Annotated in this window: 89 protein-coding genes, 2 pseudogenes and 1 riboswitch (1 of these 92 cut by a window edge); of the genes and pseudogenes, 39 read left to right on the top strand and 52 right to left on the bottom strand. The window is 67.3% G+C overall.

Annotated features, from left to right (window positions below; genetic code table 11):
• From glyA to DIE12_RS21285, 3 genes and pseudogenes are all read right to left on the bottom strand, one after another.
• Positions 1–518 (bottom strand): annotated as a pseudogene (gene glyA, locus DIE12_RS21295) (serine hydroxymethyltransferase); the annotation flags it as partial.
• 321 nt (positions 519–839) lie between these two features.
• The gene (locus DIE12_RS21290; RefSeq protein WP_124520784.1) at positions 840–1,619 is read right to left on the bottom strand and encodes an SDR family NAD(P)-dependent oxidoreductase; all 780 of its coding nucleotides are present in this window, start codon (positions 1,617–1,619) and stop codon (positions 840–842) included.
• A 33-nt stretch (positions 1,620–1,652) separates the two neighbouring features.
• Positions 1,653–2,900 (bottom strand): D-arabinono-1,4-lactone oxidase, encoded by a 1,248-nt coding sequence (locus DIE12_RS21285; protein ID WP_124520786.1) that lies wholly within the window; start codon positions 2,898–2,900, stop codon positions 1,653–1,655.
• A gap of 256 nt (positions 2,901–3,156) precedes the next feature.
• On the opposite strand from DIE12_RS21285, the gene DIE12_RS21280 reads away from it, so the two are divergent.
• Positions 3,157–4,161 (top strand): helix-turn-helix domain-containing protein, encoded by a 1,005-nt coding sequence (locus DIE12_RS21280; RefSeq protein WP_124520788.1) that lies wholly within the window; start codon positions 3,157–3,159, stop codon positions 4,159–4,161.
• 178 nt (positions 4,162–4,339) lie between these two features.
• Here DIE12_RS21280 and DIE12_RS21275 read toward each other — a convergent pair whose 3' ends face one another.
• The 10 genes from DIE12_RS21275 to DIE12_RS21230 form a co-directional block, all read right to left on the bottom strand.
• Positions 4,340–4,768 carry a 2-oxoglutarate dehydrogenase gene (locus DIE12_RS21275; RefSeq protein WP_124520999.1) on the bottom strand — a complete coding sequence of 143 codons (429 nt, stop codon included), beginning with the start codon at positions 4,766–4,768 and terminating at the stop codon, positions 4,340–4,342.
• 44 nt (positions 4,769–4,812) lie between these two features.
• Positions 4,813–6,663: a S10 family serine carboxypeptidase-like protein gene (locus DIE12_RS21270; protein WP_124520790.1), complete on the bottom strand. Its 1,851-nt coding sequence runs from the start codon at positions 6,661–6,663 to the stop codon at positions 4,813–4,815.
• Positions 6,664–7,500: 837 nt separating this feature from the next.
• Positions 7,501–9,312, bottom strand: coding sequence for an ExeM/NucH family extracellular endonuclease (locus tag DIE12_RS21265; RefSeq protein WP_124523399.1), 1,812 nt, complete (start codon positions 9,310–9,312; stop codon positions 7,501–7,503).
• A gap of 213 nt (positions 9,313–9,525) precedes the next feature.
• Positions 9,526–10,467, bottom strand: a complete 942-nt coding sequence (locus DIE12_RS21260; RefSeq protein ID WP_124523401.1) for a copper resistance D family protein — start codon at positions 10,465–10,467, stop codon at positions 9,526–9,528.
• Positions 10,464–10,844, bottom strand: coding sequence for a copper homeostasis periplasmic binding protein CopC (copC, locus tag DIE12_RS21255; protein ID WP_124487011.1), 381 nt, complete (start codon positions 10,842–10,844; stop codon positions 10,464–10,466). Before copC ends, DIE12_RS21260 begins: the two co-directional genes overlap by 4 nt.
• Positions 10,845–10,858: 14 nt before the next feature.
• Positions 10,859–11,206, bottom strand: coding sequence for a copper-binding protein (locus DIE12_RS21250; RefSeq protein ID WP_124523403.1), 348 nt, complete (start codon positions 11,204–11,206; stop codon positions 10,859–10,861).
• A 73-nt stretch (positions 11,207–11,279) separates the two neighbouring features.
• Complete coding sequence (locus DIE12_RS21245) at positions 11,280–12,575, bottom strand: multicopper oxidase family protein (protein ID WP_124487013.1); 1,296 nt, start codon at positions 12,573–12,575, stop codon at positions 11,280–11,282.
• Between the two features lies 1 nt (position 12,576).
• A complete protein-coding gene (locus DIE12_RS21240) occupies positions 12,577–14,358 on the bottom strand; it encodes a TolC family protein (RefSeq protein WP_124523405.1) in 1,782 nt (593 codons plus the stop codon).
• Complete coding sequence (locus tag DIE12_RS21235) at positions 14,355–14,660, bottom strand: hypothetical protein (RefSeq protein ID WP_124523407.1); 306 nt, start codon at positions 14,658–14,660, stop codon at positions 14,355–14,357. Before DIE12_RS21235 ends, DIE12_RS21240 begins: the two co-directional genes overlap by 4 nt.
• 87 nt (positions 14,661–14,747) lie before the next feature.
• On the bottom strand, positions 14,748–15,134 hold the full coding sequence (locus DIE12_RS21230; RefSeq protein WP_124551326.1) for a hypothetical protein: 387 nt from the start codon (positions 15,132–15,134) through the stop codon (positions 14,748–14,750).
• 266 nt (positions 15,135–15,400) lie between these two features.
• Between DIE12_RS21230 and DIE12_RS21225 the strand changes: the two genes are divergently transcribed.
• From DIE12_RS21225 to DIE12_RS21215, 3 genes are all read left to right on the top strand, one after another.
• Positions 15,401–16,072 carry a heavy metal response regulator transcription factor gene (locus tag DIE12_RS21225; RefSeq protein ID WP_044848315.1) on the top strand — a complete coding sequence of 224 codons (672 nt, stop codon included), beginning with the start codon at positions 15,401–15,403 and terminating at the stop codon, positions 16,070–16,072.
• A complete protein-coding gene (locus DIE12_RS21220) occupies positions 16,069–17,484 on the top strand; it encodes a heavy metal sensor histidine kinase (protein ID WP_124523410.1) in 1,416 nt (471 codons plus the stop codon). The genes DIE12_RS21225 and DIE12_RS21220 overlap by 4 nt, the downstream gene beginning before the upstream one ends.
• Before the next feature lie 139 nt (positions 17,485–17,623).
• Positions 17,624–17,799: riboswitch (yybP-ykoY riboswitch) on the top strand.
• Between the two features lie 73 nt (positions 17,800–17,872).
• The gene (locus DIE12_RS21215) at positions 17,873–18,883 is read left to right on the top strand and encodes a sodium:calcium antiporter (protein ID WP_044848313.1); all 1,011 of its coding nucleotides are present in this window, start codon (positions 17,873–17,875) and stop codon (positions 18,881–18,883) included.
• Positions 18,884–19,027: 144 nt separating this feature from the next.
• Here DIE12_RS21215 and DIE12_RS21210 read toward each other — a convergent pair whose 3' ends face one another.
• The 6 genes from DIE12_RS21210 to gstA form a co-directional block, all read right to left on the bottom strand.
• On the bottom strand, positions 19,028–19,396 hold the full coding sequence (locus DIE12_RS21210) for a copper-binding protein (RefSeq protein WP_124487019.1): 369 nt from the start codon (positions 19,394–19,396) through the stop codon (positions 19,028–19,030).
• Positions 19,393–22,599 (bottom strand): efflux RND transporter permease subunit, encoded by a 3,207-nt coding sequence (locus DIE12_RS21205; RefSeq protein WP_124523412.1) that lies wholly within the window; start codon positions 22,597–22,599, stop codon positions 19,393–19,395. The genes DIE12_RS21210 and DIE12_RS21205 overlap by 4 nt, the downstream gene beginning before the upstream one ends.
• Positions 22,596–24,110, bottom strand: coding sequence for an efflux RND transporter periplasmic adaptor subunit (locus tag DIE12_RS21200; protein ID WP_124523414.1), 1,515 nt, complete (start codon positions 24,108–24,110; stop codon positions 22,596–22,598). The genes DIE12_RS21205 and DIE12_RS21200 overlap by 4 nt, the downstream gene beginning before the upstream one ends.
• An 11-nt stretch (positions 24,111–24,121) precedes the next feature.
• The gene (locus DIE12_RS21195) at positions 24,122–25,411 is read right to left on the bottom strand and encodes a TolC family protein (protein WP_124487022.1); all 1,290 of its coding nucleotides are present in this window, start codon (positions 25,409–25,411) and stop codon (positions 24,122–24,124) included.
• Positions 25,412–25,502: 91 nt separating this feature from the next.
• Positions 25,503–25,883, bottom strand: coding sequence for a hypothetical protein (locus DIE12_RS21190; protein WP_124523416.1), 381 nt, complete (start codon positions 25,881–25,883; stop codon positions 25,503–25,505).
• Between the two features lie 86 nt (positions 25,884–25,969).
• Positions 25,970–26,602: a glutathione transferase GstA gene (gene gstA / locus DIE12_RS21185; protein WP_124487023.1), complete on the bottom strand. Its 633-nt coding sequence runs from the start codon at positions 26,600–26,602 to the stop codon at positions 25,970–25,972.
• Positions 26,603–26,737: 135 nt separating this feature from the next.
• Here gstA and DIE12_RS21180 point away from each other — a divergent pair, with 135 nt between their 5' ends.
• Both DIE12_RS21180 and DIE12_RS21175 read left to right on the top strand, forming a co-directional pair.
• Positions 26,738–27,094, top strand: a complete 357-nt coding sequence (locus tag DIE12_RS21180; RefSeq protein ID WP_124523417.1) for a helix-turn-helix domain-containing protein — start codon at positions 26,738–26,740, stop codon at positions 27,092–27,094.
• 21 nt (positions 27,095–27,115) lie between these two features.
• Positions 27,116–27,484, top strand: coding sequence for a hypothetical protein (locus tag DIE12_RS21175; protein ID WP_124523419.1), 369 nt, complete (start codon positions 27,116–27,118; stop codon positions 27,482–27,484).
• 124 nt (positions 27,485–27,608) lie between these two features.
• Here the strand turns inward: DIE12_RS21175 and DIE12_RS21170 are convergent, their stop codons facing one another.
• The 3 genes from DIE12_RS21170 to DIE12_RS21160 all read right to left on the bottom strand — a co-directional run bounded on the left by DIE12_RS21170 (position 27,609) and on the right by DIE12_RS21160 (position 30,733).
• Positions 27,609–28,529 (bottom strand): LysR family transcriptional regulator, encoded by a 921-nt coding sequence (locus DIE12_RS21170; protein ID WP_044848305.1) that lies wholly within the window; start codon positions 28,527–28,529, stop codon positions 27,609–27,611.
• Positions 28,530–28,664: 135 nt separating this feature from the next.
• Positions 28,665–30,125 (bottom strand): FAD-binding oxidoreductase, encoded by a 1,461-nt coding sequence (locus tag DIE12_RS21165; RefSeq protein WP_124523421.1) that lies wholly within the window; start codon positions 30,123–30,125, stop codon positions 28,665–28,667.
• 263 nt (positions 30,126–30,388) lie between these two features.
• Positions 30,389–30,733: a cupin domain-containing protein gene (locus tag DIE12_RS21160; RefSeq protein ID WP_124487026.1), complete on the bottom strand. Its 345-nt coding sequence runs from the start codon at positions 30,731–30,733 to the stop codon at positions 30,389–30,391.
• Between the two features lie 198 nt (positions 30,734–30,931).
• Between DIE12_RS21160 and DIE12_RS21155 the strand changes: the two genes are divergently transcribed.
• The 3 genes from DIE12_RS21155 (at position 30,932) to DIE12_RS21145 (ending at position 34,442) form a co-directional block, all read left to right on the top strand.
• Complete coding sequence (locus DIE12_RS21155; protein ID WP_124523423.1) at positions 30,932–31,819, top strand: helix-turn-helix transcriptional regulator; 888 nt, start codon at positions 30,932–30,934, stop codon at positions 31,817–31,819.
• A gap of 168 nt (positions 31,820–31,987) precedes the next feature.
• Positions 31,988–32,938: an agmatinase gene (gene speB / locus DIE12_RS21150; RefSeq protein ID WP_044848300.1), complete on the top strand. Its 951-nt coding sequence runs from the start codon at positions 31,988–31,990 to the stop codon at positions 32,936–32,938.
• A gap of 22 nt (positions 32,939–32,960) precedes the next feature.
• Positions 32,961–34,442, top strand: coding sequence for an aldehyde dehydrogenase family protein (locus tag DIE12_RS21145; protein WP_124523425.1), 1,482 nt, complete (start codon positions 32,961–32,963; stop codon positions 34,440–34,442).
• A gap of 126 nt (positions 34,443–34,568) precedes the next feature.
• Here DIE12_RS21145 and DIE12_RS21140 read toward each other — a convergent pair whose 3' ends face one another.
• Positions 34,569–34,973, bottom strand: a complete 405-nt coding sequence (locus DIE12_RS21140; protein ID WP_044848063.1) for a nuclear transport factor 2 family protein — start codon at positions 34,971–34,973, stop codon at positions 34,569–34,571.
• A 409-nt stretch (positions 34,974–35,382) separates the two neighbouring features.
• Between DIE12_RS21140 and DIE12_RS21135 the strand changes: the two genes are divergently transcribed.
• Complete coding sequence (locus DIE12_RS21135; RefSeq protein ID WP_044848062.1) at positions 35,383–35,973, top strand: GNAT family N-acetyltransferase; 591 nt, start codon at positions 35,383–35,385, stop codon at positions 35,971–35,973.
• 52 nt (positions 35,974–36,025) lie between these two features.
• Here the strand turns inward: DIE12_RS21135 and tam are convergent, their stop codons facing one another.
• From tam to DIE12_RS21115, 4 genes are all read right to left on the bottom strand, one after another.
• Complete coding sequence (tam, locus tag DIE12_RS21130; RefSeq protein ID WP_124487029.1) at positions 36,026–36,811, bottom strand: trans-aconitate 2-methyltransferase; 786 nt, start codon at positions 36,809–36,811, stop codon at positions 36,026–36,028.
• A 120-nt stretch (positions 36,812–36,931) separates the two neighbouring features.
• Positions 36,932–37,366: a GNAT family N-acetyltransferase gene (locus DIE12_RS21125; RefSeq protein ID WP_044848060.1), complete on the bottom strand. Its 435-nt coding sequence runs from the start codon at positions 37,364–37,366 to the stop codon at positions 36,932–36,934.
• Positions 37,367–37,453: 87 nt separating this feature from the next.
• Positions 37,454–37,654 (bottom strand): hypothetical protein, encoded by a 201-nt coding sequence (locus DIE12_RS21120; protein WP_124487030.1) that lies wholly within the window; start codon positions 37,652–37,654, stop codon positions 37,454–37,456.
• Between the two features lie 35 nt (positions 37,655–37,689).
• Positions 37,690–39,009: a DUF3422 family protein gene (locus tag DIE12_RS21115; protein ID WP_124523427.1), complete on the bottom strand. Its 1,320-nt coding sequence runs from the start codon at positions 39,007–39,009 to the stop codon at positions 37,690–37,692.
• A gap of 161 nt (positions 39,010–39,170) precedes the next feature.
• Here DIE12_RS21115 and DIE12_RS21110 point away from each other — a divergent pair, with 161 nt between their 5' ends.
• Positions 39,171–40,046: a LysR family transcriptional regulator gene (locus tag DIE12_RS21110; RefSeq protein ID WP_044848057.1), complete on the top strand. Its 876-nt coding sequence runs from the start codon at positions 39,171–39,173 to the stop codon at positions 40,044–40,046.
• Here the strand turns inward: DIE12_RS21110 and DIE12_RS21105 are convergent, their stop codons facing one another.
• From DIE12_RS21105 to DIE12_RS21095, 3 genes are all read right to left on the bottom strand, one after another.
• Positions 40,047–40,607 (bottom strand): hypothetical protein, encoded by a 561-nt coding sequence (locus DIE12_RS21105; RefSeq protein ID WP_124487032.1) that lies wholly within the window; start codon positions 40,605–40,607, stop codon positions 40,047–40,049.
• Between the two features lie 155 nt (positions 40,608–40,762).
• On the bottom strand, positions 40,763–41,113 hold the full coding sequence (locus DIE12_RS21100) for a hypothetical protein (protein ID WP_124487143.1): 351 nt from the start codon (positions 41,111–41,113) through the stop codon (positions 40,763–40,765).
• Between the two features lie 212 nt (positions 41,114–41,325).
• A complete protein-coding gene (locus DIE12_RS21095) occupies positions 41,326–42,243 on the bottom strand; it encodes a LysR family transcriptional regulator (protein WP_044848054.1) in 918 nt (305 codons plus the stop codon).
• A 326-nt stretch (positions 42,244–42,569) separates the two neighbouring features.
• Between DIE12_RS21095 and fae the strand changes: the two genes are divergently transcribed.
• From fae to DIE12_RS21075, 4 genes are all read left to right on the top strand, one after another.
• Entirely contained in the window at positions 42,570–43,094 is a 525-nt protein-coding gene (fae, locus tag DIE12_RS21090) for a formaldehyde-activating enzyme (protein WP_124520836.1), read from the top strand.
• Between the two features lie 41 nt (positions 43,095–43,135).
• Positions 43,136–44,158: an aldo/keto reductase gene (locus DIE12_RS21085; RefSeq protein WP_124523429.1), complete on the top strand. Its 1,023-nt coding sequence runs from the start codon at positions 43,136–43,138 to the stop codon at positions 44,156–44,158.
• Between the two features lie 38 nt (positions 44,159–44,196).
• Complete coding sequence (locus tag DIE12_RS21080) at positions 44,197–45,648, top strand: NAD-dependent succinate-semialdehyde dehydrogenase (protein WP_124523431.1); 1,452 nt, start codon at positions 44,197–44,199, stop codon at positions 45,646–45,648.
• A 159-nt stretch (positions 45,649–45,807) separates the two neighbouring features.
• Positions 45,808–47,142, top strand: coding sequence for an MFS transporter (locus DIE12_RS21075; RefSeq protein WP_260427293.1), 1,335 nt, complete (start codon positions 45,808–45,810; stop codon positions 47,140–47,142).
• 157 nt (positions 47,143–47,299) lie between these two features.
• Here the strand turns inward: DIE12_RS21075 and DIE12_RS21070 are convergent, their stop codons facing one another.
• Both DIE12_RS21070 and DIE12_RS21065 read right to left on the bottom strand, forming a co-directional pair.
• Positions 47,300–47,599 (bottom strand): type II toxin-antitoxin system RelE/ParE family toxin, encoded by a 300-nt coding sequence (locus DIE12_RS21070; protein WP_185641022.1) that lies wholly within the window; start codon positions 47,597–47,599, stop codon positions 47,300–47,302.
• Positions 47,596–47,853: a type II toxin-antitoxin system ParD family antitoxin gene (locus DIE12_RS21065; protein ID WP_124521000.1), complete on the bottom strand. Its 258-nt coding sequence runs from the start codon at positions 47,851–47,853 to the stop codon at positions 47,596–47,598. The genes DIE12_RS21070 and DIE12_RS21065 overlap by 4 nt, the downstream gene beginning before the upstream one ends.
• A 221-nt stretch (positions 47,854–48,074) precedes the next feature.
• Here DIE12_RS21065 and DIE12_RS38155 point away from each other — a divergent pair, with 221 nt between their 5' ends.
• The 3 genes from DIE12_RS38155 to DIE12_RS21055 all read left to right on the top strand — a co-directional run bounded on the left by DIE12_RS38155 (position 48,075) and on the right by DIE12_RS21055 (position 49,698).
• Positions 48,075–48,227: a hypothetical protein gene (locus DIE12_RS38155; protein ID WP_185500415.1), complete on the top strand. Its 153-nt coding sequence runs from the start codon at positions 48,075–48,077 to the stop codon at positions 48,225–48,227.
• Positions 48,228–48,353: 126 nt separating this feature from the next.
• The gene (locus DIE12_RS21060; RefSeq protein WP_260427292.1) at positions 48,354–49,346 is read left to right on the top strand and encodes a hypothetical protein; all 993 of its coding nucleotides are present in this window, start codon (positions 48,354–48,356) and stop codon (positions 49,344–49,346) included.
• An 85-nt stretch (positions 49,347–49,431) separates the two neighbouring features.
• Positions 49,432–49,698 carry a hypothetical protein gene (locus DIE12_RS21055; protein ID WP_124487036.1) on the top strand — a complete coding sequence of 89 codons (267 nt, stop codon included), beginning with the start codon at positions 49,432–49,434 and terminating at the stop codon, positions 49,696–49,698.
• A gap of 85 nt (positions 49,699–49,783) precedes the next feature.
• Here DIE12_RS21055 and DIE12_RS21050 read toward each other — a convergent pair whose 3' ends face one another.
• The gene (locus DIE12_RS21050; protein ID WP_124487037.1) at positions 49,784–50,659 is read right to left on the bottom strand and encodes a LysR family transcriptional regulator; all 876 of its coding nucleotides are present in this window, start codon (positions 50,657–50,659) and stop codon (positions 49,784–49,786) included.
• 221 nt (positions 50,660–50,880) lie between these two features.
• Here DIE12_RS21050 and DIE12_RS21045 point away from each other — a divergent pair, with 221 nt between their 5' ends.
• From DIE12_RS21045 to DIE12_RS21025, 5 genes are all read left to right on the top strand, one after another.
• Complete coding sequence (locus DIE12_RS21045; RefSeq protein ID WP_011356424.1) at positions 50,881–51,819, top strand: LysR substrate-binding domain-containing protein; 939 nt, start codon at positions 50,881–50,883, stop codon at positions 51,817–51,819.
• Positions 51,820–52,155: 336 nt separating this feature from the next.
• Positions 52,156–53,580, top strand: coding sequence for an aldehyde dehydrogenase (gene aldA / locus DIE12_RS21040; RefSeq protein ID WP_124487038.1), 1,425 nt, complete (start codon positions 52,156–52,158; stop codon positions 53,578–53,580).
• 128 nt (positions 53,581–53,708) lie between these two features.
• The gene (locus tag DIE12_RS21035) at positions 53,709–55,040 is read left to right on the top strand and encodes a nitrate/nitrite transporter (protein ID WP_185641021.1); all 1,332 of its coding nucleotides are present in this window, start codon (positions 53,709–53,711) and stop codon (positions 55,038–55,040) included.
• Positions 55,037–56,254, top strand: a complete 1,218-nt coding sequence (locus DIE12_RS21030; protein WP_124487040.1) for a mandelate racemase/muconate lactonizing enzyme family protein — start codon at positions 55,037–55,039, stop codon at positions 56,252–56,254. Before DIE12_RS21035 ends, DIE12_RS21030 begins: the two co-directional genes overlap by 4 nt.
• A 15-nt stretch (positions 56,255–56,269) precedes the next feature.
• Positions 56,270–57,937 (top strand): GMC family oxidoreductase, encoded by a 1,668-nt coding sequence (locus DIE12_RS21025; RefSeq protein ID WP_124487041.1) that lies wholly within the window; start codon positions 56,270–56,272, stop codon positions 57,935–57,937.
• Between the two features lie 109 nt (positions 57,938–58,046).
• On the opposite strand, the gene DIE12_RS21020 is transcribed toward DIE12_RS21025, so the two are convergent.
• Positions 58,047–58,346, bottom strand: coding sequence for a barstar family protein (locus DIE12_RS21020; RefSeq protein WP_124487042.1), 300 nt, complete (start codon positions 58,344–58,346; stop codon positions 58,047–58,049).
• A gap of 149 nt (positions 58,347–58,495) precedes the next feature.
• Entirely contained in the window at positions 58,496–59,395 is a 900-nt protein-coding gene (locus tag DIE12_RS21015) for a LysR family transcriptional regulator (RefSeq protein ID WP_124487043.1), read from the bottom strand.
• A 120-nt stretch (positions 59,396–59,515) separates the two neighbouring features.
• Here DIE12_RS21015 and DIE12_RS21010 point away from each other — a divergent pair, with 120 nt between their 5' ends.
• A complete protein-coding gene (locus DIE12_RS21010) occupies positions 59,516–60,547 on the top strand; it encodes an NAD(P)H-quinone oxidoreductase (protein WP_124487044.1) in 1,032 nt (343 codons plus the stop codon).
• A 14-nt stretch (positions 60,548–60,561) separates the two neighbouring features.
• Here DIE12_RS21010 and DIE12_RS21005 read toward each other — a convergent pair whose 3' ends face one another.
• The 3 genes from DIE12_RS21005 to DIE12_RS20995 all read right to left on the bottom strand — a co-directional run bounded on the left by DIE12_RS21005 (position 60,562) and on the right by DIE12_RS20995 (position 63,471).
• Complete coding sequence (locus DIE12_RS21005; RefSeq protein ID WP_124487045.1) at positions 60,562–61,383, bottom strand: glycine betaine/L-proline ABC transporter ATP-binding protein; 822 nt, start codon at positions 61,381–61,383, stop codon at positions 60,562–60,564.
• A gap of 14 nt (positions 61,384–61,397) precedes the next feature.
• Complete coding sequence (locus DIE12_RS21000; RefSeq protein WP_044848041.1) at positions 61,398–62,363, bottom strand: proline/glycine betaine ABC transporter permease; 966 nt, start codon at positions 62,361–62,363, stop codon at positions 61,398–61,400.
• Between the two features lie 70 nt (positions 62,364–62,433).
• Entirely contained in the window at positions 62,434–63,471 is a 1,038-nt protein-coding gene (locus DIE12_RS20995; RefSeq protein WP_124487046.1) for an ABC transporter substrate-binding protein, read from the bottom strand.
• Between the two features lie 573 nt (positions 63,472–64,044).
• Here DIE12_RS20995 and DIE12_RS20990 point away from each other — a divergent pair.
• A complete protein-coding gene (locus DIE12_RS20990) occupies positions 64,045–65,196 on the top strand; it encodes a porin (RefSeq protein WP_124487047.1) in 1,152 nt (383 codons plus the stop codon).
• Between the two features lie 885 nt (positions 65,197–66,081).
• Positions 66,082–67,458: an acetate kinase gene (locus DIE12_RS20985; RefSeq protein ID WP_124487048.1), complete on the top strand. Its 1,377-nt coding sequence runs from the start codon at positions 66,082–66,084 to the stop codon at positions 67,456–67,458.
• A gap of 96 nt (positions 67,459–67,554) precedes the next feature.
• Here the strand turns inward: DIE12_RS20985 and DIE12_RS20980 are convergent, their stop codons facing one another.
• The 8 genes and pseudogenes from DIE12_RS20980 to DIE12_RS20945 all read right to left on the bottom strand — a co-directional run bounded on the left by DIE12_RS20980 (position 67,555) and on the right by DIE12_RS20945 (position 75,348).
• Complete coding sequence (locus DIE12_RS20980; RefSeq protein WP_124487049.1) at positions 67,555–68,265, bottom strand: hypothetical protein; 711 nt, start codon at positions 68,263–68,265, stop codon at positions 67,555–67,557.
• An 8-nt stretch (positions 68,266–68,273) separates the two neighbouring features.
• Positions 68,274–68,966 carry a C39 family peptidase gene (locus DIE12_RS20975; protein ID WP_124487050.1) on the bottom strand — a complete coding sequence of 231 codons (693 nt, stop codon included), beginning with the start codon at positions 68,964–68,966 and terminating at the stop codon, positions 68,274–68,276.
• A 3-nt stretch (positions 68,967–68,969) separates the two neighbouring features.
• Positions 68,970–69,458, bottom strand: a complete 489-nt coding sequence (locus tag DIE12_RS38695; protein WP_124487051.1) for a hypothetical protein — start codon at positions 69,456–69,458, stop codon at positions 68,970–68,972.
• Between the two features lie 230 nt (positions 69,459–69,688).
• Positions 69,689–70,933, bottom strand: coding sequence for a hypothetical protein (locus DIE12_RS20965; RefSeq protein ID WP_124487052.1), 1,245 nt, complete (start codon positions 70,931–70,933; stop codon positions 69,689–69,691).
• Between the two features lie 713 nt (positions 70,934–71,646).
• Positions 71,647–71,766: pseudogene (locus DIE12_RS38690) on the bottom strand (glycine betaine/L-proline ABC transporter ATP-binding protein); the annotation flags it as partial.
• A gap of 140 nt (positions 71,767–71,906) precedes the next feature.
• On the bottom strand, positions 71,907–72,497 hold the full coding sequence (locus tag DIE12_RS20955; protein ID WP_044845405.1) for a class I SAM-dependent methyltransferase: 591 nt from the start codon (positions 72,495–72,497) through the stop codon (positions 71,907–71,909).
• A 344-nt stretch (positions 72,498–72,841) separates the two neighbouring features.
• Positions 72,842–74,563 (bottom strand): ubiquinone-dependent pyruvate dehydrogenase, encoded by a 1,722-nt coding sequence (gene poxB / locus DIE12_RS20950; RefSeq protein ID WP_124487146.1) that lies wholly within the window; start codon positions 74,561–74,563, stop codon positions 72,842–72,844.
• Positions 74,564–74,820: 257 nt separating this feature from the next.
• Positions 74,821–75,348, bottom strand: coding sequence for an Lrp/AsnC family transcriptional regulator (locus DIE12_RS20945; protein WP_124487053.1), 528 nt, complete (start codon positions 75,346–75,348; stop codon positions 74,821–74,823).
• A gap of 165 nt (positions 75,349–75,513) precedes the next feature.
• Here DIE12_RS20945 and mdeB point away from each other — a divergent pair, with 165 nt between their 5' ends.
• The 3 genes from mdeB (at position 75,514) to DIE12_RS20930 (ending at position 78,998) form a co-directional block, all read left to right on the top strand.
• A complete protein-coding gene (gene mdeB, locus DIE12_RS20940; RefSeq protein ID WP_124487054.1) occupies positions 75,514–78,246 on the top strand; it encodes an alpha-ketoglutarate dehydrogenase in 2,733 nt (910 codons plus the stop codon).
• Positions 78,247–78,375: 129 nt separating this feature from the next.
• Positions 78,376–78,798: a hypothetical protein gene (locus DIE12_RS20935; RefSeq protein WP_124487055.1), complete on the top strand. Its 423-nt coding sequence runs from the start codon at positions 78,376–78,378 to the stop codon at positions 78,796–78,798.
• Positions 78,795–78,998, top strand: a complete 204-nt coding sequence (locus DIE12_RS20930) for a hypothetical protein (protein ID WP_124487056.1) — start codon at positions 78,795–78,797, stop codon at positions 78,996–78,998. The genes DIE12_RS20935 and DIE12_RS20930 overlap by 4 nt, the downstream gene beginning before the upstream one ends.
• A gap of 174 nt (positions 78,999–79,172) precedes the next feature.
• On the opposite strand, the gene DIE12_RS20925 is transcribed toward DIE12_RS20930, so the two are convergent.
• Positions 79,173–79,673, bottom strand: coding sequence for an Lrp/AsnC family transcriptional regulator (locus DIE12_RS20925; protein ID WP_124487057.1), 501 nt, complete (start codon positions 79,671–79,673; stop codon positions 79,173–79,175).
• Between the two features lie 191 nt (positions 79,674–79,864).
• Here DIE12_RS20925 and DIE12_RS20920 point away from each other — a divergent pair, with 191 nt between their 5' ends.
• The 4 genes from DIE12_RS20920 (at position 79,865) to atsR (ending at position 84,747) form a co-directional block, all read left to right on the top strand.
• Positions 79,865–80,881 (top strand): 1-aminocyclopropane-1-carboxylate deaminase, encoded by a 1,017-nt coding sequence (locus tag DIE12_RS20920; protein ID WP_124487058.1) that lies wholly within the window; start codon positions 79,865–79,867, stop codon positions 80,879–80,881.
• Positions 80,882–81,494: 613 nt separating this feature from the next.
• Positions 81,495–82,376, top strand: a complete 882-nt coding sequence (locus DIE12_RS20915; RefSeq protein WP_124487059.1) for a helix-turn-helix domain-containing protein — start codon at positions 81,495–81,497, stop codon at positions 82,374–82,376.
• Positions 82,377–82,425: 49 nt separating this feature from the next.
• Complete coding sequence (locus DIE12_RS20910; RefSeq protein ID WP_124487060.1) at positions 82,426–82,926, top strand: molybdopterin-dependent oxidoreductase; 501 nt, start codon at positions 82,426–82,428, stop codon at positions 82,924–82,926.
• Between the two features lie 9 nt (positions 82,927–82,935).
• Entirely contained in the window at positions 82,936–84,747 is a 1,812-nt protein-coding gene (atsR, locus tag DIE12_RS20905) for a hybrid sensor histidine kinase/response regulator AtsR (RefSeq protein ID WP_124487061.1), read from the top strand.
• 58 nt (positions 84,748–84,805) lie between these two features.
• Here the strand turns inward: atsR and DIE12_RS20900 are convergent, their stop codons facing one another.
• Together DIE12_RS20900 and DIE12_RS20895 are read right to left on the bottom strand one after the other, a co-directional pair.
• Entirely contained in the window at positions 84,806–85,225 is a 420-nt protein-coding gene (locus tag DIE12_RS20900; RefSeq protein WP_124487062.1) for a secondary thiamine-phosphate synthase enzyme YjbQ, read from the bottom strand.
• A 10-nt stretch (positions 85,226–85,235) separates the two neighbouring features.
• The gene (locus DIE12_RS20895) at positions 85,236–85,562 is read right to left on the bottom strand and encodes a thioredoxin family protein (RefSeq protein ID WP_124487063.1); all 327 of its coding nucleotides are present in this window, start codon (positions 85,560–85,562) and stop codon (positions 85,236–85,238) included.
• 283 nt (positions 85,563–85,845) lie between these two features.
• Here DIE12_RS20895 and DIE12_RS20890 point away from each other — a divergent pair, with 283 nt between their 5' ends.
• From DIE12_RS20890 to DIE12_RS20880, 3 genes are all read left to right on the top strand, one after another.
• Complete coding sequence (locus tag DIE12_RS20890) at positions 85,846–86,556, top strand: flavin reductase family protein (RefSeq protein WP_124487064.1); 711 nt, start codon at positions 85,846–85,848, stop codon at positions 86,554–86,556.
• Between the two features lie 53 nt (positions 86,557–86,609).
• Entirely contained in the window at positions 86,610–86,942 is a 333-nt protein-coding gene (locus tag DIE12_RS20885) for a DUF2322 family protein (RefSeq protein WP_124487065.1), read from the top strand.
• A 744-nt stretch (positions 86,943–87,686) separates the two neighbouring features.
• A complete protein-coding gene (locus tag DIE12_RS20880; protein ID WP_260427291.1) occupies positions 87,687–89,072 on the top strand; it encodes an exopolysaccharide biosynthesis polyprenyl glycosylphosphotransferase in 1,386 nt (461 codons plus the stop codon).
• A gap of 101 nt (positions 89,073–89,173) precedes the next feature.
• Here DIE12_RS20880 and DIE12_RS20875 read toward each other — a convergent pair whose 3' ends face one another.
• Positions 89,174–89,632 (bottom strand): Lrp/AsnC family transcriptional regulator, encoded by a 459-nt coding sequence (locus DIE12_RS20875; protein ID WP_006486309.1) that lies wholly within the window; start codon positions 89,630–89,632, stop codon positions 89,174–89,176.
• A 126-nt stretch (positions 89,633–89,758) separates the two neighbouring features.
• Between DIE12_RS20875 and DIE12_RS20870 the strand changes: the two genes are divergently transcribed.
• From DIE12_RS20870 to surE, 3 genes are all read left to right on the top strand, one after another.
• Positions 89,759–90,496, top strand: a complete 738-nt coding sequence (locus tag DIE12_RS20870) for an AzlC family ABC transporter permease (protein ID WP_124487066.1) — start codon at positions 89,759–89,761, stop codon at positions 90,494–90,496.
• Positions 90,486–90,788 (top strand): AzlD family protein, encoded by a 303-nt coding sequence (locus DIE12_RS20865; protein WP_162999222.1) that lies wholly within the window; start codon positions 90,486–90,488, stop codon positions 90,786–90,788. The genes DIE12_RS20870 and DIE12_RS20865 overlap by 11 nt, the downstream gene beginning before the upstream one ends.
• A 193-nt stretch (positions 90,789–90,981) precedes the next feature.
• Positions 90,982–91,761, top strand: coding sequence for a 5'/3'-nucleotidase SurE (gene surE / locus DIE12_RS20860; RefSeq protein WP_124487067.1), 780 nt, complete (start codon positions 90,982–90,984; stop codon positions 91,759–91,761).
• Between the two features lie 19 nt (positions 91,762–91,780).
• Here the strand turns inward: surE and DIE12_RS20855 are convergent, their stop codons facing one another.
• Complete coding sequence (locus DIE12_RS20855) at positions 91,781–92,602, bottom strand: SDR family NAD(P)-dependent oxidoreductase (RefSeq protein WP_124487068.1); 822 nt, start codon at positions 92,600–92,602, stop codon at positions 91,781–91,783.
• Positions 92,603–92,671: 69 nt separating this feature from the next.
• Positions 92,672–93,072: the 3' portion of a cupin domain-containing protein gene (locus DIE12_RS20850; RefSeq protein WP_044845430.1), read on the bottom strand. Its footprint extends 67 nt past the window's final position; only the last 401 of its 468 coding nucleotides appear in the window; the start codon falls outside the window, past its right edge; it ends in the stop codon at positions 92,672–92,674.

The raw sequence follows: 93,072 nt of genomic DNA, 5'->3' as shown, positions 1-93,072 counted from the left end.
GCGACGATCAGCTTCGGCTTGTGCTCGTTTGCCAGCTTCTCGGCCGCGTCGTAGTCGATGTCTTCCTGTTCGTTCAGGCCGTAGCTGACGACGTTGAACCACTTGCCCGACATGTTCACCGGCGAGCCGTGCGTCAGGTGGCCGCCGTGCGCGAGGCTCAGCCCCATGATCGTGTCGCGCGGCTTGAGCATCGCGAAGAACACGCCCTGGTTCGCCTGCGAACCCGAGTTCGGCTGCACGTTCGCGGCCTCCGCGCCGAACAGCTGCTTCACGCGGTCGATCGCCAGCTGCTCGACCACGTCGACGTACTCACAGCCGCCGTAGTAGCGCTTGCCCGGATAACCTTCCGCGTACTTGTTCGTGAGCTGCGAACCCTGTGCGGCCATCACGGCCGGGCTCGTGTAGTTTTCCGACGCGATCAGCTCGATGTGGTCTTCCTGGCGGCGGTTCTCGTCCTGAATGGCAGTCCAGAGTTCCGGATCGACGTTGGCGACGGTGCTGGTAGTGCGATTGAACATGATGATTGATCAAAAGAGAGTGATGGATTGACCCTGGTAGGCCGGACTTGCCCGGACCCGCGAAGTCGAGCGCCGGACCGGCGCTCGATGACGTCGACAACCATGCCGCCCCGCGACGCCGGCTGAACGGTGATTCGGCATTGCCATTCCAGCAGACGCAAATTCGTTCAGATAGAAGGATTACGACAATCCGCTAGGACACATCGCGCGGCGAACCGGCAAAAAAAATCGAAGGTCCGCATCGCTGCGGAACCTTCGACAGAACCTGCCGTTCCTGGGGGAGCTCGCGCCTTCCCTTCGGCTTCCCGCGAATATCGGGGCCTAAACGGCGGAGAAACAGTTGTCGACGAACAGATGGGTGCCGTTGACGAAGCTCGATTCGTCCGACGCCAGGAACAGTGCGGCCGCGGCCACTTCCGACGGCTCGCACAGCCGGCCTTGCTGCACTGCGATAGCCGCTTCGGTCGCGTCCACGCCCATCGCCTGCAGATCCCTCAGTTCGCGCATCCCGTGCGGCGTGCGGATGAACCCGGGCGCGAGCGCATTGCAGCGGATGCCGCGATCGCGGTATTCGACGGCGATCGCGCGCGCGAACATGTGGCATGCCCCCTTGGTCGCGTCATACAGCACTTCGCCGGGCGTCGCGCAAACGGCCGAGATCGACGACGTGCAGACGATGCTGCCGCGCCCTTTTTCCAGCATCTGCGGCAGCACCGCCTGCGTCATCAGGAACATGCTCTTCACGTTCACGCCCATCAGCCAGTCCCATTCCGACTCCTCGATGTCGAGGAACGGTTTGACGATCAGCGTGCCCGCGTGATTGAACAGGATGTCCGCGTTGCCGAACTGCTTGCAGGCCGCATCGACTGCGTTCCGCACGTCCGACTGCTTCGACACGTCGGCGCCGAGGCCGATCGCCTGCAAGCCGGCATCGCGCAGCCGCGACGCGAGCGTGTCGGCCGCGTCGCCGTCGCGGTCGATGATCGCCACCTTCGCCCCCTGCGCGGCGAACAGTTCCGACGCGGCGGCGCCGCACCCGCCCGCGCCGCCGCTCACGATCGCGACCTTGCCCGCCAGGCGCCCGTCGATCTTGACATTCATGAGTCGTTCTCCAGTCTGGTTCGTTCGGACCGCTCAGCTGAACAGCGTCCGAAGATGATCGTTGAGGAAATAGCCTTCAGGGTCCACGCTGCGGCGCAGTTCGCGGAACGCCTCGGCCTTCGGGAACCAGCGGTCCACGTCGTCGCGGTTCGTGAAGTGCAGCTTGCCCCAGTGCGGACGCGAGCCGTAGTCGCGCAGGATGTCGTCGACGTCCTTCAGGAACGGCCAGTAGTCGACGCCGTTCGGACCGCCCGAGCACGAAATCGTCACGCTGTCCTGATGATTGAACGGGCTGATCCATGCCGGATCGCCCTTCGTGAAGCGGTACTCGACCGGGAAGATGCAGTCGCGATGCTTCGTGAGGATCAGCTCGCGCACGCGGCGCAGCGCCTCCTTGCCGTGTTCGGCGGGCACCGCGTATTCGAGCTCGTGGAAGTTCGCGACGTAATGAATCGCGTAGACCTCGGAGCTGTACGCGATCTTCTCGTGCTCGCCTTCGTAGAACGTGCGCTCGTCGGTGATGTCCATCACCTTGATCTCGCACACGTCGTAGTCCTTCTTCGAATTCGACACCTTCGTGGTATCGGGCAGGCAGTACAGGTGACGGCTTTCGGACGTCGGGCACCAGAAGAACCCGAAATGGCGATGCTTCGCCGCGAGGTCGTCGTACTGTTCCATCAGCGCCTCGAAGTCCTCGCGCCACACGCGGTCGTGCAGCCAGAACGCGTCGGTCACCTGCAGCGTCAGCTCCGACACCACGCCGAACAGGCCGAGGTTCACCTGGGTCGCGTGCAGCAGATCGAGGTCCTGCCGGTCGCTCACTTCCATGATCGAGCCGTCGGGGCGAACGATCCGCATCCCGACCACCTGCGACGACAGGTTGCCCAGCGTCGTCCCCGTGCCGTGCGTGCCGGTTGCGAGCGCACCGGCAATCGCCTGGGAATCGATGTCGCCCTGGTTGACGAGCGAGAAGCCGATGTCCTTCAGATGACGCGTCACCGCATTGATCCGCGTGCCGGCCTTCACCGTGACGCGCTTGCGTCGCTCGTCGACCGCGACGATGCCCTGGTAGTCCTTCAGCGACAGCAGCAGGCCGCTCGTCGCGACGATCGGCGTGAACGAATGTCCCGATCCCGAGCATCGGACGTTCTTGCCCTGGCGCGTCGCGGCCTGCACCAGTTCGGCGATTTCCGCCTCGCTGGTCGGCGACGCCATGTGCGCGGCGACGCAAGACTGATTGCCGACCCAGTTCCGCCAGAACCCGCCACGTGGAAGCTCCATCGACGTCTCTCCAGAAAAGTGCCGCCGGACCCGCGCCGGCAGCCGTGTTCGGTTCGTCCGGCAACGAAGCGGGATGCTTCCGGCGCCGGCGCGATGCGTTGTGTTCCGTTCATGCCAAAGGTATTGCGCCGGCCGGCTTTTCACTATCGGATTTCGGCAAGCGAGGGTTTTCTCCGGGAATCGGGCCGCCGGGGTTTTTGACCGGCGCGCGCAGCGGCTACAATGCGTCGATCCGGCCCGCCCCTTCCCGACTCCGATGACGCCGTCCGCCGATCCGAGCGATTTTTCCGGCGCCCCGCCGTTCGCACGCGCGGTGGCGTTCTGCGCGTTCACCGACGTGGAGGAACAGGCGCGGATCTTCGACGGCTGGCATCTCAACTACACGCAGATCTCGGGCGGCCGGTTTCATGGTTCGTCCTCCATCGTGTCGCTCGGCGGCATCCGGCTCCTGGTCGAAGACCTCGACAAGGTGATCCTGCAGCAGGGCGCGGTGCCGTCGGACCGCATCGCGGTGGCCGTGCCGCTGGAACTCGAAGGCCATGCGCGCATGTGCGGCGAGAAGAGCGGGCGCGACAGCCTCCATGTGTTCTCCAGCCAGCCGGTGTTCGAGTTCTATTCGCCCGACCGGCACGTGCTCGTGAACGTCGAGATCGAGCCCGACAAGCTGTCGACGGAGGCGATGCGCACGCTCGCCGCGTCGCTGCGCGCGCGCACCTTCGCGCCGCTGATCCCGATGACGCCCCAGGTCGCGGACCGCCTGCGCGACCTGCTGCGCCACACGATGGCCGCGGCCGCGAAGAGCACGCCGATCGAGGACGTGACGACGCAGGCGCGGATCGAATTGCTCGAACGGACCGTGCTGTATGCGATTTCAGAGGCGATGACGATGCCCGCGCCGGATGCGAACGCCCTCGCGACGCGGCCGACGAAGTACTGGTCGCTCGTCAACGCGGTGCAGGCGCGGCTGCAGGATGCGTCCACGTGCCCGCTGTCGATCGCCGAACTGTGCGTGCAGCTCGGCATCAGCCGGCGTACCGCGCAGTACGCGTTCAACGACACGCTCAACCTGAATCCGATCGCGTACCTGCGCGCGGTCCGGCTGAATCACGTTCGCCGCGAGCTGCGGCTCGGCGGGTCCGTGACGTCGGCCGCGACGAAGTGGGGCTTCTGGCACCTGAGCAGTTTTGCGCAGGACTACCGCGCGATGTTCGGCGAGTTGCCGTCGGCGACGGCGAGGCGCTACGCGCACCGGGAAGGCTGAGCGTCGATCGCGTGAAGCATGACGCGGCTTCGCGTTGCCCGCGCGTGAACCGAACTTCGATGAAGAAAGCCGCGGCCGAACGTGCGCCGCGGCAGGTTGAAAGCAGGCCGCCGCCGCAGTCGAGCGGCCGGCCCCCATCGGCACCGGCTGCCCTCCCGCGCGCGACCTCTCTACACCGTCACTCCTGCTGTTCCTGCTGCGCCTGCACCTGTCGCTGCTGGATGAACTGCCGCACGTCGCTCATCGTCACGCGACCGGTGTGTTTCGCATCGATCTCGTCGAAGTGCTTCGCGACGAACCCGAGCCCGCCGCTCTGCGCCTGCGCTTTCGTCACCGCCGCGCCGTTGCTCAGCACCGTGTTGCCGCCGAGCCGGGCATCGACGCGCTTCTGCGCCTGCTGCTGCAGCGTCGCGCCGGTCGACGGCAATACCGGTGCCACGCGGGTCGAAGGAAAGAACGGGCCGTCGACGCCGTGCCCGCCGCGCGGCAGCTTCACCGGCGCCACCGCCTGCGGCGGCAATGCGTGGGCGCTGCTCATCAAGGCACCGAGGACGACCAACGGGGACATGCGTCGCATCAAGTTGATTAGGGACATGATCACTCGCATTCGATGGATGAATAGAGGGTTCCTTTTCGCAAGGAGTCCGTTGTTTACGGTGCCGCTGCCAGCGTCGTCGCGGTGGTCGCGCCCGGCGAGGCGCCGGTCGGCGTGCCGGCCGGGTTCTCGTCCGGCCACGGCGGCGGCAGCGTGTGCAGCGTCAGCGCGGTCGGAATCCGCCGGCCCTGATAGAAGAGCTTCAGGTCGCGCTTCATCTGCGGACGGGCCACGTCATCCAGATACGTCATGTGCCCGCCCTGGAAGAAGTTCACCTGCAGCTTCGGGTTCAGCCCCTTCACCGTCTGCAGCCGCGCGAGTTGCTTCTCGGTGTTGAAGAACGGCGTCGCCAGGTCGTGGAGGCCGTTCTCCGCGAGCACCCGGAGCTTCGGATTGAGCTGCAGCGCGCCGAGCAGATCGGGGATCGTGTCGGGCATCGGCTGGCCGTCATGCGAGAAGTCCCACACCTGGATGATGTTGTCGTTCAGCGGCAGGTAGGTCGCGTTCGGCGCGGTGTAGCCGAGGTAGTCGGGCATCTGCGTCGCGAGCGCGTTGGTGAACGGCTGCGAGATCAGGATGTCCGACGGATCGCCGTCCGTTTGCAGCCGCGGGTCGGCGTTCGGCAACGACACGCGTCCGTCGTAGCGGCCGATCGTCGTGCGGGGCACCAGGTTCGTGCCGAACGGATTCGCGTTGAAGTAGTCGCGCAGCGCGTGCTGCGTGAGGCTCGACGGCAACGACCACAGCGTCAGCGTCGCATCGCTCGGGAACACCGGCGTGCCGAGCGCGTCCGGAATGCCGAGCTGGCTCAGCACCCACGACTGCGAGTACTGCTGCAGCTGGTTGTAGATCAGCGTCGTGAACAACTCGGTCTGCAGCGCATACAGATAGGGATTTACCGGCGCCGGCGATACCTGGTTGAAGTACGCCGCGACCGCCGCATAGCCGGGCAGGTAGCCGGCCACGGTATCGGTCTCGAGCAGCAGCCCTTCGGTCGACTGCGTGATCGCGACCGCTTCCACCGCATCGGCGAAGTAGTTCAGGATTGCAGACTGCAGCACGATCCCCGTCAGGTGCACGCCGGCCGATTCGAGCGCCAGCGCGAGCATGTCGGTACGCGGCGTGCCGTACGATTCGCCGTACAGGTAGATCGGCGACGTGCCGCGGTTGTTGACGTTCAGGTAGCGCTGGATGAAGTCGCGCATGATGTTGACGTCCGCATCCGAACCCCAGTACTTCTGGTTGGTGTTCGGCAGCACGGCTTCCGACAGCCCGGTGCCCGGCGGGTCGATGAACACGAGGTCGGTCGTGTCGATCAGGCTTTCCGCGTTGTCGACGAGCGGATAGTTCGGCCAGTTGCTGCCGAACAGCGGATCGGGCGTGGCGACGCGCGTCGGCGCGAACGAGCCGAGCCGCAGCCAGATCGACGACGAGCCCGGGCCGCCGTTGTAGACGAACGTGACGGGGCGCGGCTTGCCGTTCGTGCTCGGCACCGTGTACGCGACGTACGACATCGACGCTTCCGCGTTGCCGTTCGCGTCCTGCGCGGTCAGGTGGCCGGTGGTCGTCGTGTAGCTGACCGTCGTGCCGCCGGATTGCCACTGGTAATGCATCACCGCCGCCTTCTCCGAGACCTGCGCGGCCGCGAGGCCGTCGGTCGCGTTCATCGAATAGGCGACGGGGTCGACGTAAGGCTGGTTCGCCGCCGGCGTCTGGCTGCCGGCCGCCTGTTGCGCGCCGGCCGGCTGGCTGGCGGTGGCCTGCGCGAGGCTCGATGCGCCGACCGACGACGAATCGTCGCCGCCGCAGCCCGCGAGCACCATGGTCACGACGGTCAATGCGCCTAGCCCGGCCAGCCGGCCGCGACGTGCGCGGCGGCTGCCGGTAATGCTCCTGTCTGGTTTCATGCCTCGATCCTTGTGTTGGGTCGGATACCGCTTCACACAGGCCGCCATCGCCGGCGAAAAACGCGCAGGCATACCCGCCACTCGCGTTGCACGGTCGGCAGACGGCGGTTGGGGAATGGACTTCTTCGAGAGACTGAACTTGATACAGACACAGCAAACTGCTGGCGGAGAATGATGCAGGAACGCCGCCCCCTGGCAGTTTCGACGACTTATCGTATTACCAATATTTACGACATGACAAAAATAGGCGGTGCTGCGCCGTGTTGTCAAAGATCATTCCGATATTAAAAAATCTCTTATGATGCGAACGGCGGTCAGTGTCTGGTATTTGAAAGAAAAACGATTGTTCTAACTGGACACGTTGCGTGAATCATTTTTCCTGAAATGCCGTTCGTTTTTCGCAGATCTCGTAGCACTTGGCGAGTATTGGAATCGCGCGCAAAAGCCCTTCAAATCGACAGGACTTTTCTTTCATTTTAATTATTCGAATCCGATTAGAGCGAATCGTTGAATAAAGCCCGATATCATCCACAAAATACCGATTCCGACTGTTTGCACGACGCACTGAGGAATTATTTACCCGATATCGGAATCAAACCATCGGATGCACTGAACGGCATTGATGCGTAATACGCGGGTATTCGCAACGATGAAGCGATCATTCGCGCCACGCGTTCCGGATCGGATTGCGGCGATCGCGAATCGGGCACGTGATGCGTGGAGGAGAGAGAGGCCGGTGAGCGAGCGACAGCGCGTGGTTTGCGCGCCGCCGCCGACTCACGCGACGACGTGCGGCAGCGCCGCACGCCGTACTTCAGAGGTTCGACGTGGAGGAGATCAGCGCCCGCCGCCCGGCAGCGCGATATCGATCAGCACCGGATCGTGGTCCGACGAACGATACGCATCCGGCGCGTAGAAGGTCTTCTGCTGCTCGGCCGACTTGTACGCGAGCGTGTACTGCAGCGCGAGCGGCTCGTCCGCGTTGATGTGCCATTCGTGCACGGCCTTCACGTGCGATGCGAGCGGCAGCGACGCGAGCGCGTGATCGAGGTAGCCGGCTTCGCCGTTGTACACGTAGCTGTACGCATTGGCGCCGATCCAGCGCGACACGAGGTTGCGGTAGCCGCGCGATTCGAGCAGGCGGATCGGGTCTTCGTACGTGTAGCTGTTGAAGTCGCCGATCAGCAGCGTGCCCTGCCCCGCGACGCCCGTCGGCGTGCCGGCGAGCCAGTCGGCCAGCTTCGCGGCCGCGCGCGTGCGCGTCGGGTTCCAGCAGCCCTGGCCGTCGCCCTGGTCGAGATCGTCGTTCGCCGCGTCCGGGCAGTTCTTCGACTTCAGATGGTTGACCGCGATCGTCAGCGCCTGCTTGCCGCCGATCCGGCGGAACGACTGCGCGAGCGGCTGGCGGTTCTTGTCGTCGATCGCGAGCGTCGACGCGCGGCCGACGGGTTCGACCGTGCGGCTGTCGTAGATCATCGCGACCGCGATGGCGTCGCCGCCGAGGCGCGACGTGCCCGGGTCGACCACGCGCCAGTGGCTGCCGAGCTTCGCCGCGAGCTGGCGCACCGCGCTCAGTTCGCCGTAACCGTTGTTCTGGATTTCCATCAGGCCGATCACGTCGGCGTCGAGCGCCTTCAGCGCGCTGACGATCTTCGCTTCCTGGCGCTGGAATTCCGGGTAGCTCTTCGCGCCGCGGTTGTTCGGATCGTCGAAGCCGCCGCCGAGACCGTTGCCGTTGAAGTAGTTGAGGACGTTGAACGACGCGACGCGCAGGTTCGATTTCGGATCGCGCGCCGGGGCGTTGGCGCGCGGGTTCGAACGCGTGTCGAACGCCGGCGCGGCCGCGCCGGGCAGCGGCTGCACGCGCCATGCGCCATAACGCACCTCGAGCACGCCTTCGACGTCGCGCACGGTGTAGCCCGAGCGCAGCGTGTTGGCGGCCGACAGTTCGGGCGCCGGGTAAGGCACGGTCGCCGGGTTCTGCTTGTTCGAGCCGTCGTCGAGGATCAGCCGGTTGCGTGCGTTCGCATCGATCTGCGTCTGCGCCTGCGACGGCGGCACCACGCTCGTCGGCGTGTGCAGGCGGCCGTTGCTCAGCATCACGCTGCCGTAGCGGCCGAGCTCGTAGTTGTCGGTGACGGTGAGCGTCTGCGGCAGGCGCACGCGCATCCCTTCGTACGCGGCGAACGCGTTCGGGTTGTCGACCGGCAGCGTGAGCGTCGCGGGCGTGACCGTCTGGCCGTTCGCGCACACCGCGATCGCGCCCGACAGCGTCAGCTGCGTCTGCCCGTATTTTTCCTCGACCTTGCCGCTCACGTGCACGAGATCGCCGGCCTTCGCGCGCGCTTTCGGCGCATAGACGAACAGCCCTTCGGACACGCCCGGCTGGTTGCGGCGCTGCGCGTCGGCCTGCTGGACGAAGAAGCCGCCGAAGCCGTCCGTGCCGCCGAAATCGGCGGTGACGACCGCTTCGATCGACACGTTCTGCCCGGCGAGCGGCGACGGCGCGCCCGGCCCCTGGATGTCGGCGATCGGCGTCGTGCTGCCGCCGCAGTTCGGGCTGACGGGGGCGGCAGTGGCGGCGAAGACCGGTGCGGCAAGCGTGGGAAGCAGCAATAGCGGGGCAAACAGGCGGATTGTCGAGCGCATGACGGGGAATCCCGGTTGTGAGGATAGCGAAAGCTTAGCGGCGCTCGATGACAGTTGTTAGTAACCGGAAGACAGATGAACGTAATATTCGACACCGCTGCGCGATGGCGATCGACCGCGCGCCCGCGGTCGAAAAGCGGGAAATCGCCTGACGAATCCCGTCCCCTGTTGCGACGATTTCCCGATGCCGGCTTCGCCCCGCCAACCGTGGAGCTAAACCGTCCCCGGCAACGCGCTCGACACGAGCACGGCAGCCACCATCAGCACGCCGGCCAGCACGACCGCCTCGATCCGCAGCACCGCGCCGAACCGGCGCAACAGGCCGGCCGGCGTCGCAGCGTCCGGGTCCTTCAGCGCCGCCAGCAGCTTCGGCATCTCGAAGAACCGGTTGTGCCCGCCGAGCGCCGCCGCGATCAGCACGAGCGCGAGCTTGAACAGCAGGATCTGTCCGTATGTCGACGCAAGCAGGTTCGCTGGCGTATCGACACCGCGCCAGCCGTTGTACGCGCCGGTCGCGAACAGCACGATCAACGCATACGTCGACGCATCGGACAGCGACTGCACGAACGAAGCGCCGGTCGCGCGTTCGCTCGCGGGCATGCCGGCAAGACGCGGCATCACGCCGAACGCAGTCACGAACACGAGCCCGACCCACGCGCTGATCGCCAGCAGATGCAGCCAGTCGACCCACACCGGCACGCTGAACAGCCCCGCGTCGACCGGATGCCCGCCGTTGCTGCGCGAGAGTGCGATGCCCGCGAGCGCGGCCCACATCGCGAACGGAAAGCGCGTGTCGTTCGCATCCCGAAGCAATGACAGAAGCACGACGACCGCCGTGAACACCGCACCGGCCAGCCACGCGTGGCCGAAGCCGGTGCCGGCGAGCATCGAGCGGACAGCCGGCCCGGCGTCCGGCATCGACACGTCGCTCATCAGCGCGCAGTGCGCCCAGAATGCGGTGATGCTCGCGAGCAGCGACACGGCGGACGCGATGCGCAGCGTCGCGACGAGACGCCGCGCGATGCCGTGCTGCCACGCCGACTCGCCGCGCGCGAGCCAGTGGCTGCCGAGCAGCGCGCCGACGACGACGGCGAATCCGGTGTTCTGGATCGCCACCGACAGGAGCCTCAGGAGGCCGACGAAGCCCTCGTTCACCCCTTCACCCTGAACGTATAGGTACCCTTGGTGCGATGCGCGTCGGCGGTCATCGCCACCCACTGCACCGTGTACGCGCCGGGCGCGAGCTTCGGGATCGCGACGGTCATCACGCGCGGGTTCGACGCATCGACTTTCGCCTTTTCGTGCGCGACGGCGTTGCCGCTCGCGTCCGACACCTTCACCGAGCTGAACGCCTGTTCGAGATCTTCGTTGAACGCCAGCCGCAACGTGTCGGGCGCGGTATCGACCGTGCTGCCCGTCGCCGGCGCGGCGCTTTCCAGCTTGCCGTGCGCGAATGCCGCGGCCGGCACGGCGGCGGCGATCGCGCCGGCCGCGGCGAGGGCGGCCAGCCGCCCGAGAGTGATGATCTTCATGGTCATCCCCGTCATCACGGTTTCTTCAGCTCGACGACGGTCAGCGCGCCGCTCACGTCCTCGGCGACGAACTCGACCTTGTCGCCCACCTTCACCTGCGACAGCATCGCCGGATCCTTGACCTTGAACACCATCGTCATCGCATCCATCCCGAGGTTATCCAGCGGACCGTGCTTGATCGTCAGCTTGCCGGTGCCCGCATCGATCTTGCGGATCTCGCCGTGCGACATCCCGCGCTTCGCGTCGGCGCCCTGCATCGCGCCGCCGCTCATGTCCATGCCGGCCATGTCGCCGGCCGCGTACGACGCGGCGGAAAACACCAGCATGCAACCCGTTGCAATCGAAATCAGTCCCTTCTTCATCGTGCGTGCTCCTGAGTGAATGAAACGAAAACCGGCGGCCGCATCGTCGCGGCCGCCGCATGCGGCCTGCCGCTCAACCGTCCGGCAATTCGCCGGTGTATTCGTACGCGACGGTGCCCTTCGGATGCCGGAACCAGCCCGGATCGCGATAGTCGTTGCGGCCGAGCCCCTGCCGCACCTTGCAGACCGTGAACATGCCGCCCATCTCCAGCGGCCCGAACGGGCCGGTGCCCGTCATCATCGGCAGCGTGTTGTCGGGCAGCGGCATCTCCATGCCGCCCATCGCGCCGCCGGTGCTGCCCATCGCCATGTAGTCGGGCACGAGCTTGCCGATCTTCTGCGCGAGATCCTTCTGCGGCACGCCGATCAGGTTCGGCACCTGGTGACCCATCGCGTTCATCGTGTGATGCGACTTGTGGCAATGGAACGCCCAGTCGCCCGGACGATCGGCGGTGAACTCGATCGCGCGCATCTGGCCGACCGCGACGTCGGCCGTCACCTCCGGCCAGCGCGCCGCCGGGGGAATCCAGCCGCCGTCGGTGCCGGCCACCTCGAAGCTGTAGCCGTGCAGGTGGATCGGATGGTTCGTCATCGTCAGGTTGCCGAAACGAATCCGCACGCGATCGCCCGCCCGCACCGGCAGCGGGTCGATGCCCGGAAACACGCGCGAGTTGAACGTCCACATGTTGAAGTCCGTCATCTCGTTCACGCGCGGCGTGTAGCTGCCCGGATCGATGTCGTACGCGGCGAGCAGAAAGACGAAGTCGCGATCGACCGGCATCGTCGCGCGATCCTTCGGATGCACGATGAACATGCCCATCATCCCCATCGCCATCTGCACCATCTCGTCGGCGTGCGGGTGATACATGAACGTGCCGTGCGCCTCCAGCTGGAACTCGTAGACGAAGGTCTTGCCGGGCGGGATATGCGGCTGCGTAAGGCCGCCGACGCCGTCCATGCCGTTGGGCAGCCGCAGCCCGTGCCAGTGGATCGTCGTGTGCTCGGGCAAGCGGTTCGTCACGAAGATGCGGACCTTGTCGCCTTCGACGGCCTCGATCGTCGGGCCCGGCGACTGGCCGTTGTAGCCCCACAGGTTCGCGTTCATCCCTGGCGCCATCTCGCGCACGACGGGTTCGGCCGTCAGGTGGAACTCCTTCCAGCCGTTCTTCATGCGCCATGGCAGCGTCCAGCCGTTCAGCGTCGCGACGGGCGTGTACGGGCGGCCGTTGGGCGGCACGAGCGGCGGCTGCGTGCCGGCCTTCGCCATCGTGGGCGCTTCGGGCAGCGATGCCGCGCCGGCCTTGCTGACCATCGCCGCACCGAGCAGCGCGGCACCCGAGCCGCTGAGAAATTGTCGACGGGACACCATGTCAATGACCTTCCGGATGCGTTGCGGGCGCTGGTTGCGCCACGGGTGAAGAAGCCGGCCGCGACGCAGCGTCGGGCGTGGATGCGGCGGGAGCGTCCGCGCGTGGCGTTGGCTGTGTTGGCTGTGTTGGCTGTGTTGGCTGTGTTGGCTGTGTTGGCTGTGTTGGCTGTGTTGGCTGTGTTGGCTGTGCTGGCTGTGCTGGCTGCGTTGCCTGCGTCGCCTGCGTCGCCTGCGTCGCCTGCGTCGCCTGCGTTGCCTGCGTCGGCTGCGTTGCCTGCGTCGCCTGCGTTGCCTGCGTTGCCTGCGTTGCCTGCGTCGCCTGCGTCGCCTGCGTTGCCTGCGTTGCCTGCGTTGCCTGCGTTGCCTGCGTTGCCTGCGTCGCCTGCGTTGCCTGCGTCGGCTGCGCCTGCGTTGTCTGCCCAGTCGGCAGCCGGCCGCCGACGGCCGCCTGCAGATCGGTTTCGGCGAGCCAGTAGTCCTTCAGCGCATCGATGTAGCCGTTCACAGCGCCAACCTGCTCGCGCGCATCGGCCAGCAGCTCGAACACGCTCGCGAGCATCCCGTTGTAACGCAGCAGCAACTCGTCCGAGATCGTCCTGCGCAGCGGCACGACTTCGTCGCGATAGTGCTTCGCGACGTCGTAGCGCGTCGTGTATGCCGCATACGATTCGCGCACTTCCGAGCGCGCGTCGATGGCCGTCTGCGCGAGCCGGTTCGCCGACTGCATGTAGACGGCCTCGGCCCGCGCGACCTTCGCGCCGCCCCAGTCGAACAGCGGAATCTCCACGCTGATCTCGTAGCCGTGCTCGTGCCCCTTGTCGGTCTCGTAGTTGTTCACGTAGCCGAGATCGACCGCGTTGACGAAGCGTGTCGCCTTGCTGAGCCCGAGCGACGACGCGACGCCCTGCGTCCGCAGCTTCGCGGCCTGGATGTCGAGGCGGTTGTGCATCGCGTAGCGTTCGAGATCGGGCAGATCGGGGCGTGCGTTCGGCAGGTCGGGCAAGCGCTCGGGCAGCGCGTACCGCGTGCGCTCGCCCCACAACCCCATCGCGCGCGTGAGCTTCTCGCGCGCGGCCACGGCCTGCTGCTGCGCCTTCGCCTGCTGCGCGACCGCGTCCGCATGGAACGCCTGTTCGCGTGCGTAGTCGAGCCGGCTGGAATTGCCGGCCTGCCGCATGCGCTGCGCGAGTTCGGCGGCCGCGCTCGCGGCGTCGCGGACCTGTTGCGCATAATTCGCGGCCTGTTCGGCCGCGACGGCTTCGACATACGCACGGCGCGCGTCGGCCGCGACCTTCAGCATCGCGTCGGCGGTTTCGAGCTTGGTCTGCTCGAAGCGGCGGCGTTCGATGTTCGTCGCGAGCGGCAGCGTCAGCAGCGCGAACACGTTGGCCGAGAACGTACGGCCGAGACTCAGTTCACCGTCGCCGGCCCGCGTGCGGCTGAACGAGAAGCGCGGGTTCGGCAGCCGGCCTGCCTGCACGAGGTCGGCCTCCGACAGCCCGAGTTCCGCGTATGACGCCTGCAGGCCCCGGTTGTTCAGCAGTGCAAGCTGCACCGCGTCGTCCATCGACAGCAGTTTCGCGAGCAATTCCTTCGTCCGCTGGTCGACGGCTTCGCGGTCGGCGTCGGTCCTGACGATGACCGCGTCTTTCCCGATCCGCTCGGATGCGGCGGACGACACGGCGTCGAAGCCGCCGTCCTTCGAAAACGTCGTGCAGCCGGCGAGAAATGCCAGCGCGAGCACGGTCGCGCCGATTCGCGGTGAAATCGCAAATCGCGTCATTGCCCGGCCCCTCCGTGCGTCGAATGGGCTGCGCCGCCCGCCGGGTTTCCGGGCTTCGCGTGTCCGGTCGCGGGTCCCTTCGTGGGGGCCTTCACGGGCCGCTCCATCACGTCCCGGTTCAATTGCTTCCAGCCGGGGCCGGCGTCGTCGCGATACGGCACGTAGCCGTCGAACGCGGACGCCGTCGTGACGTCCGGCACCGACGCGGCTGCATCGGCCGGATCGGAAAAGGCGGTTTGCGCGGGCGCGAGCGACGGCACGAGGCTCGCCGCGCCAAGCAGCGCCGCAATGATCAATCGCATGGATGTTTCTCGTCGTGAGTCGTGCGGCGGACGTCGTGCGTTCGCCGGCACCGTTTGTGGATCGCGGCCGGTGGCCGCGGGCAGGGACTAGACGGAAATCCGGCGCGGCGGCCTGTCGATGCCGCCGGTCAGGAACGACACGACGACGGTCGAAGGCGCGAAAGAGACGATCGCGGTACCGATGTCCGACGTAACGGGCACCGCAGGCACCTCCGCCATGCCCGTGCCGAAACAGCAGGATCCGCAGGCGGAACAAGGCGTCGCATGCCGCGAGTGGTTGTCGTGCTCATGCGGTTCGCCGTGCATGCGCTGCATTGCAGGCGACGCAGCGGGCACAGCGGCGCTCGCCCCAGGCTCCGCATGCGGCACCGCAGCGACCGCGCCCGCGCACTGCATCGACCCGGCCGCGAACGACTGGATCAGCACGCACAGCGCCAGCAGCACGACGAGGATGAATTTGCGCCAGTACGACATGGATGCGGAATCAGGCAGACAATGACCGGATGAACGGGAGCGGCACCGCGACGGCGCGCTCCGGACACAAGACGGCCGCAGCTTATCGCCGCCGGCGTGACGACGACATGGCCGAAACATGACCGGATTTTCATGAAGGGCGGCACGGCATCGCACGCGCGCCGGATGACAATTCCGTCATCCGCCGGTCATCTTTCGCGCACGCGCGGCGCCGTAAGCTCACGCGTTACACTGACCGGCCGGAATCACCCACGGCCTGCACCACCATGCGGATACTGATAGTCGAAGACGAACCCAAGATGGCGTCGTACCTCCGCAAGGGGCTGACGGAGGCGAGCTACACGGTCGACGTGGCCGAGAACGGCCAGGACGGGCTGTTCCTCGCGCTGCACGAGGATTTCGATCTCGTCGTGCTCGACGTGATGCTGCCGGAACTGGACGGCTTCGAGGTGCTTCGGCGCCTGCGCGCGCAGAAGCAGACGCCGGTGCTGCTGCTGACGGCCCGGGAGGCGATCGAGGACAAGGTCACGGGGCTCGAACTGGGCGCCGACGATTACCTGCTCAAGCCATTCGCGTATGCGGAGTTCCTCGCCCGCATCCGCTCGCTGCTGCGCCGTGCGCCGCGCAATGCGCGCGAGATCCTGCAGGTCGCCGATCTGGAAGTCGACCTGATCAAGCGCCGCGTGCGACGCGCCGACACCCGCATCGACCTGACCGCGCAGGAATTCGCGCTGCTGCAACTGCTCGCGGAACGCGAGGGCGAGGTGCTGACGCGCACCTTCATCACGTCGCAGATCTGGGACATGAATTTCGACAGCGACACGAACGTCGTCGATGCGGCGATCAAGCGCCTGCGCGCGAAAATCGACAACGCGTACGAGAAGAAGCTGATCCACACGATCCGCGGGATGGGCTACGTGCTCGAGGATCGCGCGTGACCGGCGGCCCCGCCCCCTATTCGCTGCTCCGGCGCCTGACGCTCGCGTTCGCGGCCGTGGCCGCGCTCGTGTTCGCGCTGACCGGCGCGTACCTGTACCGCTCGCTGTCCGCCGAATTGATCCGGCGCGACGACATCGAAATCGCCGGCAAGCTCGACCAGTTCCTGCAGCTCGCGCGGACGAGCGGCTCGACCGCCGCCCTGCGCGCCGACCCGGCCGTCTTCCATGAAGTGCTGCTGTCGCATCCGGGCGTCTATCTCGGCATCTACGACGGCGCGAACCGCCCGCTCGTCGAACACACCGACGCGGCCGGCCACACCCTCGCATCGGTGATCGCACGGCCGCAGCCGGCCGGTGCCTCGCGCGCGGCCGGCAGCCCGTTCACCTGCGCGCCGCCCGGCATCGGCCCGTCGCGCTGCGTGCGTGCACGCGCCACGCTGCCGTCGGGCGAAACCGTCCAGGTCGCGGTGGCGCGCACGGCGGCCGATCGCCAGTCGCTGCTCGAAAGCTATCGCGTCGACATCTGGCTCGCGGCCGCGCTCGGCGCGCTGCTGGTCGGCGCGCTCGGCTACGCGGTCGCGTCCCGCGGCCTGCGTCCGGTCGAGAGCCTCGGCCGGCAGACGTCGCGCATCGAGGCGCACAACCTCAACGCGCGTCTCGACGCACGCGGCGGCCCGGTCGAGTTGCGCGAGCTCGCCACCTCGGTCAACCGGATGCTCGACCGGCTCGAGCGCGCGTTCGTGCGGCTGTCGCAGTTCTCGTCCGACCTCGCGCACGACATGCGCACGCCGCTCGCGAACGTGATCAGCGCGTCGCAGGTCACGCTGTCGCGCGCCCGCACCACCGAGGAATACGAAGCGCTGATCGATTCGAACATCGAGGAATGCGAACGGCTGCAGCGGATGATCGAGAACATGCTGTTTCTCGCGCGCACGGACAACGCGCGGCAGCACCTGAAGACCGCCGAACTCGACGCCGGCAACGAACTGCGCCGGCTCGCGTCGTATTTCCAGGCGCTGGCCGACGAGGCCGGCGTGCGGCTCGACGTGCGCGGCGAAGCGCCGGTCGTCGCGGACGCGACGCTGTTCCGCCGCGCCGTCAGCAACCTCGCGTCGAACGCGCTCGAACACGCGGAAGCCGGGTCGACGATCGAGCTGGCCGTCTCGACCCGGCCCGGTTTCGCGGTCGTCGAAGTCACGAACCGCGGCGTGGCGATTCCGCCCGAACAGATCGAGCGGATCTTCGAGCGCTTCTACCGGATCGATTCGTCGCGGCACGGCGCGGCGCGCAACGCGGGGCTCGGGCTCGCGATCGTCAAGTCGATCGTCGAACTGCACCGCGGCAAGGTCGAGGTCGTGAGCCAGGGCGGACGCACGACGTTCGCGCTGTATTTCCCGGCCGGCGCTGCGTGACACGCGCGTGACGCCGCCGCGCGCGCACACCGATTGCTTCCTGGAATTGCATGTGCGTCCGTCGGAAGGCGGCTTACCATCCCGGATGAAGCGGCATGACCGCACACGCTTGCCGAAAGCGGCCGGCTCGGCTAGACTGCCCTTCGTCTTTGGGGAGTAGCCTGCTTTCCATCCCCGGAAAGCGAATGCGTCAACACACTCGGCCTGCGGCCGTGGCGTATTCGGCCGTATCGGTCTGGCGAGACCATCGACGCATCGCGTCGTTCCTGGTCGGACGTCGGCAGATGCGTCATGGTTCGTCCACGTCCGACCACGGAGTCCCCATGTTCCTCCTGGCTTCCCTCTCGCATTTCGCCACTGCCCGCCTGCCTGCCTGCGGAGGTGCCGCATGACCTTGATGCTCGTCGAACTGGCGTTCATGCTGATCGTCATCCTGGTCGCGGCCGAACTCTTCACGAATGCGCTCGAACATCTCGGCGAACGGCTGAAGATTTCCGAAGGCGTGACCGGTTCGCTGTTCGCCGCCGTCGGCACCGCGCTACCCGAAACGATGGTGCCGCTGCTCGCGCTCGCGGGCGGCACGTCGAACGCGGCGGTCAACGAGGAGATCGGCGTCGGCGCGATTCTGGGCGCGCCGCTGATGCTCGCGACGCTGACGACCTTCCTGATGACGCTCGCCGTGATCCGCTCGCGCGGACTGACCGGCACGATCGCGCCCGAGCGGACCGGCTTCGTGCGCGACCTGAACTACTTCATCGCCGCATTCGCGCTCGCCACCGTCGCGATGTTCGTCCCGCATCACGTGTGGGCGGTCCGCGCGCTGCTCGCCGCGATGCTGGTCGGCGTCTACGTGATGTACGTCGTGATGACGTTCCGCGCGTCGACCCGGCTCGTCGATGCCGGGCACGGCACCGAGGCGCCGCACGCGATGTTCCTGTCGCGCGTCGGGCTGCCGACCAACCTCGCGACCATCGCGCTGCAGCTCGCGCTCGGCGTCGCGCTGCTCGTCGGCGGGGCGAAGGGCTTCATCCACGGCGTCGAAGGCGTGTCGCACCTGCTCGGTATTTCCGCGCTGCTGCTGTCGCTGATCATCGTGCCGATCGCGACCGAGTTGCCGGAAAAGGTCAACAGCGTGCTGTGGATCCGCCGCAAGAAGGACACGCTCGCGTTCGGCAACATCACCGGCGCGATGGTGTTCCAGGGCACGCTGCTGCCGGCGATCGGCATCATGCTGACGCCGTGGGAGCCGCGCCCCGAAGTGCTGACCGGCGTGGTCATCACGCTCGCGGCGGCAGTCTGGCTGCGTGTCAATGCGCGTGCGCGCGGGCTCGCGATCTGGGCGCTGCTGGCGAACGGGGCCGGGTATGTCGGCTATCTGTTCGTGACGCTGACGCGCTGAAGACGCTGAATGCACTGAACACGCTCGACGGCGCGGATCGGGCGCGTCGCCCGACAGGCGTACGCCCCCCGAACGCGACCGTCGTCACCGCACCGCGCTTGACGACGCTCGCGGCGGGCGGCCATGCCGCCCGCTTCCCCGCGCTTACGACGCCTTCACGAGCCTGACGATCGTCAGCGTGCCGTTGACGTTCTCGACGCGGACCTTCACCTTGTCACCCGCATGGACCTCGGCGAGCATGGCCGCGTCCTTCGCCTTGAACGCCATCGTCATCGGCGGCATCCCGACGTTCTCGAGCGCGCCGTGCTTCAGCGTGATCTTGCCGCTCGCGGCATCGACCTTCTTCACCTCGGCATCGGTCAGCGCGGCGTGCGACTCGGCCGCACCGCCCGACGACATCTTCATGCCGGACATGTCCATGCCCGGCATGTCGCCCGCGGCCAGCGCGGGAACAGCGAACACGCCGGTCGCGAAAACGGCAGTGGCGGTGGCGATCAATTGATTCATCTTCATCGAGACTCTCCAGTGGGGGTGGACGGCACGTTCATGCCGTGAGGAACTGCATCGGACTGCCGCTGACGCCTCGCGCCTCGCGCACGACGGCGCTGCAGCAGAAGCCACGCGGCGGGAATGACGAACATCGACAGCAGCGGCGCGGTGATCATGCCGCCGACCATCGGCGCGGCGATGCGCTGCATCACTTCGGAGCCGGCGCCGTGTCCGACCATGATCGGCACGAGGCCGGCCAGCACGACGGCGACCGTCATCGCTTTCGGCCGCACGCGCAGCACCGCGCCTTCGCGAATCGCGTCGAGCAGCACGGCATCGGTCAGCGGCGCGCCGGCGTCGAGGCGGCGCTGCAGCGCGCCCTTCAGGTACAGCAGCATCACGACGCCGAACTCGGCGGCCACGCCCGCCAGCGCGATGAAGCCCACCGACGTCGCGACCGACACCGCGTGGCCCAACGCCCAGACGAGCCAGAAGCCGCCGATCAGCGCGAACGGCACCGTAGACATCAGCAGCAGCGCATCGGCCGCGGAGCCGAACGTGACGAACAGCAGCACGAAGATCACGACGAGCGTCACCGGCACCACGGTGCGCAGCGTCGCCGCCGCGCGTTCGAGATACTCGAACTGTCCCGACCACGCGATCGAATAGCCGGGCGGCAATGCGACCTGTTGCGCAACGACCTGCCGCATCGCACGGACTGCCGTACTCAGATCGGTGCCGCGGATATCGACGTACACATAGCCGGACAGCCGCGCGTTCTCGCTGCGGATCATCGGCGGCCCGTCGGCGATCGCGATGCGCGCGACGTCGCCGAGGCGGATCTGCGCGCCGCGCGCGGTGACGACCGGCAGTTGCCGCAGGTTCTCGAGCGAATCGCGGAGCTCGCGCGGATAGCGCAGGTTGATCGGGAACCGCTCGCGCCCCGCGATCACTTCGCCGACATCCTCGCCGCCGATCGCCGACGACACCACCGACTGGATGTCGGCCACCGACAGCCCATAGCGCGCGGCCGCGAGCCGGTCGACGTCGACGTCGAGGTAGCGGCCGCCGTTCAGCCGTTCCGCGAGCGCCGACGTGACGCCCGGTACCTGTTTCACCGCCGCCTCGACCTGCGTCGCGATCGCGTCGATCCCCGCCAGGTCCGGCCCGGAAATCTTCACGCCGACCGGCGTCTTGATGCCGGTGGAGAGCATGTCGAGCCGGTTGCGGATCGGCGGCACCCACACGTTCGACAGGCCCGGCACCTTCACCGTGCGATCGAGTTCGTCGACGAGCTTCTCCGGCGTCATCCCCGGCCGCCATGCGCTGCGCGGCTTGAAGCGGATCGTCGTTTCGAACATCTCGAGCGGCGCGGGATCGGTCGCCGTATCCGCGCGCCCCGACTTGCCGAACACCGTGTCGACCTCGGGCACGGTCTTGATCAGCCGGTCAGTCTGCTGCAGCAGTTCGCTCGCCTTGTCGGCCGAGATGCCCGGCAGCGCGGTCGGCATGTACAGCAGATCGCCTTCGTCGAGCGGCGGCATGAACTCGCCGCCGAGACGCGACAACGGCACGGCCGTCAGCAACAGCGCGGCGAGCGCGACGCCGATCGCGCGCCACGGGCGCCGCAGCGTCGCTTCGAGCAGCGGCCGGTACACGCGGGTCAGCACGCGGTTGATCGGGTTCGCGTGCTCGGGCGGAATGCGGCCGCGCACGAGATATCCCATCAGCACCGGCACCAACGTCACCGACAGCGCGGCCGCGGCGGCGATCGTGTAGGTCTTCGTGAACGCGAGCGGCGCGAACAGTTTGCCTTCCTGACCTTCGAGCGAAAACACCGGCACGAACGACAGCGTGATGATCAACAGCGAGAAAAACAGCGCCGGCCCGACCTCCGCGGCCGATGTCGCGACGAGTTCCCAGCGCCGCGCCGTCGTGATCGGCTCGCCGGGATGCGCGTGGCCGTATGCCTCCAGATGCTTGTGCGCGTTCTCGATCATCACGATCGCCGCATCGATCATCGCGCCGATCGCGATCGCGATGCCGCCCAGCGACATCAGGTTCGCGTTCACGCCCTGGTAGCGCATCACGATGAACGCAGCCAGCACGCCGAGCGGCAGCGACAGGATCGCGACGAACGCGCTGCGCAGGTGGAACAGGAATACCGCGCAGACGATCCCGACGATCACGAACTCCTCGATCAGCTTGTCGCGGAGGTTGTCCACCGCGCGCTCGATCAATTGCGAGCGGTCGTAGGTCGTGACGATGTCGACGCCGGGCGGCAGCGATCGCTTCAGGTCGGCGAGCTTCGCCTTCACCGCGTCGATCGTCGTCAGCGCGTTCTTGCCCGAGCGCATCACGACGACGCCGCCCGCCACCTCGCCCTGCCCGTCCAGCTCCGCGATCCCGCGCCGCATCGCCGGGCCGACCTGGATGCGCGCGACGTCGCCGAGCAGCACCGGTGTGCCCGCGTCGTCGGTGCGCAGCACCACGTGCCGGAAGTCGTCGAGCGTGCGCAGGTAGGCGGACGAACGCACCATGTACTCCGACTCGGCCAGCTCGACGACCGCGCCGCCCGATGCCTGGTTGGCCTTGCCGAGCGCGTCCGCGACCGCCGCCTGCGTGATGCCGTACGCGCGCAGCTTGTCCGGATCGAGCACGACCTGGTACTGGCGCACCATCCCGCCGACGCTCGCCACTTCCGACACGTCCGGCACGGCCTTCAGCTCGAACTTCAGGAACCAGTCGTTGAGCGCACGCAGTTGCCCGAGGTCGTGACGGCCGGTGCGATCGACGAGTGCGTACTCGTACACCCAGCCGACCCCGGTCGCATCCGGCCCGAGCGACACGGTCGCGCCCGCGGGCAGGCGGCTCTGCACCTGGCTCAGGTATTCGAGCACGCGCGAACGCGCCCAATACGGGTCGGTGTGGTCGTCGAACAGCACGTAGACGAACGCGTCGCCGAACGACGAGTACGCGCGCACGGTCTTCGCGCCCGGCACGCCGAGCAGCGTCGTCGTCAGCGGATAGGTGACCTGGTCCTCGACGACCTGCGGCGCCTTGCCCGGATACGACGCCTTGACGATCACCTGCGTGTCCGACAGGTCGGGCAGCGCATCGAGCGGCGTCTGCCGCAGCGCATGCACGCCCCACGCCGCAATCAGCACGGTGGCGAGCAGCACCAGGAAGCGGTTGCGGACGGACCAGCGAATCACGTGCGCGATCATCGCGTGCCTCCCTGCGGCTCGACCTTCGTCAGCCGGTAGCCGTCCTCGCGCTGCACGAACGCGAAACGCACCGTCTGGCCAGCCTTCACGTCCGGGAACGCGTGTGCCGACGGCTTGCCGAACGCCATCGTCATCGCGCCCCAGCCGAGTGCCGGCACCGGCTGATGCGAGAACGTGATGTCGTCGTCGGTGACTTGCTCGACCTTGCCGGTGGTTTCATACACCGGCGCGGCCGCGGCGGCCGGCGCTTGCGCGGCGCTCGCGCTCGCCGCGCCTTCCAGCCGCGGCAGCACGCTTTTCAGGCTCGCTTCCGAATCGATCAGGAACTGCCCCGATGCGACGACCGTATCGCCTTCGCTCAACCCGTCGAGCACTTCCGTGTCGCCGCCGACGTCGTTGCCCACCGTCACCGGCAGCGGCCGGAGCCGGCCGTCGCCCGTCTTCACGATGACGATCGTGCGCTTGCCGGTCGCGATCACCGCTTCGGATGGCACCAGCAGGCGCGACACCGCCTTCCGTGCCGCGACATGCACGCGCATCAGCATGCCGGGCGTGAGCCTGAGCGCCGCATTGTCGATCTCCACGCGCGCCTGCAGCGTGCGGCTGCCCGTGCTGATGCCGGGCAGCACTTCGCGGATGCGGCCGGTGAAGTGCCGCGCCGGATCGCCCGCGAACGTCGCGTCGACCGCCATCCCCGGCTGCACGTTCAGCGCGAGCGCTTCCGGCACCTCGACGATGAGCCAGAGCGTCGACAGCCCCGCGATCTTCGCGAGCGTCTGTCCCGGCGCGACCATCGCGCCGTCCCGCACGTTCAGTTCGCTGACGACGCCGGTTTCCGGCGCGCTCAGCACGACGTGCGTCTGCGCGCGGCCGGCGCGATCGAGCGCGGCGATCATCGCGTCGGGCATCGACAGCGCACGCATCCGCGCGCGCGACGCATCGAGCAGGCTGCCGTCCATCCCGCCCCGCTTGAACGCGAGATATTCCTCCTGCGGCGCGAGCCATTCCGGCACGAACAGCGACGCGATCGGCGCGCCCTTTTCGATGCGCTGCATCGGCGCCCGTGCGTAGAGCCGGTCGATGTAGCCGGTGACGCGCGACTGCACGACGTCCGCGCGCGATTCGTCGAATTGCGTGGTGCCCACCGCATCGAAACCGTCCGCCGTCTGCTGCCGGCGCACGGTCGCATAGCGGATGCCGAGGTTCTGCTGCAGGCCCGGATCGATCCGGACGCCGCGTGCATCGCCGCCCTCGTCCGCATAGACGGGCTGCAATTGCATGTCCATGAACGGCGATTTCCCCGGTTTGTCGAAGTGCTGGTTCGGCACCATCGGGTCGTGCCAGTACAGCACCTTGCGTCCTGCCTGCGAATCGGGCGTGCCTGCCGCCGCGACGGCAGCCGTTGCCGCGCCGCCCGATGCATGGCGCATGCCCGCGACATAACCCGCGCCGAGCAGCGCCGCGCCCGCGCATGCCAGCAGCACCGCACGCGCCAGTGATTGCTTCGTCATGAGGTTCTCCTTCACTGCGCGGCGGCCATCGTCGACGGCACGACCTGATATTCGAGCTGCGCCCAGGTCCGCGACACGTCGCGTCCGAGCTCGAGCACCTGCAACTGCGCGTCCAGTTGCGCGCGCCGGGCGGCGAACGTGTCGGCGAGCGAACCGGTGCCGGCCCGGTAGGCGGCCGTGGCGAGCTGCACGCGCTGCCCGGCGGCGGGCAACAGCGATTCGCGCAGGGTCGCGAGGCGTTCGCGGCCGCTTGCCAGCGTTTCGGACTGCGTACGGATATCGGCTTGCACTTGACGCAGCGTGTCCTCGTACATCAGGCGCGCCTTCGTCGCGAGCGCGGCCTTTTCGGCGACGTCGCGGTTCTGCCGGTTCTTGCGATCGAGCGGCAACGGGATCGTGACGCCGACGGACACCATGTTCGAATACGCGCCGCCGCGCTGCTGGTACGCGATCTCCCACGTCCAGTTCGGGCTGCGCTCGCTGTCGGCCACCGCGGCGTCGGCCTCGGCGACCGCGATGTCGTCCGCGGCGGCGACGAGCGCCGGTTGCGACACGCGCAGTTCGTCCGGCGGCAACGACGCCACGAAGGATTCGGGCGCGGGCGGCGTACCCGTCACGTCCGTGACGGGCGCAGCCGTCCAGCGGCCGAGCGCGATGAGTGCGGTGCGATAGGCCTGCCGCGCGTCGAGCACCTGATCCTGCGTTTGCGCCAGCATCGCGCGAGCCTGGACGACTTCGCCCGCGCTCGCCTTCGCGCCGCGATACGACGCCTGCGTCGCGTCGAGCTCATGCCGCATGTGATCGAGCAGCGCCTGGCGAAGCGCGAGCGCCTGCTTCGCGTAGATGGCGTCGAGCCAGGCCGCCGCGGTCCGCTGGCGCACCGTGGCCAGCTGCACGAGATAGTCCGCGCGTTCGCGGCCGACTCGCTCGTCGGCCAGCGCCGCGCGCAGCCGCCGCTTGTCGCCGGACACCCATTCCTGCTCGATGCCGATGCGGCGCATCGTCATGAAGTCCTGGCCGACGGTGAAGCGCTGCCCGCCGTTGACCGGCAGGTTGTCGATGCCGGCCTTGAGCATCGGGTCCGGCAGCTGGCCGGCCTTGACCGCCGCTTCCGAACTCGCGCGCACCGAAGCCTGCGCGGCCTGCATCGACGCGGAACGTTCGGTGGCGGCCTGCAGCGCGGCGTCCAGCGTGACGGGCGACTGCTGCGCATGGGCGCCCGCCGCCAGCAGCGCCGCCCAAAGCACGGGCGCGCGCCGGCACGCACGCCGCATGCGCGGCGTGCAGAAATCGAATGACATGGTGTAACCCCAAGTCGGAACCCCAATGGATTCCACGTCCCGAACACGGGACGAACCTCACCGCCTAGGCGGTGAACCGGTCAAATCGGGATCAGCTGATGCGGGGCGGGCGCCACAACCCGTTCGGGTCGCGGATCGGGACGGACTGCGCGTAGTGGAAGACGATCGTGCTGGCGAATGCAGCGGGACGGCTCACGTCGGCGCGGGCGGCCGGGTGATAGAGACTGCCGAACTGGCATTGGGCCGTCACCTTGCAGGCCATGCCCTTCGCTTTGGCCTTCGTGGCGTCGGTGGGCGACGCTTTCATCGAATCGCAGCCGCTCATGTCGGCGGACATGCTCATGCCCGCGTTCGCTTCCATCGACATCGTGTGCTGCATCGGACATTCACCGGTCAAGCCGCTGGCTGCCAGCCCGCTGATGGGCAGCACCGCGCAAATCAGCAGCAGGATGAAGGTCCGAAGCAGTTTCATGGCGGCGATTATAGCGCGGCGGTTCGCGGTATGGCGCGGCGACGTGAGCGGCTTCTTACGGTGTCCGGCGCCGCCCCCAAAACGCGCTAGCGTGCCAGCCCGTCCGCGGCGAGCACCTGCTGCACGGCCGGCCGCGCCCGCACCCGCTCGTACCACGCGCGCAGGTTCGCATGGCGGCTCAGGTCGATGTCCGCGTTGTACACCGAGCGCATCCAGTCGGCCTTGCCCCAGCCCGTCAGCGCGAACAGGTACGCATCGGCGACGGTGAACGTGTCGCCCGTCACATACGGGTTGCCGTCGAGCTGCCGGTCGATCCACGCAAAGCGGCTGTCGAGCTTCTGCCGCACCGGGTCGACGTATTGCCCCGCCTGCACCGCGTAAAGCAGCGGGATGAAGCCCTTGTGGATCTCGGTGCCGAGGAAGTTCAGCCATTCCATCAGCCGGTAGCGGGCGAGCGTGCCGTACGCGGGCGCGAGCCGCGCTTCGGGGCGCCGGTCCGCGAGATACTGCGCGATCACCGGTCCTTCGCGCAGCATCGTGCCGTCGTCGAGTTCGAGCAGCGGCACGTAGCCGAGTTCGGTCACATCGTAGTAGTTGCGTCCGTCTTCAATGACGTGTTTGCGCGCGTCGACCTTGATGACCTGCGCGTCGATGCCGCTTTCGCGCAGCACGATGCAGATGGCCTGCGAACAGCTGCCGGGAGCGTGATAAAGCTTCATGCGTTTCCTTGATTGGATGGTTCGACTATCGATTCGCCGCGACGCGGGCGCTAATATCTCGCATCGGCGCGGCGCTGAGAAGAAGGCAGTCGTTTGTGCCGTAGTCACAAAAAAGTTACCGACAGGGTCAGCGGCATGAAGACGAGTGCGACAGGATGTTCCGTGGAAGAAGCGATGCGCATGCTCGGCGGCCGCTGGCGGCTGCTGCTCGTGTCGTATCTGCTCGACGGGCCGAAGCGCTTCAGCGACCTGCGCCGCGACATGCCCGGCATCTCGCAGCGGATGCTGACGCTCGATCTGCGCGCGCTCGAGGACGCCGGCTTCGTGCGGCGCACCGTGTATCCGGAAGTGCCGGTGCGCGTCGAGTACGATCTGACCGCGGACGGCGACCGGCTGCGGCCCGTCGTCGAGGTCATGCGCGCATTCGGGCTGTGGCTGAAAGCGCGCGATGCGCATGGCGAGGTCGACGCGCAAGCCGCGCTGCCCCGATAACCCCTTACCGAGAGAAACATCATGGAACTACACGCTACCGTCGGCGCGGCCACGTCCGATGTCGACGACGACGAAAGCTTCGCGAACATCTATTGCCACGACGCGGCGCAGAACTATTGCTTCTCGCTGCTGCGCTTTCCGGAGGAAACGTCGATCGAGGTGATGGTGCTCGACCAGCTCACCGCGCACGTGAACGATCTGTCGGTGCGCCTCACGGGCGACACGCTCGACGTCGAACTCGACGAGCGCACCGCCGAGCGGCTCGACGGCAACACGCATTACGTGATTCATCTTGCGCCCGGCGAACACGATCCCGTCGCGCTGCGCGCCGCGCTGAAGGAAATCTTCGACGGCAAGAGCGGATATCGCGACGACAGCGCAAGCGCGTAACGCGACCCGCCCGATACGCGTTCACATCCCGCGCGTTCGCCCGCCGCCCGCGACACGCGTTTCGCGATTCCTGCCGCTGCGCCTCGCGCCTGCGGGGGCGGCGCGACCTCACGGGCGGCACGCGCTATGCAGCCAGCGCGGCCGCCTTGATGTTGAACGCGCGCAGCAAGTCCTCGCGGAACGCATCGACGATCGGCTTGCCGCTCGCGTTGCGCTTCATCGCGAGATGCAGCGGCACATCGAAGCCGAACGTCGCACGGCCGACGGCCTTCACGAGCCCACGCTGCTCGAACGGCTCCGCGTAATGCGCGGGCAGGTAGCCGAGATGGCCGCCCGACAGGATCAGGATCGTCGCGGCCTCGATGCTGTCCGCGCTCGCGGTCACGCGCCGCTCCGGCAGCGGACACTGTTCCTCCGGCACCGGATAGGTACGCCACACCCAGTCGTGCGCCTGCAGGTCGTCCATCGACACCGGCCGCGACACATGGAACAGCGGATGGCCGCGACCGCAGTAGATCACCTGCTCCTCGGTAAACAACGGCGTGTAGTCGAGCCCCGGCACGCGATGCCAGAAATACCCGATCGCGAAATCGAGCTGGTTGTTGACGAGGCCCTCCTCGAGTTCCTGCGGCGATGCGACCTTCATCGAGAACGTGACGGCCTGGTCGCGCTTGCGGAACGTGCCGATCGCGTCGGCGACGCGCGCGTTCTCGACGAGCGGCGCCTGCCCGATCAGCCCGATCGACAACGTGCCGACCAGCTTGCGGTCGATGTCGCGCACGCGCGCGACGAACTCCGACGTCGCCGCGACCAGCGTGCGCGCCGTGGCCGCGAAGCGTTCGCCCTTCGATGTCAGCCGAAAGCCGCCGCGACCGCGGTCGCACAGCTTGAAGCCGACACGCGCTTCCAGCGCGGAGAGCTGCGTGCTGATGGTCGACTGCCGCACGCCGAGCGATGCCTCGGCGGCCGTGATGCCGCGTGCGTCGACGACGGCCAGGAAGACCCGGATGAGCCGGAGATCGAGATCGGTGGTATTCGAAAACATGCTTCAAGCCGCTGCGCTTCTCGCGCGTTGCCGGGCCGGCACGACACCGGCCGCCCGCGCCGATGAACCTGACCGGACGCGCGCCGTCATCGGCAACGGCACGCGCCATACCCGTCGTTCGTGAACGACCGGCGCTTACATCGGGAAGCCCATCGCCTTGAGCCCGTTGATCCACGCGCGCTTCCAGCCGCCTTCGGCGTCCGCGCCGTCGAACGCGTGGAACGTGATCTTCGCGGCGACCCAGCGCATCGGCTCGGGCGGGATGTAGCTCGGGCTCTGGTTCGCGATGTCGAGCTTGCGCTCCGGGCTGTCGCGGTCGAACAGGATGTTCAGCCCCATGAACGCGCCGAACCGGCTCGCCGCGACGCCGAAGCCCGTGTAGCCGGCGACGAACACGGCCTTGCCGCCGAGATAGCGCTTCGCGAACACCGAGCCGCGCGAGCAGTAGTCGATCGGGCCGCCCCACGCGTGCGAGAAGCGCACGTCCGCGAGTTGCGGGAAGGTCCGGTAGAACGCCTCCGCGAGCCGGTAGTAGGTTTCGCGCCGGCCGTCCTGGTGCGGTTCCGGGTCGCCGTCGAAGTGATAGCTGACCAGCCCGCCGAAGATGATGCTGTTGTTCTTCGTCAGCCGGAAATAGTTGAGCTGCGTGCGCGTGTCGTACACGCCCTGGCGATTCTTCCAGCCGATCCGCGCGAGCTGTTCGTCGGTGAGTGGCTCGGTCGCGAGCACGTGATCGCGCACCTGCATCACGCGGCGGTTGATATCCGGAATGCCAACCTTTGCGGTGCCGCTGCCGAACACGACACGCGGCGCGCGCACGCTGCCCTTCGGCGTCGTCACGTACACGGTGCCGCCTTCGTCGGTGACGGTCGTGAGCGGCGTGTGCTCGTAGAGCTTCACGCCGAGCGACAGCGCCGCGCGCTTGAGCCCCCACGCGAGCTTCGCCGGATGCACGATGCCGCTGCGGTTGCGCGACCACAGCGCGCCCGCGAACAGCGGCGAGTTCAGTTGCTCGAGCGTTTCCTCGCGGTTCAGCAGCACGACGTCGTGCCCGTATTCGCGATGCAGGTCGTAGTCGCCCTTCAGGTGCGCGAGGTGCCCGGGGTCCACCGCGACCGTCATCTCGCCGTTCCACTCGATGTCGGCGTCGATGGCGTAGCGCTTCAGCGTGTCCTCGAAGCCGTCGAGGTTGTGGTGGCCGAATGCCTCGAGCTGCGCGATGTCGTTCGGGAACACGCGCACCGCGTTCGGCAGCCCGTGCATCACCGACGTCGAGATGATCCCGCCAGCGCGGCCCGACGCGCCGTGCGCGACCTTGCCGGCCTCGATCAGCACCACGTTCAGGTGCGGCATCTGTTCCTTCGCCTGCACGGCCGTCCACAGCCCGGTGAAGCCGCCGCCGACGACCAGCAGGTCGGCCGTCACGTCGCCGACGAGTTCCGGCTCGGCGGCCGGCGCGGCCGGGTTGTCGAGCCAGTACGGGAACAGTTTCGTATTCGCGAGCGCCTCGGCGGCGCCCAGTGCGACCGGCGCGTGACGCGCGGCGTGCGCGTGAGCCGGTGCGGCTAGTGTTGCTTCGTTGACTTCCATTTCCATGATCCCAGCCATCCCACCTGATCGCGGCCCGCGCGTGCGATGCGTGCACGGCGTGCCGAATTCGCCGAATTCAGCGATTGCGCCGATTACTTCTATCGCCGCGGTTGCCTCGGTTGCGCCGACGGTGACGATCGGCGCGATGCACCGTAAGCCGCGACGCGCGCCTTCGACACCCGCGCGACGGACGTCGCCTGCAGTCGGTCGAAAACGCCGCCGCCGGGCCTCGCGTCCACCTGACGACGACGCCACGGCGGCCGCTCACATCACGACTTCTCGAGCAGCACGTAGAACTTCTTCGCGTCCTCGATCGTTTCCCAGCGGCCCGCGAAACCGGCCGGCAGCAGGTAGCCCTGGCCCGGCGTGAATTCCTTGCGGTTGCCTTCGACATCGGTCAGCGCGATCCGGCCCTCTACGAGCCACACCGCTTCGTCCGCCGCGGTTTCCGGGAACTCCACGGAGCCGACCTTGCCTTCCCACCAGCCGATGAGGTAGCTGCCGCTCTTGCCTTCGGCCGCGCGCCAATCGCTTTCGTCCATCCCGAAGTCGAGCTTCGTGAATTCGCCCACGCCTGCGCCCAGCGGCAGGATGTCCTTGATCAGTTTGGTCATTTGAATCTTTCGTCTCTCGATTGAAAAAAGCAGAGACAAAGTTACTCATTTACACTGCCCCGGTATGCCCCCCTGCGGGGGGGACAAACCGCGTTTTCCGCGGCGCGCAGGGTCGCAGGACTCCGTACCGTATTTCCCCCTAATGACGTTTTTGACTTCGGACGCTAGAATCGCCGCCGCTTTTCACCGGGGAACCGCATGCTGCTCAACGTGAACCCCTTCCACCGCGACACCGACCGCTTCAACGTGTCGTTCAAGGCGCTGGGCGAGCTGATCGAGACGGTCGGCACGCCGCACTTCGTGCCGCGTCTCACGCAACTGCTGAACGACGTCGTGCCGCTCGACGTCGCGCACGTCGAGCGCTCGCGCGTCGACGGCACGATGCCCACCGGCTACCGCTGCGAATGGATCGGCAGCAGCGGCATCGGCACCGCGACCGCCGACATCTCCGACGTGATGACGCTCTACTACGAGCGCTTTCTCGACAGCGACCCGCTGTTCGCGGGGCTGCGCGGCAAGACGGGCACGATGCTGGTCGTGCGCGACATCGCGGCGATCCCGCCCGGCGAATTCCGCCAGCGGCTGTTCGACGACGTGCATATCGCCCATGAATGCGTGCTCGCGCGCGGCACCCGCTATGCGCAGCATTCGATCGCGCTGGAACGCGGCCGCGACCGCCCGCCGTTCACGCTCGCCGAAATGAACCGCTTTCGCAGCATCAGCGACGTGCTGTTCCCGCTGCTCGAGCTGCACGCATCGACCACCGCCGCGCGGCGCATCGCGCACCCGACGCCCGACGTGCATCCGCTCGCGCAGTTCGACGCGCGGATCGCGGCCGACGGCGTGAAGCTGTCGAAGCGCGAATACGAAACCTGCAAGCACCTGATCTCCGGCAAGACCGTGCCGGAAACCGCCGACATCCTCGGCGTGCGCGTCGCGTCGGCCGAGTCGTACGTGAAGCGTGCGTTCGCGAAGCTCGGGGTGCGCACGAAGCGCGAACTGGCTGCGTGGGGCTCGGCCGTGCCGGCGTTTCCTGCGGCCGCAACGCGTGACCACGTAGGCAACGACGGCGACGACGCCGACTGATCCGGTCGCGCCGCCCGCGATCGCCGACTGATCCGGTCGCGCGTCGATGCGGCGCCGCCGTTCGCATCGAGACCCGTCGATGTAAACGTTGCGACTTCAAGATCTTCGCGCCCGCGTTCTCCTCTACCATCGGCCGATCGCTTTTCACCATAAAGAGGAGACGGCCCCATGCACCGCGAACTGAACCAGCCGATGGGCGGCAACGAGATGCCGCGCTTTGGCGGCATCGCCACGATGATGCGCCTGCCGCAGGCCGACACGACCGACGGCCTCGACGTGTGCTTCGTCGGCGTGCCGCTCGACCTCGGCACGTCGAACCGCTCGGGTTCGCGCTTCGGCCCGCGCCAGATCCGCACCGAATCCGTGCTGCTGCGCCCGTACAACATGGCCACGCGCGCGGCGCCGTTCGATTCGCTGCAGGTCGCCGACATCGGCGACGTCGCGACCAACCCGTATGACCTGAAGGATTCGGTGCGCCGCATCGAGCACGCGTATGACGAGATCGTCGCGCACGGCTGCCGGCCGATCACGCTCGGCGGCGACCACACGATCGCGTGGCCGATCCTGCGCGCGCTGCACAGGAAATACGGCAAGGTCGCCGTGGTGCACGTCGACGCGCACGCGGACGTGAACGACACGATGTTCGGCGAGAAGATCGCGCACGGCACGCCGTTCCGCCGCGCGGTGGAAGACGGTCTGCTGCAATGCGACAAGGTCACGCAGATCGGCCTGCGCGGCACCGGCTATCACGCGGACGATTTCGACTGGTGCCGCCAGCAGGGCTTCACCGTCGTGCAGGCGGAGGAATGCTGGAACCGGTCGCTCGCGCCGCTGATGGCGCAGGTGCGCGAACGCGTGGGCGACACGCCGGTGTATCTCAGCTTCGACATCGACGGTCTCGATCCGTCGTTCGCGCCCGGCACCGGCACGCCGGAAATCGGCGGCCTGTCGGTGCAGCAGGGTCTCGAGATCATTCGCGGGATGAAGGGGTTGAACATCGTCGGCGCGGATCTCGTCGAAGTGTCGCCGCCGTACGATCCGACCGGCACCACCGCGCTCGTCGGCGCGAACCTCGCATTCGAGATGCTCTGCGTGATGCCGGGCGTCGCCTACCGCTAATCCGATCGACAGGAACACGTTCATGTCCACCGCCGAGCTTTCCCCTTCCGCCGCGGCCATCGTGCTGCCCGCCGCGCGCATCGCCGGCCAGCCCGTGCGCACGCATTCCGATGAAGCCGGCGCGCCGATCTTCGATGCGTCGACCGGCGCGACGATCGGCTGGCAGGAATTCGCGACGGCCGCGCACGTCGACGCCGCGGTCCGCGCCGCGCGCGACGCGTTCGCCCGCTGGCGCGACACGCCGCCCGCCGAGCGCGGCCGCCTGCTCGCGACGATCGCCGAGCGCGTCGAAGCCGACCGCGAGCGGCTCGCGGCGCTGCAGATGCAGGTGAGCGGCAAGCCGCCGTTCGAGGCCGACGCCGACGTCGGCGACGTCGCCGCGACGTTCGCGTATTACGCGACGCTGTGCGGAAACCCGGCGCTGTTCGAGGCCGAGCCCGTCGCGTTGCCGAGCGACACCGTCGCGGCCGAGCGCTTCCACGACGCGCTCGGCGTCGCCGCGCTGATCGTGCCGTGGAACTTCCCGATGGTCACGACCGCGTGGAAGCTCGCGCCCGCGCTCGCGGCCGGCTGCACGGTCGTGCTGAAGCCGTCCGAACTGACGTCGCCGGCCGAGCACGCGCTGCTCGACCTGATCGCCGAAGCCGGCGTGCCGGACGGCGTCGTCAACGTCGTGAACGGCGGCGCCGAGGTCGGCGCGGCGCTGACCGCGCATCCGCTGATCGACAAGATCTCGTTTACCGGCAGCACGGCCGCCGGCCGCAAGGTCATGCAGGCCGCGGCCGAGGACATGAAGCGCGTGACGCTCGAACTCGGCGGCAAGTCGTCGCTGATCGTGCGCGACGACGCCGATCTCGACGTCGCGGTGTCGCTCGCGGTCGCCGGCGCCTTCACGAACGCGGGCCAGATGTGCTCGGCCACCGCGCGCATCCTCGTGCACGACAGCCTCTATCGCAGCTTCATGGCCGCGTTCGAGACGGCCGTGCGCGCGCTCGTCGTCGCGCCGCCTGCCACCGCGGAGGTCGCGATGGGGCCGATGATCTCGGCCGCGCAACGCACGCGCGTCGAGGCGATGCTCGCGCAAGGCATCGCGGCGGGCGCGCGCGTCGCGTTCAGCGGGCGCGTCGCCGAGGCCGGCGGCAATGGCTTCTTCATGGCGCCCGTCGTGGTCGCGGAGCCGCCCGCCGACAATCTGCTGTGGACCGACGAGGTGTTCGGCCCGGTCGCGTGCGTGAAGTCGTTCCGCACCGACGACGAGGCGATCGCGCTCGCGAACGACACGCGCTACGGGCTCGTCGCGACCGTCGTGACGCGCGACGCGGAAATCGCGAAGCAGTTTCAGGCACGCGTGCGTGCCGGACTCGTGTGGATCAACGCGCCGCAACTCATCTACCCGCATGTGTGCTGGGGCGGCTTCGGGCTCAGCGGAATCGGCCGCGAACTCGGCGTGACGGGCCTGCGCAGCTACCAGGAACTGCGCCACGCGATGCGCGCGATCGATTGACCTGCGCGGCCGTTCAGGCCGCCTGCGACACCGTGCCCGGCGGGCCGGCGCGGCACCGCGGGCCATGCCGGCCGCGCGGGATGCCGAAGCCGCCGGGCACAGCGGCCCGGCGCATCTTCGGCACCGTCACCGTCGATGCGCGGCCGCTTCGGCCTCCGTATCGTGATACTCGACGAACGCCGCGATCTTCCCGCTTTCGATCGTGAGCAGGTGCACCCAGTCGTCCTCGTAAGTGCGCCCGGTCGAATGGACACGCCAGCGTTGCGTGCCGAGCACGACGACCCGGTTGCCGCTCGCGATGAACTCGAGCGGCTCGAAGCGTTCCGCGGTCTGCGTCGACGCAAGCGCCGCGAAGAACGCCGCGACCGCCTGCGGCCCATGTCGTCTGCCGACGAACGGAACGACGTCGGCCGGCCCCGGGATGAACCAGTCGACGCTGTCGGACAGCGTCTGCAGAATGCCCTCGATATCCGCGCGGCCGAACGCCGCGTATGCCTGCTGCACGAGTTGCACGTTGTCTTGTTCGCTCATCGCCCCCTCCCGTCATCGCAGGTTCGCCGCGTCGCGGCGCGGAATTCCGGCCGCGGACAATTCAGCATAGTCGAACCGCGAGGCGGCCCCCATGAGGGTCTCCGGCAATCGGGCCGTGTGGATTCCGTATGAGCAATCCGTTGCGTGGTCGCATCGCCCTGCCAAATGAAGCAATGCGCCGACGAATACGCGGCATGGCCGGGATCGGCGCTCCGCCACGAGACGAGATGCGGATGAGTCCGCGCCGATATCCCGCATAATCGGGCGTTGAGCGCCGCCGCGGGAAGAGACATCGTGCGAGCGCATCAATTCAAAACAGGAACGGGTGCGATCCGGCTCTCGCTGCAAGGCGCCGCCGCCCGCCCCGGGGGAAGACCAGGCAATCCCGCTGAAGACAGGACACCGACACATGGACCGAGCCGAGCACATCAGCATCGAACAGGCGGTCGATCTGCCCGCCGACGAACTGAACGGATGCGACTTTTCGTTCGAGATCGCGTGGGAGCTGAATGCGCCGTACCAGGATCTGCTCGATTTGCGCGCGCTGCCCGTGCAGCGCAAGGACTACGGCTTCGATCCGGCCGGCTGGGCGCGCGAGGCGTCCGGCGGCACCGCGCTGTTCCGCGCGAGCGCGGGCGGGCGCCTCGCGGGATTCGTCGCGATCACCGAAAGCTGGAACGGGATGGCCGAGATCGCGGAACTCGCGGTCGATCGCAGCTGCCGGCGGCAGGGGATCGGCCAGTTCCTGCTCGCGGCCGCGGAAGCGTGGGCGCGCAGCCGCGGGTTCGGCTTCATGCGGCTCGAAACGCAGGCGAACAACGTCGCGGCCTGCTGCACGTACGCGCGGGCGGGCTTCGTCGTGGGCGGCCACGACCGCTTCCTGTACGCCGACGGCGCGAACGACGGGGAAGTCGCCCTCTTCTGGTACAAGGATCTGCGCGACGGGCAAAGCGCGAAGAGCCGGACGGTCGATCCGGAATCGATGCGGCCGCTGTCCTGACCGACGGCCCACCGCCGCCCGCTCCGGTCCTGCTTGCGCCTTTGCTTGCGCCTTACTTCCGCGTCGCGACGATGAACAGGCGCGGGAACGGCAGCAGCACGGTGCCGTCGTCGAGCGACGGGTAGCCATCCGGACCGGCGAGCGCATCGCGATAGCGCGCGACGAACGCGTCGCGTTCGCCTTCATCGAGTGCCGCGAGGAACGGCCGCAGCGCGCTGCCCTTGAACCATTCGACGACCGCGTCGGCGCCGCCGCGCAGCGGATGGTAGTAGGTCGTGCGCCAGACATCCACCCGCGAACACGACGGCGACAGCAGCGCGTAGTAATACCGCGCGTCGAACCGCTCGGTGCGCGCCGCGCCTTTGAGCTTGTCCGCCCAGGGCCCGCCCGCGGCGACCGCGCGCATCAGCCGGTGCGCGGGTTCGTCGAGGTTGTCGGGCATCTGCACCGCGAGATGGCCGCCCGGCGCGAGCCGGCCGACGAGCGACGGAAACAGCGTGTCGTGCGCCGGCACCCATTGCAGCACCGCGTTCGACAGGATCAGGTCGTAGCCGCCCGGATCATCCCACGTGGAGACATCCGCGAGATCGAAACGCAGCGCGGGCAGGCGCTTGCGCGCGGCCGCGATCATGTCCGGCGACGCGTCGATCCCGCGCACCGTCGCGTCGGGTGCACGCGCGATCAGCGCTTCGGTCGAATTGCCGGGCCCGCAGCCGATGTCGAGCGCGGTATGGATCGGCGTGTCCGGCACGGCGGCCAGCAGGTCGCGGACAGGCCGCGTGCGTTCGTCTTCGAATCGCACGTACTGTCTGGCGTATTGATCGAGTGGCGTTGTCACGATATGCCTCCGGGTCGGCGTGGACGGCGTCGCGCTACCCGTTGCCGTCGATGCAGCACATGCTGCGATCCCGCCGGTCTTCGGTAGCGACGCCGGCGCGGTGACGTCAGGCTACCTCGCTCAAAGCGTCTTGACCATGAACACGCGCGCCGTCCCTTCCGGCTCGCACGGCACCTCGCCGAACGCCTCGTAACCGTGCTTCCGGTAGAAGTCCGGCGCCTGGAACGTAATCGTGTACAGCACCGCGCGGGCACACCCGCGCCGCTTCGCTTCCGCTTCGGCCTCGCGCAGCAGCCGGCTGCCGAAACCGCCGCCACGCAGCGATTCCGGCAGGTAAAAGAGGTCGATGAAGAAGAGGCCCAGCGACGTCCGGCCGGTGAGGCCGCCCACGACCTCGCCGGTCGCGGGATCGGTCACGTAGACGTCGAGCGCCGCCGTGTCGGATCGGCCCGTCATCGCGTGGTTGAACTCGCCGAGCTTGCGGCTGATGAGGTCGCGTGCGGCCGGCTGCTCGATGTCGGTCAGTTGAAGCGAAACGGCGGGATGCGCGTTCATGGCGTGAAGGTGTACGTGAAGGGGCCGCCGGGCCTGCAGCGCCCACGGCGGACGTCGTGAATCGACGCGGCGCGGAACGACCAGGCGTCAGTTGTACCCGAGAATCGCCACCGCCGCGACATCCGGCCGATCGATCGTGCTGCCGACGAGCGACGTCATCGGCTCCTGCAGCACGGCCTGATACGACGTCACGCGCACCTCTTCCGGCGCGCCGGCGTCATCCCGAACGGGTTCGTCGAATGCGTCGTAGCCAGTGAAAAAACCCGCTTGCGATTGCGTAAAAGTCATCTCCACTCCTTTCGATATGTCGTCGATGTTCTGATTCAATTTGCCTGTTTCAACGCCGCCGCTTGCACGGTTGCGCCGCCATGCGCGGCCTCCGACCGCGCGAGCTGCGCGCGCGTGCGCCGCGTGATGTGAATCACCGCGAACACGACCGGCGCGATCAACAGGCCTTCCGCGAGTTCGGGATCGACCGGCAGGTTCATCACGTGCAGCGCCTTGAACGCCGCGGTCGCGAGCGACAGCACGTAGTACGAAATGGCCGCCACCGACAGCCCTTCGACCGCATGCTGCAGATGCAGCTGGTTGCGCGCGGTGCGCTCCATGCCCGCCAGCAGGCGCGTGACGTCCTTTTCCTGCGCGAGATTCACACGCGTGCGCAGCAGGTCGACCGCGCGGGCGATCCGCGCGGCGATCTGCTCGTGACGCGCCCACACGCTGCGGCAGGTTTCCATCGCCGGCGCGAAGCGCCGCTCCATGAACTCCGCGATCGTCGGCATCCCTTCGATGCGCTCCTCGCGCAGCTCGTGGATGCGCGCCAGCACGAGCTTTTCGTAAGCACGCGACGCGCTGAAGCGGCCGCCGGACCCCGACAGCGCTTCGACCCGCACCGCGAGATGCGTGAGCTTCACGAGCAAGGCCGCGTCGTCGCCGTCGGCGCCGCCCGCGTCCATCCGCTGCATCAGCGCATGCAGCGCAGCGTGGATCTCGTCGAGCTCGCGGCTCATCCGCCGTGCGACCGGCAACGCGAGCAGCGCCATCATCCGGTACGTCTCGATTTCATGGAGGCGTTGCAGCAGGCGGCCGCCCTGCTCCTCGCGGAAATCCTCGTCGACGACGAGAAAGCGCATGAAGCCGTCGTCGCGCACATGCCAGTCGCAGTACACCTTGCCGCCGCCGAGCACGTTGCTGCCGACGAGCGCGGGCCCGTCGATCCAGCGGCGCAGGTCGCCGCACACGAGCCGCGCGGCATCGCCCGACAGCAACTCCATGCGCACCGCGACGAAGCGGATGCCCGCGAGCCGTGCGAACCAGGCGGCCGGAATCCCTTCGATCGCGAGATCGTCGAAATAACCGGTGTCGCGGCGCGGCGCGACGAACGTGAAGGTCGAGAATTCGGTGTGGCGCTCCCACTTCAGGTACCAGCCGCCCGGCGATTGCACCGCGTAGTGGGTCGCGCCGTCCTGCGGCGCGGCAATGCCGGTGTCGCGGCACAGCGCGTGCAGCAGCGTTTCGTGGATGTCGGGCTGGCCGTCCGCGTAGATCGCGTAGTGCGTGAGCGACACGGCTTCGGCGAGCCGCAGGAACGGCCGCGCATGCAATTCCGCGGCCAGTGCGGCACGCAATGGATGATCCATCATCGGTACACCACTCTTCCCTGTTCGGCGCTGCGTGCCGGGCACGCCGGCGTGATCGCCGCACCGCATCGAACGATGCGGCCGGCTCGATGCCACTATGGCAGACACACAGCGACAATAAAAACGCATAATGCTGATCGTTACGTTCAGTTTTCCTGATACCGATGAAGATGCTCGATCACGACGTGCTGGCCACCGTCGTCGCCGTCGCGGAAACCGGCAACATGACCCGCGCCGCCGAAGCGGTGAACCGCTCGCAATCGGCCGTGAGCATGCAGATCAAGAGCCTGGAAGACGCGATCGGCCGGCCGCTGTTCGTGCGCAAGCCGCGCAGCATCGTGCTGACGCGCGAAGGCGAGGTGCTGCTGGGATTCGCCAGACGAATGCTGGCGCTGCGCGACGAGGCGTGGGCGGCCGTGGTGCGGCCGGAAGTGACGGGTAAGGTGGTCATCGGCGTGCCGGACGACTATGCGTCGTCGCTGCTGCCGTCGGTGCTGAAGAAATTTTCGGCGACCTATCCGAAGGTCGAGATCCAGGTGATCGGGCTGCCGAGCAGCGCGCTCGCGCCGCTCCTGAAGGACGGCACGGTCGATCTCGTGTGCGGCACGCGCATCAAGGGGCTGTCCGGCGACTTCATCCGCCACGAGCCGATGGCGTGGGCCGCGATGACGAACGGGCCGCGCGTATGGGAAGAACGGCCGCTGCCGATCGCGGTGTTCATGCCGGGCAGCGTCGCGCGCGAGAACGCGATCCGCAGCCTCGAACGCGCGAAGCTGCCGTTCCGCACTTCGTATGAAAGCCCGAGCCTGCTCGGTCTGCTCAGCATGGTCGAGGCCGGCCTCGCGGTCGCGCCGCTCGCGCGCTGCGCGATTCCCGCGCAACTGTCGATGCTCGGCCGCTCGCACGGGCTGCCCGATTTGCCGCCGCTCGAACTGATCCTCGCGCGCAGCACGAAATCGAAGCGCCCGCCGTGCGACTTTCTCGCGGAACAGCTGATGGAAGACCTGCAGCGGCAAACCGGGCAGACCGGCGACGCGTGATCAGCGTGTCGCGCCGAACCCGGCCGCGCCCAGCGCCGCATTGACGTTCGCGGCCACCCGATCGACGAGCGCTTCCAGCGTATCGCCGCATACCTGCGCGTGTTCCGGCGCGACGTGCTCCGCGCGTTGCCAGCCCCACTGCGCGCCCGGCACGACCGACAGCGTCGCGCCGAAGCGGTTGCCATGGCGGCGGCCGAAAGTGCTCACGCGCCGCCCGGCCACGTAGTCCTGCTCGGGCAGGCAGAGCCGGATCTCGACCGCGACCTGGTCGCGATCGTTGACGCGCGCGGCGGGGCTCACCGACGCTGCGAACACCTTGCCGATCCGCCAGGTCACGAAGCTCTCCCAGGCCTCGAGCGGCCCGCCGGCCGCGTCGACCCGCTCGGTGTCCACCGACCACTGGTGCCGGTCGGGCACGACGATCGCCTGATGCAGCAGCATTTCGGCCACGCGCACCGTCGTCACGAGCTGACGCGCGAGTTGCTGGCCGGACGGCAGCGACGCCGTCCGTAACCGGCTGCTCGTCGGCCGCGCGACAGGTACGGCTTCCAATAGATCCATGACTCCTCCGTATTCGTGATCGGCGCCGCGCACGCAGCATCGCGCGCCGGTTCGCCGCCTGCGGGCGGGCGACACGGCGACCGGCGATCGGGCGGCGGATCGGACAAGCCATCAAGGAACGAACGACAACCCACGAGCAACAACCGTTCCCGGCTTCACCGTGGGCTCGGCCCGACATGCAACCGGCGCGCGACCGGCCCGATCACCGCATCGGCCTGCTGCGCGATCAGCATGTGCAGGGTGAAATCCAGGTCTTCCGGCGCGATGTCGAAGTGCACGTGGACCACGTCGCGCACGGCACGCGCGCTGACGACATACACGCCGAGCGGGGAATGCAGCAGCGCCGCGAGCCGGGCGTGCGCGCGTTCGCCGGAATCGGCCGTCAAGGTGACGGGCAACTGCAGGCGCGGGCGCGGCGCCGGGAACGGAATGACATTGCTGGGTGCGCCGGCGCGCAACGGGCGGCCGGCGACATCGCAGGCGGGAACGGGATGAATGAAGGTCATGGAGCGGACGGAGGCCGTCCCGGCTGTTCGACACGTCCCCAGCTTAGAAGAGACCGGATAAACGTCGTGCAAAAAACCGGGCCGCCCGTGCAAAAAACGGCACGGGGGACATAACACGACACCGAGCTGCGGCGGGCCGCGCGATCGTCATGCGCGCGTTGCGGCCGCGCGCCGCGGTTCGCGTCAATCTCACCCGCGTTTGCGCCGCCCCGCTAAGCGAACGCTTCGAGCGACGCGCGCCGCCGCTCGTCGACCATCGATTCGATCAGCGAAACCAGATCGTCGGTCAGCGGATCGCAGATGCCCGGCGAGCGATGCAGTTCGAGATCGGCCGCCGGCAGCGGCGGCAGCCCGTCCGTCTCGTCGAGCACGCGCCAGTTCTCGGGCAGCGTGCAGCGGTCGATCATCGTCACGGCCGCGCCGTGGTTCACCGCGATCTTGATGCCGGTCGGGCTCTGGCTCGTATAAACGACGTGATACGGCCGCTCGGCCGTCGCGAGTGCCTGCAGCCCGCGCTGCCGGTAGCAGCACGTCTCCGGAAACAGCGCGAGCGGCACCGACGCCTGCGGGCCGAGCGCGAAATCGCGGTGCGCGGCCCACACGACCTCGTGCCGGCCGAGCAGCCGCCCGCCCGCGTTCGGCCCGTGCCGCACGACGAGCGCGACGTCGAGCTCGCCGGCCTGCAGCCGTTCGAGCAGTTCGAGCGAGGTGCGGCAATGCACGTGGAAGCGCGCGCCCGGCCGCATCGCATAGAACGACTTCAGCAGGTCGGGCAGCCACAGCTCCGCATAGTCCTCGGGCAGCCCGAAGCGCACGACGCCGCGGTCGCTGCTCGCCTGCTTCAGCGCAAGGATCGCGTCGTTCTGCACCTGGATGATGCGGCGCGCATGGATCAGGAAATTCTCGCCGTCGCGCGACAGTTCGAGCCGCCGGCTGTTGCGCATGAACAGGTGCGTGTCGAGCCGCTCCTCGAGCGTGCGGATGCGCAGGCTGATCGTCGATTGCGTGCGATGCAGTTGCCGGGCCGCAGCGGTGAAGCCGCCGCTCTCGACGACGGCGACGAATGCGCGGATCAGCTCGGGATCGAGCGAACTGAGCTTCGACCAATCGGGCCTTTGAATGGCAGCCATCGGAATTACTCGCTTTCGAAAAAAGAAGGGAAGACGAAAGATAGGGCTCGGAGCACGCCGATTGTTGTCCGGAAGCGCCCGGCCCTCCAACCCCTGCCCGGGTATGACAAACCCGGAGCCGGTTCGCGAATGCCCACCCGCCGACCACGCCCCGCCCGCCGTCACGACGCCGGCCGAGGCCCGCCCGGCGGGCCTCCGCGCGCCGGGCCCAGGGCATTCCCGGAGACGACGAAAACTCATAGCCCGATCAGAAAACATCGATTCACCGGCCGCGCCGCGGCCCACCACAATCGCCTCACTCCCAACCTAATCGACGAGACACCGCAATGACCGCATCTCAACCCAGGCAGCTTTACATCGGCGAAGGCTTCGAAGGCCCCGGCGTCAACCTCGCGCACATCAACGTGCTGGTCGGCCCGCGCAACGGCCCGGCGGGCCAGGCGTTCGCCACGGCCCTCGCGACGCCGTCGGCCGGCCATGCGCCGTTCGTCGTGATCGCGCAGCCGGGCGTGCCGACCAAGCCGCTCACGCTGTACGTCAACAAGGCGCAGATCGCCAACGATTTCCACGGCAACGCCACGTGGGGCGCGTCGCAGGCCGGCATCGCGAAGGCCGTGGCCGAAGCGCTCGAGAACGGCACGCTGCCGCCCGAGGCGGAAAACGACTGGGTCGTCGTGTCGGCGAACTGGGTGAACCCGCAGACCGACGATCTCGATGCCGTGTTCGAGAACAACTATCGCGCGTGCCGCAACGCGATCGTCGCCGCGATGGAAGGGCTGCCGCATCGCGATGCGGTGTTCGCCGCCGCGCGCGACGTGTCGAACCCGTTCTACACCCCGAAGAAAAACTGACGACGACAAGCGGCCGACACAAGGCCGCACCTGGAGGAAACATGGAATACGTCCGCCTCGGCCAGTCCGGCCTGAAGGTGTCCCGCCTGTGTCTCGGCACGATGAACATGGGCACCCCCGAATGGAAGCCCTGGATCTTCGACGAAGCGCAGAGCGAGCCGATCGTGCGCCGCGCGCTCGACGCCGGCGTCAACTTCATCGATCTCGCGGACTTCTATTCGACGGGCGTCGGCGAGGAAGTGGTCGGTCGCATCCTGAAGCGCAACGCGCGCCGCGAGGAGCTCGTCGTGACGACCAAGGTCGGCTACGACATGGGCAGTTATCCGAACGCGGGCGGCCATTCGCGCAAGCACGTGCTCGACGGCATCGACGGGTCGCTGAAGCGGCTCGGGATGGATTACGTCGACATCTTCATGCTGCACTTCTTCGACGTGAACACGCCCGTCGAGGAAACCATGAGCGCGCTGCACGACATCGTGCGCGCGGGCAAGGCGCGCTATATCGGCGTGTCGACGATGTACACGTGGCAGTTCGCGAAAATCATGCAGGCCTGCGAACGAAACGGCTGGGACAAGCCGATCAACATGCAGCTGCAGCTGAACCTCGCGTATCGCGAGGAAGAGCGCGAGATGGTGCCGTACTGCATCGACCAGGGCGTCGGCGTGTCGGTGTTCAGCCCGCTCGCGCGCGGCCTGCTGACCTGCGAGCCGCAATCCACGCGCAACCAGACCGACTTCTTCACCGCGCAGATGTATGGCGACGCTGCGTCGCTCGCGATCGCGGAATCGGTCGCGAAGGTCGCGAAGCGCCGCGGCGTAGCGCCCGCTCAGATCGCGCAGGCGTGGGTGCTGAGCCGCCCCGGCGTCGCGAGCATGCTGGTCGGCGCGGATTCCGTCGCGCAGTTCGACAGCGCGCTCGGCGCGCTCGAAACGCAGCTCACCGAGGAAGAACTGCACGAACTGGAACGCAACTACACGCCGTGCGACCTGATCAACGACTACACGGCCGGCAAGCGCATCGCGCGCGCGTCGCGTCCGGCGCAGGGCAGCTTCGCAACGGACTGAAGGGCTGCGGCTCCGATGCACTGAAGGAACGACACACCATGAACGAATTTCTGAGGACCGGCCATTACATCGGCGGCGAATGGCACGAATCGCATGGCGCGAGCGATGCGACCTATCCGGTGCTGAACCCCGCGACCGGCGAGACGATCGCGAAAGTCGCGAAAGGCGGCGCCGACGACACGCAGCGCGCCATCGACGCGGCCGCGCACGCGTTTCCTGCGTGGCGCGCGCTGACCGCGAAGGAGCGCGGCGCACGCGTGAAGCGCTGGGGCAAGCTGATGCTCGAGCATCGCGATGCGCTCGCCGAGCTGCTGACGCGCGAGCAAGGCAAGCCGCTCGCGGAAGCGCGCGGCGAAGTCGCGTACGCGGCGAGCTTTCTCGAATGGTTCGCGGAAGAAGCGAAGCGCATGTACGGCGACGTGATCCCGAGCCCGAAGCCGGATTCGCAGATCGTGGTCACGCGCGAGCCGGTCGGCGTCGTCGCGGCGATCACGCCGTGGAACTTCCCGCTCGCGATGATCACGCGCAAGGCCGGCCCCGCGCTCGCGGCCGGCTGCACGATGGTGCTGAAGCCGTCCGAGGAAACGCCGCTGTCGGCGTTCGCGCTCGCAGTGCTGGCCGAGCGCGCGGGCGTGCCGGCCGGCGTGTTCAACGTCGTGTCGGGCGACGCGGTCGCGATCGGCGAGACGCTGACGAGCTCGTCCGTCGTGCGCAAGCTGTCGTTCACGGGCTCGACGCGGGTCGGCAAGCTGCTCGCGAAGCAGTCGGCCGACACGCTGAAGAAGCTGTCGCTCGAACTCGGCGGCAACGCGCCGTTCATCGTGTTCGACGATGCCGATCTCGATGCGGCGGTCACGGGCGCGATCGCGTCGAAGTTCCGCAACACGGGCCAGACCTGCGTATGCGTGAACCGCTTTCTCGTGCAGGACGGCGTGTACGACGCGTTCACGCGCAAGCTGGCGGACGCCGTGCGCACGCTACGCGTCGGCAACGCGCTCGCCGGTGAGGTCGACCAGGGGCCGCTGATCAACGAGGCGGCGCTCGGCAAGGTCGAGCGGCACGTGGCCGATGCAACCGCGAAGGGCGCGCACGCGCTCACCGGCGGCAAGCGCCACGCGCTCGGCGGCACGTTCTACGAGCCGACCGTGCTGACCGGCATGACGGCCGACATGCTGATCGCCGAAGAGGAAACCTTCGGTCCCGTCGCCGGCTGCTTCCGCTTCACGACCGAGGAAGAGGCCGTCGCCGCGGCCAACGACACGCCGTTCGGGCTGTCCGCGTACTTCTACACGCGCGACCTCGGCCGCGCGTGGCGCGTGTCGGGTGCGCTCGAGAGCGGGATGGTCGGCGTCAACGACGGGATCATCTCGACCGAAGTCGCGCCGTTCGGCGGCGTCAAGCAATCGGGGCTCGGCCGCGAAGGCTCGAAGTACGGCCTCGACGAATACGTGGAACTCAAGTACACGCTGATGGCCGGCCTCGGCCGCTGACCGCTCCCCGCGGTCGACCCGCGCCGCGCGCCGCCCGGGCGCGCGGCGCCTTGCAGGGCGCTCGCGGGCATTCCTGCCCGCGCAGGCCGCTGCATCGCGCATGACAATCCAGGAGGCAGCTTGACCCCAGCCAACGTTCAATCCGGCACCGCGCGCGCGTTGCCGCTGTCGCGTGGCGCCGAGGCGCCGCACCGCCCCGTCGCGCTCGACGACGTGCCGCTCAACCGTTTCCACGTGAAGATCGCCGGCCTCACGTTCGGCGCGCATTTCACCGAAGGCTACACGCTCGGCACGATCGGTTATGCGCTCGCCGCGCTCGGCAGGCAGATGCCGATCGACGCGTTCTGGATGGGGATGATCGGCAGCTCGGCGCTGATCGGCATCTTCTTCGGCAGCCTCGTGTTCGGCTGGCTGTCCGACCGGATGGGCCGGCAGAAGATCTTCCTGACGAGCTTCGTGATCATCACGGCGGCCGCGTTCGCGCAGTTCTTCGTCACGTCGCCGCTCGAACTGTGCGTGCTGCGCGTGCTGATCGGCTTCGGGATGGGCGGCGACTTCACCGTCGGCCACGCGATCCTCGCCGAATTCTCGCCGCGCAAGCATCGCGGTGCGCTGCTCGGCTCGTTCAGCGTGATCTGGACGCTCGGCTATGTCGCCGCGAACGTGCTCGGCCTCGCGTACGGCGACGCCGCGCCCGACGCATGGCGCTGGCTGCTCGCGTCGGCTGCATTGCCTGCGCTGATCGTGCTGGTGCTGCGGATCGGCACGCCCGAATCGCCGCGCTGGCTGCTCGGCAAGGGCCGCGTGCAGGAAGCGCGCGCCATCGTCGCGAAACATTTCGGGCCGCACGTGATGCTCGACGGTTCGGCCGAACCGCAGGCGAATGCCGGCTTCGCGCGACTGTTCCGGCGTGACCTGATCCGCCGCACGCTTTTCAACTGCGCGTTCTTCGTGTGCCTCGTGATTCCGTATTTCGCGATCTACACGTTCCTGCCGACGATCCTGAAGACGATCGGCCTCGCCGAAGGCTTCGGTGCGGACCTGCTGCTGAACGCGTTTCTCGTGCTGGGCGCGCTGATCGGCATCTGGCTGACGATCCGGCTGTCGCGACGCGGCTTCCTGATCGGCTCGTTCGCGGTGACGTGCGCGTCGCTCGTCGCGCTCGCGGTGCTGCCGTCGGCGGCGGCCGTCGCGATGATCGTCGCGTTCGCGATCTTCACGCTGACGATGTCGGCGTTCAGCAACCTCGTCGGCGTGTTCCCGCCCGAGTGCTTCCCGACCGAAGTGCGCGCGAGCGGCGTGGGCCTCGCGATCGCGTGCAGCCGGCTCGGTTCGGCGATCGGCACGTTCCTGCTGCCGGCCGGCATCGCGACGCTCGGCTTTCACGCGACGATGTTCGCGCTCGCGGGCGTGTTGCTGGTGGGGATGATCGTGTCCATCGCGTGGGCGCCGGAGACGAAGCATCTGACGCTGGAGGAAGCGTCGGGGCATTGACGAGGGTGGCGGGCTGCGTGGCCGCCGGCTTCATCGCGCGCGAGGCTTTTGCCTCGACTCGCCGCCGATGCGCGCCGGCGACACCGAGCGCGATTCTGTCGCACCCGGTCGTGGGCGGGCTCGCTCATTCCGGGCGCGATGAGATGCTCGCGTTCGCTCAGAACAGAATCGACGCGTAGTCCCTCGCGCCGTGCAGGACGTGAAGGATGTCGATCCGCGTCGGCGGATCGCCGACGACTCGATAGAAGATCTGGTAGTTGCCGTACACGCGGTGCCGCACGCCGTAACGCTCGAAGCGCGGCACCAGCGGAAACGCCAGCGGCATCGCGGCCAGACTCATGCACTTGTCGCGAATCTCCCGCACGAACGTCACGGCGCGTTGCGGGTTGTCGCGTGCAATGTAATCGGCGACCGCTTCGAGTTCGGCAATCGCAAAATCGGGCAGGCGCACGATCAGGCCTGCCGATCCGCCTGCGCCCGATACTTCGCCTCGAGACGATCGAAGACTTCCGCCGCCTCGGCGCCGCGCCCTGCTTGCGCATCGGCCAGGCTGCGCGCGATCACCGCGTCCAGCGCGTTCAGTTGCGCCTCGCGATCCTGGATCAGGCGCACGCCTTCGCGCAGCACTTCGCTCTTGGACCCGTAACGCCCCGATTCGACCAGCTTCGCGACATAAGCCTCCAGTTGCTGGCCCAGTTCCGCACTGATCATGTCGACCTCCCGAACGGATTGAATTCGATCCATGAAGCGTATCCCGGTTATCAACTATTATCAAGAAGACGATCTCCAGAGGGGCAGCGCGAATGCTTTCACATCCGATCGGCCGGATGAACGGAACCTGATTCCGACAGGCTGCTGCGGCGCCGGCATTCATCCGGTTTCCGCCTTCACTCGTGAAGCCTTGCCGAACGCTCACCATGCGGACACCGATCATGATCGAAGACATCGTCACGCCACAACCCGGCCTGAAGGTCTATGCGTCGGACACCGACGTCCTCGCCGCGCACCAGGCCGCACTCGCGCGCCATTTGCATCCGCTCGTGTCGATCGACCTGTCGGCGATCGATCCGTATTGGGAAGGCTGAATCTACCCGCTCAGCCCGGTCGAACCTTATGACGGGGTCGTCGGACAGGACACGGCCGCGCACCACAACGACTATCTGCGCGCGAACTGGATCGGGTTCCGGCTCGACGAAAACAACCGCTATACGTTGCTCGGCGACCCGCGCTACTTCTATCCGGAGAACCCGCCCGACACGTACGGCGCAGGCTTTCGCAAGGAACTGGACGCGCATTACACCGGGCAACAGGCCATACGAGCCGGTCGGCCGCGCGGCGCTGCTGACGTTCGACTGGTCGTAAGGCCGGCGGGACGGCGGGCGTTCCGTCTCGCGGTTGGCCGTTCGGCGGACTCGGCGCGGCGGATTCGCGGCGATATGCTGGGGTTTTCCATTCTTCCGGCCGCCATGTCTACCCAACCCGTCGATCTCAGTCATACGTTGCCGTACGAGAAGGCATTTTTCGACGGTCACTTGGCGATCGAGCGTAACGATCTGGACATCTCCGCATTGCTTGGTATGGATGACGAAGTTCCTGACGGGTTGCTCGCTTCGTTATGCGGCGCGCCGTCCGGATCGGACGTACAGGCCTATCTCGACAGTGCGGGCAGACTGACGTTCTCCGTCACACACCCGACGTTGATCCAATCGGAAAACCGGATATCCGTCTTCCAAACCGGCGACTCGCAGGTACTCGAACTTCGCTCAATCGATCTGGTCGACAGCGCAGCCGCCGGGCTCGGCGCGGCTATGCTCTGGAGAATCGTTCAAGCATGTGATACGTTGGGCATCGCCCGGATCACCGCCTTCGCGATCGGCGGCCGCAAAGCGCCGCCGGAGTCGGGCGGCCAGCGGCTCTACGGATACTACGCGTGGCCGAGGTTCGGCTTCGACGCTTCCATTCCTGGCGCGCACGCAGACGAAGCCGCGCTGTTCCAGTTCTTTCGGGGATACCCGGTCGGGCTGGCCGATGGCTCGCTTCGATCACTACGCATGCTTTATACGACTCGAATCGGACGAGACTTCTGGCGAGCCGCCGGATCACATCGGTGGATGACATTCGACGTTGCATCGCATGGCGCATCCGTGCTGGCGCTACGCGATTACTTGATCGAGAAGGGGATTTACGATGCCAGAAAAGCATAGCCCGATAACCCGATTCCGGATTGCGCGGCCGTCAGCGGCACGCAGGCGCACGACGAACGGGAATCGTGTCGTCCGGCGCGCGGAAATGCGACGACTCCTTGAAGAATTCCTCGCATACGAACTCCGTCGCAATCTCGCGCGTGCGTCCTCCGCCGAACTGGCCGCACCGCCGATCAGCACGCCCGCCGCGCCGCTGCCGAGAACCGTCTTCAACGTGGGACGCATCGATCCGTCGAAGTGCAAGTTACCCATCATTTCGGAAGCCGAGGCCAGAGCCATCGGGGGCCGCGAAACGTTCATGCACTTCGGCCTGGACCCCGATTTGTATTCCTCGGCTGGTGACACTCTCTGACAGAATCGACGACAGCGACCGGGGCGATCCGCACGACCTCGTGACAACGGGTATCGGCACACGATCATGTCGCCCCGACCACGCCCTACCCCCGCCGCCCCGCCTGCCCCCGCAACCACGCGGCAAACGCAACCACGTGCTCGACCGCGATACTCTCCGGCTCGACATCGAGCCAATAGCCGAACGGTCCGATCGGCTGCACTGGCGACAGCCGCACGAGGCTGCCCTCGGCGATCTCCTCCTCGATCATGTTCAGGTCGACCACCGCGAGCCCCGCGCCCTTGCGCGCCGCGCGGATCGCCTGTTCGAGCGTGGAAAACTCGATGCCGTCGGCGATCCGCGCCACCGGCACGCCGGCCTGCTCGCACCAGTCGGCCCATAGCGTCAGGCGCTTGCCTTCGTGCAGCACATGCAGCGACGGCAGCCGGCCGAGCAGCACGTCGAGCGCATCGCCGCGATAACGCGGCGCGCCGACGAGCGCATGCCGCTCCATCAGCAGCAGCTCCGACTGCATCCCCGCGCGCGCCGCGCGCCCGAAGCGGATGTGGCAATGGCAGTCGTCGGCCGGCTCGGTGCGGATCGACAGCTCGACGTCGGGCAGCGCCTGCGCGAGCGTGCCGAGCCGCGGCGAAAACCACTGCGTCGCGAACGTCGGCGGCAGCGACACCGTCAGGCGCCGCTTCGCACCCGGCCGCGTGGCGGCGACTTCGTCGACGCCGCGTTCGATCGTATCGAACGCCTGCCCGATGAACGGCAGCAACCGCTGGCCGGCATCGGTCAGGCGCACGCCCTTGTGATCGCGCTCGAACAGCCGCGCGCCGAGCGCCTCCTCGAGCAGCCGGATCTGCCGGCTCACCGCCCCCTGCGTCACGCACAGCGAAACCGCCGCACGGTTGAAGCTCAGGTGACGCGCGGTCTCCTCGAAAAATCGCAGCGCGATCAACGATGGCAGGCGTCGCATGATGTGTGTCCCTTTCGTTCGTATCGTTCGTGCTGTTGCGAGCCGGCGCCGCCGACCATCCTGCGGGCAGCCCGGTCGCAACGAGGCGCGCCAACCGCCGCGCCGTAAAAGCCCCTGAGGCCCGCGCCCTCCGTCGCATCCATTCATCGTCCCCGCGCCCGCGCCGCCCGCCTACAATAAGCATCCCGCACCAGACACGACACCGCCCCGTGAGACGCAAGATGCCGGCGCTGAACGCGCTGAAAGCCTTCGAGATGGCCGGCCGCACCGGCAGCTTCACACGTGCGGCCGAGTTGCTCAACGTGACGCAGAGCGCGGTGAGCCGCCAGGTTCGCCAGCTCGAGGGCCAGCTCGGCGAAACCCTGCTCGAGCGCCGCCATCACCAGCTCGAACTGACGGCGGCCGGCCGCGTGCTGCTGCGCGCGCTGCAGCAATCGTTCGACAAGATCGAGCTGACCGTTCGCAGCCTGCAGGAAAAAACCCACCTGAACCGCCTGCGCGCGAACGTGCCGCCCACCTTCGCCGCGCGCTGGCTGATGCCGCGGCTCGGCCGGCTGCGCGACGCGCATCCCGAATTCGAGCTGAGCCTCACGACCCGCATCCACGACAGTCTCGGCGAATCGCGCGTGCTCGACTGCGCGATCCGCTTCGGCGACGGCGAATGGGACGGTTTCGACAACGCACTGCTGATGCAGGAGCAGCATATCGCCGTCTGCGCGCCCGCGCTGTATGCGCGGCTGCGACAGGACGGCGCGCCGATCGACCTGAACCGCTTCACGCTGCTGCACGTGCTCGCCACCGACGACCAGCGCTACCTGACCTGGCAGCACTGGCTGAAGGCCGCCGGCATCGCCGACGTCGACACGCGCGGCGGCTACGAATTCGACCTGCTCGACCACGCGATCCGCGCGGCGATCGACGGCCTCGGGATCACGATCGCCGATCGCCACATGGTCGCGCGCGAACTGGCGACCGGGCAGCTGATGCAGGTGCTCAACGTACACGTCGACGGCCACCAGTCGTACTGGTTCGTCACGCGGCCCGAGCAGACGAACCTGCCGCACATCGTCCAGTTCCGCGACTGGCTGCAGCAGGAAGTGTGGCTCGCGAAGCGCCATCTCGAACCGTCGTCGCCGCTGCCGCAAGTGCCGCTGGCCTAGCACACGATCCGCGCCCCAAGCGTAGCCGACCGCCCCGCGCCGCGCCGAAGCGTCAACCGCGGCCGACACCTTACCGGCTCCCGCTCGCGCGCGCATCCGGATCAGTCGAAAAATGCGGCCCCGCCGCCGCCCGTCCCGCTCCCGGCCCCCGCCACGGCAGCCTTGCCGGACGCGCGATTCCGGCCGATCGAACGAGTAACGTGCGTTTTTCTCATGCTCGACGCGAAAATAAGTCGTTTGTCGTGCGCTAAACGCATGAAGAGAATGGCCTCTGTCCCGTACCGCGCGTGTCGCCACCCGAAGCGATCCGCCCGCATTCATCGGAGGAGTCACTTCATGCGCACCGAACGCAACTACGTGAACGGCCGTTTCGTCGCCCCGGAAAGCGACGCGTTCATCGTGGTCCACAATCCCGCCACCGAAGCGCCGTTCGCGCACGTGCCGGCCGCGACGCCGGCCGACGCGCTCGCCGCCGTCGACGCCGCGGCCGCCGCGCAGAAGGCGTGGCGCAAGCTGCCGAGCGCCGAGCGCGCCGTGTACCTGCACCGCTTAGCCGACGCGCTGACCACGCGTGCTCCGGAGATCGGCGCGGCGCTCGCGCAGGAATCCGGCAAGAGCATCGAGGACGCGTCGAACGAAGCCGTCTACGCGGGCCAGATCACGCGCTATCACGCCGAGTGGGCGCGCCGGATCGAGGGCGAGATCATCCCGAGCGACACGCCCGACGAGAACCTGTTCCTGCAGCGCGAGCCGATCGGCGTCGTCGCATGCCTGATCCCGTTCAACTATCCCGTCTACACGCTGCTGCGCAAGGTCGCGCCCGCGCTGATCGCCGGCAATACCGTGGTCGTGCGGCCGAGCAACCACACGCCGGTGTCCGCGTTCGAGATCGCGAAGGCGGCCGACGAAGCGGGCTTCCCGCCGGGCGTCGTCAACATCCTGACGATGGATCACGCGACGGCCGAAGCGCTGTGCACGCACCCGGCAGTCGGGATGATCACGCTGACCGGCAGCGTGAACGCGGGCCGCAAGGTGCTCGATTATTGCAAGGCGAACATCGCGAAGCCGTCGCTCGAACTCGGCGGCAAGACGCCCGCGATCATCGAGCCCGACGCCGACCTCGAACGCGCGGCCGCCACGCTCGTCGCGTCGAAGACGACCCATTGCGGCCAGCTCTGCACGGCGATCGAGCGCGTGTACGTGCACGACAGCGTGCACGACCGTTTCGTCGCGCTGCTGAAGGAGAAGATGGCCGCCGTGCGCATCGGCGACCGTGCGCAGGACGCCACGCGGATGGGCCCGCTCGTCAGCGCATCGGCGCGCGCGCACATCCACGGGATGGTCGAACGTGCGATCGCGGCGGGTGCGACGCTCGAAACCGGTGGCGCGATTCCCGACGGCCCCGGCTTCTTCTACCCGCCCACGCTGCTCACCGGCGTGCGGCAGGACATGGAGATCGTGCAGGAGGAAACCTTCGGCCCGATCATGCCCGTGCTGCGCTACACGACGATCGACGAAGCGATCGCGCAGGCGAACGACCACCAGTTCGGCCTGTCGTCGGTGCTCTATACCGAGCGCTACCGCACCGCGATGACCGTCGCGAACGCGATCGAGGCCGGCGAGCTGTACGTGAACCGCACGCCGGCCGATCCGTACCAGGGCTTCCACGCCGGCTGGAAGCGCTCGGGCCTCGGCGGCGACGACGGCAAGCACGGGATGCTTGAATTCACGCAGACGCGCCTCGTCGTCATGAAGTACTGACACCGCCGCACCCAAGCACCGTTTCCGGCGCGCGCGCGACGACACCCCGCCGCGCGCCGCCCTGACCCACCAGAACATAAAAAACCTACAGGCATCCGCCTCAAGGACGCCTGATGGAGGAAGACATCATGCCGACTCAACCGTCGACGCCCGCCGCGTCGCTCGTGCTGCACGACGACGCTCACGCGTCGCAGCATTCCCGCGCGCAACGCTACCTGCAACTGCTGCTGCTCGTGATTGCCGCCGGCGCGATCTACCCGATGCTGTATCTGCGGCAGGTGTACCAGCCGACGATGCTGCAGTTTTTCCATATCGACGACGTGCAGCTCGGTTACCTGTATTCGTCGCTCGGCACGATCTTCCTCGTCAGCTACCTGCCGAGCGGCTGGCTGGCCGACCGCCTGTCGCCGCGCTGGCTGATCTGCTTCTCGCTGCTCGCGACGGGCGCGCTCGGGCTCGTCTACGCGACCGGGCCGTCGTTCGACACGCTCGTGCTGATCTTCGGCGGCTGGGGGCTGACCACCGGCCTCACGTTCTGGGCCGCCGTGATCAAGCGCGTGAACATGATCGCGGGCCCCGACGAACAGGGCCGTTTCTTCGGGCTGCTCGACGGCGGCCGCGGGCTCGTCGAGGCGCTGCTCGCGACGATCGCGATCACGCTGTTCGCCTACGTGACGCAGGCGCGCGGCGGCACCGATGCGGCCGGCTTCACGCTCGTCGTGCATCTGTACGCGTTCTTCTGCATCGCGCTCGGCGTGCTGCTCGCGCTGGTGAAGGATCCGGCGGGCGCGGGCGATCGCAAGGCCGTGACGGAACGCCGAAAAGGCAGCGTGCTGACCGACCTGAAGACGCTCGCGGCGATCCCCGAGCTGTGGCTCGTCGCCGCGATCGTGTTCTGCGGCTACCAGGTGTTCTGGGCGACCTACAGCTTCTCGGCCTACCTGCACGAAGGCAATTTCGGGCTCAGCGCGACGGCGGCCGGCTTCATCACGACGCTCAAGCTGTGGATGCGCCCCGTCGGCGGCATCGGCGGCGGCTTCCTCGGCGACCGCGTCTCGAAGGTGTCGGTGCTGTTCTGGGCGCTGGTCCTCGCCGCGCTGTCGCTCGTCGGGCTGATCGCAGCACCCGCGCATAGCCCGCAGGCGATGCTCGTCGTGCTCGTGCTGTTCATCGGCATCCTCACCTATGCGATCCGCGGCCTGTACTGGTCGCTGCTCGACGACTGCAAGGTGCCGACGCATTGCGCGGGCCTCGCGATCGGCCTGATCTCGGTGCTCGGCTATTCGCCCGACGTGTTCGTGCCGCTGATCAACGGCTACGTGACGCATACCTGGCCGGGCGCGCACGGCTACCAGCTCTATTTCGGCTACATCGCTGCGATCGCGCTCTGCGGCGCGGGCGCGGCCGCGTTCCTCCAATACCGCCTCAACCGCCTTTCCCGTATCCAGGAGTCCGCATGAAGATCGTTTCGCTCGAAACCCATATCGTCGCCGTGCCGCCGCCGCATGTCGGCGGGATGTACTGGATCTTCGTGAAGCTGAAGACCGACGACGGCATCGAAGGCGTCGGCGAGATCTACTCGGCGACGTTCGGCCCGAAGGCGATGGCGCCGATCATCGACGACGTGTTCGAACGGCACCTGCTGAACCGCGACCCGCATCACGTCGAACGGCTGTTCCGCCAGGCCTATTCGAGCGGCTTCACGCAGCGACCGGATCTCACGATGATGGGTGTCGTCAGCGGCCTTGAAATGGCGTGCTGGGACATCATCGGCAAGGCCGCCGGCAAGCCCGTGTACGAACTGCTCGGCGGGAAGATCCACGAGCGGCTGCGCTCGTACACGTACCTGTACCCGAAGAACGCGAAAGGCGAATACGACTACGACGATCCCGACCTCGCGGCCGAATGCGCGGCCGAGAACGTGAAGCTCGGCTTCACGGCCGTCAAGTTCGATCCGGCCGGTCCGTACACGGCCTACTCGGGCCACCAGCTGTCGCTCGAAGTGCTCGACCGCTGCGAGACGTTCTGCCGCAAGGTGCGCGAAGCCGTCGGCAGCAAGGCCGACCTGCTGTTCGGCACGCACGGGCAGATGGTGCCGTCGTCGGCGATCCGGCTCGCGAAGCGGCTCGAGAAATACGACCCGCTGTGGTTCGAGGAGCCGGTGCCCCCCGGCCAGGAAGAGGCGATCGCGCAAGTCGCGAAGCACACGTCGATTCCGATCGCGACCGGCGAGCGCCTGACCACCAAGTACGAATTCCACAAGCTGCTGCAGGCGGGCGGCGCATCGATCCTGCAGTTGAACGTCGCGCGTGTGGGCGGCCTGCTCGAAGCGAAGAAGATCGCGACGCTCGCCGAAGTGCACTACGCGCAGATCGCACCGCACCTGTACAACGGGCCGGTGGGCGCGGCCGCGAGCATCCAGCTCGCGACCTGCACGCCGAACTTCCTGATCCAGGAAAGCATCATGACGTGGGGCGGTTTCCACGCCGAAGTCGTGAAGACGCCGATCCGCTGGGAAGACGGCTACATCGTCCCGTCGAACGAGCCGGGCCTCGGCATCGAGCTCGACATGGACGTCGTGAGGCGCCACACGCCGTACACCGGCGAACGGCTGCACCTGCAGATGGGCGAACGCCCCGTCGACGTGAAGGATCTCGCTCCCGCGAAGGGCTGAGCGCAAAGGACAGACATGAGCTACGACTACATCATCGTCGGCGCGGGCTCGGCCGGCTGCATCCTCGCGAACCGCCTGAGCGAATCGGGCCGGCACTCGGTGCTGCTGCTCGAAGCGGGCGAGCGCGACGCGTCGTTCTGGTTCAAGGTGCCCGTCGGCTTCACGAAGACCTACTACAACCGCCGCTACAACTGGATGTACTACAGCGAGCCCGAGGCGCAGCTCGCCGATCGCAAGCTGTACTGCCCGCGCGGCAAGGTGGTCGGCGGCTCGGGCTCGATCAACGCGATGGTCTACGTGCGCGGCCAGCGCAGCGACTACGACGACTGGGCGGCCGCCGGCAATCCGGGCTGGGCGTACGACGACGTGCTGCCGTACTTCCGCAAGCTCGAAACCCACGCGGCCGGCGCGACCGATCCGCAGCATCACGGCGCGACGGGGCCGATCCACATCACGTCGATGAAGGCCGACGTGCATCCGATCGTCCACGAGTTCCTGAAGGGCTGCGGCGAACTGAACCTGCCGCGCACCGACGATTTCAACGGCGCGCAGTTCGAGGGCGCGGGCATCTACGACCTGAACACGAAGCACGGCGAACGCTGTTCAAGCAGCTTCGCGTACCTGCGTCCCGCGCTGGACCGCGCGAACCTCACGCTGCGCTCGGGCGTGCTCGTGCGGCGCGTGACGTTCGACGGCACGCGCGCGACCGGCGTGGTCATCGCGGGCGGGCACGGCGACGAAACGCTCGTCGCCGCGCGCGAGGTGATCCTCGCGGCCGGCGCGGTCGATACGCCGAAGCTGCTGCAACTGTCGGGCGTCGGCGATCCGGCGCTGCTCGCGCGCCGGCGCGTGCCGCTCGTGCATGCGCTGCCGGCCGTCGGCCGCAACCTGCAGGACCACCTGTGCGTGAGCTTCTACTTCAAGGCGAACCGGCCGACGCTGAACGACGAGATGGGCACCCTGCTCGGCAAGATGAAGATCGGCTTGCGCTACCTGCTGACGAAGCGCGGCCCGCTCGCGATGAGCGTGAACCAGGCGGGCGGCTTCTTCCGCGGCACGGCCGATGCGCAGGAGCCGAACATCCAGCTTTACTTCAACCCGCTGTCGTACCGGATCCCGAAGAGCGACCGCGCGAGCATCAAGCCCGAGCCTTACTCCGGATTCCTGATCGCGTTCAACCCGTGCCGGCCGACGAGCCGCGGCACGATCGAGATCGCCTCGAACCGCGCGGAAGATGCCGCCAAGATCCACATCAATGCGCTGACCACGCAGAAGGATCTCGACGAGGCCGTGCAGGGCAGCAAGGTGATTCGTGCGCTGATGCGCGCGCCGGCGCTGAAGTCGATGACCGTCGAGGAAATCTCGCCGGGGCCGCAGGTCGATTCCGACGAAGCGATGCTGCAGTATTTCCGCGAGCAGTCGGGTTCGATCTACCACCTGTGCGGCTCGTGCGCGATGGGGCCGGACGCCGCGACGTCGGTGGTCGATGCGTCGTTGCGCGTGCACGGGCTGCAGGCGCTGCGGATCGTCGATGCATCGGTGTTCCCGAACATCACGTCGGGCAACATCAACGCGCCGACGATGATGGTCGCGGAGAAAGGCGCGGATCTGGTTCTGGCGGATGCGGGGCGTGGCGACGCGGCTGCCGTGAGAGCAAGCGAACGGGAAACGGTCACGCATTAAGGCGGCTGCGTTCTCGACGATGCGGGCAGGCGCGCGCGATGCGGTTGCGTGCCGGCCCGGCGATCGGCTTCACGATGCGACTCAACTCAACGCAACGTCAACGCCACGACTACGCCCAATAGGACAACACGATCAACGGGTCGCCCCCTTCCTTCGTTGCTCGCCAGTTGATGAACGCGCTGCACTCGACGAGCGCGGCGAATATCTCCGGATTGCGATCCTTCAACGCTCCCGCATCGTCGATCCGCAGCGACACTATGCCGTGCTCGTAGCAATAGTCGCTCATGCAATCGTTCCATGCATCCATGTTCCGGCCGTAGTAACCCGGAAATCCGAATTCGCTCGCGAAGTAGTCGTGAAACTTCGCCCAATCGCCAAGCGCTTTTCCGTCCACGCTGAATCGGTTCATCGAGCCCTCTCGTTCATCGGAAAATCACTACCGCCGTTCGTTTTTCACGCCCCGAAGGCCGGTTCGCCGGCATCGAACAGGTCACACCCGCCCGGGCCGATCCCGCAGATCGTCGACACACTGCAGTGAACCGCATCTCGTACTTCAATTCACCTCCAATCCCGCGCCCCGCTCCGCACGCCCACCTCGTCGAACACCCGCACGATGTGATCGATCATCGCGCTCATCCGTGCGGTATGCCGCAAGTCCTTGTGCGTCACCATCCAGACTTCGTAAGGACGCGCGGACGTACGCGCCGGCCACACGCGCACCAGCGCGTCGCGCTCCGCGATCGGCACCGGGAGCTCGGCGAGCCCGAGCCCGGCGCGCGCCGCCGCGCGCAACATCAGATTCGAATTCAGCCCCGACACGATCCGCCCCGCGCGCACCGGCTCGCCGACCACCGTGAGCGGGCCGCGTGCATTCAGGTGCGGCAGGAAGCACACGAGGTCATGTCCTTCGAAGCCGGTGCCGGGCACCGGTTCGCCATGCCGCTCCAGGTATTCCTCCGACGCGTACAACCCCGTCGGCCACGCGGCAAGCCGGCGCGTGAGCAGATCGGGATTGTCGGGCTTGATCGTACGGATCGCGATGTCCGCCTCGCGCTTTGCGAGGTTCTCCACCTGCGTCGACGTGTTGAGCAGCACGCGCACGTCCGGATGCTCGTCGTGCAGGTCGCGCATCGCGCGCATCACGAATTCGAGCCCGATCGTATCGGTCGTCGTCACGCGCACGTCGCCGGCAAGACGCCGGTCGACGCCCTGGGTCTGCCGCACCAGGTCGATCGCCGATTGCTCCATCTTCTCCACGTTGCGCAGCGCGACCTCGCCCACCGCGGTCGGCACGTACCCGGCCGACGTGCGCAGGAACAGCGTCGCGCCGAGCGCGCGCTCGAGCGCCGCGAGCCGCCTGCCGACCGTCGCCTGGTCGAGCCCGACCGCCCGCGCGGCGCCGCGCAGGCTGCGTTCGCGGTGGATCGCGAGAAAAATGCGTGCGTCGTCCCAGTTCAAGCGGTTTCTCCGGTGTGATGCAAATTTGCATCTGTGGTCGTGAAAATCGCTGCGCGAATTCATCAAGGCCCAAGCCTATACTTTTTTCACCGACCACTCACCAGTCTTTTCGAGGCAAACATGTCCGATACGCTCTCCCCCGTTCCCGCCGACATGGCGGCAGTCGAAATCACGCGCCCCGGCGGCCCCGAAGTCCTGGCGACCGCACGTCGCCCCGTGCCGCGGCCGAAGGCCGACGAAGTGCTGATCCGGGTTCACGCCGCCGGCGTGAACGGCCCGGACGTGCTGCAACGCAAGGGGCACTACAACCCGCCGCCCGGCGCATCCGACATCCCGGGCCTGGAAATCGCGGGCGAAGTCGTCGCGACCGGCGCAGCCGTGCGCGGCTTCGCGCCGGGCGACCGGGTCAGCGCGCTGGTGACGGGCGGCGGCTATGCGGAATACGCGGTCGCCCATCACCTCACGACGATGAAGCTGCCGCCCGGCCTCGACATGATCGAAGCCGCGGCGCTGCCGGAAACGTTCCTGACGGTCTGGCTGAACCTGATCCAGCGCGGGCGGCTGCAGGCGGGCGAATCGGTGCTGATCCACGGCGGCGCGTCGGGCATCGGCACCACCGCGACGATGATCGCGAAGGCGATGGGCGCATCGACCGTCATCACGACGGTCGGCTCGGAAGCGCATCGAACCGCGAGCCTGCGGCTCGGCGCGGATCACGCGGTGCATTACCGGGAAGAAGATTTCGTCGCCGAAGTCGACAGGATCACCGCCGGCAAGGGCGTGGACGTGATCCTCGACATCATCGCGGGCGACTACGTCGCGCGCAATTACCGGGCCGCGGCGATGAACGGGCGGATCCTGCAGGTCAGCGCGCTGAACGGGCCGGCGAAGGAACTCGACGTGTGGCCGATGATGACCAAGCGCCTCACGCACATCGGTTCGACGCTGCGCTCGCGCACGCCGGAGGAGAAGGGCGCACTCATCGCCGAACTCGAACGGCACCTGTGGCCGCACGTCGAAGCCGGCACGGTCAGACCGCAGGTGTTCCGCACCTTCCCGCTCGACGACGCGCGCGGCGCGCACGTGCTGATCGACTCCGGTGTGCACGTCGGCAAGATCGTGCTGACGACGGCCGCGCACCGCGCGGCCTGACCGGGCACGACGCGTCAGTTCACGCTCGTGCGCTTCTCGACGAACCGCTTCACGTAATCGTCCGCCGGACGCGACAGGATGTCGTCCGGCGTGCCGACCTGCACGAGCGTGCCGTCGCGCAGGATCGCGATCCGGTCGCCGATGCGCAGCGCCTCGTCGAGATCGTGCGTGATGAACACGATCGTCTTCGACAGCGTCGCCTGCAGTTCGAGCAGCTGATCCTGCATCTCGGTGCGAATCAGCGGATCGAGCGCGGAGAACGCCTCGTCCATCAGCAGCACGTCGGTATCGGCCGCCAGCGCGCGCGCCAGCCCGACACGCTGCCGCATCCCGCCCGACAGCTCGTCCGGATAATGATCGCCGTAGCCGTCGAGCCCGACCTTCGTCAGCCAGTTGCGCGCGGCCTCGGCCGCGTCGTGACGCTTCTCGCCGCGCGTGCGCAGCGCATACGCGGCGTTGTCGAGCACGGTCTGGTGCGGCAGCAGCCCGAAGTTCTGGAACACCATGCTGACCTTGAAGCGGCGCAGCTCGCGCAGCCCGTGCGCGTCGAGCTTGATCACGTCGCTGCCGTCGATCACGATCTCGCCGGCCGTCGGCTCGATCAGCCGGTTGAAGTGCCGCACGAGCGTCGATTTCCCGGAACCCGACAGCCCCATGATCACGAAGATCTCGCCCGACTCGATGCCGAGGCTCACGTCGTTGAGCCCGACGTTGCAGCCCGTTTCGGCCAGCACGTCGGCCTTGCGCTTGCCCGAGCGCAGCAGGTCGAGCACGCGCGCATGCGCGGCCTGCGGCCCGAACAGCTTGTACACGTGTTTGACGTCGATGGTCGCCATGTCTGCCTCCGTTCCTATGCGCGCGACGATTGCGTCGCCTGATTCGAATCGACGCCCGCCGACTCCGCCTTGCGCGGCAGCCGGTACGGCACGCGCGACGCGCCCTTCTGTCGGCGCTGCTGTGCGAGCCGGCGGCGCGCGCGCCGCTCCTGGCCGAAGCCCTGGCTGATCCGGTCGATCACGATCGCGAGGATCACGATCGCGAGGCCGGCCTGCGTGCCCTTGCCGACGTCGAGCGTCTGAATGCCCGCGAGCACGTCCTCGCCGAGCCCGCGCGAGCCGATCATCGACGCGATCACGACCATCGACAGCGCCATCATCGTCGTCTGGTTGATGCCGGCCATGATGCTCGGCCGCGCGAGCGGCAACTGCACGTTGACGAGCAATTGCCAGCGCGTCGTGCCGAACGCACGCGCGGCTTCCGTCACGTCCGGATCAACCTGGCGGATGCCGAGATCGGTCAGGCGGATCAGCGGCGGCAGCGCGTAGATGATCGTCGCGAGGATCGCGGGCACCTTGCCGAGGCCGAACAGCATCAGCACCGGGATCAGGTACACGAAGCTCGGCAGCGTCTGCATCACGTCGAGCACGGGCAGCAGCATCCGGCGCAGCCATGCGCTGCGCGACGCGAGGATGCCGGCCGGCACGCCGATCGCAACCGACAGCACCGTCGCGACGAGCATCAGCGCGAGCGTCTGCATCAGCTTGTCCCACAGGCCGAAGCAGCCGATCGCGTAGAGCAGCAGCATGAAGAGCGCGCCGAGGCCGATGCGGCGCGTCGCGTTCCACGCGATCGCGCCGACGACCAGCAGCACGAGCCACGGCGGCGCGACGCGCAGCGCGCCTTCGAGCGGCACGAGCAGGTAGCGCAACACGAGCGCGCTGAAGTGATGGAAGCTGTCGCCGTATTGCGCGACGAACGTCTCGAGCGCGCTGTTCACCCAGTCGGCGATCGACAGGTGCAGAAAGAAGCCGTTCATGTTGATTCTCCGTCGCGCCGCGAAGGCGCGTGACGGCGGCGGCGGGCGCGGGCCCGCCGCCGCGCGCAGGTTACGCGCCCTTCAGGCTGCCGGCGATCTTCTGCGCGACGTCGGCCGGCACCCACTGCTTCCACATGTCCTGGCGGGTCTTCAGGAACTGCGTGGCCATCGCCGCGCCGTCGATCTTCCTCGTCGTCATCTCGAGGATCGTCTGGTTCAGGAAGTCCATCGGGAAACGCACCTTGCCGAATACACCGACGAGATCGGGATTCGCATCGGCGAACGGCTTCGACACGCCGACCGTCAGCCGCGACACCATGTACGACGACGCGCACTGGTGCGTGCTGCTCTCGTCGCGCAACGTCTTCCAGCATGCTTCGTTATAGGCCGGCATCTTCAGCGCGGTGAACTTGTATTTCGCCATCAGCGCGGCCGGGCCCCAGTAATAGAACACGATCGGCGCGCCGCGCTGGTACGCGGACGCGATCGCCGCGTCGAGCGCCGCACCGGTGCCCGGGTGGAAGTTCGTGTACGACTGGTCGAGCTTGAGCACCTTCAGCAGGCGCGTGTTCACGCGCTCGCAGTCCCAGCCCGTCGGGCAGTTCAGGAAGCGGCCCTTGTCCGGTTCCTCCTCGTCGGCGAACACCTGCTTGAACTTCGGCAGATCGTCGACCGACACGAGCCCGGGCGCGACCGGCTTGATGTTGCGCGCCGGATCGCCCTTCACCACGTAGTCGGGCACGAACCAGCCTTCGGTCGTGCCGCCCGGCAGCGTGTCGCCGATCAGCTTCACGGCGCCCGACGAAACGGCCTTCGCGGTGATCTCGCTGCGGCCCGTCCACTGCTCGGCCCAGATCTGCAGGTCGTTGCGCGCGAGCGCCGTTTCGGTGGCGGCCGTGCTGCCCGGCACGACGTCCGTCTTGCAGCCGTAGCCCTTCTCCATGATCTGCCGCAGCACTTCGGTCGCGAACGACCCGCTCTCCCACGTGATGCCCGCGAAATGGACCGTCTTGCCGTCGGCGCACGCGCCGCCGGCCGCATGGGCCGCGGGCGCGGACAGGATCGCCGCGGCGGCGAGAAGGACCGTTTTCAGTCGTCGAATCTGCATGGTGGGTCGTCTCCAAATCGAATCTGTTGTTTGTGCGTCGCGGCATGCGCGGCGACCGGCAAATCGCGAAGCCAGCCACGTCCGGTCAGGCTGCATGGTCGAGCCACCAATATGTTTAGGGAAACGAGTAATTCCGATCATTGCAATCGGCAGCGCCAATCGATCGTCGGGTGCCTCGCATGGCCCGCCGGACGGGCCTCTCAGCCGATTCACCGGGCCCGCGCGCGGCCCGGAACGGGCTGCGTCGAGCCTTGTTCGGGCACCGCTCGCCCCGCGTTGAAGCGCGGCGCCGCGCACACCGTTTCGACCGTCGAAACGACCCGCCGCGCCCCATTGGCGAACCCGATCCCATCCATCGAAATTACTCGCTTTCGAATCCGTTTCGGCTTGGGAAGAATGCGCGGTGTCATCGGAGGAGACACGACCCGACCCAGCCGGTCGCCGCGCCGCCGCGCATCGCGCGCTTCCGGCGCCGCGCGCGCTGCGCCGGGTCGCCCCGGATGACGGGGCGCGCCTCGCCGGACGCGCTCACGACAACCGATACAAGAAGCTGGATATCCCGGAGATCTCTCAATGAAAAAGACCCTGACGGCGCTCGCCGTAACGGCAACCTTCGCAGCCCCCGCGTTCGCGCAAAGCAGCGTCACGCTGTACGGCGTGATCGACGAAGGCCTGAACTACACGAACAACGTCGGCACCGGCCACGTCTACGAGATGGCGAGCGGCTACGCGCAAGGCAGCCGCTGGGGCCTGAAGGGCAGCGAGGATCTCGGCGGCGGCATGAAGGCGATCTTCCAGCTCGAGAACGGCTTCGACGTGAACACCGGCCGGCTCAACCAGGGCGGCCGCATGTTCGGCCGCCAGGCATACGTCGGCCTGAGCCAGACGCAGTACGGCACGCTGACGTTCGGCCGCCAGTACGACTCCGTGGTCGACTATCTCGCGCCGACCACGGCCAACGGCAACTGGGGCGGCTACCTGCTCGCGCACCCGTTTGACAACGACAACACCGACAACTCGTTCCGCCTCGACAACACGGTGAAGTACGCGAGCCCGAACTTCGGCGGCTTCCAGTTCGGCGGTGCATACAGCTTCAGCAACAGCACGAACTTCTCGGACAACCGCGCGTACAGCTTCGGCGCGCAATACCAGAACAACGGCCTGCTGATCGGCGCCGCCTACCTGCAGGCGAACCGTCCGGGCGACGGCTCGGCCGGTGCGATCACCGCGAACGACGCGAGCTACATCGCCGAGCGCATGCGCGTGTTCGGCGCGGGCATCAACTACACGTTCGGACCCGCGACGGTCGGCTTCGCGTACACGAACTCGAACTACAAGAATCCGACCGGCAATGGCTACCTCGGCACGCCGGGCGCGATCATCGCACCGGGTGCGACCGTCAGCGCGATCAAGTACCAGAACTTCGAGGTGAACGGTTCGTACCAGATCACGCCGGCGTTCATGGTCGGCGCGCAGTACGTGTTGTCGCTCGAGAAGTACGACGCATCGACCGGCGACGCGAAGCCGAAGATCCACTCGGTCGGACTGATGGCCGACTACAACCTGTCGAAGCGTACCGACGTGTACGTGCAGGCCGCGTACCAGCACATCGCCGGCGACAAGACGAACTCGATCCTCGACAATGCGTTCATCCCCGGCACCGACGCGCCGTCGTCGACGTCGAACCAGGTGGCCGTGCGTCTCGCGCTGCGCCACAAGTTCTGACGCACCCCGGTTCTCCGTTCTTCACGCGACACCCGCGCCGCTCGGCCCGAGGTGTCTTCGCCCGCCCGCAAGCACCAGCCTGCCGGCGGGTTTTTTGTTTCGCGCCGCGACGACGCGAGGCAACGTGATTCGGCGCAGGTCGTGCGTGTGCCCGGTCAACGCTGACAGGACAACCGCCCACGATTCGCCGGTACGCTGCGTGCCACCTCGACGTCAGGCACCGCCCATGCCGCACGACGAGCGCGACGTATCGCGCGGGCATCAAGCCCGAGCCGTATTCCCGATACCTGATCGCGTTCAACCCGTGCCGGCCGACGAGCCGCGGCACGATCGCGCTCGCGTCGAATCGTTTCCCGCGCAACCGACGCGCCGCACGGATGGAAGGGAACGCGCGACTTCCGCGCGATCGCCTCTCCGGCAACGGCGGTCGCCCCCCTGCATCGCCTGATCGGAACAACGCCCGCCGGAACACGGGAAAACACTGCCATGAATCCGCCGCGCAGCCTGCGCGCACGGGCTCGAAACGTGCATTCGGTTTTGACGCAAGCCCCCGTGAAACAGGGAGAACCGTGACGTCCGTCGTCCACCGTACGCGGGCAAGGGTTTGTCTGGTTGGCTTTCGATGCCCGCCTGCACTAGCCTCGTGAGGTCTGCCCCCGCGTCGTTCGGCCGGCGGGACATGACGTCGTGCACATTGACAATCGAGTGTCGGCGCGCGGCCTCGCTGCCGAAGTTTCATTGCGTTCGATCACGCATGTCGTTGCCGCCGGAGAAACATCCTCTGGCTCGCGCGCGATGTGACGCGAGGCGATCCGGGGCAACACGCGCGCCGGCCAGCCGTCGGTGTGCACCGGGGAACCGCAGGCCCGATCGTGGAGACGCACCGTGAAGCGCATGCCATTTCGCTGCATCCATGCCATCAGCTATGCAAGCGTGCTGCTCTTTCAGGCCCAGGCGCAAGCGCAGTCGCTGGACGCCCAGTCGACGCAGGAGAACATTTCCGCGCTGCGCCAGGAAGTCGATCGCCATCTGCAGGAACTGAGTGCGCTCAAGCGCAAACTGGCCGACGAGGAAGCCAATCTCTCCCGCCTGAGCCGGGCGCTGGACAACCGCGAACTCGCGGCCCGGCGTGGCGCGGGCACCGGCGATGCCGGCGGCTCCGGCGACGCGGCGACGCAGGCCGATACCGGCTCCCCGGGCGGCGCGCCCGACGCGGCCGGCAACGCCCCCGGCAACGTGCAATCTTCGGCCGGGTCCGCCGCGCCGCCGAGCCGGCCGGTCGGCCAGGCGCCGGTGGCGGAAACCGCACCGCCGCCTGTCGCGCCGATCTTCGATCAGCCCGGCGTGCTGACGCCGAAGAACAAGTTCGTCGTCGAGCCGTCGTTCCAGTTCAGCTATTCGTCGTCGAACCGCGTCGCCCTCGTCGGCTACACGATCATCCCGGCGCTGCTGATCGGCCTGGTCGACGTGCGGGAAGTCAAGACGACCACGCTGACGGGCGCGGTCGCGGTGCGCTACGGGATCACCAACCGGATGGAAGTCGAAGTCCGCGTCCCCTATGTGTACTCGACGAACGACACGATCAGCCGCGAGATCTTCACCGGCACCGCCCAGGACAACGCGTTCAACAGCCACGGCAAAGGCCTCGGCGACGTCGAAATGACGCTGCGCTACCAGTTCAATACCGGCGGCCCCGACAAGTTCTATTACATCGGCTGGCTGCGCTTCAAGAGCGCCACCGGCAAGAGCCCGTTCGACGTCGTCACCGACTGCGTCACGCGCTGCGTCGGCAATGCCACCGGCACCGGCCTGCCGCTCGAGCAGCCGACGGGCTCCGGCTTCTACGCGATCCAGCCTGGCCTCACGTGGCTCTTTCCGTCCGACCCGGTGGTGTTCTTCGGCAACCTGAGCTATCTGCACAGCTTCAGCCGCGACAATCTCAGCCTCACGATTCGCGATGGACAGAAGGACTTCATCGGCAAGGTGCAGCCCGGCGACATCTGGGGTTTCAATATCGGCATGGGCCTCGCGCTGAACGAGAAGGCGTCGGTGAGCCTCGGCTACGACCAGAGCATCGTACTGCCGACGAAACAGAACGGCCAGACGGTGCCCAGTTCGGTGCGCGTGATCCTCGGCTCACTGCTCCTCGGTTACTCGTACCGGTTGTCGCCGAAGACCACGCTGAATCTCTCGATCGGCGCCGGCCTCACACGCGACACGCCGGACGTGGTCATGACGCTGCGCGTGCCGATTGCATTCTGATCGCAAGCGTGCGCGTGCGGCGGGCTGCGCGCCGCACGCGGGCCCCGGCGCGCCAGTGCGCGCTCATCTGCCATTCCTCGGTCGCTCACCGAGCCTTCATCGCCCCGGCAACACGCCGATCAACGCATTGTTCAGCGTCGACATCACGTTCAGGTTCTTGAACGTCGACAGTGTGTTGACGGTCGTGTTGATCGTCGTCACCGCCTGGATCTGCTGGTTGTTCAACGTGTTCTGGATTACCGCGCCGGTCAGCGCCGGCAGCGCGGCGGGCTGCGCGGCGTTGCCGGCGCCGACCTGGATCAGCGCGCCCGCGTTCGCGGCCGCCAGCGCCTGCGCCTGTTGCGCGGTGATATGACTGATGTCCGGGATATTGAAGCTGGTCGTCGTGACCAGATTGCCGTTCACGAACGCGACACGCGACACGCCGAACGAAACCTTCAGACCGCTCGGCATATCGAAGCCGCCGCGCATCGCATCGAGGCGCGCGTCGCTGAGCGCGATCGCGCCGGCTGCCGGCCAGTTCCGTTCCTGCGCGCCGCCCGGCTCCGCGGCCGGCGTCCCTGCCGCGCACTCACCCATCGCGAGCGGCACGGCACGCAGGATCGGCACCTCGCCGGCCCGCGACTCCACAGGCGCCATATCGGCGCCCGCGTTCGCGGCGGATGCCTCGACGACGCCGCTCGTCTGCGCGACCGGCACGTCGGCCGCGGCCAGCGCGTCGTCCTGCATCGCCGCCGCACTCACGGACGTCACCCCGCCGCACACCATCACGGCGATGCCGGCGATGTTCCTGGTCTGGGATCTCATGACGGTCCTCAGAAGTCGTTCGGGCCGTGCTTCGGCATCACGACGTTGTACAGGCCGTCGCGCGCGATACCGGTGTAGAGCGGCGCGCTGGGCGCGACGCGCCAGTCACGCGGGTCGTTGAACACCGCCAGCTCGGGCCGGTTGTGAATCACGAAAATCACATGGTCTTCCCACTTCTGCTCGAAGCTCGCCAGCGACATCGGGCGCGTGCCGGTGGCCGGATCGCCGACGAGCACACGCCCGTCACGCAGCCCCTTCACGACCACGAAATGGTGATAGCCGTGCTCGGTGATCAACACGATCGCCGGCGTGTGCGTCCTGGCGAGCGTCTGCAACGGCAGCTCGAAGCCGTCCGCGACGAAGCCGTGCGCGTCGAGAAACCGCCGGATGTCGAGCAGCGAGAAGCCCTGCTGGCGAATCTTCTCCTGATTGCCGTTCTCCCACATCTGGGCGAAGGCGGTCTGCTCGGTCATCGGATAGTCGTACTGATAAGTCAGCAGCGTCGCGACGGCAGCCGACCCGCAACTGAAATCGAATTGCTGCTTGACGGTGCGCTTGAAGCGGGCCTCCTTGAGACTCGTGACGTGCATCGCATAGCCGGCGCCCGCCGGATCGACGACCGTCATCTCGTCCGCCCATGCAACCGGGACGGACAGCGCGTAAGCGAGCGCCGCGATGCATGCTGCGGCAACCGGTCTCATCGCTCAGTTCCCGAAGCGCACGTTGAGCACCGTCGCGTTCTGAATCAGCACGTTGGCGCCGGTATTCTGGATGACCGTAGGCAGGCCGCTCGCATTGGCGAACGAGCCGTCGGCGATCGAATTCGAGCCGGTCGACACGCGGTTCGCCACGTTGTCGGTCACCGCGCCGGTCAGATAGTTTTGGCCGATCAGCGCATCGCCGCCCCGATGCTCATCGAGCTGGTCAGGCGTCATCGCGACACCGAAGCTGCCCGCTTGAGCGGTCGCGGTGTCGGTCGCAGCGGGTATGGCTGCCGCAGGGGGCGCGACGGCCGCGGCCGGATCGGCGTGATCCGCGCGCTCGGCGGGTGGGGAAGCTGCGGCTGCCGGCGCAACATCGGCGGTGGCCTCCGCCGCAACGGTTCGCGACCCGTCAGCCGTGGCATGGGCCATCAGGCCCGGCAGCAGCGCCGCAGGCAATATCACCAGCAAAAGTGCCGTTCGGATTCGCATGGCTGTCTCCTTGGTCCCTGCGCGAGCCGGCCCGAAACCGGCGCACAGGGAGCGGAATCCGCGTGACCGTCGATCGACGGAAATCAGCCCGGCCTGCGCCAACGAGAGCGAGACGGCCGTTCGGCCATCCCGCCCTCGCCGGCGGTCCTGTCCATCGGCGATGGAACGCAAGTCGCGGGCTCGCCTGCGCCCGCGTCAATGCATCCGGCTCGCCAGGACCGGCCGGCCGGCTAACGTCCTACCGACAGGTTCGCCTGCACGGTCACAGCCTGCTGAACCAACGACGCCATGCCGCTGTTCTGGTTGGCGACCATGATGCCCGCGGCGGTCTGGCCGACGCTCGCCATCGCGTTGGACATGTTGAACGTCCCCGCGTTGACCGCATTGGCTCCGCCTGCGCCACCCGCGCCGCCGACCGCGCCGTTACCGACACCGCCGTTGCCCGTGCCGCCTGCGCCGCCCGCGCCGCCCATCGCGCCCACCGCGCCGCTACCCGCGGTTGCGCCGCCGTTGCTGGCCGTCGTCGTCGCGCCGCCGTTCGTCGCGCCGCCGCCCGTGCCCGCGCCGCCGGCACCGCCGTTGCCCGCCGTGGCCGCCGCCGCGCCGCCGGTGCCGCCCGCGGCCGCACCCGCGCCGCCGATGCCCGCGCCCGATCCGCCCGAAGCGGTCGACGTACCCGCCGACCCTGCGCCGCCTGAGCCACTGCCCGAGCCGGTGCCGGTACCCGTGCCGGTGCCGGTGCCGCTGCCGGCCGATGCCGACGCGCTTCCGCTGCCATGATTCCTGGCCCATGCGGAGCCGGGATTGGCTGTGCCGGTGCCGCCGCCCCAGCCTGTGCCGCTGCCCTTGCCGGAACCGCCTACGCCGACCGAGGCCGCGATCGCGCCGCCGCCCGTGCCGGAGCCGGAGCCGCCGCTCGCAGTGGCATTGCCGCCGCCCCCGCCGCTGGCGTCAGGTGAGCCGCCGGCTCCGCCGCCGCCGCCGTTGCCGGTGCCGGCCGTCGCGCTGCCATTGCTGGCGTTACCCGCCGTGGCGCTGCCGTTATGCGCGCTGCCGCCTTTGCCGCCGGCGCCGCCTGCACCGCCGCTTCCGCCATTACCGCCGATGCCGCCGTAGCCATACCCGTTGCCGCCCTTGCCGCCGCTTCCGCCGGCCGCGCTGCCCGAGTTGGTCGCGTTGTTGCCGATGCCCCAGACCTGGACATTGCTCACGTACCCGTCGAGTTTGCTGATCGCGACGATCTTGGTGCTGTTGTACGAATCCTGGTAGACACTCGCGCCAGGCGAAACTTCATTCGCATTGGACCCGGTGGAGCTGGTCTGGGTTGAGCTGACTGCGTTGCTGAGAGTGTTCGATCCGTCATCGGCTTTCTGACTGCATGTCGAACTGGTATCGCTGCTGCATGGATTCGCCATTGCGTAGCCGCTGCATCCCAAGGCGAGAAGCGCAGCAGACGCCAATAGAGTTTTGCGCATGAAATCCTCCTGAAGTAACGAGGAACGGCTTGGCCAACTGCACCAATCCGGAGGACAACACGCATCGGCGATGCCAATCCCAGCCAGTTGCCTGACGACAGGGAGCCGGTTGGATGCTTTGCGCGACATAACCCGCCTCGCCCGATTCCGGCATGCGATTTATGTTTCAGGTCTGAAACGTGTCGATCGGCACGGGGCCGGGACACCCTCGACCCGCGGATGGATTTCTCTCTGTATTCAAACGCTTGTCCGATCTTCCGAAGAAGGTCCCTGCAAGCGCGGAATGTTTCACTTTTGAACGGCCGCGGCCGGCCCATATGGGTATGCCCGTAGCACCGGATATTCAATCCCAATCGCAAACGCAGGCCCGGCAAGGACGCCCGCCGAATTCATTCCGATGAGGCATCAAAATCCCGCATGGAGTGCCATTTAGAAATGTTTCGACTATGATTCGGCGCTTTTTCCTCGGATCCTGTCCGCGACGAGCACGGGCGCGCGCGAGTCCGGTTATCGGCCGGAACGAGGATTCCTGACGGCAAGCGCCGTGGAATGGCGACGCACATCCCCCCGAGATGCGCCGCACGTGACCCACGGGCTGCCTGCGGTGCAACCGCGTGCGGGTACCGGCAGGCTGCCGCTCAAAACGCAGGAGAAACGCCCCCGTGCTTCGCTGGCCCGCTCCCGGCAGATCGGTTCGCATTCCTCTGCTTCTCGACGAACCGCCGCACATCATCGTCCGCCGGACGCGACAGGATGTCGTCCGGCGTGCCGTCGCGCAGGATCGCGATCCGGTCGCCGATCCGCGATGCGTCGTCGAGATCGTGCGTGATGAAGCGGCTACGCGACGCCGCTCGACCGCTTCATCAGGCGGGTCGCATCGCGGCCTGCGGCGCGCGTGCCGGACGCCGCAACATGAGCCGCGACCGACGGCCTCCGCAGGGTCGATGAAAGGTAGCGTGTCAGGATGCGGGCATCACGCCACCTGTCCGATGGCGGCCCTGCGCATCGTGACGATGCGCGCGGGCGGAATATTTGCCCACACGATCCGGCTGGCATCGGCAACGAATGCCGGATCGCGCAGCGGGTGACGCTCGGGCACGCGCAGGTCGTAGGTGAACTGGATCATCACGCCGTCGACCGACAGCACACGCTCGCACTGCCCGACGATCGCCGTCACGTCCTCGCGCGGCAACGTGCGCAGCGGCAGGCAGGACACGATCGCGTCGACACGCGCATCGGGCGGCAGCAGCCGCTCGAGCTGCCGCGCGTCGCCCGATACGATCGAAATCCCGGGAAAGCGCCGCCGCAGGTGCTGCACGAACGCCGGCGCCCGCTCGACCACGACGAGGCGCCCCGGCGCGACGCCGCGTTCGAGCAACGCGGCGGTGATCGCACCGGTGCCGCCGCCGAGCTCGACGACGAGCCCGTCGCCGTCCGGCACCGCATCGGCCATCTCGCGCGCCAGATGCCGCGAACTCGGGCACAACGCGCCCACCGCGGCCGGGCGGCCGACCCACTCTCGCACGAACAGTGCCGAGACACGCAACGCGTTCGGCCAGATCATCGGCCAACCTTGCGCGGTTGCGCCATCAGCTTCGGCGTGCCAATGACTGCCTGTAACAGGGCTACGACGCCACGGGGCTCTTTCACGTGCATCCTCCTGAACAAATCCGTCCGCCACGCACGCGCGGCGCTCCATCGATTCTAGGAAATGCAAACTTAAGGCGACGTGAAGATTGTCCCTGATTGCGCCGCCACTGCCGGCCGTGCAATCGACGGCTTCCCGCTCGGCGGTCGACGCGCCGCCGAAGCTGCGCGGGATACCGCGCGCCGACGATCGTGACCTGCCGCAGGGCCGTCTCGATCGCCGACGGTTCGCCGCTCGACGGTTCGCGCCGCCCCGCCGCCTCACCGCAGATTGGTCCGCGCCAGCTCGACGATCTCGTCGCCGCGCCCGCTGAGGATCGCGCGCAGCATGAACAGGCTGAAGCCCTTCGCATGCGCGAACTCCATCTTCGGCGGCATCGCCAGTTCGTACTTCGACGTCACGACGTCGACGACCGCCGGCCCGTCGTGCGCGAATGCGGTGCGCAGCGCGTGCTCGACGTTCTCCGAATGCTCGACGCGCACGCTGAAGATCCCCGCGCCCTTCGCGATCGCCGCGAAGTCGGTCGGGCTCAGGTCGACGTTCGTGTCGAGATAGCCGGCCGCCTTCAGCTCCATCGACACGAAGCCGAGCAAGCTGTTGTTGTAGACGACGATCTTGATCGGCAGGTCGAGCTGGCGCGCGGTCAGAAGATCGCCGAGCAGCATCGACAGTCCGCCGTCGCCCGACAGCGACACGACCTGCCGCCCAGGGTGCGCGCCCTGCGCGCCGAGCGCCTGCGGCATCGCGTTCGCCATCGAGCCGTGATTGAACGAACCGTGCAGCTGGCGCTTGCCGTTCATCGTCAGGTAGCGCGCGGCCCACAGCGTCGGCGTGCCGACGTCGGCCGTGAAGATCGCGTCGTCGGCCGCGACTTCGTCGACGATCTTCGTCAGGTATTGCGGATGGATCGCGCGGCCCGGCGGCTCGGCCACCGCGAGATCGTCGAGGCCCTTGCGCGCGGCCGCGTAGTGCTTCAGCGCGTTCTCGAGGAAGTGCCGCTGCGTCTTGCGCGTGAGGCGCGGCAGCAGCGCGGCGACCGTTTCCTTCACGGTGCCGACGAGGCCGAGCGCGAGCGGCGCGCGATGGCCGAGCTGCGAGCCCTTCCAGTCGATCTGCGCGACCTTCGCATTCGTCGGATAGAACGGCCGGTACGGGAAGTCCGTGCCGAGCATCAGCAGCGTGTCGCACGATTCCATCGCGTGATAGCCGGAGCTGAAGCCGATCAGCCCCGTCATCCCGACGTCGAACGGGTTGTCCCATTCGACGAACGGCTTGCCGCGCAGCGCATGCACGACCGGCGCGCCGAGCGTGTCGGCCAGCGCGACCACTTCGTCGTGCGCGCCCTGCGTGCCGCTGCCGCACAGCAGCGTGACCGCGTCCGATCCATTGAGCAGCGCCGCGAGCCGATCGAGATCGGCGTCCGCCGGCAGGATCGACGGTGGCGCCGAGTCGCTCCACGCGGGCGCTTCCTCCGGGCCGTCGCCGAGCGCGATGTCGCCCGGCAGCACGATCACCGCGACGCCGCGTTCCTCGATCGCGGTGCGCATCGCGCGCGCGAGCACGCGCGGGAACTGCGACGCGTTCGTCACGAGTTCCGCGAAATGGCTGCATTCGCGGAACAGGTCCTGCGGATGGGTTTCCTGGAAGTAGCCGAGGCCGATCTCGGTCGACGGAATGTGCGCGGCGATCGCGAGCACCGGCTGGTGATTGCGGTGGCAGTCGTACAGCCCGTTGATCAGGTGCAGGTTGCCGGGGCCGCAGCTGCCCGCGCACACCGCGAGCCGTCCGGTCGACGCTGCATCCGCGCCCGCGGCGAACGCCGCGCTTTCCTCGTGCCGCGTATGCATCCAGCGGATCGAGCCGATCTGGCCCAGGCTGAACGACAGGCCGTTCAGGCTGTCTCCCGTCACGCCCCAGATGCGCTCGACGCCCGCTGCCGCCAGCGTCTTCGCCAGGTATTCCGCCATCGTCTGTCTAGCCATCATGCCCTCGCTCGTTGATCGGTCGTCACACGATTGAATCGGCTCCGGCAGCCGCCTTCGCCGCTGACCGAACGAGCATACGCGATCGTGCCGCGCGGCGTCGTGAAGACGCGGGCGCCCCGCGCGGCAAGGCGCAGCGACGCGCAGCGACCGGATCTGCGGCAGTCCGCCCCTTTCGACGGCGTCGGGCAATCGTCGGCGCGTTGTCGCCGTTTCGTCTGAAACCTGAAACCGGACGGGGCGCCGGCGCCCCGCGCTCAGCCCCAGTCGGACGCCGACTCGTCGGGATCGACGAGCGTCAGCCCGGCCGCCGGCAGCGGCAGCGCGGTCTTGTAGCGCACCTGCTTCAGCGCGAAGCTCGACCGGATGTTCGACACGCCGGGAATCGTTGTCAGCCGCTCGATGATGAAGCGCTCCAGCGTGCGCATGTCGGGCATCACGACGCGCAGCAGATAGTCGGCGTCGCCCGACATCAGGTAACACTCCATCACCTCGGGCCGCTGCGAGATCGCCTCCTCGAAACGCTGCAGCGCATCCTCGACCTGCTTCTCGAGGCTGACCTGGATGAACACGTTGATCCGCAGCCCGAGCGGCTCGGGATCGAGCAGCGTGACCTGCTGGCGGAACAACCCGAGCTTCTCCAGCGCGCGCACGCGATTGAAGCACGGCGTGGCGGACAGGTTCACCGCGCGCGCGAGCTCCGCGTTCGTGATGCGCGCGTTCTGCTGCAGCTGGTTCAGGATGCCGATGTCGATGCGGTCGAGCCGACGCGGGTTTGCGCTCATGGTCGAAATATTCCGGAAGAGTGGCCACAACCGGAATATTTACACTATCCGTGAGCGAAATCCCAATGAAATCAGACGCATATTTTGCGGATCGGCGGGTAGCATGATCCGACCGATTGCCACTGATTGCGCGCCGCTCCGAACCGGCGCGCGGGGAGACCTGCGATGACGGACCTGTCGAACGGAATCGACGCCACACGGCGCGCGGGCGCGGCTCACGCCGACGCCGACCCGGAAGAAACCGCCGAATGGCTGGAAGCGCTCGACGCCGTCGTCGCGCACGTCGGCAAGGAACGCGCGCAGTACCTGCTCGGCCGGCTCGCCGCGCATGCGCACACCCGCGGGCTCGCGGCGCCGCGCGGCCCCGTCACGCCGTACCTGAACACGATCGCCGCGCACGAACAGCCGCCGTATCCGGGCGACGCCGAGCTCGAGGAACGGCTGTCCGCCGCGCTGCGCTGGAACGCGCTCGCGATGGTCGTGCGCGCGAACCGCGCATACGGCGAACTCGGCGGCCACATCGCGAGCTACGCGTCGGCGTCGGACCTGTTCGAAGTCGGCTTCAACCATTTCTTCCGTGCGGCGCCGGTCGACGCAGGCCATGAAAGCGGCCCGGGCGGCGACCTCGTGTACTTCCAGCCGCATTCGTCGCCGGGCGTGTATGCGCGCGCGTATCTCGAAGGCTTCCTCACTGAAGATCACCTGAAGCACTACCGTCGTGAAATCGCCGGGCCCGGGCTGTGTTCGTATCCGCACCCGTGGCTGATGCCGGATTTCTGGCAGTTCCCGACCGGCTCGATGGGCATCGGTCCGATCAACGCGATCTACCAGGCGCGCTTCATGCGCTACCTGCAGCATCGCGGGCTCGCGAACACCGCCGGCCGCACCGTGTGGGGCTTCTTCGGCGACGGCGAGATGGACGAGCCCGAATCGCTCGGCGCGCTGTCGCTCGCCGCGCGCGAAGGGCTCGACAACCTCGTGTTCGTGATCAACTGCAACCTGCAGCGGCTCGACGGCCCGGTGCGCGGCAACGGCCGCGTGATCGACGAGCTCGAAGCGCTGTTCGCCGGCGCCGGCTGGAACACGATCAAGGTGCTGTGGGGCTCCGACTGGGATCCGCTGTTCGCGCGCGATCACGCGGGCGCCCTCGCGCGCGCGTTCGCCGACACCGTCGACGGCCAGTTCCAGACCTTCTCCGCGAACGACGGCGCGTACAACCGCGCGCGCTTCTTCAGCGGCGACCCGGCGCTCGAAGCGCTGGCCGCCCAGCTCACCGATGCGGAAATCGACCGCCTGCGCCGCGGCGGCCACGATGCGCGCAAGCTGCACGCCGCGTATGCGCGCGCGCTCGCCCATCGCGGCCAGCCGACCGTGATCCTCGCGAAGACGATGAAGGGTTATGGAATGGGCACGGCCGGCCAGGGGCGGATGACCACTCACCAGCAGAAGAAGCTCGACGTCGACGACCTGAAGGCGTTCCGCGACCGTTTCCGGTTGCCGCTGTCGGACGGCGACGTCGAGCAGTTGAAGTTTTACAAACCAGCGGAAGACAGCCCGGAAATGCGTTACCTGCATGCACGCCGGGCTGCCCTGGGAGGCTATCTGCCCAGAAGGCGGATGGCGGCATCGAAGGGGCTGACCGTCCCTTCGATGCCGGCCTGGGGTGCGTTCGCGCTGGAGGCGGCCGGCCGCGAGATGTCGACGACGATGGCGCTCGTGCGCATGCTCGCCGCGTTGATCAAGGATCGCGACATCGGTCCGCGCGTGGTGCCGATCGTGGCCGACGAGGCGCGCACGTTCGGCATGGCGAGCCTGTTCCGGCAGGTCGGCATCTACTCGCCGCTCGGACAGCGCTACGAACCGGAGGATCTCGGCTCGATGCTCTATTACCGCGAGGACACGCGCGGCCAGATTCTCGAGGAAGGGATTTCGGAAGCCGGCGCGGTGTCGTCGTGGATCGCCGCCGCGACCGCGTACAGCGTGCACGACCTGCCAATGCTGCCGTTCTACATCTACTACTCGATGTTCGGTTTCCAGCGCATCGGCGACCTGATCTGGGCCGCTGCCGACCAGCGCTCGCGCGGCTTCCTCGTCGGCGCGACGTCGGGCCGTACGACGCTCGGCGGCGAGGGCCTGCAGCACCAGGACGGCAGCAGCCATCTCACGGCGTCGACGATTCCGAACTGCCGCGCTTACGACCCGGCGTTCGCGTACGAAGTCGCAACGATCATCGATGCCGGCATGCGCGAGATGGTCGAACAGCAGCGTGACGTGTTCTATTACGTGACCGTCATGAACGAGAACTATGCGCAGCCGTCGATGCCCGACGACGATCCGGCCGCACGACGCGAAGGCATCCTGAAGGGCATGCATCGGCTGCCGTCCGCAGTGAACGCGACCGCGCGCGTGCAGTTGTTCGGCGCGGGCGCGATTCTCGGCGAAGTGCTCACCGCGCAGCGGATGCTGAAGGACGACTGGAATATCGATGCAGCCGTGTGGAGCGTCACGAGTTTCAGCGAGTTGCAGCGCGACGGGATGGAAGCCGAACGGCTGTCTCGGCTCGGCGACGGATCGGCATCGTCGTATGTCACGCGGATGCTTGATGGAACGCAGGGCCCGGTAATCGCCGCGACCGATTACGTGCGTGCGGTGCCCGAGCTGATCCGCGCGTACGTGCAGCGCCGCTACGTGACGCTCGGCACCGACGGGTTCGGCCGCAGCGACACGCGCGACGCGCTGCGCGCGTTCTTCGAAGTCGATCGCGCGAGCATCGTGCTCGCCGCGCTGAAGGCGCTGGCTAATGACGGGGAACTCGATGCGGCGGCGCTGGATACTGCGCGCGAACGGCTCGGCAAGACGGTGCGGCAGCAGCCGGGCGCGGCGCCGTGGCAACGCTGAGCGCGCCATGTAGCGCCCATTTTCGAGATGGCGGGCGAAGACGAATAGGTAGAATAAGTCCATTCGTCAGGAGAATTGCCCGTGCCAACACCGAGATGTTCGAGCTTTTCCGAAGCGTTTCAAGCAAACATGACCGCGCTGCATATGCCCGTTCCCACAACGCTGTTTGCGACCCTGCAAACCGCGGTGGCGAGTGTCAGCACGATGATGGGCGCGCTCAAGACACTAGGTCCGGATGCGACGGTCGCGGAATTGTTTGGCGCGACCACGAAACTCGAAGTAGCAACCGTCGTTGGGGTGATCCTCGGCAGCGTCTATCTGGGCGCGGTCATTGGTAGCCTGATGGTCGCGACAGATGCTGCGTCGGCATGCGGCATCGGCAAACGGGGAACCGACCTGTCCTTGGCGGTTGCGCAATGGGGCGCGCGCCATCGCCTTGCGGTTCATCCATTGATCATGGCGCAAATCCTGCGGCATCCTGAAGTTCTCGCGCCCGGCCCGCATAGTTATCTCGGGTTGAAGGCAAACACTGCAATCCGGAGTACACGATGAAGTGGATTGTGGATCATTTGCTCCTCATCGTCACGGCGCTGATTTGCACCGCCGTAGGATGGACCATCATCGCCGCGACCGGCGAATGGTTTCCCACCCTGATGATAGTGATCGCGTTCGCAACGTTGTGGGGCGATAACGCACGACTGCGAAAGCTACTCGAGCAAAACGGCATCGACCCCAGACAGCGCAAGCGATAGGAGTCGATTCGTTACGCCGGCAAGGAAAGCTATGCCTGCCCCTCTGTTTGATCACGTGAAGATTGGCCCTTGGTTATGCGGCGTCACCGGCGAGGTCCGCGTGCCGGTCGTACTCACTTCGCTTCTCCCGCTTGCCGCTAACGCAGCATGCGCGGCCATCCACATCCCGCTGCACTAAACCGGCAGCGCATGCGTCGACAAAATCTCCTTGAGCACCATGAACGAGCGCACCTGCCGCACGCCGGGCAGGTACAGCAGCTGTTCGGCGTGCAAGCGATTGAAGCTCTCGTTGTCGCGCGTGCGGACCAGCATGAAGTAGTCGAATTCGCCGGTCACCACGTGGCACTCGACGCACCCTGACACCTTCTGGGCAGCCTTCTCGAATTCGGCGAACGCCTCCGGCGTCGAACGATCGAGCACGAAGCCGATCACGACCAGCATCCCGGCACCGAGCGGCTTCGGATCGAGCAACGCGACGATGCCGCGGATCAACCCCATCTCCTTCAGCCGCTCGACGCGCCGCAGGCATGCCGGCGCGCTCAGCTTCACCTTCGCGGCGAGGCTCACGTTCGAGATCGACGCGTCCTGCTGCAGCTGCCGCAGGATCGCGCGGTCGATGCGATCGAGCGCCGGCGCGGCATCGGCGGGGGCGGCGCTGCTGCGATCTAATTTCATTGCGTCTCCGATTGATTCTGCGAACCAAAATTATCTGCCTCTGCTTTTCTACATCGATAACGTAGGCGTTCATCATTTATTTCGCAAGCTCATTTCCCGGCGTCCTGCCTATCATCTTTGCATCGGGACACGGCGCACCGGCCGCACGCGACCGATCCGATTTCCTGCCCACCGTCTTTCGGAGACTGTCGATGAACCTGCAACGTTTCCCCCGTTATCCGCTCACGTTCGGCCCGACGCCGATCCAGCCGCTCAAGCGCCTGAGCGCGCATCTCGGCGGCAAGGTCGAGCTGTACGCGAAGCGCGAGGACTGCAACAGCGGCCTCGCGTTCGGCGGCAACAAGACGCGCAAGCTCGAATACCTGATCCCCGACGCGCTTGCGCAAGGCGCCGACACGCTCGTGTCGATCGGCGGTGTGCAGTCGAACCAGACACGCCAGGTCGCGGCCGTCGCCGCGCATCTCGGGATGAAGTGCGTGCTCGTGCAGGAGCACTGGGTCAACTACGAGGATCCGGTGTACGACCGCGTCGGAAACATCCAGCTGTCGCGAATGATGGGCGCCGATGTGCGGCTCGTCGCCGACGGTTTCGACATCGGCATTCGCCGCAGCTGGGAAGAAGCGATGGAGAGCGTGCGGCAGGCGGGCGGCAAGCCGTATCCGATTCCGGCCGGGTGTTCCGAGCATCCGCTCGGCGGACTCGGGTTCGTCGGCTTCGCGGAAGAAGTGCGCGAGCAGGAAGCACAGCTTGGCTTCAAGTTCGATTACATCGTGGTCTGCTCGGTCACGGGCAGCACGCAGGCGGGGATGGTCGTCGGCTTCGCGGCCGACGGGCGCGCGGATCGCGTGATCGGCATCGACGCGTCGGCGAAGCCGGAGCAGACGCGCGAACAGATCACGCGCATCGCGCGGCATACGGCCGAACTGGTCGGCCTGGGGCGCGATATCGAAGAGAAGGACGTCGTGCTAGACACGCGCTATGCCGGGCCGGAATACGGACTGCCGAACGATGGCACGCTGGACGCGATTCGTCTGTGTGCGCGACTGGAAGGCGTGCTGACCGATCCCGTCTATGAAGGGAAATCGATGCACGGAATGATCGACAAGGTGCGGCGCGGGGAATTCGAGCCAGGGTCGAAGGTGCTGTATGCGCACCTTGGCGGGGTACCGGCGTTGAGCGCGTATAGCGGGATTTTTCGGGAAGGCTGATCTGGCGACGCAGCAGACCGGCGAGGCTTGCGTGAGGTCGGCACTGCCTCGCGGGTGGGCCGCCTCCTGTCGATTCCCACTGGAAAGCCGCCTCGATCCGAGCTGAATCGCGACCGACCGGTACGTGAAGGTCGACGACTGCGTCTGGTCCTTCACGTGGATCCACGACATCGTGCTGCCAATGACGGACGGCCCCTGCGCGCACGCGGCCGACAGCAGCAGCCGCGGCGCCGGCAAACGGCGAACCGTTTCCACTTTCCTCATGTTTTATTTGCGCCGCACTGCTTCGCGCTATCCCGCCCGCGCGGGCGCGTACCCGGCTTGCGCGCGGCGAGGCGAATACAATTCACCCACGCCGACGCGCAGTCCAAGGCTCTCTCAGGCTCTCTGTGGCTCTCTTCGAATAGTTCAGTCACGCGCTGGCTGCCGCGTTTCGCCGGGCCGAATGTGTCGACACCGGCCCCCAAACCTGACGCGGCAAACAATAGTGACGCGGTGAGCAATAATAATGGAGAAAAATGGCATGTCAAGGTGATTCGCATTTTCAAAGTTTGCGTATTGCGTCACTTTTGAATATGCTCTTCGTCGCTCAAACCCAGGAGACCCCATCGAGATGCCCAATAGCGAGCAGGCCAACGTCGATCTCATCACCGCCACCAAGGTGCACGATCTGTTGACGCGCAACGGCATTCCGCCGCGCAGTCACAACACCACGATCGCGAACGTGCTCGGCCTCAGTTTCTCGGTCGTCACGCGCAAGATGAAAGGCCTGATCCCGTGGAACCTGTCGCAGTTGCAGGACATCGCGACGCACTTCGGCGTGCCGCCCGCGATCCTGCTCGACGACAAGGGCACGCAACCGGCCGCCGCCGAGATGATCGATGCGACGCTCGTGATCGAGTCGCGCCGCTTTCGCTGCCGTGCGGCGATCTCGGCGAAGGCCAGCAGCCAGATCGACACGGATTTCGTCGCGCTGCAGTGGCAGGGAGAATGGATCGTCACCGAACGCCAGCACGCGCGCGAAGGCCGCCTCTATCCGGTCGACGTGATCGAACTGCGCTCGAGCCAGCCGACCGTCTACGCGGCGCGGATCGCGGTGGTCGACGATTCGCAGGACGTCGCCGAAACCGTATGCGAATACTTCCTCGAAAAAGGCGTGAACGCGATTCCGTACTACGACGGCGCGTCGTTCCGCAAGGCGCTGGAGCTCGAGGATTTCGACGCCTACATCCTCGACTGGATGCTCGGCGACGAGACCGCGGCCGAGCTCGTGCGCGGCATCCGGTCGAGCGAAAACGGCGGCGCGCCGATCTTCCTGCTGACCGGCAAGATCTCCACCGGCGAGGCGAGCGAGGACGAAATCGCGCACATCGTGTCGCACTACAACGCGCGCTGCGAGGAGAAGCCGGTGCGCCTGCCGATCCTGTTCGCCGAAGTCGCCCGCGAACTGAAGCTCACGCAGCCGGCGCCGGCCGCGGTCGCCGCCGCGAATTGAGAGCCCCCCGAAAACCCATCACCACGCGCACACGAACGAAGGGACCGACATGCGAATTTCGACCATCTGGATCAAGAGCCTGCTCACCGCCGGCCTGCTCGGCATCGCCGCCGCGAGCTGGGCCGCGTCGTTCACGTTCACCGTCGACGGCAAGATCGGCCGCAGCAACCAGCCCGGCAAGACGGTGTTCGTCTTTACCGAGCAGGCGCTGATGGCGCTGCCGCAGCACACGATCGTCACGTCGACGAGCTGGACGCCGAAGGCGACCTTCACCGGCCCGCGCCTGTCCGACGTGCTGAAGACCGTCGACGCGCACGGCACGCAGATCGAGTTCCGCTGCATCGACGAATACACGTTCACGATCCCCGTGTCCGATGCCGACAAGTACGGCGTGATCCTCGCGCGCACGATGAACGGCAAGGTGCTCGGCAACGACAACTACGGCCCGCTGTGGATCATGTATCCGCGCGACCAGTACCCCGACGAGCTGAAGACGCCGCTCGGCGAAGCCAAGTTCGCGTGGCAGATCATCGGCCTGACCGTGAAGTAAGCGCGCGGCATGATGCGCGGGCGGTGGAAGAACAGAAAAATCATCCTGGTCCTGGGATCGCTGTGGATCCTGGGATTCGCCGCGTGGGCATTCCTGCTGTGGGACCTGCTCGCGACGTCGGTCAACGAGGGTGTGCTCGAGGGGCCGCGCGAAGGCGTGTTCTGGACCGCCGCGCAATACCGGAACGCGTATGCGCGCTTCGACCGGCAACTGATCCTCTACTCGACGCACGTGGACGACGACTTCGACCACGTTCAAATGCAGCTCGACAGCCTGTCGGTGTCGTTCGGGTTCCTGCAGCGGCCGTCCGAAGTGTCCGAATACTGGCTGCGCATCCCGCGCGCGCGTGCCGAAATCGCGGTGCTCGGCGCATTCATGGCGCGCCTGAAGCACGACGTGCCGCTGCTGCGCGATGCGCGGAACGATGCGCCACACGTGATCGACGACGTCAACGCGTACTGGCCGAAGGTCAACGGCCTCGCGAACTACTTCCGCGCGATCGAGATGGCGCAGCGCGACTTCACGTTCCATCAGCTGAAGGAAAAGCAGCGGGCGATCCTGTCGCTCGGCATCATCCTCGGCGTGATCCTGTGCGCGCTGTTCCTGCTGCTGTTCTATACGATGCGCACGCGCGAAGACCTGCTCGAACGACAGGACGCGGCGCTCGATGCGGAGCGCAAGGCATCCGATCGCGCGTTCGAGATGATCGAGGCGAAGAACGCGTTCCTCGGGATGGTCAGCCATGAACTGCGCACCCCGCTGCAGGCGATCTGCGGATCGATCGAGATCCTGCTCGCGCGGCCGCAATCCGACGCGAACCTGAAGACGATCCGGCGGCTGCAGAATTCCGCGTCGTCGCTCGAAGCGCTGGTCAAGGACCTGACCGACTACATCAAGCTGCGCTCGACCAAGCGCCTCGCGGAAACCGAAACGGTCGACATGGCGTCGCTGCTCGCCGAGGTGCTCGATCCGCTGCGCGAGAAGATCGCGACCAAGCGGATCGCCGTCGCACAGCGCGTCGAGCCTCGCGACCTCGCGATCCGCTCCGATCGCAAGCTGTTGCGTCAGGTGTTGTCGAACCTGATCGAGAATTCGGTGAAATACACCGTCGACGGATCGATCGACGTATCGGTCATGCTCGTCGACGCACCGGCCGGCCGGCAGTTGAAACTCGTCGTGCGGGACACGGGCGCCGGCATCGCGAAGCAGCACCTGTCGAAGATCTTCGAGCCGTTCTACCGCGCGAATGACGCGGTCGGCCTGCATGTGGACGGCATCGGGATGGGGCTCGCCGTCGTGCGCGAGATCGTGACGACGCTGCGCGGCCACGTGGACGTGCGCAGCGTCGTCGGCGAGGGCAGCGAGTTCGTCGTGACGCTGCCTGCCGAGGTGCCGGATGCCGGCGAAACGGCCGGCGACGCGCCGGCGTGGCCGGCCGCCGCCACGCACCGCAACCGCCGCGCGCTCGTGGTCGACGACAACGACAACGCGCGCGAAACGCTCGGCGCGATGCTGTCGGCGCTCGGCCTCGACGCCGATCTGTGCGGCACCGGCCAGGAAGGCGTCGCCCGTTTCGGCGACACGCATTACGACCTCGTCGTGCTCGATCTCGAGTTGCCGGACCTGAGCGGCTTCGAAGTCGCGCACCGCATGCGGATGGTCGCGCAACCGGACGACGACGGAAAGTTTCCGTCCATTGTCGGTGTCAGCGCATATGAATCGGCCGCGCTGCGCGAGAACCAGCGGGTGTTCGACGAATTCCTGCCGAAGCCTGTTCACCTGCGCGAACTTGGCGCGCTCGTCGAGAAGCTGCTCGGCTGAGCGTGGCCGCGACGCGTGACGGGCGGACCCTCTGACCGCCCGTGGCGCGGTTCCGCGCCTACTCGCCGATCAGATGCAGCACGATATCGCGACGATGCGGGGCGCGACGATGCTCGAACAGATAGATGCCCTGCCACGTGCCGAGCACCATGCGTCCGTGCTCGACCGGGATCGACAGCTGCACCTGCGTGAGTGCCGTACGCAAATGGGCGGGCATGTCGTCGGCGCCTTCGGTGTCGTGCTCGTAACGCGTGTCGTCCTCGGGCGCGAGCGTCGCGAAGTAGCGTTCGAGATCGCGCTGCACCGACGGATCCGCGTTCTCCTGGATCAGCAGCGATGCGGACGTATGGCGGCAGAACACGGTGAGCAGGCCGGTGCGAATCGACTGCTGGTCGACGAACGCGCGCACCTGCGGCGTGAATTCGACGAGGCCGCTGCCGCGCGTGTCGATGGCGATGTGCGTGATGGCCTGTTGCATGGCGATGCCTTCAGGCCAGCGCGGCGAAGCCGTCGGCTTCGATCTGCCGTGCATCGGCGGGGCGCACGACGCGTGCGACCTCGACGCCGTCGCGCAGGAACACCAGGGTCGGCCACAGCTTCACGCGGAACGAACGGCCGAGCGGGCGGCCCGGGCCGTCCTCGATCTTCAGGTGGCGCACGGCGGGGTGCGCCGCGAACGACGCCACGATCGCGGGTTGCGCGCCCGCGCAGATCCCGCACCAGTTCGCGCCGAATTCGATGACGGTCGCGCCGGCGAGTGCGTCGACTTCCGCGCGCGTGGGCGCTTCTTCGGAATAGCGTTGCGGGGTGTGCATCGGTGCCCTCATGTGCGATTCTGGAACGTGATCGCGCCGGGTCGGCGGGTGCGATCGGCGATGTCCTACTGTAGCGGAAAAGCCGGCGGGATGCCGGCGCGCGGACGCGCAAACCCGCCGTCGCAATGGCCGACGCCTTCCGTGCGCCGCCTGCGCACGACGCGCAATTCCCGTTCCTCCGTCGCGCCGCCCCTCCGGATGACACGACAAGAATCGGAGCGCCGCGCGGCCGCGACGGGATCAGCATGCGGACTGATCCGTCAACGAAACGAAGACCCCGACCATGAACGCTCCGCATCGCGTCACCGAACCGAACATCCTCTATTTCGGCACGCCCGTCGTGCTGGTCAGCACGCTGAACCTGGACGGCACGGCCAATCTCGCGCCGATCTCGTCTGCATTCTGGCTCGGCTGGCGCGCCGTGATCGGCATCGCCGCCAGCTCGCAGACCACCCGCAACCTGCTGCACACCGGCGAATGCGTGCTGAACCTGCCGTCGCCGGCGCAGGCGCACGCGGTGGACCGGATCGCGCGCACGACAGGCTCCTGTCCGGTGCCCGACGGGAAACGGGCCAAGGGTTATGTTTACGAACCCGACAAGTTCGGCACGGCCGGGCTTACCGAGGCGGCATCGCAAACCGTGTCGCCGCCGCGCGCGCTCGAATGCCCGGTTCACCTGGAAGCGGTCGTCGCGGCCGCGCACGGCCTCGCAGACGAAACACCCGACCTGCGCGGCAAGATCACGCTGTTCGAGCTGCGCATCCAGCGCGTGCACGTGCACCCCGACCTGCTGATGGACGGCCATCCGGACCGCATCGATCCCGACAAATGGTCGCCGCTGATCATGAGCTTCCAGAAGTTCTATGGACTCGCGCCGCATCAGGTACACGCGTCGCGGCTCGCCGAGATTCCCGAGCGCGCGTATCGCAGCCCCGACATCGAGCGCTCGCGCGACGCGGCCGCGCCGGCCGGTACGCCACAGCCGATCGGATAAGATACGGCCGGCCACCCTCATTGGCCCATGACCGAACCGACGGAGTGTTTTCAGTGATTCAAGCTACCCCAGTATTCAAGGACAACCTCGCGCAATTGCCGGCCATCGACGGCATCGCACGCATCGATCTCGTCGGCGCGAACGGCGACGTGGTCGCCACCATCGAGAACCAGCCCGGCAAACAGGGTTCGCTCGCCGTGTACCACTACCTGAAGCAGGCATTCGGCACGCTTGACGCGAAGGCTGCCGAGCATGGCCTGGCCGTGTTCGCCGAGCACACCGCCGATGCGCGCAACCGCCCCGGCGCACACCCGAACGTCGATCGCCTGCTCGCGATCGTCGCCGGCGGCGAAGCGCTGCGCATCGACGTCGTCGCGAAGGGCTGAGCGACGGCCGGGGCAATGATGCCGCGCGTCGATGCGCGGCACGCACATGCATCTCGCCAATGAGCGCGGGTGTATGCAGGATCGCCGTCCCGCCCGCACCGGCCGGGACACCCGTGCCCGCGTTCAACGCGATCGATGACGGCCTCGCCCCCCGTCATTTTCACGATTTGATGTCCTGACTCAAACCCTCCTCCGCGAAAATCGCCGGCCATCTCGACGGCAAATCACGTCGTCCGTCATTCGAAGACGCCGAAGCGCTCGCGACACATCCCACCGCCCGCCAAGCATGTAGGCCCATCGCGGCACCGCATATCGTCCATGCATCGAGCATGCCGGCATGCTCGCGCAAACACGGCGCCGACAACCCGTGCGATCGATGCCCGGTCGTTCGCAATGCACGCATCGCGAAACGCCCTCACATCGCATTAGTACATGTATCAATTGCTGCCGACCGCATTTAATACACGTCCCATTTAAATCGCATCCCAGGTTACCCAAAATTGCCATGGGTTGAGTCGAATCCAACGCATCGCCCTCCCCGGCACGGACCCGTCCGTATCAAGAATCCGGCCAATGCGATGCACGCGATCGACCTCTAAGGCAGGCAGCGTCCCTTCCCCTCGTCAACCACTCCCGTGAAACGGAAGCAACGGCACCGCCCGGATTTATCCCGGCGCGGTACGGCTCGTTGCGTCCTGCGCGAGGCGACGGACGCCGCATCGAATACATCGGTAGCGAAGGTATATGCACACGGCACTCGAACAGCAACGCGCCGCCGCTCCGTCGGCGATCCATGGCTTCCTCACGCGCATCGTCGACATCACGCTGATCGCGCTCGGCGCCGCGGCGGCAGCCTGGTTTTCTCCCGGCGACGGCATCGATCCGTCCGACAACGTGGCGATCGTCGCGAGCACGGCGGTATTCGCGATGATCCTGTTCCCGGCGTTCGGCGTGGCGCGCATACCGCGCGATCGCGCGACCCATCGCATCGTATTCCTTACCGTCGTGGCATGGCTGCTCGCGCTCGCCGGCTCGGCAATCGTCATGTTCGCGATGCGCGGCGCGTTGCCGGTGCCGCCGAGCGGATTCCTGCTCTGGGCGGCGGCAAGCGGCATCGCACTCGTCGCGTTTCGGCTCGCCGTATGCGCGACAGTCGAACGGATCGTCCACGTGGGCGAACGCACCAGGCCAGTCGCGATCGTCGGCGGCGGTGCACATTGCGTCGCCGTGCTCGAACGGATCGCGCAATCGCCGTCGGCGCGCTATCGCGCGGCAGCCGTGCTCGATCCGGACCGCTCCGCACAACCCGGCGCGAACGGCATCGAAGCCTTTTCCACGCTCGACGCGTTCGCCGCGCACGTGCGGGCGCATGCGATCCCGGAAGTCTGGATCGCGCTGCCGATCACTGAAACCAGCGCCATCGTTCGCGTGCTCGATACATTCCGGCACGACCTCGTCGACGTCCGCCTCGTACCCGACGTCAGCCAGCTCGCGATGTTCGACGGCGCGATGGTCGACCTGGTCGGTGCACCGGCGATCAACCTTGTCGCCTCTCCGCTGTCGCCCCGCGCGCTGCTTCAGAAAGCGATTTTCGATCGGTTGTTCGCGGCGGCGGTGCTGGTCGGCACGGCGCCGCTGCTGCTCGCGATCGCGCTGGCCGTCCGGCTGTCTTCGCCCGGCCCCGTGCTGTTCCGCCAGCTGCGCAAGGGCGCGAACGGCAAGGCGTTCGCGATCTACAAGTTCCGCACGATGCACATGCATGTCGACACGGACGGCGGCGTGCGGCAAGCGACGCCCAACGATCCACGCGTGACCCGCATCGGCGCGTTCCTGCGCCGCACGAGCCTCGACGAAATGCCGCAGTTCATCAACGTGCTGCGCGGCGAGATGTCCGTCGTCGGCCCGCGTCCGCACGCGCTCGAACACGACGACCTGTATCACACGCGGCGTCAGCACGCCGAGCACGAGCTTGACGATTTCCAGCGAATTCCACGGATTGTTGAATGGCTGCATGAATGGCTCGACAAGAAAGACGCACCGCCCGGCGGATCGCATCGCGCACGGCGCGCGTGTTCGTCGATTGCCTCGCGGTTGACCGTTAGTTGCTTGCGCATCGAAGCCGCACCGTGATGCAGCCGGTGCGCGGCGATGCGGCTCGTCCCGCCAGTGTATCGGCCGAATGTCACCGACCGGTGACGATTTGCCGAATCGTCGTCATGCAACCGCCCGCGTTACGTCGGCAGCGCCGACGTGAGCTTGACCTTCTGCATCGGAATGTCGGTCTTGACGCTCAGCACGCCCGGGATGCGCGTCAGGTATTCCATCTGGAAGCGCCGGTAGTCGTCGATGTCGGCGGCCACCACGCGCAGCAGGAAATCGCAGTCGCCGGCCATCAGGTGGCATTCGACCACTTCCGGCATCTGCTGGACAGCCTCGGCGAAGCGGTTCACGGATTCCGCGTCCTGCCCTTTCAGCCACACGCGAGTGAAGATCGTCAGCCCCTTGCCGACCTTCGCCGGGTTCAGCACGGCCACGTATTTCTCGATCACGCCCGCTTCCTCGAGCAGCCGCACGCGCCGCAGGCACGGCGACGGCGACAGCCCGACCTCGTGCGCGAGTTCCACGTTCTGCATGCGGCCGTCACGCTGCAGCGCGCTCAGGATCCGCCGGTCGATAGCATCCAGCTTCATTGGCATCAAATTCCAAAAAAATCGCAAATCACTCGTTCAATGCCAAATTCTCAGGAATATTGGTCCGCAACGCAACCCGATTCGAGTCAAAAAAGCAGACAATCCTACTCCCCCGAAGGAGGAGTAATGAGCAGTAGCGTTTCAACGTCGTCCGGGCTTCGCGACAAGCCCGCCTATGTCGCCGAGATGGGCCGCGGATTGCGCGCGGCGCTGCCCGTCATGCTGGGTTTCGTGCCGTTCGCGCTGGTGCTCGGCGCACAGGCCGCGCAAAAAGGGCTGAGCCTGCTCGAGGTCCCGATGATGACGGGCCTGAACTTCGGCGGCGGCTCCGAATTCGCGGCGATCCATCTGTGGACGTCGCCACCGCATATCGCGCTGATCGTCGCGATGTCGTTCCTCGTGAATTCGCGGCACATCCTGATGGGTGCCGCGTTCGCGCCATACATCCGGCGCCTGCCGCGCCGCCGCGCGTTCGCGGCGCTGTTCTTCATGTGCGACGAAAGCTGGGCGATGTCGCTCGCCGACGCGCGCTCGCGCTCGGCCTCGCACATCAGTGTCCCCTATTACGCGGGCATCTGTTCCGGGCTGTACCTGACGTGGATCTCGATGACGACGCTCGGCGCGGCGGTCGGCCCGACGATCGGCAACGTCGAGCAGTACGGCTTCGACATGGCATTTACGGCCGTGTTTCTGGTGCTGCTGCGCGGAATGTGGAAGGGCATGCGAGCGGGCCGCCCGTGGTTCGTGAGCCTTGTCGTCGCAGCCGGCACGCACCTGGCCGTGCCCGGCGCGTGGTACGTCGCGGCCGGGGCGTGCGCGGGGCTGATCGCCGCGCTGCTGTGGGAGCCGCGCGATGCTGCCTGATTTCGCGACGGTCGCGACCATCGTGCTGATGGCGTCGACCACCTACCTGTCGCGCGTGCTCGGCTACGTGCTGCTGCGCAACCGCACGCTGAGCCCGCGAATGGCATCGGTGATGGAAAACGTGCCGGGTTGCGTGCTGATCTCGGTAATCGCGCCGGCCTTCGTGTCGACGCGCCCGGCCGACCTGCTCGCGCTCGCCGTCACGCTGATCGCGGCGACCCGCCTGTCGATCCTGCCGACCGTGATCGTCGGCGTCGTGTCGGCCGGCCTGCTGCGGCATCTGCTCGGGTAATCGGATCACGCGGGCGGCACATCGAACCGGAAGACGGGCGCGCGATGCGCCCGTTTTCGCATCCGCGTGCGGGGTGCGGTGCGCTGAGGTGCGGCATGACACGACACAACATGCGCCGCAACGGGATGCTAGCCTTGCGGGTGTACCCGCGATGCCTTTCCCCTCTCATTGCCTACCTGCGAGGATCGTCCCGATGCAAGAAACCCGCCCGCTGTTCGACCGCGTCCTGCTCACCAACGACGACGGATTCGACGCCCCCGGCCTTGAAGTGCTCGAACAGGTCGCCACGCAACTGGCGCGCGAAGTCTGGATCGTCGCGCCGGCGGAGGACCAGAGCGGCACGTCGCATTCGCTGAGCCTGCACGAACCGCTGCGCGTGCATCGCAAGGGCGAGCGCCGTTTTGCAGTGCGCGGCACGCCGGGCGATTGCGTCGCGATCGCGGTCAGCCACCTGATGAAGGACGCGCGGCCCGACTTCGTGCTGTCCGGCGTCAATCGCGGCGCGAACCTCGGCACCGAAACGGTGTTCTCCGGCACGGTCGGCGCCGCGATGACGAGCATGCTGGTCGGCGTACCGGCGATCGCGCTGAGCCAGGCGTTCGTCGATCGCAACGCGGTGCCGTGGCATACGGCGCTCACGCACGCACCGGACGTGATTCGCCGGCTCGTCGCGGCCGGCTGGGACAGCGACGCCTGCCTCAACGTGAATTTCCCGGCGCGGCCGGCCGACGACGTGCGCGGCCTGAAGGTGACGAACCAGGGCGCCGGCACGCTGCAAGGCGTCGACATCGTGTCGGGGCGCGATCCGCGCGACATCGAATACCACTGGCTGAAACTGGCGCGCGCACCGCGCGACGACGATGCGGATTCGGAAACGGCCGCGCTCGGCGAAGGCTATATCGCGGTCACGCCGCTGAAGTTCGAACGCACGCACGATCAGGCGCTCGCGCGGCTGCGGTCGAACCTCGGCTGACCTGGAGAGCCTTTACCGGTCACGTCAGGTTCATTCCCCCGTCGAGCATCACGATCTCGCCCGTCACATAATCGGACGCGACGAGCATCGCAACCATCTGCGCGACGTCGTCCGGCGTCGCCGCACGGCGCATCGGCGCGCGCTCGCGCCAGAGCTGCTGCGCGTCGGTCCAGTCCGCGGTCAGCGGCGTATCGACGAGCCCCGGCGCCACCGCATTGACGCGAATCGCCGGCGCGAGCGTACGCGCCAGCAAGCGAGTCGTGTGATTCAGCGCGGCCTTCGCCGCCGCATAGGGAATCGACGCCCCCTTCGGCCGCACGCCGGCGTGCGAGCTGACGTTGACGACGCACCCGGCACGCCCGCCCGACGCCGCCTCGAGCAGCGCGGGCTGCGCTTCGGCGACGAGCCGAAACGGCGCGATCACGTTGATCTCGTGCATCTCGCGCCACACGTCGGGCGTCGCGGCGGCGAGATCGTCGTGCGGAATCACGCGGCTGACGCCCGCATTGTTGACCAGCACGTCGAGGCGGCCATGCACCGCCAGCGCGTCGCGAATCAACCGCACGCGCTCCGCATCGTCGGCGAGATCGGCCTGCACGTAGGTCGCGCCGAGTTCGCGCGCCATCGCACGACCGGTGTCGGCGGAACTGCGCGAATGGAGGATCACCGCGTAGCCGTCCGCCGCCAGGCGTCGCGCGATGGCCGCGCCGATTCCCGACGTCGATCCGGTGACGAGCGCGACAGGCCGATGCACGCGCGACGCGCGCGGCTCGGCGACGGTTTCGGTTTCAGGTTCCGTTTCGGAAATCGGGGCGTTGATCGGCGGATGCGGCGCGTCCATGGCGTGGAATCCTGTCAGTGGCGTTCCCGCATCATAAGCATGACGACGGCCGATGCGGATGCGTGCCGTCTACGGCCGTTTCGGCAGGTCGACGAAATCCTCGAGCTCGCCGGCGATATAAAGCCGCTTGCCGATTCTCGGGTATTCGCAGACGTCGTGTTCGAGGCGCTGGCCGAGGATGAACAGTTCCAGCGGCACCTCGCCGGTGTTCTGCAACGTGTGTGCGTCGCCGCCGCGCGGAAAACCGAGGAAATCGCCCGGCCCGATTTCGCACGTGCGTTCGCCGATCGTGACCGAGCCGGTGCCGGACAGCACGTACACGCATTCTTCCTCGTACAGGTGGCGGTGATACTCGGCCGATTCGTGCCCGGGCATCAGGGTGAGCAGGTGCGCGCCGATCTGCGTGAGGCCGGTCAGGTCGCTGAGCTGTCGTTTGAGGCGAACGGCATTGGGATTGAGCGAATGCACCG

The sequence above is a fragment of the Burkholderia sp. Bp9015 genome, assembly GCF_003853505.1.
Taxonomy (GTDB): domain Bacteria; phylum Pseudomonadota; class Gammaproteobacteria; order Burkholderiales; family Burkholderiaceae; genus Burkholderia.
The sequence above is the reverse complement of the archived record's forward strand: the minus strand, read 5'-3'. Positions and strand labels throughout refer to the sequence as shown.

What these genes read in the sequence shown, in the direction of transcription:
- DIE12_RS21290 (WP_124520784.1), bottom strand. Translation starts at nt 1,619, where the DNA reads ATGAATGTCAAGATCGACGGGCGCCTGGCGGGCAAGGTCGCGATCGTG.
- DIE12_RS21285 (WP_124520786.1), bottom strand. Translation starts at nt 2,900, where the DNA reads ATGGAGCTTCCACGTGGCGGGTTCTGGCGGAACTGGGTCGGCAATCAG.
- DIE12_RS21280 (WP_124520788.1), top strand. Translation starts at nt 3,157, where the DNA reads ATGACGCCGTCCGCCGATCCGAGCGATTTTTCCGGCGCCCCGCCGTTC.
- DIE12_RS21275 (WP_124520999.1), bottom strand. Translation starts at nt 4,768, where the DNA reads ATGCGAGTGATCATGTCCCTAATCAACTTGATGCGACGCATGTCCCCG.
- DIE12_RS21270 (WP_124520790.1), bottom strand. Translation starts at nt 6,663, where the DNA reads ATGAAACCAGACAGGAGCATTACCGGCAGCCGCCGCGCACGTCGCGGC.
- DIE12_RS21265 (WP_124523399.1), bottom strand. Translation starts at nt 9,312, where the DNA reads ATGCGCTCGACAATCCGCCTGTTTGCCCCGCTATTGCTGCTTCCCACG.
- copC (WP_124487011.1), bottom strand. Translation starts at nt 10,844, where the DNA reads ATGAAGATCATCACTCTCGGGCGGCTGGCCGCCCTCGCCGCGGCCGGC.
- DIE12_RS21250 (WP_124523403.1), bottom strand. Translation starts at nt 11,206, where the DNA reads ATGAAGAAGGGACTGATTTCGATTGCAACGGGTTGCATGCTGGTGTTT.
- DIE12_RS21245 (WP_124487013.1), bottom strand. Translation starts at nt 12,575, where the DNA reads ATGGTGTCCCGTCGACAATTTCTCAGCGGCTCGGGTGCCGCGCTGCTC.
- DIE12_RS21240 (WP_124523405.1), bottom strand. Translation starts at nt 14,358, where the DNA reads ATGACGCGATTTGCGATTTCACCGCGAATCGGCGCGACCGTGCTCGCG.
- DIE12_RS21235 (WP_124523407.1), bottom strand. Translation starts at nt 14,660, where the DNA reads ATGCGATTGATCATTGCGGCGCTGCTTGGCGCGGCGAGCCTCGTGCCG.
- DIE12_RS21230 (WP_124551326.1), bottom strand. Translation starts at nt 15,134, where the DNA reads ATGTCGTACTGGCGCAAATTCATCCTCGTCGTGCTGCTGGCGCTGTGC.
- DIE12_RS21225 (WP_044848315.1), top strand. Translation starts at nt 15,401, where the DNA reads ATGCGGATACTGATAGTCGAAGACGAACCCAAGATGGCGTCGTACCTC.
- DIE12_RS21215 (WP_044848313.1), top strand. Translation starts at nt 17,873, where the DNA reads ATGACCTTGATGCTCGTCGAACTGGCGTTCATGCTGATCGTCATCCTG.
- DIE12_RS21210 (WP_124487019.1), bottom strand. Translation starts at nt 19,396, where the DNA reads ATGAAGATGAATCAATTGATCGCCACCGCCACTGCCGTTTTCGCGACC.
- DIE12_RS21205 (WP_124523412.1), bottom strand. Translation starts at nt 22,599, where the DNA reads ATGATCGCGCACGTGATTCGCTGGTCCGTCCGCAACCGCTTCCTGGTG.
- DIE12_RS21200 (WP_124523414.1), bottom strand. Translation starts at nt 24,110, where the DNA reads ATGACGAAGCAATCACTGGCGCGTGCGGTGCTGCTGGCATGCGCGGGC.
- DIE12_RS21195 (WP_124487022.1), bottom strand. Translation starts at nt 25,411, where the DNA reads ATGTCATTCGATTTCTGCACGCCGCGCATGCGGCGTGCGTGCCGGCGC.
- DIE12_RS21190 (WP_124523416.1), bottom strand. Translation starts at nt 25,883, where the DNA reads ATGAAACTGCTTCGGACCTTCATCCTGCTGCTGATTTGCGCGGTGCTG.
- gstA (WP_124487023.1), bottom strand. Translation starts at nt 26,602, where the DNA reads ATGAAGCTTTATCACGCTCCCGGCAGCTGTTCGCAGGCCATCTGCATC.
- DIE12_RS21180 (WP_124523417.1), top strand. Translation starts at nt 26,738, where the DNA reads ATGAAGACGAGTGCGACAGGATGTTCCGTGGAAGAAGCGATGCGCATG.
- DIE12_RS21175 (WP_124523419.1), top strand. Translation starts at nt 27,116, where the DNA reads ATGGAACTACACGCTACCGTCGGCGCGGCCACGTCCGATGTCGACGAC.
- DIE12_RS21170 (WP_044848305.1), bottom strand. Translation starts at nt 28,529, where the DNA reads ATGTTTTCGAATACCACCGATCTCGATCTCCGGCTCATCCGGGTCTTC.
- DIE12_RS21165 (WP_124523421.1), bottom strand. Translation starts at nt 30,125, where the DNA reads ATGGAAATGGAAGTCAACGAAGCAACACTAGCCGCACCGGCTCACGCG.
- DIE12_RS21160 (WP_124487026.1), bottom strand. Translation starts at nt 30,733, where the DNA reads ATGACCAAACTGATCAAGGACATCCTGCCGCTGGGCGCAGGCGTGGGC.
- DIE12_RS21155 (WP_124523423.1), top strand. Translation starts at nt 30,932, where the DNA reads ATGCTGCTCAACGTGAACCCCTTCCACCGCGACACCGACCGCTTCAAC.
- speB (WP_044848300.1), top strand. Translation starts at nt 31,988, where the DNA reads ATGCACCGCGAACTGAACCAGCCGATGGGCGGCAACGAGATGCCGCGC.
- DIE12_RS21145 (WP_124523425.1), top strand. Translation starts at nt 32,961, where the DNA reads ATGTCCACCGCCGAGCTTTCCCCTTCCGCCGCGGCCATCGTGCTGCCC.
- DIE12_RS21140 (WP_044848063.1), bottom strand. Translation starts at nt 34,973, where the DNA reads ATGAGCGAACAAGACAACGTGCAACTCGTGCAGCAGGCATACGCGGCG.
- DIE12_RS21135 (WP_044848062.1), top strand. Translation starts at nt 35,383, where the DNA reads ATGGACCGAGCCGAGCACATCAGCATCGAACAGGCGGTCGATCTGCCC.
- DIE12_RS21125 (WP_044848060.1), bottom strand. Translation starts at nt 37,366, where the DNA reads ATGAACGCGCATCCCGCCGTTTCGCTTCAACTGACCGACATCGAGCAG.
- DIE12_RS21120 (WP_124487030.1), bottom strand. Translation starts at nt 37,654, where the DNA reads ATGACTTTTACGCAATCGCAAGCGGGTTTTTTCACTGGCTACGACGCA.
- DIE12_RS21115 (WP_124523427.1), bottom strand. Translation starts at nt 39,009, where the DNA reads ATGATGGATCATCCATTGCGTGCCGCACTGGCCGCGGAATTGCATGCG.
- DIE12_RS21110 (WP_044848057.1), top strand. Translation starts at nt 39,171, where the DNA reads ATGAAGATGCTCGATCACGACGTGCTGGCCACCGTCGTCGCCGTCGCG.
- DIE12_RS21105 (WP_124487032.1), bottom strand. Translation starts at nt 40,607, where the DNA reads ATGGATCTATTGGAAGCCGTACCTGTCGCGCGGCCGACGAGCAGCCGG.
- DIE12_RS21100 (WP_124487143.1), bottom strand. Translation starts at nt 41,113, where the DNA reads ATGACCTTCATTCATCCCGTTCCCGCCTGCGATGTCGCCGGCCGCCCG.
- DIE12_RS21095 (WP_044848054.1), bottom strand. Translation starts at nt 42,243, where the DNA reads ATGGCTGCCATTCAAAGGCCCGATTGGTCGAAGCTCAGTTCGCTCGAT.
- fae (WP_124520836.1), top strand. Translation starts at nt 42,570, where the DNA reads ATGACCGCATCTCAACCCAGGCAGCTTTACATCGGCGAAGGCTTCGAA.
- DIE12_RS21085 (WP_124523429.1), top strand. Translation starts at nt 43,136, where the DNA reads ATGGAATACGTCCGCCTCGGCCAGTCCGGCCTGAAGGTGTCCCGCCTG.
- DIE12_RS21080 (WP_124523431.1), top strand. Translation starts at nt 44,197, where the DNA reads ATGAACGAATTTCTGAGGACCGGCCATTACATCGGCGGCGAATGGCAC.
- DIE12_RS21065 (WP_124521000.1), bottom strand. Translation starts at nt 47,853, where the DNA reads ATGATCAGTGCGGAACTGGGCCAGCAACTGGAGGCTTATGTCGCGAAG.
- DIE12_RS38155 (WP_185500415.1), top strand. Translation starts at nt 48,075, where the DNA reads ATGATCGAAGACATCGTCACGCCACAACCCGGCCTGAAGGTCTATGCG.
- DIE12_RS21055 (WP_124487036.1), top strand. Translation starts at nt 49,432, where the DNA reads ATGCGACGACTCCTTGAAGAATTCCTCGCATACGAACTCCGTCGCAAT.
- DIE12_RS21050 (WP_124487037.1), bottom strand. Translation starts at nt 50,659, where the DNA reads ATGCGACGCCTGCCATCGTTGATCGCGCTGCGATTTTTCGAGGAGACC.
- DIE12_RS21045 (WP_011356424.1), top strand. Translation starts at nt 50,881, where the DNA reads ATGCCGGCGCTGAACGCGCTGAAAGCCTTCGAGATGGCCGGCCGCACC.
- aldA (WP_124487038.1), top strand. Translation starts at nt 52,156, where the DNA reads ATGCGCACCGAACGCAACTACGTGAACGGCCGTTTCGTCGCCCCGGAA.
- DIE12_RS21035 (WP_185641021.1), top strand. Translation starts at nt 53,709, where the DNA reads ATGCCGACTCAACCGTCGACGCCCGCCGCGTCGCTCGTGCTGCACGAC.
- DIE12_RS21030 (WP_124487040.1), top strand. Translation starts at nt 55,037, where the DNA reads ATGAAGATCGTTTCGCTCGAAACCCATATCGTCGCCGTGCCGCCGCCG.
- DIE12_RS21025 (WP_124487041.1), top strand. Translation starts at nt 56,270, where the DNA reads ATGAGCTACGACTACATCATCGTCGGCGCGGGCTCGGCCGGCTGCATC.
- DIE12_RS21020 (WP_124487042.1), bottom strand. Translation starts at nt 58,346, where the DNA reads ATGAACCGATTCAGCGTGGACGGAAAAGCGCTTGGCGATTGGGCGAAG.
- DIE12_RS21010 (WP_124487044.1), top strand. Translation starts at nt 59,516, where the DNA reads ATGTCCGATACGCTCTCCCCCGTTCCCGCCGACATGGCGGCAGTCGAA.
- DIE12_RS21005 (WP_124487045.1), bottom strand. Translation starts at nt 61,383, where the DNA reads ATGGCGACCATCGACGTCAAACACGTGTACAAGCTGTTCGGGCCGCAG.
- DIE12_RS21000 (WP_044848041.1), bottom strand. Translation starts at nt 62,363, where the DNA reads ATGAACGGCTTCTTTCTGCACCTGTCGATCGCCGACTGGGTGAACAGC.
- DIE12_RS20995 (WP_124487046.1), bottom strand. Translation starts at nt 63,471, where the DNA reads ATGCAGATTCGACGACTGAAAACGGTCCTTCTCGCCGCCGCGGCGATC.
- DIE12_RS20990 (WP_124487047.1), top strand. Translation starts at nt 64,045, where the DNA reads ATGAAAAAGACCCTGACGGCGCTCGCCGTAACGGCAACCTTCGCAGCC.
- DIE12_RS20980 (WP_124487049.1), bottom strand. Translation starts at nt 68,265, where the DNA reads ATGAGATCCCAGACCAGGAACATCGCCGGCATCGCCGTGATGGTGTGC.
- DIE12_RS20975 (WP_124487050.1), bottom strand. Translation starts at nt 68,966, where the DNA reads ATGAGACCGGTTGCCGCAGCATGCATCGCGGCGCTCGCTTACGCGCTG.
- DIE12_RS38695 (WP_124487051.1), bottom strand. Translation starts at nt 69,458, where the DNA reads ATGCGAATCCGAACGGCACTTTTGCTGGTGATATTGCCTGCGGCGCTG.
- DIE12_RS20965 (WP_124487052.1), bottom strand. Translation starts at nt 70,933, where the DNA reads ATGCGCAAAACTCTATTGGCGTCTGCTGCGCTTCTCGCCTTGGGATGC.
- DIE12_RS20955 (WP_044845405.1), bottom strand. Translation starts at nt 72,497, where the DNA reads ATGATCTGGCCGAACGCGTTGCGTGTCTCGGCACTGTTCGTGCGAGAG.
- poxB (WP_124487146.1), bottom strand. Translation starts at nt 74,563, where the DNA reads ATGGCTAGACAGACGATGGCGGAATACCTGGCGAAGACGCTGGCGGCA.
- DIE12_RS20945 (WP_124487053.1), bottom strand. Translation starts at nt 75,348, where the DNA reads ATGAGCGCAAACCCGCGTCGGCTCGACCGCATCGACATCGGCATCCTG.
- mdeB (WP_124487054.1), top strand. Translation starts at nt 75,514, where the DNA reads ATGACGGACCTGTCGAACGGAATCGACGCCACACGGCGCGCGGGCGCG.
- DIE12_RS20935 (WP_124487055.1), top strand. Translation starts at nt 78,376, where the DNA reads ATGACCGCGCTGCATATGCCCGTTCCCACAACGCTGTTTGCGACCCTG.
- DIE12_RS20930 (WP_124487056.1), top strand. Translation starts at nt 78,795, where the DNA reads ATGAAGTGGATTGTGGATCATTTGCTCCTCATCGTCACGGCGCTGATT.
- DIE12_RS20925 (WP_124487057.1), bottom strand. Translation starts at nt 79,673, where the DNA reads ATGAAATTAGATCGCAGCAGCGCCGCCCCCGCCGATGCCGCGCCGGCG.
- DIE12_RS20920 (WP_124487058.1), top strand. Translation starts at nt 79,865, where the DNA reads ATGAACCTGCAACGTTTCCCCCGTTATCCGCTCACGTTCGGCCCGACG.
- DIE12_RS20915 (WP_124487059.1), top strand. Translation starts at nt 81,495, where the DNA reads ATGCCCAATAGCGAGCAGGCCAACGTCGATCTCATCACCGCCACCAAG.
- DIE12_RS20910 (WP_124487060.1), top strand. Translation starts at nt 82,426, where the DNA reads ATGCGAATTTCGACCATCTGGATCAAGAGCCTGCTCACCGCCGGCCTG.
- atsR (WP_124487061.1), top strand. Translation starts at nt 82,936, where the DNA reads ATGATGCGCGGGCGGTGGAAGAACAGAAAAATCATCCTGGTCCTGGGA.
- DIE12_RS20900 (WP_124487062.1), bottom strand. Translation starts at nt 85,225, where the DNA reads ATGCAACAGGCCATCACGCACATCGCCATCGACACGCGCGGCAGCGGC.
- DIE12_RS20895 (WP_124487063.1), bottom strand. Translation starts at nt 85,562, where the DNA reads ATGCACACCCCGCAACGCTATTCCGAAGAAGCGCCCACGCGCGCGGAA.
- DIE12_RS20890 (WP_124487064.1), top strand. Translation starts at nt 85,846, where the DNA reads ATGAACGCTCCGCATCGCGTCACCGAACCGAACATCCTCTATTTCGGC.
- DIE12_RS20880 (WP_260427291.1), top strand. Translation starts at nt 87,687, where the DNA reads ATGCACACGGCACTCGAACAGCAACGCGCCGCCGCTCCGTCGGCGATC.
- DIE12_RS20875 (WP_006486309.1), bottom strand. Translation starts at nt 89,632, where the DNA reads ATGAAGCTGGATGCTATCGACCGGCGGATCCTGAGCGCGCTGCAGCGT.
- DIE12_RS20870 (WP_124487066.1), top strand. Translation starts at nt 89,759, where the DNA reads ATGAGCAGTAGCGTTTCAACGTCGTCCGGGCTTCGCGACAAGCCCGCC.
- DIE12_RS20865 (WP_162999222.1), top strand. Translation starts at nt 90,486, where the DNA reads ATGCTGCCTGATTTCGCGACGGTCGCGACCATCGTGCTGATGGCGTCG.
- surE (WP_124487067.1), top strand. Translation starts at nt 90,982, where the DNA reads ATGCAAGAAACCCGCCCGCTGTTCGACCGCGTCCTGCTCACCAACGAC.
- DIE12_RS20855 (WP_124487068.1), bottom strand. Translation starts at nt 92,602, where the DNA reads ATGGACGCGCCGCATCCGCCGATCAACGCCCCGATTTCCGAAACGGAA.